113 protein-coding genes and 5 pseudogenes (1 of these 118 only partly in view) are annotated in these 109704 nt (G+C 64.1%); 42 read left to right on the top strand and 76 right to left on the bottom strand.

The window, feature by feature from the left end; translation table 11 throughout:
* The 7 genes from mltG to AC0L3P_RS17805 form a co-directional block, all read right to left on the bottom strand.
* Window positions 1–713: the 5' portion of an endolytic transglycosylase MltG gene (gene mltG, locus AC0L3P_RS17835; RefSeq protein ID WP_473303418.1), read on the bottom strand. The gene continues 562 nt to the left of window position 1, outside the view; the window shows 713 of its 1275 coding nt (coding positions 1–713); the start codon lies at window positions 711–713; its stop codon lies off the left edge, out of view.
* 125 nt (window positions 714–838) lie between these two features.
* Window positions 839–2104, bottom strand: a complete 1266-nt coding sequence (gene fabF / locus AC0L3P_RS17830) for a beta-ketoacyl-ACP synthase II (RefSeq protein ID WP_473303414.1) — start codon at window positions 2102–2104, stop codon at window positions 839–841.
* Window positions 2105–2212: 108 nt separating this feature from the next.
* Window positions 2213–2452 carry an acyl carrier protein gene (locus tag AC0L3P_RS17825; RefSeq protein ID WP_006020277.1) on the bottom strand — a complete coding sequence of 80 codons (240 nt, stop codon included), beginning with the start codon at window positions 2450–2452 and terminating at the stop codon, window positions 2213–2215.
* Between the two features lie 309 nt (window positions 2453–2761).
* Window positions 2762–3499 (bottom strand): 3-oxoacyl-[acyl-carrier-protein] reductase, encoded by a 738-nt coding sequence (gene fabG, locus AC0L3P_RS17820; protein WP_007592006.1) that lies wholly within the window; start codon window positions 3497–3499, stop codon window positions 2762–2764.
* 102 nt (window positions 3500–3601) lie between these two features.
* Entirely contained in the window at window positions 3602–4561 is a 960-nt protein-coding gene (fabD, locus tag AC0L3P_RS17815; RefSeq protein WP_354055141.1) for an ACP S-malonyltransferase, read from the bottom strand.
* A gap of 200 nt (window positions 4562–4761) precedes the next feature.
* Complete coding sequence (locus AC0L3P_RS17810; RefSeq protein WP_473303410.1) at window positions 4762–5787, bottom strand: fatty acid desaturase family protein; 1026 nt, start codon at window positions 5785–5787, stop codon at window positions 4762–4764.
* A 13-nt stretch (window positions 5788–5800) separates the two neighbouring features.
* Window positions 5801–6496, bottom strand: a complete 696-nt coding sequence (locus tag AC0L3P_RS17805; RefSeq protein ID WP_473303408.1) for a TetR/AcrR family transcriptional regulator C-terminal domain-containing protein — start codon at window positions 6494–6496, stop codon at window positions 5801–5803.
* A 357-nt stretch (window positions 6497–6853) separates the two neighbouring features.
* On the opposite strand from AC0L3P_RS17805, the gene rpsF reads away from it, so the two are divergent.
* The 4 genes from rpsF to rplI all read left to right on the top strand — a co-directional run bounded on the left by rpsF (window position 6854) and on the right by rplI (window position 9379).
* Window positions 6854–7372, top strand: coding sequence for a 30S ribosomal protein S6 (gene rpsF / locus AC0L3P_RS17800; protein WP_473303405.1), 519 nt, complete (start codon window positions 6854–6856; stop codon window positions 7370–7372).
* A gap of 5 nt (window positions 7373–7377) precedes the next feature.
* Window positions 7378–7617 (top strand): 30S ribosomal protein S18, encoded by a 240-nt coding sequence (gene rpsR, locus AC0L3P_RS17795; protein WP_007592020.1) that lies wholly within the window; start codon window positions 7378–7380, stop codon window positions 7615–7617.
* A 129-nt stretch (window positions 7618–7746) separates the two neighbouring features.
* The gene (locus tag AC0L3P_RS17790; RefSeq protein ID WP_473303400.1) at window positions 7747–8724 is read left to right on the top strand and encodes a hypothetical protein; all 978 of its coding nucleotides are present in this window, start codon (window positions 7747–7749) and stop codon (window positions 8722–8724) included.
* A 49-nt stretch (window positions 8725–8773) separates the two neighbouring features.
* Window positions 8774–9379 carry a 50S ribosomal protein L9 gene (rplI, locus tag AC0L3P_RS17785; RefSeq protein ID WP_275167218.1) on the top strand — a complete coding sequence of 202 codons (606 nt, stop codon included), beginning with the start codon at window positions 8774–8776 and terminating at the stop codon, window positions 9377–9379.
* Between the two features lie 38 nt (window positions 9380–9417).
* On the opposite strand, the gene AC0L3P_RS17780 is transcribed toward rplI, so the two are convergent.
* The 3 genes from AC0L3P_RS17780 to AC0L3P_RS17770 all read right to left on the bottom strand — a co-directional run bounded on the left by AC0L3P_RS17780 (window position 9418) and on the right by AC0L3P_RS17770 (window position 11584).
* Window positions 9418–9885 carry a PaaI family thioesterase gene (locus AC0L3P_RS17780; RefSeq protein WP_354055151.1) on the bottom strand — a complete coding sequence of 156 codons (468 nt, stop codon included), beginning with the start codon at window positions 9883–9885 and terminating at the stop codon, window positions 9418–9420.
* An 11-nt stretch (window positions 9886–9896) separates the two neighbouring features.
* Complete coding sequence (locus AC0L3P_RS17775; RefSeq protein ID WP_275167220.1) at window positions 9897–10493, bottom strand: TetR/AcrR family transcriptional regulator; 597 nt, start codon at window positions 10491–10493, stop codon at window positions 9897–9899.
* Window positions 10494–10597: 104 nt separating this feature from the next.
* Complete coding sequence (locus AC0L3P_RS17770; protein ID WP_473303396.1) at window positions 10598–11584, bottom strand: hypothetical protein; 987 nt, start codon at window positions 11582–11584, stop codon at window positions 10598–10600.
* Between the two features lie 280 nt (window positions 11585–11864).
* Between AC0L3P_RS17770 and AC0L3P_RS17765 the strand changes: the two genes are divergently transcribed.
* The 3 genes from AC0L3P_RS17765 to alr all read left to right on the top strand — a co-directional run bounded on the left by AC0L3P_RS17765 (window position 11865) and on the right by alr (window position 16713).
* Complete coding sequence (locus AC0L3P_RS17765; protein WP_473303392.1) at window positions 11865–13115, top strand: class I SAM-dependent methyltransferase; 1251 nt, start codon at window positions 11865–11867, stop codon at window positions 13113–13115.
* 757 nt (window positions 13116–13872) lie between these two features.
* Window positions 13873–15381: a replicative DNA helicase gene (locus tag AC0L3P_RS17760; RefSeq protein ID WP_007592031.1), complete on the top strand. Its 1509-nt coding sequence runs from the start codon at window positions 13873–13875 to the stop codon at window positions 15379–15381.
* Between the two features lie 51 nt (window positions 15382–15432).
* Entirely contained in the window at window positions 15433–16713 is a 1281-nt protein-coding gene (gene alr / locus AC0L3P_RS17755) for an alanine racemase (protein WP_473303491.1), read from the top strand.
* A gap of 11 nt (window positions 16714–16724) precedes the next feature.
* On the opposite strand, the gene AC0L3P_RS17750 is transcribed toward alr, so the two are convergent.
* Window positions 16725–16943 carry a hypothetical protein gene (locus AC0L3P_RS17750; RefSeq protein ID WP_473303390.1) on the bottom strand — a complete coding sequence of 73 codons (219 nt, stop codon included), beginning with the start codon at window positions 16941–16943 and terminating at the stop codon, window positions 16725–16727.
* Window positions 16944–16983: 40 nt separating this feature from the next.
* On the opposite strand from AC0L3P_RS17750, the gene AC0L3P_RS17745 reads away from it, so the two are divergent.
* Window positions 16984–17754, top strand: coding sequence for an exodeoxyribonuclease III (locus AC0L3P_RS17745; RefSeq protein WP_473303387.1), 771 nt, complete (start codon window positions 16984–16986; stop codon window positions 17752–17754).
* A gap of 1 nt (window position 17755) precedes the next feature.
* On the opposite strand, the gene AC0L3P_RS17740 is transcribed toward AC0L3P_RS17745, so the two are convergent.
* The 3 genes from AC0L3P_RS17740 to AC0L3P_RS17730 all read right to left on the bottom strand — a co-directional run bounded on the left by AC0L3P_RS17740 (window position 17756) and on the right by AC0L3P_RS17730 (window position 20219).
* Window positions 17756–18571, bottom strand: coding sequence for a hypothetical protein (locus AC0L3P_RS17740; RefSeq protein ID WP_473303385.1), 816 nt, complete (start codon window positions 18569–18571; stop codon window positions 17756–17758).
* Between the two features lie 98 nt (window positions 18572–18669).
* Complete coding sequence (locus AC0L3P_RS17735; protein ID WP_106943263.1) at window positions 18670–19038, bottom strand: GFA family protein; 369 nt, start codon at window positions 19036–19038, stop codon at window positions 18670–18672.
* Window positions 19039–19358: 320 nt separating this feature from the next.
* Window positions 19359–20219 (bottom strand): L,D-transpeptidase, encoded by an 861-nt coding sequence (locus tag AC0L3P_RS17730; protein ID WP_473303380.1) that lies wholly within the window; start codon window positions 20217–20219, stop codon window positions 19359–19361.
* Between the two features lie 195 nt (window positions 20220–20414).
* Between AC0L3P_RS17730 and AC0L3P_RS17725 the strand changes: the two genes are divergently transcribed.
* The 7 genes from AC0L3P_RS17725 to AC0L3P_RS17695 all read left to right on the top strand — a co-directional run bounded on the left by AC0L3P_RS17725 (window position 20415) and on the right by AC0L3P_RS17695 (window position 28514).
* A complete protein-coding gene (locus AC0L3P_RS17725) occupies window positions 20415–21140 on the top strand; it encodes a sulfite exporter TauE/SafE family protein (RefSeq protein WP_473303378.1) in 726 nt (241 codons plus the stop codon).
* Window positions 21141–21240: 100 nt separating this feature from the next.
* Window positions 21241–22686: a DNA repair protein RadA gene (radA, locus tag AC0L3P_RS17720; RefSeq protein ID WP_027517500.1), complete on the top strand. Its 1446-nt coding sequence runs from the start codon at window positions 21241–21243 to the stop codon at window positions 22684–22686.
* Between the two features lie 165 nt (window positions 22687–22851).
* The gene (locus AC0L3P_RS17715; RefSeq protein WP_007592055.1) at window positions 22852–23481 is read left to right on the top strand and encodes a CvpA family protein; all 630 of its coding nucleotides are present in this window, start codon (window positions 22852–22854) and stop codon (window positions 23479–23481) included.
* Window positions 23482–23508: 27 nt separating this feature from the next.
* On the top strand, window positions 23509–25014 hold the full coding sequence (gene purF / locus AC0L3P_RS17710) for an amidophosphoribosyltransferase (protein ID WP_007609288.1): 1506 nt from the start codon (window positions 23509–23511) through the stop codon (window positions 25012–25014).
* 136 nt (window positions 25015–25150) lie between these two features.
* Window positions 25151–25891, top strand: a complete 741-nt coding sequence (locus AC0L3P_RS17705) for an SDR family NAD(P)-dependent oxidoreductase (protein WP_473303376.1) — start codon at window positions 25151–25153, stop codon at window positions 25889–25891.
* A gap of 77 nt (window positions 25892–25968) precedes the next feature.
* Complete coding sequence (locus AC0L3P_RS17700; protein WP_275167231.1) at window positions 25969–27117, top strand: NHL repeat-containing protein; 1149 nt, start codon at window positions 25969–25971, stop codon at window positions 27115–27117.
* 170 nt (window positions 27118–27287) lie between these two features.
* Entirely contained in the window at window positions 27288–28514 is a 1227-nt protein-coding gene (locus AC0L3P_RS17695) for an ABC transporter substrate-binding protein (protein ID WP_275167232.1), read from the top strand.
* 112 nt (window positions 28515–28626) lie between these two features.
* Here the strand turns inward: AC0L3P_RS17695 and AC0L3P_RS17690 are convergent, their stop codons facing one another.
* From AC0L3P_RS17690 to AC0L3P_RS17655, 8 genes and pseudogenes are all read right to left on the bottom strand, one after another.
* A complete protein-coding gene (locus AC0L3P_RS17690; protein WP_473303371.1) occupies window positions 28627–29883 on the bottom strand; it encodes a TCR/Tet family MFS transporter in 1257 nt (418 codons plus the stop codon).
* Window positions 29880–31262 (bottom strand): ribosome biogenesis GTPase Der, encoded by a 1383-nt coding sequence (der, locus tag AC0L3P_RS17685; RefSeq protein WP_473303367.1) that lies wholly within the window; start codon window positions 31260–31262, stop codon window positions 29880–29882. Before der ends, AC0L3P_RS17690 begins: the two co-directional genes overlap by 4 nt.
* 48 nt (window positions 31263–31310) lie before the next feature.
* Complete coding sequence (locus AC0L3P_RS17680) at window positions 31311–31859, bottom strand: hypothetical protein (protein ID WP_473303363.1); 549 nt, start codon at window positions 31857–31859, stop codon at window positions 31311–31313.
* A 26-nt stretch (window positions 31860–31885) separates the two neighbouring features.
* Complete coding sequence (locus tag AC0L3P_RS17675) at window positions 31886–32539, bottom strand: tetratricopeptide repeat protein (RefSeq protein WP_354055183.1); 654 nt, start codon at window positions 32537–32539, stop codon at window positions 31886–31888.
* Window positions 32540–32705: 166 nt separating this feature from the next.
* Window positions 32706–34297, bottom strand: a pseudogene (locus tag AC0L3P_RS17670) (class I adenylate-forming enzyme family protein).
* A 73-nt stretch (window positions 34298–34370) separates the two neighbouring features.
* The gene (locus AC0L3P_RS17665; RefSeq protein ID WP_354055187.1) at window positions 34371–34955 is read right to left on the bottom strand and encodes an NnrU family protein; all 585 of its coding nucleotides are present in this window, start codon (window positions 34953–34955) and stop codon (window positions 34371–34373) included.
* Window positions 34956–35026: 71 nt separating this feature from the next.
* On the bottom strand, window positions 35027–35605 hold the full coding sequence (locus AC0L3P_RS17660) for a hypothetical protein (RefSeq protein WP_354055189.1): 579 nt from the start codon (window positions 35603–35605) through the stop codon (window positions 35027–35029).
* A gap of 213 nt (window positions 35606–35818) precedes the next feature.
* Window positions 35819–37438 carry a peptide chain release factor 3 gene (locus tag AC0L3P_RS17655; RefSeq protein ID WP_007609250.1) on the bottom strand — a complete coding sequence of 540 codons (1620 nt, stop codon included), beginning with the start codon at window positions 37436–37438 and terminating at the stop codon, window positions 35819–35821.
* 161 nt (window positions 37439–37599) lie between these two features.
* On the opposite strand from AC0L3P_RS17655, the gene sugE reads away from it, so the two are divergent.
* Window positions 37600–37914, top strand: a complete 315-nt coding sequence (gene sugE, locus AC0L3P_RS17650; protein ID WP_275167243.1) for a quaternary ammonium compound efflux SMR transporter SugE — start codon at window positions 37600–37602, stop codon at window positions 37912–37914.
* Here sugE and AC0L3P_RS17645 read toward each other — a convergent pair.
* The 7 genes from AC0L3P_RS17645 to AC0L3P_RS17615 all read right to left on the bottom strand — a co-directional run bounded on the left by AC0L3P_RS17645 (window position 37907) and on the right by AC0L3P_RS17615 (window position 44382).
* Window positions 37907–38914 (bottom strand): anion permease, encoded by a 1008-nt coding sequence (locus AC0L3P_RS17645; RefSeq protein WP_473303355.1) that lies wholly within the window; start codon window positions 38912–38914, stop codon window positions 37907–37909. The two genes, sugE and AC0L3P_RS17645, sit on opposite strands and share 8 nt — an antisense overlap.
* Before the next feature lie 14 nt (window positions 38915–38928).
* A complete protein-coding gene (locus tag AC0L3P_RS17640; RefSeq protein ID WP_007609240.1) occupies window positions 38929–39573 on the bottom strand; it encodes a DUF47 domain-containing protein in 645 nt (214 codons plus the stop codon).
* Between the two features lie 158 nt (window positions 39574–39731).
* On the bottom strand, window positions 39732–40700 hold the full coding sequence (locus AC0L3P_RS17635; protein ID WP_007609238.1) for a branched-chain amino acid ABC transporter permease: 969 nt from the start codon (window positions 40698–40700) through the stop codon (window positions 39732–39734).
* 1 nt (window position 40701) lies between these two features.
* A complete protein-coding gene (locus AC0L3P_RS17630) occupies window positions 40702–41565 on the bottom strand; it encodes a branched-chain amino acid ABC transporter permease (RefSeq protein WP_275167246.1) in 864 nt (287 codons plus the stop codon).
* A 72-nt stretch (window positions 41566–41637) separates the two neighbouring features.
* Window positions 41638–42861, bottom strand: coding sequence for an ABC transporter substrate-binding protein (locus AC0L3P_RS17625; protein WP_473303351.1), 1224 nt, complete (start codon window positions 42859–42861; stop codon window positions 41638–41640).
* Window positions 42862–42887: 26 nt separating this feature from the next.
* Window positions 42888–43634, bottom strand: coding sequence for an ABC transporter ATP-binding protein (locus tag AC0L3P_RS17620; protein ID WP_275167248.1), 747 nt, complete (start codon window positions 43632–43634; stop codon window positions 42888–42890).
* A complete protein-coding gene (locus tag AC0L3P_RS17615; RefSeq protein ID WP_018459153.1) occupies window positions 43627–44382 on the bottom strand; it encodes an ABC transporter ATP-binding protein in 756 nt (251 codons plus the stop codon). Before AC0L3P_RS17615 ends, AC0L3P_RS17620 begins: the two co-directional genes overlap by 8 nt.
* A 335-nt stretch (window positions 44383–44717) precedes the next feature.
* Between AC0L3P_RS17615 and AC0L3P_RS17610 the strand changes: the two genes are divergently transcribed.
* Window positions 44718–45401: a PAS domain-containing protein gene (locus AC0L3P_RS17610; RefSeq protein ID WP_473303345.1), complete on the top strand. Its 684-nt coding sequence runs from the start codon at window positions 44718–44720 to the stop codon at window positions 45399–45401.
* Window positions 45402–45404: 3 nt separating this feature from the next.
* On the opposite strand, the gene AC0L3P_RS17605 is transcribed toward AC0L3P_RS17610, so the two are convergent.
* Window positions 45405–45779, bottom strand: a complete 375-nt coding sequence (locus AC0L3P_RS17605; RefSeq protein ID WP_473303341.1) for an ArsC family reductase — start codon at window positions 45777–45779, stop codon at window positions 45405–45407.
* 102 nt (window positions 45780–45881) lie between these two features.
* On the opposite strand from AC0L3P_RS17605, the gene AC0L3P_RS17600 reads away from it, so the two are divergent.
* The gene (locus tag AC0L3P_RS17600) at window positions 45882–46253 is read left to right on the top strand and encodes a tRNA-binding protein (protein WP_473303338.1); all 372 of its coding nucleotides are present in this window, start codon (window positions 45882–45884) and stop codon (window positions 46251–46253) included.
* A 19-nt stretch (window positions 46254–46272) separates the two neighbouring features.
* On the opposite strand, the gene AC0L3P_RS17595 is transcribed toward AC0L3P_RS17600, so the two are convergent.
* From AC0L3P_RS17595 to AC0L3P_RS17550, 10 genes and pseudogenes are all read right to left on the bottom strand, one after another.
* Window positions 46273–46977, bottom strand: a complete 705-nt coding sequence (locus AC0L3P_RS17595) for a glutathione S-transferase family protein (protein WP_275167795.1) — start codon at window positions 46975–46977, stop codon at window positions 46273–46275.
* A gap of 93 nt (window positions 46978–47070) precedes the next feature.
* Window positions 47071–47214, bottom strand: a complete 144-nt coding sequence (locus tag AC0L3P_RS17590; RefSeq protein WP_007609210.1) for a hypothetical protein — start codon at window positions 47212–47214, stop codon at window positions 47071–47073.
* 112 nt (window positions 47215–47326) lie between these two features.
* Window positions 47327–47992 carry a DUF429 domain-containing protein gene (locus AC0L3P_RS17585; RefSeq protein ID WP_473303488.1) on the bottom strand — a complete coding sequence of 222 codons (666 nt, stop codon included), beginning with the start codon at window positions 47990–47992 and terminating at the stop codon, window positions 47327–47329.
* A 33-nt stretch (window positions 47993–48025) separates the two neighbouring features.
* Window positions 48026–48372: pseudogene (locus AC0L3P_RS17580) on the bottom strand (carboxymuconolactone decarboxylase family protein).
* Window positions 48373–48375: 3 nt separating this feature from the next.
* Window positions 48376–48897 (bottom strand): RNA polymerase sigma factor, encoded by a 522-nt coding sequence (locus tag AC0L3P_RS17575; RefSeq protein WP_473303336.1) that lies wholly within the window; start codon window positions 48895–48897, stop codon window positions 48376–48378.
* A complete protein-coding gene (locus AC0L3P_RS17570; RefSeq protein ID WP_473303334.1) occupies window positions 48894–49103 on the bottom strand; it encodes a YgaP family membrane protein in 210 nt (69 codons plus the stop codon). Before AC0L3P_RS17570 ends, AC0L3P_RS17575 begins: the two co-directional genes overlap by 4 nt.
* 98 nt (window positions 49104–49201) lie before the next feature.
* A complete protein-coding gene (locus tag AC0L3P_RS17565; protein ID WP_354055217.1) occupies window positions 49202–50386 on the bottom strand; it encodes a serine hydrolase domain-containing protein in 1185 nt (394 codons plus the stop codon).
* A gap of 74 nt (window positions 50387–50460) precedes the next feature.
* Window positions 50461–51153, bottom strand: a complete 693-nt coding sequence (locus AC0L3P_RS17560) for a GNAT family N-acetyltransferase (RefSeq protein ID WP_473303329.1) — start codon at window positions 51151–51153, stop codon at window positions 50461–50463.
* 4 nt (window positions 51154–51157) lie between these two features.
* Window positions 51158–51505, bottom strand: coding sequence for a Lin0512 family protein (locus AC0L3P_RS17555; protein WP_275167260.1), 348 nt, complete (start codon window positions 51503–51505; stop codon window positions 51158–51160).
* Window positions 51506–51685: 180 nt separating this feature from the next.
* Complete coding sequence (locus AC0L3P_RS17550; protein ID WP_473303323.1) at window positions 51686–53350, bottom strand: acetolactate synthase large subunit; 1665 nt, start codon at window positions 53348–53350, stop codon at window positions 51686–51688.
* A 171-nt stretch (window positions 53351–53521) separates the two neighbouring features.
* On the opposite strand from AC0L3P_RS17550, the gene AC0L3P_RS17545 reads away from it, so the two are divergent.
* The 3 genes from AC0L3P_RS17545 (at window position 53522) to AC0L3P_RS17535 (ending at window position 55264) form a co-directional block, all read left to right on the top strand.
* On the top strand, window positions 53522–53875 hold the full coding sequence (locus AC0L3P_RS17545) for an MmcQ/YjbR family DNA-binding protein (protein ID WP_473303321.1): 354 nt from the start codon (window positions 53522–53524) through the stop codon (window positions 53873–53875).
* A gap of 72 nt (window positions 53876–53947) precedes the next feature.
* Window positions 53948–54820, top strand: coding sequence for a bifunctional helix-turn-helix transcriptional regulator/GNAT family N-acetyltransferase (locus AC0L3P_RS17540; RefSeq protein WP_473303317.1), 873 nt, complete (start codon window positions 53948–53950; stop codon window positions 54818–54820).
* 57 nt (window positions 54821–54877) lie between these two features.
* Window positions 54878–55264: an ester cyclase gene (locus AC0L3P_RS17535; protein WP_473303315.1), complete on the top strand. Its 387-nt coding sequence runs from the start codon at window positions 54878–54880 to the stop codon at window positions 55262–55264.
* A 22-nt stretch (window positions 55265–55286) separates the two neighbouring features.
* On the opposite strand, the gene AC0L3P_RS17530 is transcribed toward AC0L3P_RS17535, so the two are convergent.
* From AC0L3P_RS17530 to AC0L3P_RS17505, 6 genes are all read right to left on the bottom strand, one after another.
* A complete protein-coding gene (locus tag AC0L3P_RS17530) occupies window positions 55287–56507 on the bottom strand; it encodes an MFS transporter (RefSeq protein WP_473303311.1) in 1221 nt (406 codons plus the stop codon).
* A gap of 369 nt (window positions 56508–56876) precedes the next feature.
* The gene (locus AC0L3P_RS17525; RefSeq protein WP_473303307.1) at window positions 56877–57965 is read right to left on the bottom strand and encodes a G1 family glutamic endopeptidase; all 1089 of its coding nucleotides are present in this window, start codon (window positions 57963–57965) and stop codon (window positions 56877–56879) included.
* Window positions 57962–58789 carry a phosphatase PAP2 family protein gene (locus AC0L3P_RS17520; RefSeq protein ID WP_473303305.1) on the bottom strand — a complete coding sequence of 276 codons (828 nt, stop codon included), beginning with the start codon at window positions 58787–58789 and terminating at the stop codon, window positions 57962–57964. The genes AC0L3P_RS17525 and AC0L3P_RS17520 overlap by 4 nt, the downstream gene beginning before the upstream one ends.
* An 89-nt stretch (window positions 58790–58878) precedes the next feature.
* Entirely contained in the window at window positions 58879–60651 is a 1773-nt protein-coding gene (locus tag AC0L3P_RS17515; RefSeq protein WP_473303303.1) for an adenylate/guanylate cyclase domain-containing protein, read from the bottom strand.
* Window positions 60652–60833: 182 nt separating this feature from the next.
* A complete protein-coding gene (locus AC0L3P_RS17510) occupies window positions 60834–61412 on the bottom strand; it encodes a DUF308 domain-containing protein (protein ID WP_473303300.1) in 579 nt (192 codons plus the stop codon).
* A gap of 98 nt (window positions 61413–61510) precedes the next feature.
* Window positions 61511–62095: a TetR/AcrR family transcriptional regulator gene (locus tag AC0L3P_RS17505; protein WP_473303298.1), complete on the bottom strand. Its 585-nt coding sequence runs from the start codon at window positions 62093–62095 to the stop codon at window positions 61511–61513.
* Window positions 62096–62171: 76 nt separating this feature from the next.
* Between AC0L3P_RS17505 and AC0L3P_RS17500 the strand changes: the two genes are divergently transcribed.
* The 3 genes from AC0L3P_RS17500 to AC0L3P_RS17490 all read left to right on the top strand — a co-directional run bounded on the left by AC0L3P_RS17500 (window position 62172) and on the right by AC0L3P_RS17490 (window position 63620).
* Window positions 62172–62669 (top strand): peptide deformylase, encoded by a 498-nt coding sequence (locus tag AC0L3P_RS17500; protein ID WP_473303295.1) that lies wholly within the window; start codon window positions 62172–62174, stop codon window positions 62667–62669.
* A 110-nt stretch (window positions 62670–62779) separates the two neighbouring features.
* On the top strand, window positions 62780–63193 hold the full coding sequence (locus tag AC0L3P_RS17495) for a GFA family protein (protein WP_473303292.1): 414 nt from the start codon (window positions 62780–62782) through the stop codon (window positions 63191–63193).
* A gap of 22 nt (window positions 63194–63215) precedes the next feature.
* Window positions 63216–63620, top strand: coding sequence for an MAPEG family protein (locus tag AC0L3P_RS17490; protein WP_473303290.1), 405 nt, complete (start codon window positions 63216–63218; stop codon window positions 63618–63620).
* Between the two features lie 37 nt (window positions 63621–63657).
* Here AC0L3P_RS17490 and AC0L3P_RS17485 read toward each other — a convergent pair whose 3' ends face one another.
* From AC0L3P_RS17485 to AC0L3P_RS17470, 4 genes and pseudogenes are all read right to left on the bottom strand, one after another.
* Window positions 63658–64020, bottom strand: coding sequence for an ArsR/SmtB family transcription factor (locus tag AC0L3P_RS17485; protein ID WP_275167271.1), 363 nt, complete (start codon window positions 64018–64020; stop codon window positions 63658–63660).
* Entirely contained in the window at window positions 64020–64682 is a 663-nt protein-coding gene (locus AC0L3P_RS17480; RefSeq protein ID WP_473303288.1) for an SRPBCC family protein, read from the bottom strand. The genes AC0L3P_RS17485 and AC0L3P_RS17480 overlap by 1 nt, the downstream gene beginning before the upstream one ends.
* Window positions 64683–64738: 56 nt before the next feature.
* Window positions 64739–64846 (bottom strand): annotated as a pseudogene (locus tag AC0L3P_RS17475) (AraC family transcriptional regulator); the annotation flags it as partial.
* A gap of 176 nt (window positions 64847–65022) precedes the next feature.
* Window positions 65023–66282, bottom strand: coding sequence for a serine hydrolase domain-containing protein (locus AC0L3P_RS17470; protein WP_473303285.1), 1260 nt, complete (start codon window positions 66280–66282; stop codon window positions 65023–65025).
* A gap of 242 nt (window positions 66283–66524) precedes the next feature.
* On the opposite strand from AC0L3P_RS17470, the gene AC0L3P_RS17465 reads away from it, so the two are divergent.
* Complete coding sequence (locus tag AC0L3P_RS17465; protein WP_473303280.1) at window positions 66525–66875, top strand: ethanolamine utilization protein; 351 nt, start codon at window positions 66525–66527, stop codon at window positions 66873–66875.
* Window positions 66876–66961: 86 nt separating this feature from the next.
* Here AC0L3P_RS17465 and AC0L3P_RS17460 read toward each other — a convergent pair whose 3' ends face one another.
* The 3 genes from AC0L3P_RS17460 to AC0L3P_RS17450 form a co-directional block, all read right to left on the bottom strand.
* A complete protein-coding gene (locus AC0L3P_RS17460) occupies window positions 66962–67720 on the bottom strand; it encodes an SDR family oxidoreductase (protein WP_473303276.1) in 759 nt (252 codons plus the stop codon).
* Window positions 67721–67882: 162 nt separating this feature from the next.
* The gene (locus AC0L3P_RS17455; RefSeq protein ID WP_473303274.1) at window positions 67883–68764 is read right to left on the bottom strand and encodes an AraC family transcriptional regulator; all 882 of its coding nucleotides are present in this window, start codon (window positions 68762–68764) and stop codon (window positions 67883–67885) included.
* Between the two features lie 77 nt (window positions 68765–68841).
* Window positions 68842–69738, bottom strand: a complete 897-nt coding sequence (locus AC0L3P_RS17450) for a LysR family transcriptional regulator (protein ID WP_473303269.1) — start codon at window positions 69736–69738, stop codon at window positions 68842–68844.
* 259 nt (window positions 69739–69997) lie between these two features.
* On the opposite strand from AC0L3P_RS17450, the gene AC0L3P_RS17445 reads away from it, so the two are divergent.
* The 5 genes from AC0L3P_RS17445 (at window position 69998) to AC0L3P_RS17425 (ending at window position 73292) form a co-directional block, all read left to right on the top strand.
* Window positions 69998–70732, top strand: a complete 735-nt coding sequence (locus tag AC0L3P_RS17445) for an SDR family NAD(P)-dependent oxidoreductase (RefSeq protein ID WP_354055245.1) — start codon at window positions 69998–70000, stop codon at window positions 70730–70732.
* A gap of 50 nt (window positions 70733–70782) precedes the next feature.
* Window positions 70783–71535 (top strand): SDR family NAD(P)-dependent oxidoreductase, encoded by a 753-nt coding sequence (locus AC0L3P_RS17440; RefSeq protein ID WP_473303264.1) that lies wholly within the window; start codon window positions 70783–70785, stop codon window positions 71533–71535.
* Between the two features lie 32 nt (window positions 71536–71567).
* The gene (locus AC0L3P_RS17435) at window positions 71568–72167 is read left to right on the top strand and encodes an NADPH-dependent F420 reductase (protein ID WP_473303260.1); all 600 of its coding nucleotides are present in this window, start codon (window positions 71568–71570) and stop codon (window positions 72165–72167) included.
* Window positions 72168–72237: 70 nt separating this feature from the next.
* Entirely contained in the window at window positions 72238–72648 is a 411-nt protein-coding gene (locus tag AC0L3P_RS17430) for a nuclear transport factor 2 family protein (RefSeq protein ID WP_354204064.1), read from the top strand.
* Between the two features lie 11 nt (window positions 72649–72659).
* Complete coding sequence (locus AC0L3P_RS17425; protein WP_473303258.1) at window positions 72660–73292, top strand: class I SAM-dependent methyltransferase; 633 nt, start codon at window positions 72660–72662, stop codon at window positions 73290–73292.
* 83 nt (window positions 73293–73375) lie between these two features.
* On the opposite strand, the gene AC0L3P_RS17420 is transcribed toward AC0L3P_RS17425, so the two are convergent.
* The 4 genes from AC0L3P_RS17420 to AC0L3P_RS17405 all read right to left on the bottom strand — a co-directional run bounded on the left by AC0L3P_RS17420 (window position 73376) and on the right by AC0L3P_RS17405 (window position 75362).
* Window positions 73376–73759 carry a hypothetical protein gene (locus AC0L3P_RS17420; protein WP_473303256.1) on the bottom strand — a complete coding sequence of 128 codons (384 nt, stop codon included), beginning with the start codon at window positions 73757–73759 and terminating at the stop codon, window positions 73376–73378.
* Window positions 73759–73911 carry an integrase gene (locus AC0L3P_RS17415; RefSeq protein WP_473303252.1) on the bottom strand — a complete coding sequence of 51 codons (153 nt, stop codon included), beginning with the start codon at window positions 73909–73911 and terminating at the stop codon, window positions 73759–73761. Before AC0L3P_RS17415 ends, AC0L3P_RS17420 begins: the two co-directional genes overlap by 1 nt.
* A gap of 163 nt (window positions 73912–74074) precedes the next feature.
* Window positions 74075–74677: a glutathione transferase GstA gene (gene gstA, locus AC0L3P_RS17410; RefSeq protein ID WP_473303249.1), complete on the bottom strand. Its 603-nt coding sequence runs from the start codon at window positions 74675–74677 to the stop codon at window positions 74075–74077.
* Window positions 74678–74711: 34 nt separating this feature from the next.
* Window positions 74712–75362, bottom strand: a complete 651-nt coding sequence (locus AC0L3P_RS17405) for an NADPH-dependent F420 reductase (RefSeq protein WP_473303247.1) — start codon at window positions 75360–75362, stop codon at window positions 74712–74714.
* A 100-nt stretch (window positions 75363–75462) separates the two neighbouring features.
* Between AC0L3P_RS17405 and AC0L3P_RS17400 the strand changes: the two genes are divergently transcribed.
* Complete coding sequence (locus AC0L3P_RS17400; RefSeq protein WP_473303245.1) at window positions 75463–76356, top strand: LysR family transcriptional regulator; 894 nt, start codon at window positions 75463–75465, stop codon at window positions 76354–76356.
* A gap of 125 nt (window positions 76357–76481) precedes the next feature.
* On the opposite strand, the pseudogene AC0L3P_RS17395 reads toward AC0L3P_RS17400, so the two are convergent.
* From AC0L3P_RS17395 to guaA, 3 genes and pseudogenes are all read right to left on the bottom strand, one after another.
* A pseudogene (locus tag AC0L3P_RS17395) lies at window positions 76482–76834 on the bottom strand (GMP synthase (glutamine-hydrolyzing)); the annotation flags it as partial.
* Window positions 76835–76869: 35 nt separating this feature from the next.
* Window positions 76870–78372 (bottom strand): hypothetical protein, encoded by a 1503-nt coding sequence (locus AC0L3P_RS17390; protein WP_473303242.1) that lies wholly within the window; start codon window positions 78370–78372, stop codon window positions 76870–76872.
* A gap of 38 nt (window positions 78373–78410) precedes the next feature.
* The gene (gene guaA, locus AC0L3P_RS17385) at window positions 78411–80009 is read right to left on the bottom strand and encodes a glutamine-hydrolyzing GMP synthase (protein ID WP_473303238.1); all 1599 of its coding nucleotides are present in this window, start codon (window positions 80007–80009) and stop codon (window positions 78411–78413) included.
* 149 nt (window positions 80010–80158) lie between these two features.
* Between guaA and AC0L3P_RS17380 the strand changes: the two genes are divergently transcribed.
* The 3 genes from AC0L3P_RS17380 (at window position 80159) to AC0L3P_RS17370 (ending at window position 81641) form a co-directional block, all read left to right on the top strand.
* Window positions 80159–80527, top strand: coding sequence for a nuclear transport factor 2 family protein (locus AC0L3P_RS17380; RefSeq protein WP_473303235.1), 369 nt, complete (start codon window positions 80159–80161; stop codon window positions 80525–80527).
* A gap of 313 nt (window positions 80528–80840) precedes the next feature.
* Window positions 80841–81173: a DHCW motif cupin fold protein gene (locus tag AC0L3P_RS17375; protein ID WP_219683300.1), complete on the top strand. Its 333-nt coding sequence runs from the start codon at window positions 80841–80843 to the stop codon at window positions 81171–81173.
* A gap of 258 nt (window positions 81174–81431) precedes the next feature.
* Entirely contained in the window at window positions 81432–81641 is a 210-nt protein-coding gene (locus AC0L3P_RS17370; protein ID WP_007592195.1) for a cold-shock protein, read from the top strand.
* A 123-nt stretch (window positions 81642–81764) separates the two neighbouring features.
* Here AC0L3P_RS17370 and AC0L3P_RS17365 read toward each other — a convergent pair whose 3' ends face one another.
* A complete protein-coding gene (locus tag AC0L3P_RS17365; RefSeq protein WP_473303233.1) occupies window positions 81765–83063 on the bottom strand; it encodes an RsmB/NOP family class I SAM-dependent RNA methyltransferase in 1299 nt (432 codons plus the stop codon).
* A gap of 34 nt (window positions 83064–83097) precedes the next feature.
* The gene (locus tag AC0L3P_RS17360; RefSeq protein WP_275167293.1) at window positions 83098–83520 is read right to left on the bottom strand and encodes an MAPEG family protein; all 423 of its coding nucleotides are present in this window, start codon (window positions 83518–83520) and stop codon (window positions 83098–83100) included.
* A gap of 168 nt (window positions 83521–83688) precedes the next feature.
* Here AC0L3P_RS17360 and AC0L3P_RS17355 point away from each other — a divergent pair, with 168 nt between their 5' ends.
* Together AC0L3P_RS17355 and AC0L3P_RS17350 are read left to right on the top strand one after the other, a co-directional pair.
* A complete protein-coding gene (locus AC0L3P_RS17355; RefSeq protein WP_473303231.1) occupies window positions 83689–84336 on the top strand; it encodes an acriflavin resistance protein in 648 nt (215 codons plus the stop codon).
* 68 nt (window positions 84337–84404) lie between these two features.
* Window positions 84405–85247 (top strand): metallophosphoesterase family protein, encoded by an 843-nt coding sequence (locus AC0L3P_RS17350; RefSeq protein ID WP_473303229.1) that lies wholly within the window; start codon window positions 84405–84407, stop codon window positions 85245–85247.
* 16 nt (window positions 85248–85263) lie between these two features.
* Here AC0L3P_RS17350 and AC0L3P_RS17345 read toward each other — a convergent pair whose 3' ends face one another.
* The 3 genes from AC0L3P_RS17345 to guaB all read right to left on the bottom strand — a co-directional run bounded on the left by AC0L3P_RS17345 (window position 85264) and on the right by guaB (window position 88473).
* On the bottom strand, window positions 85264–85554 hold the full coding sequence (locus AC0L3P_RS17345) for a hypothetical protein (RefSeq protein ID WP_354055370.1): 291 nt from the start codon (window positions 85552–85554) through the stop codon (window positions 85264–85266).
* A gap of 150 nt (window positions 85555–85704) precedes the next feature.
* Complete coding sequence (locus AC0L3P_RS17340) at window positions 85705–86727, bottom strand: NADP-dependent oxidoreductase (protein WP_473303226.1); 1023 nt, start codon at window positions 86725–86727, stop codon at window positions 85705–85707.
* Between the two features lie 255 nt (window positions 86728–86982).
* Window positions 86983–88473, bottom strand: coding sequence for an IMP dehydrogenase (gene guaB / locus AC0L3P_RS17335; protein WP_275167297.1), 1491 nt, complete (start codon window positions 88471–88473; stop codon window positions 86983–86985).
* 402 nt (window positions 88474–88875) lie between these two features.
* Here guaB and AC0L3P_RS17330 point away from each other — a divergent pair, with 402 nt between their 5' ends.
* Window positions 88876–90366 (top strand): MFS transporter, encoded by a 1491-nt coding sequence (locus tag AC0L3P_RS17330; protein ID WP_473303224.1) that lies wholly within the window; start codon window positions 88876–88878, stop codon window positions 90364–90366.
* A gap of 104 nt (window positions 90367–90470) precedes the next feature.
* On the opposite strand, the gene AC0L3P_RS17325 is transcribed toward AC0L3P_RS17330, so the two are convergent.
* Both AC0L3P_RS17325 and AC0L3P_RS17320 read right to left on the bottom strand, forming a co-directional pair.
* Window positions 90471–91157 (bottom strand): RlmE family RNA methyltransferase, encoded by a 687-nt coding sequence (locus AC0L3P_RS17325; RefSeq protein WP_007592230.1) that lies wholly within the window; start codon window positions 91155–91157, stop codon window positions 90471–90473.
* Window position 91158: 1 nt separating this feature from the next.
* Window positions 91159–92226, bottom strand: coding sequence for a Ppx/GppA phosphatase family protein (locus AC0L3P_RS17320; RefSeq protein ID WP_473303222.1), 1068 nt, complete (start codon window positions 92224–92226; stop codon window positions 91159–91161).
* Between the two features lie 211 nt (window positions 92227–92437).
* On the opposite strand from AC0L3P_RS17320, the gene AC0L3P_RS17315 reads away from it, so the two are divergent.
* Window positions 92438–94810 (top strand): xanthine dehydrogenase family protein molybdopterin-binding subunit, encoded by a 2373-nt coding sequence (locus tag AC0L3P_RS17315; RefSeq protein ID WP_473303220.1) that lies wholly within the window; start codon window positions 92438–92440, stop codon window positions 94808–94810.
* Window positions 94811–94935: 125 nt separating this feature from the next.
* Here the strand turns inward: AC0L3P_RS17315 and AC0L3P_RS17310 are convergent, their stop codons facing one another.
* Window positions 94936–95736, bottom strand: a complete 801-nt coding sequence (locus tag AC0L3P_RS17310; RefSeq protein ID WP_473303218.1) for a hypothetical protein — start codon at window positions 95734–95736, stop codon at window positions 94936–94938.
* A 141-nt stretch (window positions 95737–95877) separates the two neighbouring features.
* Here AC0L3P_RS17310 and AC0L3P_RS17305 point away from each other — a divergent pair, with 141 nt between their 5' ends.
* The 3 genes from AC0L3P_RS17305 (at window position 95878) to AC0L3P_RS17295 (ending at window position 99333) form a co-directional block, all read left to right on the top strand.
* The gene (locus AC0L3P_RS17305) at window positions 95878–96375 is read left to right on the top strand and encodes a YaiI/YqxD family protein (protein WP_473303216.1); all 498 of its coding nucleotides are present in this window, start codon (window positions 95878–95880) and stop codon (window positions 96373–96375) included.
* A gap of 8 nt (window positions 96376–96383) precedes the next feature.
* On the top strand, window positions 96384–98189 hold the full coding sequence (locus tag AC0L3P_RS17300; RefSeq protein ID WP_473303214.1) for an ABC-F family ATP-binding cassette domain-containing protein: 1806 nt from the start codon (window positions 96384–96386) through the stop codon (window positions 98187–98189).
* Between the two features lie 64 nt (window positions 98190–98253).
* Window positions 98254–99333: a D-TA family PLP-dependent enzyme gene (locus tag AC0L3P_RS17295; RefSeq protein ID WP_473303211.1), complete on the top strand. Its 1080-nt coding sequence runs from the start codon at window positions 98254–98256 to the stop codon at window positions 99331–99333.
* 69 nt (window positions 99334–99402) lie between these two features.
* Here AC0L3P_RS17295 and AC0L3P_RS17290 read toward each other — a convergent pair whose 3' ends face one another.
* The 8 genes and pseudogenes from AC0L3P_RS17290 to AC0L3P_RS17255 all read right to left on the bottom strand — a co-directional run bounded on the left by AC0L3P_RS17290 (window position 99403) and on the right by AC0L3P_RS17255 (window position 108676).
* Window positions 99403–100629 (bottom strand): BaiN/RdsA family NAD(P)/FAD-dependent oxidoreductase, encoded by a 1227-nt coding sequence (locus AC0L3P_RS17290; RefSeq protein WP_473303484.1) that lies wholly within the window; start codon window positions 100627–100629, stop codon window positions 99403–99405.
* Entirely contained in the window at window positions 100626–101543 is a 918-nt protein-coding gene (locus AC0L3P_RS17285) for an SDR family NAD(P)-dependent oxidoreductase (protein ID WP_473303207.1), read from the bottom strand. Before AC0L3P_RS17285 ends, AC0L3P_RS17290 begins: the two co-directional genes overlap by 4 nt.
* A gap of 283 nt (window positions 101544–101826) precedes the next feature.
* A complete protein-coding gene (locus tag AC0L3P_RS17280) occupies window positions 101827–102306 on the bottom strand; it encodes a MaoC family dehydratase (RefSeq protein ID WP_473303205.1) in 480 nt (159 codons plus the stop codon).
* The gene (locus AC0L3P_RS17275; RefSeq protein WP_473303200.1) at window positions 102307–104025 is read right to left on the bottom strand and encodes an AMP-binding protein; all 1719 of its coding nucleotides are present in this window, start codon (window positions 104023–104025) and stop codon (window positions 102307–102309) included.
* Window positions 104025–104924: pseudogene (gene mmsB, locus AC0L3P_RS17270) on the bottom strand (3-hydroxyisobutyrate dehydrogenase); the annotation flags it as partial. The gene AC0L3P_RS17275 and the pseudogene mmsB, both read right to left, overlap by 1 nt.
* 21 nt (window positions 104925–104945) lie before the next feature.
* On the bottom strand, window positions 104946–106013 hold the full coding sequence (locus AC0L3P_RS17265) for an enoyl-CoA hydratase/isomerase family protein (RefSeq protein WP_473303198.1): 1068 nt from the start codon (window positions 106011–106013) through the stop codon (window positions 104946–104948).
* Window positions 106010–107155, bottom strand: a complete 1146-nt coding sequence (locus AC0L3P_RS17260) for an isobutyryl-CoA dehydrogenase (RefSeq protein ID WP_473303195.1) — start codon at window positions 107153–107155, stop codon at window positions 106010–106012. Before AC0L3P_RS17260 ends, AC0L3P_RS17265 begins: the two co-directional genes overlap by 4 nt.
* A 24-nt stretch (window positions 107156–107179) precedes the next feature.
* Entirely contained in the window at window positions 107180–108676 is a 1497-nt protein-coding gene (locus AC0L3P_RS17255) for a CoA-acylating methylmalonate-semialdehyde dehydrogenase (protein ID WP_094896561.1), read from the bottom strand.
* A gap of 101 nt (window positions 108677–108777) precedes the next feature.
* On the opposite strand from AC0L3P_RS17255, the gene AC0L3P_RS17250 reads away from it, so the two are divergent.
* The gene (locus tag AC0L3P_RS17250; RefSeq protein ID WP_354204118.1) at window positions 108778–109692 is read left to right on the top strand and encodes a LysR family transcriptional regulator; all 915 of its coding nucleotides are present in this window, start codon (window positions 108778–108780) and stop codon (window positions 109690–109692) included.
* The last annotated feature ends 12 nt before the right edge of the window (window positions 109693–109704 follow it).

The raw sequence follows: 109704 nt of genomic DNA, 5'->3' as shown, positions 1-109704 counted from the left end.
TCCTTCTCCACGATCGAGGCCAGCGTCACCAATTGCTCCGGACTCTTGACCGGAATGTCCTGACTGCGGCGCTCCCAGATCTCGGTCAGCACGCGCTTGTGCGCCTGCTGCATGCGCTGGATCACCTGATCGCGCGGGGTGCCGCGCGGGAACTTGTAGGTCTCGGGCAGCAGCGTACCTTCGCGCGGCAGCTCACGCACGCTGCCGGTGAAGATGTCGTTGTCGGACAGGCGCGCCACGATCTGCTCGGAGGTGAGGCCCTCCGGGATCGTCACGGCATGCTGCACCACCTTGCCCTCGACGATGGTGGCAATGACGTCGCGCAAGGACGCGTTCTTCTGGAACGAATATTCACCGGGCTTGAGGTCCGAGCTCGCCTTCAACGCAGCGACGCTGGCAATGAACGCCCACGGATTGACGTCGGTCACGCCTTCCCGGTTCAGCGTCTCGGCGATGTCGCGCTTGCCGGCGCGCTGCGGGATGTTGACGATCTTGTCTTCCTTCAGCGGTCCCGGCGCCTCGAGCACCTGTCGACCGTAGTAGTACACGCCGCCCGCGCCGATCATCGCAATCAGCAGCAGGGTGATGATGGCGTTGCCGACGATCACGAAGGGATTGCGCGCGCGGTCCGATCGCTTCGGCGGCGGCGGGACCTGCTCGGGCTCGAGCGCTGCCCGCGGGCTCCGGGGCGAAATGGGCGGCCTTTCACTCATCGAAGCAACCTGAATCCTGCCGGTTCAATCGCGACCTGACAATCGCTTGCCGAGCCAAATGCACGCGCCCGCTTCCATGACTATCGCCGAATACGGCAAAACGGTGGATTCGTCGCAACAACAAACTAATGGACCAGACGCCGGAAGATGACCGACGCGTTGGTACCGCCAAAACCAAAAGAATTCGACAACGCGACGTTGACCTCGCGCTGCTTCGCCTGATGCGGCACGAGATCGATCGCGGTCTCGACTGACGGATTGTCCAGGTTGATGGTCGGCGGCACGACATTATCGCGAATCGCGAGAATGGCGAAGATCGCCTCGATCGCGCCGGCCGCACCCAGGAGATGACCGGTCGACGACTTGGTCGAGGACATCGCGACCTTGGAAGCGGCATTGCCGAGCAGGCGTTCGACCGCACCGAGCTCGATCTCGTCACCGAGCGGCGTCGAGGTGCCGTGCGCGTTGATGTAGTCGAGATCGGACGCGGTGAGGCCGGCGCGCTTGAGCGCCGCCGCCATGCTGCGGAAGCCGCCGTCGCCGTCGGGTGACGGCGAGGTGATGTGATAGGCATCGCCCGAGAGACCGTAGCCGATCACCTCGGCATAGATCTTCGCGCCGCGGCGCTTGGCGTGTTCGAGCTCTTCCAGGACCAGAACGCCGGCGCCCTCGCCCATCACGAAGCCGTCGCGGTCCTTATCGTAGGGGCGCGAGGCCTTCTCGGGCGTTTCGTTGAAGGCTGTCGAGAGCGCACGCGCGGCGTTGAAGCCAGCAATGCCGATCCGGCCGATCGGCGATTCCGCGCCGCCGGCAACCATGACGTCGGCGTCGCCGAGCGCGATCAGGCGGGCGGCATCGCCGACCGCGTGAGCACCGGTCGAGCAGGCCGTGACCACCGAGTGGTTCGGCCCCTTCAGCCCATGCTTGATCGAGACATAGCCGGAGGCGAGATTGATCAGGCGGCCTGGAATGAAGAACGGCGAGACCCGGCGCGGCCCGCGTTCCTTCAGCAGGACCGCGGTTTCGGCGATGCCGTTGAGCCCGCCGATGCCGGACCCAATCATGGTGCCGGTCGCGCATTTGTCCTCTTCGGTCTCGGGGTGCCAGTTGGCATCGTCGAGCGCCTGGCCGGCTGCGGCCATGCCGAAGATGATGAAGTCGTCGACCTTGCGCTGGTCCTTCGGCTCCATCCAGATGTCGGGATTGAAAGTGTCGTTGGTGCCGTCGCCGCGCACGACCGTGCAGCCGATCTTGGTCTGAAGATCGGAGACATCGAAGCTCTCGATCTTGCGTGCGCCGCTTTCGCCGTCGAGGATGCGCTTCCAGGTCGGCTCGACACCGCAGCCGAGTGGCGAAACCATGCCAAGACCCGTGACGACAACCCGTCTCATATCCGAAAACTCCGCATCGAAAGATTCACGGCCAATAACAAGAAACCGGCTGACCGCTGTTGAGCGGTCCGTCCGGTTTCAATGTTGTCCCCGCGAAAATGAAGAGCCTTAGCTCTTCGCGTTCTTCTCGAGAAACTTCGTGGCGTCGCCGACGGTGAGAATCGTCTCCGCGGCGTCGTCCGGAATCTCGCAACCGAATTCCTCTTCGAACGCCATCACCAGCTCGACGGTGTCCAGACTGTCGGCGCCGAGGTCGTCGATGAAGCTCGCAGCGTCGACAACCTTCTCGGGTTCAACACCAAGGTGTTCGACCACGATCTTCTTAACCCGCTCGCCAATCTCACTCATTGCATAACCTCGTGTTGTTCCCTGTAGACCCGACCCCCCGGGACGATACGAGCCGTCGTGGTCGTTGACTGCCTTCGCTTACGAACTTTGATCTGGCCCCATCCTAACCGATGCAGGCCCGGCGAATGACGGCCAAGGCTCCGCATCGCCAATATACAGGGTTTCAAAAACCTGCAATGGCGTTCTTTGCCCATCCGTTGAAGGTCCGGTTATCATACTTCAATTGCGTTGACTACAAGCCTCATTTCGCTCCGAAAACGGCCGTTTGCCGCATTCCGCGCCGCCACGGGGGTAGTGCGGCATGAAGCGTCAGATCATGGCCATGCCGCCGTTGACGTGGATGGTCTGGCCGGTGACATAGGCCGCTTCGTTCGAACTCAGGTAGACGGCGGCCGCCGCGATGTCCTCTGGCGTCCCCAGGCGATTGGCCGGAACCTTGGTCAGAATCGTTTCGCGCTGCTTGTCGTTGAGCGCGTCGGTCATCGGCGTCTTGATGAAGCCTGGAGCGATGCAATTCGCGGTGACGCCGCGCTTGGCGTATTCAGCGCCCAGCGTCTTGATCATGCCGATCAGGCCCGCCTTCGACGCGGTATAATTGCCCTGCCCCGGATTGCCGGTGACGCCGACCACCGAGGTGATGGCGATGATGCGGCCGAAGCGTTTGCGCATCATCAATTTGGTAGCGGCGCGGGCAAGCCGGAAGGTCGAGGTCAAATTGATGTTGATGACCTCCTCCCAGTCCTCGTCACGGAGCTGCACGAAGAGATTGTCGCGAGTGATCCCGGCATTGGCGACGAGGATGTCGACCTGTCCCATCGCCGCTTCCGCAGCGGGCACCAGCGCCTCGACCTCGTCGGCCTTGGAGAGATTGCAGGGCAGCACATGGGTGCGCTCGCCAAGCTTGCCGGCAAGCTCATCCAGCACTTCCTTGCGCGTCCCCGATATCGCAACGGTGGCGCCCTGCGCGTGCAGCGCCTGCGCGATGGCACCGCCGATGCCGCCGGTAGCACCAGTGACGAGCGCCTTTTTGCCAGTCAGATCGAACATCGATAACTCCTCCAAGGCACGATCCGGAAAAGTGCGCAGCTGTTTTCCGAAAGCATCGTGCGTCAACTAAAGAACTCGCGCGCGACGACGAATCATCGCGCTTCAGGCCTGCTTGGCAGCGGCCAATGCATCTTTGGCGGCAGCAATGTCGTTGGGACCACCGACCGCAACGCCGACGGCGCCGTCCGCAATGCGCTTGACGAGGCCGGTCAGCACCTTGCCGGCACCGATCTCGAAGAAACGGGTGACGCCCTGTTCCGCCATATAGGCAACCGACTCGCGCCAGCGCACGGTGCCGGTGACCTGTTCGACCAGGCGGCGGCGGATCTCGTCGGGATCGGTGATCGCGCTCGCCAGCACGTTCGACACCAGCGGGGCCGCCGGCGCCTTGATCGTGACCTTGGCCAGCGCCTCTGCCATCGCGTCCGCAGCCGGCTGCATCAGCTTGCAATGGAACGGTGCGGACACCGGCAGCAACATTGCGCGCTTGGCTCCCCTGGTTTTGGCGATCTCGAGGGCGCGATCGACCGCGGCCTTGTCGCCGGAGACGACCACTTGCCCGCCGCCATTGTCGTTGGCGGCCTGGCAGACCTGCCCCTGAGCGGCCTCGTCCGCCACCGCCACGGCGGCCTCGTAGTCGAGGCCGAGCAGAGCGGCCATCGCACCGACGCCGACCGGCACGGCTTTTTGCATTGCGAGACCGCGGATGCGAAGCAGCCGTGCGGTATCGGAAATCGTCAGGCTGCCGGCCGCAGCCAGTGCCGAATATTCACCGAGCGAGTGGCCGGCGACGAAGGCCGCATCCCGCCCCACGGAAAACCCGGCTTCGGCCTCCAGCACGCGCAGGGTGGCGACAGACACCGCCATCAGGGCCGGCTGGGCGTTCTGGGTAAGCTGGAGGGTTTCGGCCGGACCATCCCAGATGGTCACCGTCAGCTTCTCCCCCAGCGCGGCATCGACCTCGTCGAACACGGCGCGCGCCACTGGAAAGGCATCGGCCAGGGCCTTGCCCATGCCGACCGCCTGGGAACCCTGCCCCGGAAATGTGAATGCTGCCGTCATCGGCGCTCCCTGCTTGTCGGGCGTGATCCCTGCGAGAACCGGCAGCCGTTTACGCTCGGCCTCAGGACATGGTTCCGGATCATACTCCAAAGGGCGCCGTAGACACTGTCCGGGGCCGGAATGTCAAGCCAAGTTAGGAACTTCGATCGGCCTTCAAGTGGCAGCCTTCAATTGGCAGCCTTCACTGTAGAGACGGGTCGCTAGAATCCGCCGGCCGTCTGATTGGCGTCGACCTCGGACCCCGCCTGCGCACGGCGCGCGCTGTTGACCAATTGCCCCGGCCGGTCATCGCGGTTCGGCTTCGCGGTCGCAAGCCGCAGTACGGCTGCGTAACTCGGTTGCACCTCCATACGGCCCGCATGCCGGCTCTCGCTCAGCAGGCGATGCACTTTCGGCAGATTGTAGCAGGGCACGTAGAACAAGAGATGATGTTCGAGGTGGTAGTTCACGTAGTACGGAGCGATGAACAGACGCTCGAGGAAATTGGCGTAGGTGGTGCGGGTATTGCGCAAGGGATCGCTGCTGTCAGGCACGACCGCGTGCTCGGCGATGTTGCGGATGCGGGTGATGACCATCATCCAGGTCAGGAGCGGCACCAGCCATAGCAGCGGATAGGCCCACCACACGCCGGCCGCCGCGAGCGCCGCGAACATCGCGCCATTGACCAGACATTGCGGGCCAAGCTTCTCCCAAAAATGCGCCGCGCGCTGCCGCAACGGCCAGTCCTTCGGCCCCAGCGCGTTGAGCAGCTGCGCCTTGCGCTGCTGGTAGCCGGTCTGCCCGGTGAGGTCGCGAATGAACTTGCGGCGATAGCTCAGCTTCGTGATCGGGAACGGCGCCGACAGCACGAGGTCAGGATCATCCTCCTGCTGGGTGCGCGCATGATGCTGAAGATGATAGCGCCGATAGCTGCGCGTCTCCGCAAAGAGAGGATAGGCGCAGAACCACTGGCTCAGGGCCAGATTGGTTTTCTCGTCGGCGGAGAGGCAGCCATGCGCGCCGTCATGCATGAGGATCGCGAGCCCGAGCTGGCGCGAGCCGATGATGGCGACCGCGAACACATAGGTGATCGGATTGGGCCACCACAAGACCAGGGCGATTGCAGCGATGATGAGCGCCCAGGCGTGCGCGATCAGCGCGACGCCCTTCCAGGTCACGCGCTGGCGCACGTCGGCAAGTTGATCGTCGGTCAGGAAATCGCGGGCACGCATGCGAAGCGCAGTCATGGCCTAACTCTCCTCATTTCGAATCGCTCGATGCGTCGCGCGCGTCGACGAGGCGCAGCCGCGCGGTGTCATTGTTGGATTTCGCCTGTTCGCCCAGCACGCGCAGCATCTCGGCGCACAGCGCCTCGGGCGAACGGCCCATGGCGTAGCCCTCGAGGATGACGCCGATCGCGACGGCCCAGAACCGCCGCGAACTCTCATCGGGCGCGCGCAGGGACCGCCAGCCGTGTCGTGCGACCTGGCTCGCATAGGCCCGCGCACCTTCGCTGTGCAGGCGCTCGATCGTGCGCTCGACCAGCGGCGCGAGATCCTGGCGCCGCCGCGTCAGCGTCAGCGCCTCGGCGAAGAAGGTCACCGAATCGCTCGCCGTCACGGTCTCGGCCAGCGCGTGGGTATAATCCTGAGGCGTGCGCGCCTTCAGCGCCGCCTGCTCGGTCGCCCGCGCCAGATACAGCAGCTCGCGGCAGGCGCATTCGACGAACAGCGCCTCCTTGGTACGAAAATAATAGGTGATCTGGCTCGGGAACGCGTTCGCAGCGGCTGCGATGTCGGTGATCGCCGTACCCGACAGCCCCCGCTCTCGAAACAGCGGGCTCGCGGCATCCAGCAGCAGCGAGCGCATTTTGCGGCCGGCCGACCGCGTGGCGCGGGCGGCGTGCTTGGGGTCGCCTGCCGCCTCGAGCGGCTCATGGGCCGGCCTCTCTGCCATTGGGGTTCGCTCCCGTTGGAGCTATTTGTATGATATACAAACAAACAAATCAAGCCGGTATGGTAGCCGGCGGGGGATCCAGCCGCCCGCATCGGAACCCTCCTCGCCGAAACGCCGCCTGCAACCTGGCCAAAAACCTTGCCAAGTCAGCCGAAATCCGTATAACGCGCCCATCCGCAGACCCCGGCCGGGAGCTGAACGGACGGTCTCAGCAAATCATTCGTGATTTTGGTGTGGCAGGGCCAGTCGGCCCGTCGTCCCGTGTTTCCGCCTTCTGAGCTTAATCCCAGAGTCCTTTCCGAAGGCCTCTTAAGGGCTTGACGCCGGGCGATGCGCCAACATGAGGAAAGGACTTCCATGGCTCTCTATGAGCATGTTTTTCTCGCGCGCCAAGACGCGAGCACGCAGCAGGTTGAAGAGCTGACTGCGCAGATGACCGGCATTGTCGAGGGTCTCGGCGGCAAGGTTGTCAAGACCGAGAATTGGGGCGTGCGCTCCCTCACCTACCGCATGAACAAGAACCGCAAGGCGCATTTCGTGCTGCTCAATATCGACGCGCCGTCCGCGGCGATCGCCGAGATCGAGCGCCAGGAGCGCATCAGCGAAGATGTGATCCGCTATCTCAGCGTCCGCGTCGAGGAGCTCGAGGAAGGTCCGTCCGCGATGATGCGCAAGGCTGACCGTGACCGCGAGCGCGACGACCGTGGCGGCGGCTTCCGTGGCGATCGCGAAGGCGGTGGCTTCCGTGGCGACCGCGAGGGTGGTTTCCGTGGTGGCGATCGTGAAGGTGGCGGCTTCCGCGGTGACCGCGGTCCGCGCCGTCCGCGCGAAGACGCTGAAACCACCACCACCACCACCACGACGGATGGGGAGTAAGAACAATGGCTGAAGCTGGTGCACGCCGCCCGTTTTTCCGTCGTCGCAAGAGCTGCCCGTTCACGGGCGCGAATGCTCCGAAGATCGACTACAAGGACTCCAAGCTGCTGATGCGTTACGTCTCCGAGCGCGGCAAGATCGTGCCGAGCCGCATCACCGCGGTGTCCGCGAAGAAGCAGCGTGAGCTCGCCCGCGCCATCAAGCGCGCGCGGTTCCTGGGCCTGCTGCCCTACGTCATTCGCTAAGACGAATTCGGCCGGCGGCGACATCGCCGCCGGCCGTACGACCTAGTTTCTCATAAGGCTTCCGGGTCGTCCGGTCGCCGATGGTTGGGGCGAGATGCCTCTAACCGCTCGAAGGGAGCGGGACAGCTGATGATGGCCTTTGGACTGATAGCCCTGATCGCCGGCGCTGCGTCGGCCCTGATGTTCGCCTCGATCATTTCGGGCGCGCTGGTCTCGCTCGTCCTGTTCTATCTCGCACCGCTGCCGCTGATGGTCGCCGCGATCGGCTGGGGACCGCTTTGCGCGAGCCTCGGCGGCATCGCCGCCGCGGTTGGCCTCGGCGCGCTGTTCGGCCTGCCCTACTGCATCGCCTTTGCCCTCACCGTCGCATTGCCGGCCTGGTGGCTCGGCCATCTCGTCCTGCTCAGCCGGGAGGTCGGACCTGCCGCGCCGGAGGCCGCCGCCGAGCCGCCCACTGAGCCTGTGCTCGAGTGGTATCCGGTCGGCCGCATCCTGCTGTGGATCGCGGGCTTCGCCACACTGACCACGATGGCCGCCCTGCTCACGCTCGGCACCGACGCCGAGACCATCAACGGCACGCTGCGTCGTGGTCTGATGCGCCTCCTCCGCGCCACCGACCCGCAGAGCTCCGGCGAGACCGACCAGTTCGTCGGCGCACTGCTGCGGATCTTGCCGGCCGGCGCCACCATCGTCGCGATGATGACGCTGACCCTCAACCTCTGGCTCAGCACCAAGGTGACGGCAACGTCGGGCCGGCTGCGGCGCCCCTGGCCGGACCTGATGACGGCGGAGTTGCCGCCGATGACGCTCGTGGCGCTCTGCATCGCGCTCGCCTTCTGCTTCACCGGCGGACTGCTTGCGATCGTGGCGCAGATCGCGACGGCGGCGCTGATGATGGGATATGCGCTGACCGGCTTTGCCGTGCTGCATACGCTGACGCTGGCGCTGAAGAGCCGCACCTTCTGGCTCGGCTCGACCTATGCCGTCGTGGTCGTGTTCGGATGGCCCGTCATCGCGATGGTGATCCTTGGCCTCGCGGATGCCGTGTTCGGCCTCCGCGAACGCTTCCTTCGTACGCGCCAGCCACCGCCGCTGCCGACCTCTTGAGTTCAAGTTCGAAATTCCAACTCACCCAAAACATCAAAGGAGAACGAATATGGAAGTCATTTTGCTGGAGCGCGTCAACAAGCTCGGTCACATGGGCGAAGTCGTGAAGGTTCGCGACGGCTATGCCCGCAATTTCCTGCTCAAGCGCGGCAAGGCGCTGCGCGCCACCGCCGACAACCGTGCCAAGTACGACGGCATGAAGGCCGAGCTCGAGGCTCGCAACCTTGAGTCCAAGGGCGAGGCATCCAAGGTCGCCGAGAAGATCCAGGGCAAGAACATCATCGTGATCCGTCAGGCTTCGGAAGCCGGCCAACTGTTCGGCTCGGTCAACGTGCGCGACATCGTCGTGGCGTTCGAAGCCGACGGTGTTTCGCTGTCCCGCCCGCAGGTTCAGCTCGACGCGCCGATCAAGACCATCGGCAAGCACACCATCACGGTCGCCATCCACCCCGAGGTCGAGGTCGAGATCAGTGTCACCGTGGCGCGCAGCCAGGACGAGGCAGAGCGCATCAACCGCGGCGAGGACATCTCGACCCGCAACGAAGACCGGGATGCCGCGGCCGAAGCGATCGCAGCCGCCGGCGAGTTCTTCGACCCGGAAGCCCAGCAGGACGACGCCGAACCGGCGCCGGCTGCGGAAGAGACCGAGAAGTAAGCCTCGCGTTCGCGCAAGGCTTGCGAAGCCCGGCCGCCTCAGGCGGCCGGGCTTTTCGTTTTGGCGGCAACGTCCTCGCTCAGCATCGCGATCGAAGCGAGCGCCGTTGCCGTATGCTTCTCGACGCCGTCGCTGACGCAGAAAACGTCGGCTGCGACCACGGAGACCTGACGCCCCGGCTTGATCACCCTCGCCCGGCAGATCAGCTTCTCGCCGGCCGCGGGCGACAACAGATTGAGCTTGTATTCCGCCGTCAGCGCCGGCTGGCCGCGCGAAGTCGCGGCTGCGATCGTCGTGGCGTTGTCGATCAGGAACGCGGTGACGCCGCCATGGAAGAAGCCGTGCTGTTGCAACAGCTCCGGCCGGCGTTGCACCGCGATCGTGCAGGTGCCGCGCGACAATTCGGACAGCTCGGCGCCGACCAGATTCATAAAGCCCTGCCGGCCGACATTGGCGTGGATGCGCTCGGCGATTGGTCCGAATTCGGGATCTGCTTCGGGTCGCATGAGGCCTCTCCTTATTGCTTGTTGATACGATCGAGCGGCCGTAGCGCGCGGCTGGCGCAGGCGATCAACGTGTCGGTCTCGGCGCGCGGATCGGCGCGGTCGCGTCCCGAAAGGAAAGCGCGGCAAAAAATCTGCGCCGGACCGATGAGCTGGCTGACGAACATGACCGGCGTCATCGGCAAGAGCTCTCCGCGTCTGACCAGCGGCGCGCGCCAGCACTCGATGCCTTCGGCAAGGCGCGCATTCTGCGCGCGCTGGGCATCGCGAACGTTCTCGCCCCATTCGCCGCGTGAGATCTCGAAGAGATAGCGCGCCTCGCGCCGGCTGGTGACGACCCAGTCCAGATGCGCCCGGATCAAGCGATCGATGCCCTGCTCGGCATCGGGAAGAGGATCGAGTGCTGCCAGCATCGCGGCGTGATAGTGCCGCAGCACCTCCAGGAACAGCGCACCCGCCAGCTCCTTCTTCGAGCCGAAGACGTGGAAGAAGCTGCCGTTGGAAGCGCGCGCCCGGGCGCGGATCGCAGCCACCGTGGCAGCTTCGAAGCCGACGCGATCGAAGACGAAAAGCCCCGCCGCCAACAAATCCTCGCGCACACCAGCCGCCATGAACGCTCCTAGAGAGCTACTCTAGAGCAACACTCTAGATACGGTCAAGACGACGAAGGGCCGCGCCAGAGCGCGGCCTTCGCATGTCTAAAAAACGTGGTCGTTTATCGCGAAATCGGCGGCGTTGGCGGACCCGACGATTCGGCTGGCGCCGGTGGCGCCGCAGCGGTCGCGGGCGGCGCCGGCTCCTGCGACTTCGCTGGCGGTTCGGACCTCGCGGCGGGCTTGGGAGCAGCCTCTTCCGCCGCCTTGGGCGCAGCCGGCTCGGCGGGCTTCGCGGCGGACGGTGCCGCCGGCGTCACCTGCGGCACCGGATCGGGCCGCAACGCCGGAGCCTCGCTGCCGCGCGGCTCAACCTTGGCGCTTTCCGGCTTGGCCTCGGCGGGCTTCTCGGACGGCTTGCTGCCCTCAGATTTGCTGCTTTCGGATTTGGCCTCGCCGGTGTCCCCCTTTGCAGTCTCGGGCTTGGGCTCGACCTTCGGCTCGCTCTTCTTGTCGTCGGCCGCCGGCGCCGCGGCATCGACCTTCGGCGCTTCATCACTCCCCGGCTTGCCGCGCTTGCCGAGACGCTTGGCCTTGCGTCCTTCGGGTGCAGCCTGGCCCTCGAGCTTCACGCCTTCCTTCGTTCCTTCTTCGGCCGGTCGCGCGGCGCGCTTCTGACGCGCGCCCTCGGCGGCGGGCGCGGCAGCCTCGCCTTCCGGCTTGGCGGATTCCTGAGAACGTTGCCGACGGCCCTGATGGGGCTGCGCGGGATTGGTATTGGCTTCCTTGGGCCCGTCTTTCTTGTCCTTGCCGTCTTTGGCCTGGTAGCGGGTGTCGGTGGCTCCATTGGAGACAAGGTAGGAGGCGAGCACGCCGGCCATGTCGGAGCTGGTCGTGTAATGCTGACGCAGGAAGCCCGGCAGCGAGCCCGGCGCCACCGTCTTCAACAGGCCGCGCGGGCTCTTGTGACATGCATTGCAGGTCTGCGCGAAAAGCTGGGATGGGGCCTTGCCGGCCTCGAGGTTCGTCGCCTGCGCGAGAACGGTCTCGGTCGAGCCGAAGCCGATCAGAAGCAAGATCATCGCGAGGCTGAGCGCTCGGCTCGACATTCCCATCATCTCCATTGAATTCCGAGAGGTGCAGCCGGCAGGCGGCGCCACGGCGGGTCACCTTTTATCCGATTGAGCCGCGAATGGAAGCAGGCTCCGCGCGCAAGGATGTGATTAAGCGATTTTGGAATATCCGCTGTGAGCACAGCGCAATAGCAGGCCCCGGACACCTTACTAGATTTGGATGCAAACGCATAGGAACCGCTGAGATGCCCGGGCGTAGGGTGTGAAGGCCGGGTTAGTCGCATCTCTTCGGGTTCGCTCGAGAGGATGGATGCCGATGGACCGATTGTTGCGTCAATTCCTGTCTCAGTTCATCCGCCGCGGGTCGATGACGGTGACCACGGCGAACGGCTCGAAGTTCACCGTCGGCGACGGCTCGGGCGAACCGGTTGCAGTCCGCTTCGTCACCGCGGACGCAGAGCGGAAGATCCTCGTCAATCCCGAACTCGGGCTTGGCGAGGCCTACATGGACGGCGAGTTCGTCGTCGAGCACGGCACCATAGCTGATGCCCTCGCGATCCTGCTCGATCAACCCGACCTATTGCCGCACTGGGCAAAACCCTGGTGGCACCTGCGCTATCTGGTGCGGCACCTGAAGCAGTTCAATCCGCGCCCGCGCTCCCGCAGCAACGTCGCACATCACTACGACCTCGATGCAAGGCTCTATTCGCTCTTCCTCGACGCCGACAAGCAATATAGCTGCGCCTATTTCGAGACGCCGGAGAGCACGCTCGACGATGCGCAGCTCGCTAAGAAACGGCACGTCGCCGCAAAGCTGCTCGTCAAAGGCGGCCAGCGCGTCCTCGACATCGGCTCGGGCTGGGGCGGACTTGGGCTCTATCTCGCCGAGATCGCAGGTGCTGACGTCACCGGCATCACGTTGTCGACCGAGCAGTTGCAGATCGCCAATGCGCGCGCAGCCGAAAAGGGCCTGACCAGATCGGCCAAATTCCTGCTTCAGGACTATCGCGACATCGCCGGCCCGTTCGATCGCATCGTCTCGGTCGGCATGTTGGAGCATGTCGGCGCTCGCTTCTACGAGACCTACTTCCAGCGCTGCGCCGAGCTGTTGGACAAGGACGGCGTCATGCTGCTGCACTCGATCGGCCGTTCGCAGGGCCCGGACTCCACCAATCCATGGATCGCCAAATACATCTTTCCCGGCGGCTACATCCCTGCTCTCTCGGAGGTGCTGCCAGCCATCGAGCGCGCGGGCCTGCTGGTCTGCGACATCGAGATTCTTCGCCTGCATTACGCCGAAACGCTGAAGGCATGGCGCGAGCGCTTCATCGCGCGGCGCGAAGAAGCCGTGCAGCTGTATGACCAGCGCTTCGCGCTGATGTGGGAATTTTATCTGGCTGCCAGCGAGATGACGTTCCGCAAGCAGGATATGATGAACTTCCAGATTCAACTCACGCGGCGTCAGGGCGTCGTGCCGATGACACGCAATTACATCGCGCGTGAAGAAGCCCGGCTGCGGGCCATCGAAGCCGGCGCCAAGCCGAGGCTAAAGCTGGCTGGTGAATAAATCCTAGTGGCGCAGGGTCGAAATCGGAGCGGACCGGAAAGACGCCGTTAAGGCCAATTGCATCCGCAGCGCCTTCAGGATTTCGGGGGCGACCGGCTCCCGACGCACTTCCGGCCGCTCAGCGTGCTCCATGGCCGCGATCAGCCCCGACAGCCAAAGTCGGCTGCCTGCTTCGCTTCGCCAATTCCGGGGCTGCCGTTCTGGCCGCATCGCTTGCCTCATTCCCTGATGGCAGACGGGGGACAACCCCCCGCCCGCTTGCCTGTTCCCGGCTCTACTCCCGAAAGAATCCGGGGAGATGTGATCTGCTTCACATAAGTCTCGTCGGCCCTGGCTTAGACCGTCGCCATGAGCAACGAGACCAAAACCTCATTCGACGTGCAGGACGACCTCCGCACCGATTACGCCCTGATCGCTACGGGCGTCGGGGCGGCCCTGGTTGCGCTGGTCTACCTCCTGCTGGTCTGAACCGAGCCGAAAGCGCCCAGCGTGCGTCATTTCGCGCGCGTCTCGATATGTCGGCCCGTCAACCTATCAGGTTCACTTCATCCGACGTTTTCCGCGGCGCGGTAGCCGCCGCTTCCAAGCTGCGACCTGGTTCCACGAAAGTCCGTCAAGCGCGGCGCATGCTGCGGCGGCCAATCATCCACCATTTTAATGATCGGTTGATAGCGGCGAGCTTTTGCTTCCGCTTTGGGCTGAGGCGGCGCTTTATCCCGGCCCCGCATCCGCCCCAGAAAATTGCTATCGCTCGACCATGGCCCTAACTGATTCGAACGTTCTCAAACTCGCGCCCGAAGCCGGAACTCCCGCCTATCGAAGCGCGCCGCATAATATTGAAGCGGAACAGAGCCTTCTGGGCGCAATCCTGGTCAACAACGACGCGTTTTACCGCGTCTCCGACTTCCTGGAGCCGAAGCATTATTTCGAGCCGCTGCACCAGACCATCTTCGAGACCGCCAGCAGCCTGATCCGGATGGGCAAGATCGCGACGCCCGTCACGCTGAAGACCTTCCTGCCCGCCGACACCGATATCGGCGGCATGACCATCGGGCAATATCTGGCACGCCTCGCCGCCGAAGCGACCACCATCATCAATGCGCAGGATTATGGGCGCACCATTTACGATCTGGCATTGCGACGCGACCTGATCGGCATCGGCGAGGACATGGTCAATGTCGCCTATGACGCCCCGGTCGACTTCGCGCCGCGGGCGCAGATCGAGGACGCCGAGCGCCGCCTCTACGAACTCGCCGAATCCGGCCGCTATGACGGAGGCTTCCAGAAATTCTCGCAAGCGCTGACGCTTGCGGTCGATCTGGCCGCGAAAGCGTTTCAGCGCGACGGAAAGCTGTCGGGCATCTCGACGGGCCTGCGCGACCTCGACACCAAGATGGGCGGGTTGCAGCACTCCGACCTCATCATCGTCGCCGGCCGTCCCGGCATGGGCAAGACGTCGCTTGCAACCAACATCGCCTACAACGTGGCCCGGGCCTATGTCGGAGAACTCCAGGCCGACGGCACCATGAAGGCCGCCCATGGCGGCGTCATCGGCTTCTTCTCCTGCGAAATGTCGGCCGACCAGCTCGCCACGCGTATCGTCGCCGAGCGCACCGGCATTCCCTCCTCGTCGATCCGCCGCGGCGGCATCTCGGAGGCCGATTTCGAGAAGATCCGCGAGGTCTCGATCGAGCTCCAGTCGCTGCCCTTCTATGTCGACGAGACCGGCGGTCTCTCGATTGCGCAGCTCATGGCGCGCGCGCGCCGGCTGAAGCGGCAGAAGGGCCTCGACCTCATCGTCATCGACTACATCCAGCTCTTGTCAGGTTCGGGCAAGCGCAGCGAAAACCGCGTGCAGGAAATCACCGAGATCACGACCAGTCTGAAAGCGCTCGCCAAGGAGCTCAGCGTGCCCGTGATTGCGCTCTCGCAGCTCTCGCGCCAGGTCGAGTCGCGCGACGACAAGCGGCCGCAGCTCTCGGACTTGCGCGAATCGGGCTCGATCGAACAGGACGCCGACGTCGTGCTGTTCGTCTATCGCGAGGAATATTACCTCGGAAACAAGGAGCCGCGCCCGGGCACGCCCGAGCACGAAAAATGGCGTCTGGACATGGATCTTGCGCATGGCAAGGCCGAAGTCATCATCGGCAAGCAGCGCCACGGCCCGACCGGCACCGTCGATGTGGCCTTCGAAGCGTCGATCACACGGTTCGGCGACCTCGCGCCGGACAGCCAGGTGCCGGACCGCAGCGGCAACGACTACTGAGGTCCCTGGGTTGAACCCGACCGGCCTCTTGCGTAAAACGGCGCCATGACAATGGCGTCCGACCCGAAAATGATCCCGCAATCCGGCCTTCTCTCCGCGGAGGCCAATCAGGCTGCCGCGCTCGCGACCTTCGGCGGCGTGCTCACCGTCGATCTCGACGCCATCATCGCCAATTGGCGCAAGCTCGAGAAGACGGCGGTGCCGGCCGAATGCTCGGCGGTGATCAAGGCAGACGCCTATGGCTGCGGCGCCGAGCAGGTCGCGCGTGCCCTGAACAAGGCCGGCTGCAAGACCTTCTTCGTCGCCACCATCGAGGAAGCGCGCAAGGTGCGCGCGGCGGTGCCGGAGCCTACGATCTACGTGCTCGGCGGCTATTTCCAGAACACCGGCGAGCACTACGCCCAGATCAACTGCCGCCCCGTGATCGGCGATCTTAACGAACTCGCCGAATGGGACGTGTTCTGCCGCCGCACCGGCTGGACCGGTGGCGCCGCCATCCACATCGACACCGGTATGAACCGGCTCGGCCTGACGCTTGCGGAAGCGCAGGCCATCATCCCCCGCATCAACGCCGGCGATCACGGCATCACGCTGGTGATGAGCCATCTGGTTTCGGCCGAGCAGCTCAACAACCCGGTGAACGCCAAGCAACTCGCGGCCTTCCGAGGCATCGCCAGCGAATTCTCCGGCGTGCCGGCGGCACTCGCCAATTCGTCCGGCGTCTTCCTCGGCGCGCCCTTCCAGTTCGACATGGTGCGGCCGGGCGCCGCGCTCTACGGCGTGAACCCAACGCCGGAGGCCGACAATCCGATGCAGCCGGTGGCCGATCTCAAGGCCCGCATCGTGCAGATCCGCAACGTCGAGCGCGGCGAGAGCGTCGGCTATGGCGGCACCTGGACCGCACGGCGGCCGACGAAACTCGCGATCATCGCGGTCGGTTATGCCGACGGCTATTTTCGCGCCGCAAGCTCCAATGACGGCACCCGCGGCGCCGAGGTCATCGTCGCCGGCAAGCGCTGTCCGGTCGCCGGCCGCGTCTCGATGGATCTGATCGCGATCGACATCACCGATCTGCCGCCCAACGCGGCGCGGCGCGGCCACATGGTGACGCTGCTTGGCGAGGGCATCACCGTCGACGAGCTCGCGCATCATTTCGGAACGATCGGCTACGAGGTGCTGACCAGCCTCGGCCGCCGCTACGCCCGCATCTACAAGGGGGGGAATGTTGTGGAGCCGCTGGCCAAGCCGACTCCCGCGCAGGCGGTCGAGCAGCAGACGCCCGCGCCGCCGCCGATCGAACAGCCCGCAAGCCCGCCGCCGCTGCCGGGCTGAGCGCTCGCCGCCTACTTCTTTTTCCTGCTGTCCAGCGCCGTCTTGCAGGTCGCGCTGAGCTGATCGCGCTTGCTGTTGAGGCAAGCGACGATGCCGCCGCCCGGCGCAAGGCCGGCGCAGAATTTGTCATAGTCCGCCTTGCACGCGCCGCGCGGATCGGATGATTGTGCCGAAGCGACCCCGGAGAACGCAACGGCGACGGCAATAACGGCAAAGCTCAACTTGGACATTGTTTCTCCGGTAACGGAAGGCAGAAGCCGGTAGCTCTACATGAAGATCGCGACGTTCAACATCAACAACATCAATCGCCGCCTGCCCAATCTGTTGGCATGGATGCGAACGGCGAAGCCAGATGTCGTCGCACTTCAGGAGTTGAAGGCAAGTGATGGCGAATTTCCGGCAGCCGCGATCGAAAAGGCCGGTTACGGCGCAGTGTGGTGTGGACAGAAGACCTGGAACGGCGTCGCCATCCTGGCCCGCAATGCCGAGCCCATTCTCACCCGCGATCGCTTGCCCGGAAAGCCCGGCGATCACGAAGCCCGCTACATCGAGGCCGCAGTACGCGGTGTCATCGTCACCAGCATCTACCTGCCGAACGGCAATCCGCAGCCGGGACCAAAATTCGACTACAAGCTCGACTGGTTCGCGCGCCTCAAGCGCCATGCCAGGACGTTGATCAAGCAGGACCTGCCCGTGGTGCTCGCCGGCGACTACAACGTTGCGCCTGATGAGATCGACATCTATCCGACGCGCTCGTGGGACAAGGATGCCTTGATCCAGCCGAAGAGCCGTGCGGCCTTTGCCTCGCTGGTGGCACAAGGCTGGTGCGACGCGATCCGCGAACTGCATCCAGAAAAGCCCATCTACACCTTTTGGGATTACAAGCGAAACCGCTGGCCGCGCGATGCGGGCCTGCGGCTCGATCATCTCCTGCTCAGCCCTGCCCTCGCCTCACGACTGGCAAAAGCCGGCGTGGACAAGAAGGTTCGCGGCGAGGAAGGCGCGAGCGATCACGCACCGGCATGGGTCGTGCTGCGCTAGGTCAACGCCCGTAATACTCTTGCACCGTGTCCCACGCTGCTTTCTGCAGCAGCTCCACCGTCGGCGCATCGAGTCCTATCGTGTAGGAATTGCCGACCGGTGAGCGGCCCGTCAGGGCAGCGAACGTCACGCAGGTCGACAGATACGTGCCCGCGGGGCTCGGGTGCCGCTTGTCCGGCGCATACAGATTGAGCTCGGGCTGCAGCTTGCGCACGCGCGCGAAAGCAAGGCCCGCGGGGATCACCAGCGCATCGTTGGTATTGCCTGCGATCGTGTAGGCCTCGGCCAACGCTTCCGTCATCTCAGGCTTGTCGGCGTAAGCCCAGGACATAAACAGGACCGGCCGCATGCCATGGGCGCGGACGATCTCGCTGTCCTTCTTCACGAAGGTCGCGAACGTGTCCTTCAATTGCGGATGGATCGGGCACTGGCTGCAATCCATCATGACGACGGCGTCGTACTGCCTGCCCGGCTTGTTGAAGACGACGTTGTTCTGCTCGTCGAACGAATAGGCGCCGAGGCCGCCTGCCCGCAGCAGGTTCTCCATGTCGTGCCAATCGAGGCCGGAGCCGCCGATCGTCGCCATGGTGTTGCGATAGGCCGCCTTGTTTTCGGGATACGCAGCCCGCTCCATGAAGGTGAGATGCCCGGGCATGCCGTTGTTGTAGTAGAAAAAGCTGTTGCCGACGAACAGCGTGGCTTTGGGGAAATCCGGCCCTGATGTGGTGACCTTGGGCCTGGTCTGCGCCTGCGCATTGAAGCCGACTACAACGGCCAGACACATCGCGAGCATCACTCGCGCGAAAAGACGCATCATCGGCTTCCTCCCCTTTTCTGTCGGGCGGAAACAAATCAGCTTTTCAAGAGTGCCTCAAGAGCACGGACGAGCAGCAGACATGCGTGAGAAGCCCATGCTCACCACAGATTCTTGCCGTCGATCATGGTCACCGGCACGGCCTCGAGATCGAACTCGTCGAACAGGCGCGCGTTGACGCCGACCCTGGGATTGTCGAAATCGGGCTTGCCGGTCGACCAGTCCGGCGACTCCGAATAGGTGCCGCAGCCGCAGCTTGCGCAGAAATGGTGTTTGACCGTGCGGCTGCCCCAGAGATAGGTCGCGACGTTCTCCGCGGGCGACAGCAGCCGAAACTGCGCCGGCGTGTAATAGGCCCACAACGCGCCGCGCTTGGCGCAGAGCGAGCAGGTGCAACGGGTCACGCTCGAGGGCGCCTCCGTCACTTCGAACACCGTCTCACCGCAATGACAGCTTGCCTCGATCGGCATGACCCACTCTCCGTTTTGTCAGGAGATGGTCGTAGCCGGCCCCTGCTGCCAACATGCTGTCAGCAGCGCGCGGCCGGCCTTGTCCCAAGTGCTGCGAGCATCGACTTGGCGCGCCAACTCAACAAAAACCTCAAAAACAACCCCATGCACAGTAGCCGACCGCTGGCGAATCAATGGGTTACGCATATTCCGAAACGCAGGTTTTCACCGGTCGAGACACTTCGCCCGACACGCAAACGGTGCGATGGGCCAGGAGCTGACCTCGTGGCGCCTTGCATTGGCGCCTTGTCCTCAGTTGCAGGATGGCGACGGAGGACGCGTTACCGGGCCTCGGCGATCTTCGGCCCAGATGACGGCATCTGCGCGTGAGTTGCCGAGAACCGGTTCGACGGCGATGCCGGGTCCGGTAATCGGAAAGCGGCGTCGGCCGGCGCTCCCTGGGGTGGTCGGCGGACAACGGTCGTCGGAAGCACGATCACCTTCGCGCCGACTTTCACGCGATCATAGAGGTCAACGACGTCGTCATTGGTCAGTCGGATACAGCCGGACGAGACCCGCTTCCCGATCGTATCGGGCTTGTTGGTGCCGTGAATTCGATATTCGGTTTCGCCCAGATACATCGCCCGAGCGCCAAGCGGGTTGCCGGGACCTCCGGCCATGAACCGCGGCAGATAGGGCTGACGCGAGACCATCTCCGCAGGCGGATGCCAATCCGGCCATTCTGCTTTACGCGCCACAGTCTGCTCACCGGACCATGTGAAACCTTCGCGGCCAACGCCGATGCCATAGCGGAGTGCCTGCGCGTCGTTCAGAACGAGATAGAGGAATGTGTTCTTGGTATCGATGATCACGGTGCCCGGAGTCTGGCGGCTGGCGTAGTCAACCACCTGCCGAACGAATGCTCCGGGAACGTCGGCCGCTTTGGGCGGTTCGACCAGAGGCGCCGGGGCCGGAAGCGGAGCCGGGGCTGACGGTGATGCATGAACTGGCGTTGAGACGTAAACCGGAGTTGACGACGCTTGGGCTTCGTGCGCGGACGGCTTTCGTGTCGGTTGCACATTCGCCGGCCCGGACAGCAAACCGTACCCCAAGGCGGCGACGGCCACGGCGCCAATTGCAACTCTTGCGGCCATCGGGATTGCGAACGTCTCCGCCTTTCCGCGTTTGGCCTGCTTACCCATACTCTTTCCCCCGGGTCACCATGCCCACGAGAGGTACCCAGTAAAATTTAAGAAACTTCGAAGCGATTTCGCTCAGGCTGGAACCATCAGCGATGGTTAACGCCGGGCTCTCGTTCGCAAGATAGGGTTCCCTCGCCTCGCGGATCGCCCGCGCCGCTGGCCGCGGCTAAACTCTCCCGATTCGTGGAGACCGTTTTGGCTTTCCTCTTCGTCCTCATCGTCGGCCTCGTCGCAGGCACCATTTCCGGCATCGTCGGCACGGGCTCGTCGATCATGCTGATGCCGGTGCTGGTCTATGCTTACGGGCCCAAAGAGGCGGTGCCGATCATGGCGGTGGCCGCTGTCATGGCCAACTTCTCACGAATCCTGGCCTGGTGGCGCGAGGTCGACTGGCGGGCCTGCGCGGCCTATTCGGTGACAGGCATTCCGGCCGCCGTGCTCGGCGCGCGGACGCTGCTGGCCCTGCCCTCGCACGCCGTCGATCTTGCCATCGGCGTCTTCCTGATCGCGATGGTGCCGGTGCGCCACTGGCTGGCGCGGCACGATCTCAAGGCCAATCTCTGGCATCTGGCGATCGGGGGGGCCGTCATCGGTTACCTCACCGGCATCGTCGTCTCCACAGGCCCGCTCAGCGTCCCGCTATTCCTGTTCTACGGCTTGTCCCGGGGCGCCTTCCTCGCGACCGAAGCGGCTTCTTCGCTCGGGCTCTATGCCGCGAAATCCGTGACCTTCGAACGGTTCGGGGCGCTGACCGGCGACGTGTTCGTCAAAGGCCTGATCGCCGGATCTTCGTTGATGGCGGGCGCCTTTATCGCCAAACGCTTCGTGCTGCGCCTGAAGCCGGAGATGTTCCGCGTGGTGATGGACGCGATCATGATCGCGGCCGGCCTCTCCGTGCTGTGGAATGCGGCGCAGCCGTAGCCGGGCTTCAGGGTGCGCCCGGCTCACTCTCTCGACCCGCCATTCCGTGCTATCAGCAAACCTGAAACTCCCGACTCGCTGTCCCGGACTCGCTGTCCCCATGGCCAAGAACACACTTTCCTTCGTCTGCCAGAACTGCGGCGCGGCCTATAACCGCTGGCAGGGCAAGTGCGAGTCCTGCGGCGAGTGGAATACGCTCGCGGAGGAGGACACGACCGGCAGCGTGCCGGTGTCGATCCGCTCCAAGCGCAAGGGGCGGACCTTCGCGCTGGAGAGCTTGTCCGGAAAAACCCAGGACGCCCCGCGCCTGTCCTCGGGCATGACGGAGCTCGATCGCGTCACCGGCGGCGGCTTCGTGCGCGGCTCGGTGCTGCTGGTCGGCGGCGATCCCGGCATCGGCAAGTCGACGCTGCTGACGCAGGCCACCAGCCTGCTCGCGCGCGCCGGGCACCGCGTCGTCTACATCTCCGGCGAAGAGGCGGTCGCGCAGGTGCGGTTGCGCGCCGAACGGCTCGGGCTGTCGGACGCGCCGGTGCAGCTCGCCGCCGAAACGTCTGTCGAGGACATCGTCTCGACGCTGTCCGAGGGCGCGGTGCCCCGGCTGATCGTGATCGACTCGATCCAGACGATGTGGACCGACACGGTCGAATCGGCACCCGGCACGGTGACGCAGGTGCGCGCCTCGGCGCAGGCTCTGATTCGTTTTGCCAAAAGGACCGGCGCGGCCATCATCCTGGTCGGCCATGTCACCAAGGACGGCCAGATCGCCGGCCCTCGCGTGGTCGAGCACATGGTCGACGCCGTGCTGTCGTTCGAGGGCGAAGGCTCGCAGCAATTCCGCATCCTGCGCGCCGTGAAGAATCGTTTCGGGCCGACCGACGAGATCGGCGTGTTCGAGATGACCGGGCTTGGCTTGCGCGAAGTCACCAACCCCTCTGAGCTGTTTTTGTCCGAGCGCGATCTCGGCACGCCCGGCACCGCAGTCTTCGCGGGCATCGAGGGCACGAGGCCCGTTCTGGTCGAATTGCAGGCGCTGGTGGCGCCCACTTCGCTCGGCACCCCGCGCCGGGCCGTGGTCGGCTGGGATCCGAGCCGGCTGTCGATGGTGCTGGCGGTGCTGGAAGCCCATTGCGGGGTCAAGCTGTCCGGCCATGACGTCTATCTGAACGTCGCAGGCGGCCTGCGCATCCACGAGCCCGCGGCTGATCTGGCCGCCGCGGCGGCGCTGGTGTCCTCGCTGGTTAATGCGCAGTTACCCACCGATGCGGTCTATTTCGGCGAGATCTCGCTGTCCGGCGTGGTGCGCCCGGTGGCGCAGACCCCGGCCCGGCTGAAAGAAGCGGCAAAACTCGGCTTTCAGCGTGCCGTGCTGCCCGAATCGGCCCGGGGCGAAGCCGGCGGTGATGCCGGCCTCTCGCTCAACGCGATCAACAGCCTAACGACATTGGTCGCCGAGATCGCCGCACGCGGCTCCCGGCGGGGAGACTCGAGTGCGCCGGCGGAGAAAAATGCCACACCGGCAAGATTCCGCCGTGGAGAGGGTTAGCCGGTGGTGACGTCTCCCGCCCCCGCCGCTATACACCCGTCACAAAAGCAGCATGGGATTGCGTGGTTGCGGCCTTGCCGGGAACGTCGTCTGGCCTTCACTTAGGGCGGCGGCCAAGCACCGATTCGCTGAGCACCTTGAAGTACGAGCGGACCAGACCAGCCGATGCCAGTAACCATCCTCGACCTGATCCTGCTCGGTGTGATGCTGATTTCGGGCCTGCTCGCCATGGTTCGCGGCTTCATGCGCGAAATCCTGTCGATCGCGGCCTGGGGCACGGCGGCAATCGTCACCCTTTATTCATTCTCGAAGCTGCTGCCGACCGCAAAGACCTATTTCAACAACGATACCGTCGCGAGCGTGGTCGTGGTCGCCGGCGTGTTCGTGGGCACTTTGGTCGTGGTCTCCGTGATCACGGTCCGGATCTCCGACATGATCCTGGATTCGCGCATCGGCGCGCTGGACCGCACCCTCGGCTTTCTGTTCGGGCTCGCGCGCGGGCTTTTGATCGTCGTGGTCGCGTTCCTGTTCTTCACCTGGCTGGTGCCGGACAAGCAGCGCCCGGACTGGGTCACGGGGGCCAAATCCCGCGTGGTGCTGCAGGGAACCGGCGATTGGCTGATGGCCCTCTTGCCTGACGACCCCGAGAACACCATCTTGAAGAGATTCAAGAAAAACAAACCAGATGAAGAGCAAACTGATTCCGAGCAGCAGCCTTCGGGCAGTGGCGACGGATACAGCAAACCGGCTCGTGACAGCCTTAAAAAGCTGATCGAGAAACCCGCGGCGCGTTGATAAGCCCTAACGAGAGGCTCGGACGAGATGCGAAATCCTGACCAGGACGCCCTACTTGATCTCGGCCCGGCCGCGCTGGAACTTCAAGACGATCTGGAGGGGGATACGCTGCGCGAGGAATGCGGCGTCTTTGGCATCTACGGCCACCCCGATGCCGCCGCCATCACGGCGCTCGGCCTCCACGCCCTTCAGCACCGCGGCCAGGAAGCCGCCGGCATCGTCTCCTATGACGGCGGCCGCTTTCATTCCGAACGCCGCCTCGGTCTCGTCGGCGACACCTTCTCCCGCCGCGAGGTGATCGACCGCCTGCCCGGCACAATGGCAGTCGGCCATGTCCGCTATTCCACCACGGGCGCGACCATCCTGCGCAACGTGCAGCCGCTGTTCGCCGAACTGAATGCCGGCGGCCTTGCTGTCGCCCACAACGGCAACCTCACCAACGGCCTGACGCTGCGCCGCGAGCTCGTGAAGAACGGCGCGATGATGCAGTCGACCACCGACACCGAGGTGATCCTGCACCTGGTCGCGCGCTCCAGGCGCAGTCGCTTCATCGAGCGCTATATCGACGCGCTGCGCGAGATCGAGGGCGCCTATGCGCTGGTGTCGCTGACCAACAAGAAGCTGGTCGGCGCGCGCGATCCGCGCGGCATCCGTCCGCTGGTGCTCGGCGAACTCGATGGTTGCCCGATCCTGACCTCCGAGACCTGCGCCCTCGACATCATCGGCGCACGCTTCGTCCGCGACATCGAGCCCGGCGAGGTGATCGTGTTCGACGAGAACGGGCAGGACATTCACAAGCCGTTCCCGCCGATCGCGCCGCGGCCCTGCATCTTCGAGTACATCTATTTCTCCCGTCCGGACTCCATCGTCCACGGACGCTCGGTCTACGAGGTGCGCAAGGCCTTCGGTGCCCAGCTCGCGCGCGAGAGCCACGTGCCGGTCGACGTCGTGGTGCCGGTGCCGGATTCCGGCGTGCCCGCGGCGGTCGGCTACAGCCAGCATTCCGGCATCCCGTTCGAACTCGGCATCATCCGCAACCATTATGTCGGCCGCACCTTCATCCAGCCGACACAAGCGATCCGCGAATCCGGCGTACGCATGAAGCATTCGGCCAACCGCGCCGCGATCGAAGGCAAGCGCATCATCCTGATCGACGATTCGCTGGTGCGCGGTACCACCTCGAAGAAGATCGTGCGCATGATGCGCGATGCGGGCGCCAAGGAAGTGCATTTCCGCCTCGCCTCGCCGCCGATCCTCTATCCCGACTATTACGGCATCGACCTGCCGGACCGCGGCGGTCTTCTTGCGGCGACACATTCGCTGGAGGAGATGCGCGAGATCATCGGCGCCGACTCGCTCGCCTTCCTGTCGATCGACGGCATGTACCGCGCCATGGGCGAGCCCGGCCGCGACCCCGCCAATCCGAAATTCTCGGATCATTGTTTCACCGGGGCCTATCCGACCCACCTCACCGACCAGACCCAGACCGAGCAGCAGCCCCGGCAATTGTCGCTGCTGGCAGAGGCGAGCTGACGGCGCAGCCGTCATCCCGGGCGGTCCGCAGGATTGTCTTGCAACCTCTGGATTGCGGGTTCGATGCTTCGCATCACCCCGGAATGACGGCGTATTGGGGGCTTGTCCCGGCCATCTACGCCTGTAAAACCCCGCCATGACAAATCCCCTCGCCAACCGCATCGCTCTCGTCACCGGCGCCTCGCGCGGCATCGGTTTTGCCACGGCCAAGGCGCTGGCCAAGGCCGGCGCGCATATCGTCGCCGTGGCGCGCACGCAGGGCGGGCTGGAAGAGCTCGACGACGAGATCCGCAAGGACGGCGGCACCGCAACCCTCGTGCCGCTCAACCTCACCGATTCCGACGGCATCGCGCGGCTCGGTGCTGGCCTGCACGAACGCTACGGCAAGCTCGACATCCTCGTCGGCAATGCCGGCGTGCTTGGCCCCTCCTCGCCGATCGGCCATATCGAGCTGAAGGCCTTCACCGATGTGATGGCGGTCAACGTTTCCGCGAACTTCCAGCTGATCCGCTGCATGGAGCCGCTGCTGAAGCAGTCCGACGCGGGCCGGGCCGTGTTCGTCACTTCAGGCGCTGCCAACAAAGCCACCGCCTATGTCAGCCCCTACGCCGCCTCCAAGGCGGCGCTGGAAACGCTGGCGCGCGCCTGGGCGCAGGAGACCGCGAATACCAAGCTGCGCGTCAACCTGTTCAATCCCGGCCCCGTCCGCACCCGCATGCGCGCGACGCTGATGCCGGGCGAGGATCCGGCGACGCTGGATACAGCCGAGCAGGTCGCCGAATTGATCGTGCCGATGTGCGCGCCTGATTGGACCGAGACCGGCAAGTTCTACGACTACAAGAGCCGCAGCCTGATGAGCTTCCGCTCGCCGGCCTGATTGACTTGACGGCCTCCCCGCGATTGACTGCCCGCGCTCAAGCGGCAGCAAGCTGCAGGCCAAAAAGGGAGGTTGCCATGGCGTCATGGCGGAATCGCGCAGGCTCAACGAATGCGCTCGCAAATGTCTCTCGCGTCCTCTCCGTCCTGATCGCGGCTATCGCGTTTGCGCTTCCGGGCGCGGCTATCGCCAGCGATGTCCCGACCTTCGCGGTCGATGCTTCCTGGCCGAAGCCGTTGCCGAACAACTGGATCCTCGGTCAGGTCGGCGGCATCACCGTCGACTGGCAGGGCCACATCTGGGTGATCCATCGGCCGCGCTCGCTCACCGACGACGAGAAAGGCGCGAGCCTCACCCCGCCCCGCTCGAAATGCTGCGTCTCGGCGCCGCCGGTGCTCGAATTCGACAGCGACGGCAATCTGCTGCGATCGTGGGGCGGCGCGGGCGAAGGCTATGAATGGGTCGGCCGCGAGCACGGCATCGAGGTCGACGAGCGCGGCTTCGTCTGGGTCGGCGGCAATGCCGACAACGACAACGCTATCCTGAAATTCACGCTCGACGGCAAGTTCGTCGCCCAGATCGGCAAGATCGCGCCGAGCCTCGGCAGCAGCGACACGACGCAGCTCGGCAAGCCCGCCGAGACCGCGATCGACAAGGCTGCCAACGAAATCTACGTCGCCGACGGCTACGGCAACCGCCGCGTCATCGTCTTCGACGCGACCACTCTCGCCTACAAGCGGCATTGGGGCGCCTACGGCAACAAGCCCGACGACACCAAGCAGGCGGCGTACGATCCCAAAGCGCCGGTGTCGCAGCAGTTCGGCAATCCCGTCCATTGCGTAAAGCTCGCCAATGACGGTCTCGTCTACGTCTGCGACCGCATCAACAACCGCATCCAGGTGTTCAGGAAGGACGGCACCTTCGTGAAGGAGTTCTTTTTCGAGAAGAACACGCTTGGCAACGGCGCGGTGTGGGACATCGCGATCTGGCCCGATCCGAAGCAGACCTGGCTGCTCAGCGCGGACGGCGAAAACAACGAGATCAGGGTCATCAAGCGCGAGGACGGCAGCGTGGCCGGAAGCTTCGGGCACAGCGGCCGCAACGCCGGACAATTCCACTGGGTGCATGCCATGGCGATCGACGCCAAGGGTAACGTCTATACCGCCGAGGTCGACACCGGAAAGCGCATCCAGAAATTCAAGCTGACGTCGGACGCGCTGAAATAGCGTCTCGACGCATTTTGCCCAAAAGTTAACGGAGGGATGACGCTGCGACTCAGCGTCATCCGGCTTTAGGCGCATTGCCGCCGGCCGTGGGACACGGTAGAGCCATCAGCCGGAACAAGGCTCCCATCCAAGAGAGCTGTCCGCATGTTTGACAATGGAGGAAACCTTTTATGACGACGACGTTCGCGCGCCGCTCCGCGGCCCTTCTGGCCTGTGCCGCCTTCGGTTTTGCCACATCCGCCTACGCCCAGGACAAGACCGTCAAGATCGGCGTGCTTAACGACATGTCCAGCCTCTATGCCGACATCGGCGGCCCGAACTCCGTGGTCGCGATCAAGATGGCGGTCGAGGATTCCGGCCTGCTCAAGAAGGGCTGGAAGATCGACGTGCTGAGCGGCGACCACCAGAACAAGCCCGACATCGGCGTTAACATCGCCCGGCAATGGATCGACAACGACAAGGTCGATGCGATCGCGGACACGCCGAGCTCCGGCGTGGCGCTCGCGGTGAGCAACCTCGTCAAGGAGAAGAATGCGGTGCTGCTCAATTCGGGCGCCGCCACCGCGGACCTCACGGGTAAGGCCTGCACACCAAACACGGTCTCCTATACCTACGACACTTACATGCTCGCCAACGGCACCGGCAAGGCGTTGACCAAAGCCGGCGGCGACAGCTGGTTCTTCCTCACCGCCGACTACGCGTTCGGACATGCGTTGGAGCGCGATACCAGCGCCGTCGTGACCGCCAATGGCGGCAAGGTGCTCGGTGGTGTCAAGCATCCGCTCAACACCGCAGACTTCTCCTCCTTCCTGCTGCAGGCCCAGTCGTCGAAATCAAAGATCGTCGGTCTCGCCAACGCCGGCGGCGACACCACCAATGCGATCAAGCAGGCCGCCGAGTTCGGCATTGTGCAGGGCGGGCAGAAGCTCGCGGCGCTGCTGCTGTTCATCAACGACGTGCATTCGCTGGGTCTGAAGACCGCCCAGGGCCTGACCTTCACGGAATCCTTCTATTGGGACATGAACGACCAGACCCGCGCCTGGTCGAAGCGCTTCTCGGCGCTGGCCAGCAAGAATGCGATGCCCTCCATGACCCAAGCCGGCAATTACGCGATGGTGCTGCATTATCTGAAGGCGATGGACGCGCTCGGCGGCAACCCGCATGACGGTGCCAAGGTCGTCGCCAAGATGAAGGAGCTGCCGACCGACGACCCGCTGTTCGGCAACGGCCCGCTGCGCGCGGACGGGCGCCGCCTCATCCCGGCCTATCTGTTCGAGGTGAAGAAGCCCGAAGAATCGAAGGGACCGTGGGACTACTACAAGCAGATCGCCACGATCGCGGCGGAAGACGCGGCCAAGCCGCTCAAGGACAGCGAGTGCCCGCTGGTGAAGAAGTAAGAAGTCGTAGGGTGGGTTAGCTCTACGGCTGCGCAAAGCGCAGTCCGCAGGGCGTAACCCACCTCTTCTCGCGCGTCGGACAAGGTGGCGGATTACGCTTCGCTAATCCGCCCTACGGTTCTGATCTCGCCGCTCCCAGCGCCCGCACCGCGATCGCCACGCACACCACCATCAAGACCGCCGCGAGCAGGAACGGCGCGCCGGGCAGCTGCCATGGCGCGCTGGCGCCGATGAAGTATGAAAACGTCAGCGTGAACAGGAACGGGCCGACGAGCTGCGACACGCTCTGCACGCTCGCGGTCGCGCCCTGCAACTGGCCCTGCTGATCGGGCGCGACCAGTCGCGTCATCAGCGATTGCATGGCGGCGCCGGAGATGCCCCACAGCGACATCACGGGAATGCCGATCCAGAACAGCGGCCCGGTCGGCGCCGCGCCGAAGATCACGAAGCCGATCGCGCCACAGCATAGGCCCATCAACAAGGCGTTGCGCTCGCCGAGCACGCGCACGATCGGGCCGATCGCGAGCCCCTGCACCACCATGGCGCAGATGCCGACCATCGCCAGCGTCAACCCCACGGTTTTCGAATCCCAGCCGTAGCGATAGGTGGCGTAGAGCACGAAGGTCGAGGGAAGCACGACATGCGCGACCTGCGCGATGAAGTTGACGACGGACAACGCAGCGAGCACCGCGTTGGAACGCAGCAGGCGGAGCGCACCGAGCGGATTGGCGCTCCTCCAGCGGAACGGCGCACGCTTGTCCGGCGCCAGCGATTCCGGCAGGACGAAGAGCCCATAGAGCGCGTTGGCAAAGCTCAGGGCCGCCGAGGCCCAGAATGGCAGGCGCGGATCGATATCGCCGAGCAGGCCGCCCAGCGCCGGGCCCAGCACGAAGCCGGCGCCGAACGCAGCCCCAATCCGGCCGAACACCGCCGCGCGCCGCTCCGGCGGCGTGATGTCGGCAATATAGGCAAAGGCAGTCGAGATGCTGGCCGAGGTGATGCCCGAGATGACGCGGCCGACGAACAGCCAGAGCAGCGACGGCGCCAGCGCCATCAGCACATAATCGGCCGCGAGCCCGAAATTCGACAGCAGCACCACCGGCCGCCGCCCGAACCGATCCGACAGCGCGCCGAGCACCGGCGAGAACACGAACTGCATCAGCGCCCAGGCGGTGCCGAACAGACCGAAGATGCGGGCCGCGTGCGCCGTGTCGTTGTCGACGAAGCTCTCGATCAGTTTTGGCAGGATCGGCATGATCACGCCGAGCGCGAGCATGTCGAGCAGGATAGTGACGAAGATGAAGGCGACCGCACCGCGCCGGACCGGCGCTGCGCCCTGCGCCATCGCCTCGCCGGCCTCGTTGCTCACGACGGCCGCTTGCGCTTGTGGGCGAACGGATTGGCCTTCTCGCGCAGGGTGATGCGCACCGGCGTGCCGGGCAGCTCGAAGGCCTCACGCAGCGAATTGGTGAGATATCGCAGATACGATTGCGGCACCGCGTCCGCACGCGAGCAGAACAGCACGAAGCTCGGCGGGCGGGCCTTGGTCTGCGTGATGTAATTCAGCTTCAGCCGTCGGCCGGACACGGCGGGCGGCGGATTGGCCTGGACCGCCTCCTCGAACCAGCGGTTCAGCGCCGCGGTCGACACACGCCTGTTCCAAAGCGCATAGGCATCCTGGATTGCCTGCATCAATCGATCGATGCCCTCGCCCATCAAGCCGGAGACGGCGACGATCGGCACGCCCTTGATCTGCGGCAGCAAGTGATCGGCGTCGCGGCGCAGGTTAGAGATCGCGCCGCCACCCTTGCTCTCCATCAGGTCCCATTTGTTGACGGCGAGCACGACGGCGCGACCCTCGCGCTCGATCAGGTCGGCGATGCGAAGATCCTGCTCCTCGAAGCGGTTCTGCGCATCCATCATCATCACGACGACTTCGGCAAAGCGCACCGCGCGCAGTGCATCGGCGACCGAGAGCTTCTCGAGCTTCTCCTCGATCCGCGAGCGCCGGCGCAGACCTGCGGTGTCGAACACGCGAAACTCGCGGCCCTTCCAGTTGATCTCGACCGCGATGGAATCGCGCGTGGTGCCGGCCTCCGGGCTCGTCAGCAGACGCTCCTCGCCCAGCAGATGATTGATCATCGTCGACTTGCCGGCGTTGGGCCGGCCGACGATCGCGACCCGGATCGGACGCGTGGCGGCCTCTTCCTCGGTCAGCGGCTCGTCATCTTCGAACTCATCCTCCTCCACCGGCTCCGGCATCAGCGGTCGCAGAGCGTCGTAGAGCTCACCCATGCCCTCGCCGTGCTCGGCCGAGATCTGGATGGGATCGCCGAGGCCGAGCGCGAAAGCCTCCATCGCGCCGGCATCGCCATGCTTGCCTTCGCTCTTGTTGGCGACGAGCAGCACCGGCTTGTTGGCCTTGCGGGCGAAATCGGCGAAGGCGCGATCGTTGGGCGTGAGGCCCATGCGGGCATCGATCACGAAGAACAGCGCGTCGGCCTGCGCGATCGCGGCCTCCGTCTGCTCCTGCATGCGGGCAGTCAGCGAGCCCTTGGCGCCCTCATCGAGGCCGGCCGTGTCGATGATCGTGAAGTCGAGACCGCCGAGCCTGGCCTCGCCCTCGCGGCGGTCGCGGGTGACGCCGGGCAGGTCATCGACAAGCGCGAGCTTCTGCCCGACCAGGCGGTTGAACAGCGTCGACTTGCCGACATTGGGCCGGCCGATAATGGCAATCTTAAAGGACATGGGTCATTCGTGCGCTGCCGGAGCCGCGCCTGTCAATGAAATGAAAAATCAGCGCGAGAAGCTGCCGCTCGGCATCGGCGCCGGGAAGGCGCCCTGCGTTTGCTGCTGGGTGGTCTGGGTCGGCTGCGCCTGCTGGACGGGTTGATCGGGCGGCGGCGCGGTGGTGCGCTTGCGCACGATCTTCTGCCTGGGCGGCGGAGTGGCCGCGGGCGGCGCGGCCTCGGGCTGGGCCTCGCCATCGACTTCGCCGGCGGGCGCCTCAACCGGCGCGACGGCCGCGCTGGCCGGCTGCCTGGTCTTTTTCGCCTTGGCGCCCTTCGCCGGCTTCGGCTCGGGCTGGGGCTCCACAGGCAAGGCTGCGACGGCGGGTCCGTTCGGATCGGGCTGTTGCTGCGCGCCCTTGTACATATCCTTGGGCACACCCTGCTCGAGGCCCGGCACGCCTTCCGGGAACACCGGCTTACGGTCGCCCGGCAGCTTCTTCTTGGTATCGAGGAAGTCGAGCATGTCGCTCGGATCGAAGCTGGAGCAACCGCCCAGCACGCCCGTGAAGGCGATCAGGACGGCGGCTGCGATCAAGCGTGGCGTGCGGCGCATATCGGTATCTCGTCTCAGCTCTCGGCTCAGCTCTTCGCTACGGGCGGCAGCAGGGCCTGCAGCGCCTCGGCGCGTGAGCGCAGGCCGGGCGGCGTTTCGCCGTCCTCGGCAATCGCGTCGAGCCATTTGCGGGCCGCGGTCATGTCGTTGTTGCGCCAGGCCGACAGCGCCAGCATCTCGCGGGCGGTATGACGGAAGGTTGATTTGGGCGCGGTGGAGGCGTCCAGCCGCTGCTGCATGTCGGCATAACCGGCGCTGTCGAGCAGGAGGCCTGCGGCGCGGATCTTTGCCAGATCCTGCCACTCGCCGCCTGTGCTGCGGTCGGCGGCGATGTCGTCATACAGCTTGGCGCCTGCCTTGGGATCGCGGGCTGCAGCCTCAGCCGCAGCACGCAGCCGCGCCAGGGTGCGATAGCCCGATGGAGCCTTGGCAGCGAGCTCGGTGAAGGCCGCCTCGGCCTCCGCATGCTTGTCCTGATCGGACAGCTCGGCGGCTTTCTCGAAGGCGGCGCCGGCCTCGGCAGCCTTCTTGGCCTCCACATACTGGTAAGCGCGCCAGCCACCCACGGCGGCGACGATCAGCACCATCAGGGCGATGAAGACAATCGAATACTTGTCCCACAGCTTCTTGAGCTGTTCGCGACGTACTTCCTCGTCGACTTCGTCAAATAATTCAGACACTTATGCTAATCCCATGCCCGTCCGGGTGCGCGCGCCAAAGCGTTCGCGTCAGGAATCCCGTCCCCACGTGGCGGCGAGGTACCCTAACGATATGGCGGTGGCAAGGCAAAGCGAGCCCGATCAAGGCGTTAACCACCCGGGACCGCCCGGAGAGACCGCCCCCCGGTCAGGCTCCCAACAGCTCCCGCAGCTGCCGCTTCAGCACCTTGCCATTGGCATTGCGCGGCAGCGGCTCCGCGGTGATCACCATCGTTTCCGGGACCTTGTAGTCGGACAACCGCTCCGCGCACCAGGCGCGCAAGGCCTCGCTGTCCACCGGTGCGCGCGCCACGACCACGGCGTGAACGCGTTCGCCCAACACCGGGCACGACTTGGCGACGATCGCGCTCTCGACCACGGCGGGATGGCCGGCCAGCACGGATTCGACCTCGGCCGAATAGATCTTGAGGCCGCCACGGTTGATCATGTCCTTCTGCCGGTCGAACACCCGGACAAATCCCTCCGCGTCGACCGAGCCGAGATCGCCGGAATGCCAGAACCCGCTGGTGAAGCTTTCGGCCGTGGCTTTCGGATTGTTCCAGTAGCCCTTGATCACGGAGGCACTCTGGATCAGAGCTCACCGATTTCGCCAGGCGGCAGCTCACGCCCGTCCGCCCCCATTGCCAGGATGCGCGCACCCGGACACGGCAGGCCGACGCTGTCGATATGGCTCGCCGTCAACTCGCCCGGCATGATCGTGGACGGCGACGTGGTCTCGGTCGCGCCGTAGCAATTCGCCAGCTCGAGGCCGGGAATGATCGCCTTGAGCTTCTCGATGGTAGCAACCGGCATCGGTGCGCCGCCAAAGCCGCCGATGCGCCAGCTCGACAGATCGTAGCTCTCGAAATCGGGCTGGAGCAGGCAGAGATTGTACATCGCCGGCACCATCACCGTGTAGGTGACGCGCTCGCGCGCGGCGAGCTTGAGATATTCGCCGGCCTTGAACTCTGGCATGATGATCAGCGCGCCGCCGCAGCAGATCATCGTCGTGATATTGGCGACGACGCCGGTGACGTGGCCGAGCGGCACCGCCGCGATCGAGCGATCGGCCGCCGTCAATTGCAGGCAGGACACAAAGATCATCGAGGAATGGACGATGTTGCAATGGGCCAGCATCGCGCCCTTCGGCTTGCCTGTCGTGCCCGAGGTGTAGAGGATCATCGCGGTGTCCTCCTCGCTCGTCTCGACCGGCGCCGCGGCCGGGGCGTTGTCGACGAGCACCGCGAAATCCGACAGAGCCGGATCGTCGTCGACGGCGATGCGGTGGATCACATCGGGCACGTCTAGTGCATCCGGCAGCCGCTCCGCGAGTGCCGCCTCGTGGATCAGGATTTTGGCACCGCAGTCGGCGAGCACATAGGCGATTTCCGGCTTCTGCTGCCGCGTGCTGAGCAGCACCGTGACAAGCCCCTCATGCGCGGCAGCGAACAGCAGCAGCGGAAATTCGACGCGGTTGCCGAGCAGGATCGCGACACGATCGCCCCGCTGCAATCCGAGCTTGCGAAATCCCGCCGCGATCCGCGCAGCCTGCTCCGCGGCCTGCCGCCAGCTCAGCCGGACATCGCCCGAGATCAGCGCTTCGCCGTCGGGATTGCGCGCGCAGGCATCTGCGATCATGGCCCATATGCTCACGGGGCGGTCGGCGAAGGCCGGCACCACGCGATCGCCAAAGCGCGTCTCGAGCCGCATCGGCGGGATCTGAGAATGCGACCAGTCCATCGGGATGCCCTCGGCTTGTTGCTCTTGTTACCTTCCGCGCATGGGCATGCCGGTGCTGTCTTGTGCTGATCGGCTAGCCGCCGATCACGGGAACACCGATCACGACCGGATGGAACGCAAACGCCAGCGCCAGATATGCGACGATTCCAACCACGATCGCGATCAGATCGTTGGTGACGCCGCCCACCGGAATCGGCGGACCGCCGCCATCGGTGCGACGCTTCAGCGTGATGCGGTCATACACCGCCCAGCCCAGGAAGGAGCCGAACAGGATGATGGAGCCGAGATCGCCATTGGCCAGAAGATGCGCCGCCGCCCACAGCTTGATGCCGGCCAGCATCGGATGCTTCAGCGTCGCATAGATGCGGCCGCGCAGATAGGACGCAACCACCAGGATGACCGCCGGCAGCATCAGCGCGAGGGTGATGTGCTTCAGCGCTTTCGGCGGATACCAGACGTCGATCCAGCCCGTCGCACGATAATGCGCGAAGCCCCAGATGATCAACGCGAGCCCCGCGAGCGAGGCGAGCGAATAGAGGATTTTGTAGGTCCCCTCGCCCAGCCTCGCGATTGCCTGCGCGCGCGCCTCGCGTTTCGTCGTGAACACATGCGCCGCAAAAAACAGCGCAAGCCCCAGGATCATGACCAGCAGACCCACGAGATTCTCCCCTCAACCAGCGCCCCAGCTCATGGCGTATCATCGATTGGCCGCGGGTCGCAACTGATGGGCTACTTGCCGATCTCGCGATTGTCGACATACCGGATCGCGATCGGCCGCCCGGCCAGGGCACCGCCAAGACCGCCGGTGAATTTCAGCGGCAAGCAGGCATTCAGCGATGAATTGATCGCCCTGAGATAGGTGGTTCTCGTCTCGGCGGGCACGCCCGCGGTCGCAAAGGTCAGGCGCGGCGGGCCGATCAGGCCGCCCGACTTGTTGAAGCTGAAACGCACGGCCATCTGCATGCCCGCGCGCGCATTGTCCGATGGCGGCGACCAGCAGCTGCGCAGCTCGGCGAAGAGGTCGCCGATCGTATCGAGATCGTGATCCGGCTTTTGATATTTGCCGCGATCCGCCTCCGGTGGCACGCTTTGGATCGTGAGCTGGAGGTTCTGGCCGTAGGGATAGTCGATCTCGGGAATACAGGGACCAGGCTCGAGCGGGCTGCAATAGGACGGCGTGCAGGGCCTGCCGTCGAGCACGCTGCACGGCTCGTGCGAAAACGGAATCGGGTTGATTTGTCGCGGCCGCGCGTCCGCGGCGATCGTCGAGATCGCCAGCAGGAGGAAAACAAGGATGCCGCGCCACATGACCAGAACGTGGCATCGCCGGAGAAGCCGTCAAGCCCGCAAGCGTTCACATGCTCGCGCGTACACGCGGTGTCGTCGTCCGGCTTGACGGGACGACCCAGTATTCCAGAGACGTTTGTGATTGAGCCGAGAGGCTGCGGCGTGCTGGATGCCCCGCTTTCGCGGAGCATGACAGCGGAGGGGGAGTGGCTGCAGAGCGGGCGAAGCCGCACCCTACCCCTTCTTCTTGACGTCCTTGACGTTGGTGAACTCGATGCCCTCGGCCCGTTCCCTGGTGTAGCCGAGATAGAACTCGTTCCGCGCCAGATAGACGGGGTCGCCGTCGACATCGTCGGCGATGCTGGAGGTGTTGGCCGCGATGAAGGTATCGAGCTTCTTGCGGTCGTCCGAAGAGACCCAGCGCGCAAGCTGGAACTCGCTGACCTCGAATTCAACCGGCAGGGAATATTCCGCATCCAGCCGCGCCTTGAGCACGTCGAGCTGGAGTGCGCCGACGACGCCAACCAGCGCGGGCGCGCCGTCGCGCGGGCGGAACACCTGCACAACGCCCTCTTCCGACATCTGCTGAAGCGCTTCCTTCAGCTTCTTCGCCTTCATCGCATCGGTGAGACGCACGCGGCGGACGATTTCCGGCGCGAAGCTCGGCACGCCGACGAAGTTGAAATCCTCACCGTCGGTCAGTGTATCGCCGATGCGAAGCGTGCCGTGATTGGGAATGCCGACGACGTCGCCGGCATAAGCCTCGTCCGCAACCGAACGGTCCTGCGCGAAGAAGAATTGCGGGCTCGACAGCGGCATGCTCTTGCCGGTGCGCACGAGTTTCGCCTTCATGCCGCGGCTCAACTTGCCGGAGCAAAGCCGCGCGAAGGCGATACGGTCGCGGTGATTGGGATCCATGTTGGCCTGGATCTTGAACACGAAGGCGCTCATGCGGGGGTCTGTGGCTTCGACCTTGCGCTGATCGCTCTCCTGCGCGCGCGGCTCGGGCGCGAACTTGCCGAGCCCTTGCAGCAAGTCGCCGACGCCGAAATTGCGAAGCGCGCTGCCGAAATAAACCGGCGTCAGATGGCCCTCGCGAAATGCTTCGAGCTCGAACGGTTTTGAAGCCGCGGTGACGAGCTCGAGCTCGTCCTTGACCGCGGACACGTCGAGATTGGCGTTGAGCTTTCCGAGCTCGGCGATCTCGATCTGCTGCGCCGCGCCGGTCTTGGCACCGCCGCCTTCGAGCAGGCGCACGCCGCCATTGACGACGTCATAGGTGCCGAGGAACTCGCGGCCGCGGCCGACAGGCCAGGTCATCGGCGTGGTGTCGAGCGCCAGCGTCTTCTCGATCTCGTCGAGGAGCTCGAACACGTCGCGGCTCTCGCGGTCCATCTTGTTGATGAAGGTGATGATCGGGATGTCGCGAAGACGACACACCTCGAACAGCTTTCGGGTGCGCGCCTCGATGCCCTTGGCGGCGTCGATCACCATGACGGCGGAATCGACCGCCGTGAGCGTGCGATAGGTGTCTTCCGAAAAGTCCTCGTGGCCCGGCGTGTCCAGCAGGTTAAACACGAGGCCCTCGAACTCGAAGGTCATGACCGAGGTCACGACAGAGATGCCGCGCTCGCGCTCGATCTTCATCCAGTCCGAACGCGTGTTGCGCCGCTCGCCCTTGGCCTTGACCTGGCCGGCCAGATTGATGGCGCCGCCGAACAGCAGCAGCTTTTCGGTCAGCGTGGTCTTGCCGGCGTCCGGATGCGAGATGATCGCAAAGGTACGCCGCCGCGACACTTCAGCGGCAAGCGAGGAACGGGCCGTCGATTCGGCTGTGGTGGCGATGTCGGACATTGCGGCAGCGTTTGGCAGGGAAAATGAGCCTGATCAAGCCTCATCTGGTGATTGCGGAGCCTTCCGGCCAGCCCCATATCGGGCTTGGGTTGGGAGGACGGCCTTCCCCTCACACAGCACACCAGTCGCGGGGACGACCCTGCCTTGAATGGAGGGTCGTCATGGCCTGGAGCATCCTGTTCGTCGCCGGTCTGCTGGAGATCTCCTGGGCGATCGGCCTCAAATATACCGAGGGGTTCTCCAAGCTCGTTCCGTCAGTCCTCACGCTCGGCGCCATGGCCGGCAGCATCATCCTGCTCGGGCTCGCCCTCAAATCGCTGCCGATTGGAACCGCTTATGCAGTCTGGACCGGCATCGGCGCGGTCGGTACCGCGACGCTCGGCATCGTCCTGTTCGGCGAGCCGGCCACCGCGTTCCGCCTCGCCAGCATCGGGCTGATCGTCGCCGGGATTGTCGGACTGAAGCTGGTTACCTGACGAAGAGCTTGACCGCCCACCAGCTCAGCGCGGCGACGATGGCCGAGGCCGGCATCGTGATCACCCAGGCATAGACGATCGAGCTGGCGACGTTCCAGCGCACCGCCGAGAGGCGGCGGGCGGCGCCGACGCCGACGATGGCGCCGGTGATGGTGTGGGTGGTCGAGACGGGAACGCCGAGGAAGGTCGCCATGAACAGGGTCGCGGCACCGCCTGTCTCGGCGCAAAAGCCCTGCATCGGGGTCAGCTTGGTGATGCGCAGGCCCATGGTGCGAACGATGCGCCAGCCGCCCATCAGCGTCCCCATCGCCATAGCGGCCTGGCACGAGAGCACCACCCAGAAGGGGACGAAGAATTCGCCGCCGAGCTGGCCCTGCGAATAGAGCAGCACGGCGATGATGCCCATGGTCTTCTGCGCGTCGTTGCCGCCATGGCCGAGCGAATAGAGCGAGGCGGAGGCGAATTGCAGGATGCGGAAGGCGCGATCCACGGCAAAGGGCGTGGAGCGCACCGAGGCCCAGGACACGATCGCAACCAGCACCATCGCGAGCAGAAAGCCGACGAGCGGAGACAGCACGATGGCGATCACCGTCTTGGACAATCCGCTCCAGACCGCCGCCGAAACGCCGGCTTTGGCCACGCCCGCACCAAACAAGCCGCCGATCAATGCATGAGACGAGGACGATGGGATGCCGAGCGCCCATGTCACCAGGTTCCAGACGATGGCGCCGACGAGCGCCGCGAAGATCACCTGAGCATCCACGATCGCGGGATCGATGATGCCGGTGCCGATGGTCTGGGCGACGTGGAGCCCGAACACCAAGAAGGCGACGAAGTTGAAGAACGCGGCCCAGAACACCGCGTATTGCGGCCGCAACACGCGGGTCGAGACGATGGTCGCGATCGAATTGGCGGCGTCGTGCAGGCCGTTCAGGAAGTCGAACAGCAGCGCGACGGCGATCAATCCGACCAGGACGGGAAGACCCAACGCAACATCCACGGCGTGGCCCTGCCCTATACTTGCTCGATGACGATGCTGTTGATCTCGTTGGCGACGTCGTCGAAGCGGTCGGCGACTTTCTCGAGATGATCGTAGATCTCTGCGCCGACGATGAAATCCATCGCGTTGCCGTCGCGATGCTTGAGGAACAGTTCCTTCAGCCCGATATCATGGAGATCGTCGACGCGGCCTTCCAGCTTGCCCAGCTCTTCGGTGATCGCGGTCAGCATCGCCACGTTCTGACCGATCTTCTGCATCAGCGGCAGCGCACGGCCGACCAGATTGGCGCATTCGATCAGGAGCCCGCCGATCTCCCGCATCGGCGGCTCGAAGCTGCGGACCTCGAACAGCATCACGGCCTTGGCGGTCTGCTGCATCTGGTCGATGGCGTCGTCCATCGAGGTGATCAGGTTCTTGATGTCGCCGCGGTCGAACGGGGTGATGAAGGTACGGCGCACCGCCGTCAGCACCTCACGGGTGATGTTGTCGGCATCGTTCTCGAACTGGTTGACGCGCTGGCAATAGACCGGCGTCTCCTCGCCCCCGTTGAGCATGCTCTGGAGCGCGATCGAGCCCTGGATCACGGTCTGGGCGTGGCGGTCGAACAGGTCGAAGAACCGTTCTTCCTTGGGCAGGAAAGCGCGAAACAATCGCATCATGGGGGAGAGACTACCGGTTGGATGATGGCCTGGCCCAAGCGGGCCGTCATGAAACTGTCATAGACCATTTTCGATCCACGCGCGTGCCACCTCACGCCCGTGGAGCCGGATCATCCACCGCTTTCGCGCGTCATAACATCTTCCATTATATCAATTACTTACAGCGACCTCCGGAAGTAATGCGCGATTTCGCCGATGACGCCACGGCGGAAGGTGAGCACGCAGATCACGAAGATCGATCCCTGGATCACGGTCACCCACTGGCCGAACCCAGCCAGATATTGCTGCATGGCGATGATCACGAAGGCACCGACCACGGGACCGAAGACGGTTCCGAGTCCGCCGACCAGCGTCATCAGCACGACTTCGCCCGACATCGACCAGTGCACGTCGGTGAGCGAGGCATTCTGCGCGACGAAGACTTTCAGCGCACCGGCAAAGCCGGCCAGCGTGCCCGACAGGACGAATGCCAGGAACTTGTACTGATCGGTCCGGTAACCGAGCGAAATCGCGCGCGGCTCGTTCTCGCGGATCGCCTTCAGGACCTCGCCGAACGGCGAGTTGATGATGCGGAAGATCAGCAGGAAGCCGGCGAGGAAGCCCACCAGAACCACGTAGTAGAGCACGGTCGGCTTGGTCAGATCGAAGACGCCGAACATGCGTCCCTGCGGGATGCCCTGGATGCCGTCTTCGCCATGGGTGAACGGCGCCTGGAGGTAGATGAAGTACAGAAGCTGCGATAGCGCCAGCGTGATCATCGAGAAATAGATTCCCTGGCGGCGGATCGAGATATAGCCCGTGATGAGCGAGAGCACGAAGGCACCGGCGACTCCGACGAGGATGCCAAGCTCCGGCGGCAGCGCCCAGACCTTCAGCGCATGCGCGCTGCAATAGCCGGCCGTGCCCAGGAACATCGCATGGCCGAAGGACAGCAAGCCGCCATAGCCGATCAGCAGGTTGAAGGCGCAGGCGAGCAGCGCGAAGCACAGCGCCTGCATCACGAAGAACGGGTAGACTCCGGTGAATGGCACCGAAGCCAGCAGCAGCGCCATCACCACGAACACGATCATCTCGTCGCGGATCGAGCGCGGGGTTACCGGCAGCGTGTCGTCCGTCAAGGCTGTCATATCAGGCCGCCCTTCCCGTCAATCCCGTTGGCTTCACCAAGAGCACCAGCACCATGAGCACGAACACGACGGTGTTGGAGGCCTCGGGGTAGAAATATTTGGTCAGGCCCTCGATCACACCGAGCGCGAAGCCGGTGATGATGGAGCCCATGATCGATCCCATGCCGCCGATCACGACCACCGCGAACACCACGATGATGAGGTCGGCGCCCATCAGAGGCCGCACCTGGTTGATCGGCGCCGACAGCACGCCGGCGAGCGCGGCAAGGCCGACACCGAGGCCGTAGGTCAGCGTGATCATGCGCGGCACGTTGACGCCGAAGGCGCGCACCAGTGTCGGGTTTTCGGTGGCGGCGCGCAAATAGGCGCCGAGCCGGGTCTTCTCGATCAGGAACCAGGTCGCGATGCAGACCACCAGCGAGAAGATGACGACCCAGCCGCGATAGACCGGCAGGAACATGAAGCCGAGATTCATGCCGCCCTTGAGCTGATCCGGAATGGCATAAGGCAGGCCGGAGGAGCCGAAGTAGTTCTGGAACACGCCCTGCACGATCAGCGCAATGCCGAAGGTCAGGAGCAGACCGTAGAGATGATCGAGCCCGGTCAGCCATTGCAGCATGGTCCGTTCCAGGATCATGCCGAAGATGCCGACAATGATCGGCGCAAGCAGCAACGCCCACCAATAGTTGATGCCGCCGAGGTTCAGCAGGAAATAGGCGACGAACGCGCCCATCATGTAAAGCGCACCGTGGGCGAAATTGATGATGTTGAGCATGCCGAAGATCACGGCAAGCCCGAGACTGAGCAGCGCGTAGAACGAGCCGTTGATCAGTCCCACCAGTAGCTGAGCGTAAAGAGCCTGCATCGATCCCGCACCCGGTCCCTTCGGCGTTCCCTGAAAGTCGCCCGCAGACCTGATGGCCTGCGGGCGGTTATCTTACTTCTTCAACAGCGCGCACTTGCTCTCGGACAGCGGCGTGAAGGCCTGGTCGCCCGGCACCGTACCGACCAGCTTATAGAAGTCCCACGGTCCCTTGGACTCCGAGGGCTTCTTCACCTCGAACAGATAGGCATTGTGGATGGTGCGGCCGTTGGGCTGGATCTCGCCCTTGCCGAACAGATCGTCTTCCGTCGGCATCGACTTCATCTTCTCGACGACCTTGGCGCCGTCATGCGGGTTGCCGCCGAGCGCTTCCAGGGCCTTGAAATAGTGACGCACGCCCGCATACACGCCGGCCTGCACCATGGTGGGCGGCGCGTTGTTCTTCATCTTCTCGGCGAAGCGCTTGGAGAACGCACGGGTCTGGTCGTTCATGTCCCAGTAGAAAGTCTCGGTGAAGTTGAGGCCCTGTGCGGTCTCGAGCCCGATCGCCTTGACGTCGGTGAGGAACAGCAGCAGCGCCGCGAGCTTCTGGCCGCCCTTGACGATGCCGAATTCAGCCGCCTGCTTGATCGTGTTGGTGGTGTCGCCGCCGGCATTGGCAAGGCCGATGATCTTGGCCTTGGAGGCCTGCGCCTGGAGCAGGAAGGACGAGAAGTCCGGCGTGTTCAGCGGGTGCTTGACGCCGCCGACCACCTTGCCGCCATTTGCGGTAACGACAGCGGTGGTGTCGCGCTCCAGCGCCGCGCCGAAGGCGTAGTCCGCGGTCAGGAAGAACCATGTGTCGCCGCCGGCCTTCACCAGCGCCTGGCCGGTGGTGTGGGCCAGCATGTAGGTGTCGTAGGTCCAGTGCACCGTGTTGGGCGAGCACTGCGCGTTGGTCAAATCCGAGGTCGCCGCGCCCGAGTTGATATAGACGCCGTTCTTTTCCTTGATGACGTTGTTGACCGCAAGCGCCACGCCGGAATTCGGCACGTCGACGATGACGTCGACCTTGTCGACGTCGAACCACTGCCGCGCGATCGCGGTGCCGATGTCGGGCTTGTTCTGGTGATCGCCCGAGATGATGTCGATCTTCCAGCCCTTCGCAGCCAGGCCGGAATCTTCAATGGCCATCTGCGCGGCGAGCGTCGAGCCCGGTCCACCGAGGTCGGCATAGAGCCCGGACTGATCGGACAGCGCGCCGATCTTGACGGTCTTGTCCTGCGCGAAGGCTGCACCGGTGGCAGTCACGGCCAGCGCCGTGCCGAGCAGAAACGACGCAATCGACTTTGTGATCATGCTACTTCCCTATGAATCTTTTTGTTCTAGACGCCGAGATAGGTGTGGAGCTTGTCCATGTTGGCGGCAAGCTCCGCATTGGCAAATCCGTCGATGATCTTGCCGTGCTCGACCACGTAATAGCGGTCGGCGACGGTGGATGCGAAACGGAAGTTCTGCTCGACCAGGAGGATCGTAAAACCCTCCTTCTTGAGCCGCGCAATGGTGTGGCCGATCTGCTGGATGATGACGGGCGCGAGACCCTCGGTCGGCTCGTCCAGCATCAGGAAGTTCGCGCCGGTGCGCAGGATGCGCGCGATCGCGAGCATCTGCTGCTCGCCGCCGGAGAGTTTGGTTCCCTGGCTGTTGAGCCGTTCCTTCAGGTTCGGAAACAGATCGAAGATCTGTTCGAGCGGCAATCCGCCGGGACGCACCACCGGTGGCAACAGCAGGTTCTCCCGGACATCGAGGCTGGCGAAAATTCCCCGCTCTTCCGGGCAGAATGCGATTCCCATCCGCGCGATCTTGTCCGAGGTCGTGCGGATGATGTCCTGGTTGTTGAACTTCACCGAGCCGGTGCGCTTGCCGATGATGCCCATGATCGACTTCAGCGTGGTGGTCTTGCCGGCGCCGTTGCGCCCGAGCAGGGTGACGACCTCGCCCGCGTTCACGTCGAAGTTGATCCCGTGCAGGATGTGGGACTCGCCGTACCAGGCTTCGAGGTTGCGGACCTGGAGGAGGTTGCCGCCGCTCGCGGCCTTTGCGGGAGCTTCCGCCGATGCAGTCTCAGCCATGACCGGCTCCCAGATAGGCTTCCTTGACGCGTTCGTCCTTGGTGAGCTCGCTGTAATGGCCCTGCGCGAGCACCTGCCCGCGCGTCAACACGGTGATGATGTCAGAGAGATTGGCCACGACGCTCAGATTATGCTCGACCATCAGGATGGTATATTTCGCGGAGATGCGCTTGATCAGCGCCGCGATCTTGTCGATGTCCTCGTGGCCCATGCCGGCCATCGGCTCGTCCAGCAGCATCATCTCTGGGTCGAGCGCGAGCGTGGTTGCGATCTCCAGTGCGCGCTTGCGCCCGTAGGGCATCTCGACCGCGGGCGTATTGGAAAACTCGCTGAGGCCGACATCGTTCAACAGCTCGCGCGCGCGATCGTTGAATTGGTTGAGCACGGATTTGGAGCGCCAAAAATCGAAGGAGCTACCGTGCTGGCGCTGAAGCGCGACGCGGACGTTTTCCAGCGCGGTGAGATGGGGAAATACCGCCGAGATCTGGAACGAGCGAACCAGCCCCAGGCGGGCCACGTCGGCGGGCGCCATCGCGGTGATGTCCTGTCCCTTGTACAGGATTTTTCCGGCAGACGGTTTGAGGAACTTGGTCAAAAGATTGAAGCACGTCGTCTTGCCGGCGCCGTTCGGGCCGATCAACGCGTGAATGCTCCCACGGCGAACCTTGAGCGCAACGTCGCGGACGGCGAAGAAGCCCGCGAACTCCTTGGTCAAGCCTTCCGTTTCGAGAATGAACTCATCGGCCAAACAGTTTTCCCCCTGCCCGCACAACGCGCGTGGCTATCCTTGTTGCTTCGGCTTTCCGGAGGCCTTGGAGCCACTCCTTGGAGCCCATCCGGAACGCCGCCTCCGGGCGCGGAATATGCCGGAGGTGACGGGGGTTAGGCAAGGCGGAAAGCTGAGCAGGTCAGGCCTCCGGCCGGGAGACTTATGCTCCCTTAGTCGGACGTGTTTTGATGTCGCGCCTGCCCGGCCTCCCGGTTCGCAAAGCGCCGGTCATCAAGCCGTCGTTAACGGTCTTTCGTTCCCTACGCCAGCCTTCATAGAAAATTTTCCCGCAGCGAGGATCATGCGCGGGTTTCATGCGTCCGGAATTTCTATTCGCCGGGAATATTGTCTTGGATTTTGCAAGCGCGGCTCCTTCCGTGGTCAAGTCGATCCGGCAGCGTGATCTCCTGAACACGTGGCTGCGGCTTTATGCGCGCCAGCAGACGGCCCCGGCGATCTGGGAGTACCAGCCTGCGCGGCTCGAGGAAGAGCTCTCCGATCTGATCTATTATACGGTGGATGCGTCGACGCCGACGCCGCGTCTGACCATCCAGAGCGAAGGTACGAGAATCTCTCGCGCCTATGGGCACACCGGCAAGGGCGTTCTGCTCGACGAGTATATCGGGCCGCGTCTCGTGCCGTTGGTGATGCCGGTCTATCATGAATGCGTGGCGCGCGGGCTGCCTGTCTACAGCGTTGCCGACGTCGATGACATCTACGGCCGCATCGTCGCCTATGAGCGGCTGCTGCTGCCGTTCCAGACCGCCGGCAAGGTCTGTCACATCATCGCATCGCTCAAGACGTTCTGCGAGGACGGCGGCTTCGAGATCAAGAATCTGATGCGCGGAAATGACGCGCTGCCGCGCCCGAGATTGCGCGCGGTGATCGACCGCGACCTGTTCCATCGCACCCCCGGCCGTATCGCGCCGGCCGAACTGGTCGAGTTCGCGGACCAGCAGGGCTCCGGTGTTGCCACCGAGATCATCGAGCTGAACTAGCGGTCAGCGCGATTTGGCGGCGGCTTCCTTGGTCGTGACTTCCTTGGCATAGATCTCCGGCTTGAAGCCGACCAGCAGCTTGCCGCCAACTTCAAGCACCGGCCGCTTGATCATCGATGGTTGCGCTAGCATCAACGCCAGCGCCTTTTTCTCGGAGAGGCCTTCCTTGTCGGCATCGGGCAGCTTCTTGAAGGTCGTCCCGGCGCGATTGAGCAGCGTCTCCCAACCGACCTTGTCGCTCCACTGCTTGAGCTTATCCTTCTCCACGCCCGCCGTCTTGTAGTCGTGAAACGCGTAGGCGACGCCGTGGGTGTCGAGCCAGGCGCGCGCCTTCTTCATGGTGTCGCAGTTCTTGATGCCGTAGATGATATTGGGCAAGACAGTCCTCGCGCATGCGTCGTATCGTGATACTTCGTTGTACGCAACTCCGGCTCGCGCGACAATATTGCGAACGACGCCAGCTCTCCGAACGGACACTTCATGCACGTCACCCACGATCCAGCCGCGACCGCGTCGCCGACCATCGACTTCAACGCCTTTCTCGCGGTCGATATCCGTGTCGGCACCGTCATCGATGCAAAGCCGTTTCCGGAGGCACGCAAGCCGGCCTGGCGGCTGTGGATCGACTTCGGTCCCGCGATCGGCGTCCGCAAGAGCTCGGCCCAGATCACCGAAAATCATCCGCTTGAAACGCTGGTGGGCCAACAGGTAGCTGCGGTCGTGAATTTCCCGCCGCGCCAGATCGGCCCGGTCGTCTCGGAGGTGCTGACCCTCGGTTTCCCCGATGCCGAAGGCAAGGTCGTGCTGGTGCAGCCGAGCAAGCCGGTGCCAAACGGCGGACGGATGTTCTAGCCTCAAGCCGCTTCGAACCTCACGGCCGCTTCGGAATGTTCAGCCCGCGCTCGACCGCCGGACGCGCAAGCCCGCGTTCGAGCCAGGCAGCGACGGATTGGAACTGGCTGAACTCGACGAGATCGCCTGCGCCGTAGAAACCGATGAGGTTGCGCACCCAGCCGAGCATGGAGATGTCGGCGATGGTGTAATCGTCGTCCATGAACCATTGCCGGCCGGCAAGATGCATCTCCATCACCCCGAGCAGCCGCTTGGCCTCGCCCACGTAGCGCTCGAGCGGCCGCTTGTCCTCGAAATCCTTGCCGGCGAATTTGTGGAAAAAGCCGACCTGGCCGAACATCGGCCCGATGCCGCCCATCTGGAAATGTAGCCACTGGATGGTCTGGTAACGGCGCGCGGCATCCTGCGGCAGCAGCTTGCCGGTCTTCTCCGCGAGGTATTGCAGGATCGCCCCGGATTCGAACAGCGGCAGCGGCCTGCCGCCGGGACCATCGGGATCGAGGATCGCCGGGATCTTGCCGTTCGGATTGAGCGAGAGGAATTCCGGCGTCTTCTGGTCGTCCTTGCCGAAATCGACGAGATGGACTTCGTAGGGAAGCCCGATCTCCTCCAGCATGATCGAGACCTTGACGCCGTTCGGCGTCGGCAGCGAATAGAGCTGGAGCAGCTCCGGGTGCTTGGCCGGCCAGCGCTTGGTGATGGGAAAGGCGGACAGATCGGACATCAGGACCCCGGCTTCGTTCACGAGATGCCGCCTAGTCTAGGCGAGCGAACGAACGACGCAAGGTCGAGTGGTCAGATCATTTTCCCGCGCAGGTCACAACGGCCGCAGCAAATGGTTGGTGGCGTGCATCACATCGCGCTGTGCGCGTTGCTCGATGAAGAGCTGGCCAGTGACGAGCAGTGCTCCGGTGAAGACGAGCGCAAGCATCGCGGTCGCGAATTGACTGGCATCCCTCATCGGACGAGCTTCTCCCTCTTCGGTTCACACGAGGAACGCGGGCCAGCCGTCGTCTGTTCCTCCAAGCTTCAAATAAATTGCAGCTTTTTCCCGAACCGCCACACAGACGGCCTCAATAATTGATCTCCATCCGCAAGCCCCGCGGATCGGCCTCCTCCCCGCCGACACATTGCGTGCTGTCGCGCGCTGCGACGGCGCAGGCACAGGCATCGATGAGATCGTCACGGCCGATGCCGGTGCCATGTCGCTGAATCAGCCATTTTGGCAAGCGCGCGAAGCCGCGCTGCTCCAGGAGCGCGATACGCTGCTCGCGGCCCTCCGCCGATGTCTTCTTTGCAAGCCGGACCTGCCCAGCCAGATTCCAGAAAATCAATTCCGGATGCGCTTCGCCGAAGGTCGCCTGCCGCGTCGGCGTCATGATCTCGTCGACCTCCCTGATCTTGTCCCTGAGGTTCCAGAGCTGCGCCGACACGCCCCTGCCCTTGCCCTCGCGCTCCCAGTAGTGGCGATTGGCTGCCGGCATATCGGCGAATGTCCAGAGGTCACGGCGCGCGCCGAGAAACACGGCGGGACCGACCAGCTCGCGCGCGCGCAAATCGCAGATGCGATACCCGCTCGGCTTCAAGCCGACCGGCATGTCGATCATCGCGCGCGCATGCGGCAGCGCGAGCAGCCGCGCGAGACCCGGCGAATAGTCGAAGCCGTGATCGCCGCGCTCGTCGATCCAGGCGGCGACCCAGCCGAAGCGGAATCCGTCAAGGCCGAGATAGTTTGGCAAGCTCCTGATCCTGACGGGCATCCGCCCGCTCCTCTATCCCAGTTCCTCGCCCCGATGCCGCTCGACAGGCGCTGCGCCAACAACGCATGGCCGAGCGTGCCGCCGGCGCGAACCGCCGCCGCGATCAGCGCGGCTTCCGCGATTTCTTCGCGCGTTACACCGGCCTTCGCCGCCTGCGCCGTGTGCACATCGAGGCAATAGGCGCACTGTGTGGTGAGCGCGACCGCGAGCGAGATCAGCTCGCGATATTTTGGCGGAATCAATCCGTCCGTGCGCTCGACCGCGTGGTTGAACGCAAGAAACGCGTTGGCCTCTACCGGCGCCAGCGCCACGAAGGCAGAGATGGATTTCAGATCGTCAGGGCTTTGATAACAGGTCATGGCTCATCTCGTCAGGTATTCGCGCATCAGCGCGCGGGCGCGATGTAGGCGGGCCTTCACGGTCTGCCGGGTCGCGCCGAGTGCGACGGCAATCTCGTCGATGGTCATTTCCTTGACATCGCGCATCAGCGCGACATCGCGATAGTGTGGCGGCAGCGCCTCGAAGGCCGCGGCGACGTCGAGCCGCAAATCGGCTTCAGGACGCGACAGCAACAGCGCCTCCGCCTCTCCGCCGTCGATCGCCGGCGCGAGGCCTGCCTTGCGGGCGAGCCGCAGGCATTCGCGGCGGACCACACTGAACAGCCAGGCCGAAAATGCCAGCCATGAGCGGATCGTGCCGACATGGCGAAATAGGATCCACAGCGCCTCCTGCGTCGCATCCTCGGCATCCGCCGAGCTGCGACAGGTGGCCCGGGCATAGCGGCGGATGTTCGGCTGCGCCGTCTCGAGCAGAGACGCGATCGCCTGGGGATCGCCGAGGCGCGCGGCCTCGAACAGGTCCGGCGAGATCACAGCGGCGCTCACGAGACGCCTCCTCTTCCGATGCCGGCCATCGCGCACATCGGACAATAGCCGACGAGGCCCGTCAGCGCGAAGCCGCCGCCGCCGAGCGCCACCAGCCACGCCGCGGCGCCGGTGAAATAGACGAATGCCGCGGCGGCCACCGCGACGCCCAAGGCGATCCGCACGGCTTGGTGCAGGCCGCCGATGTTCTTCCTGTAAAATGCCATCACATCCTCCGACATAAGCCGAAGCAAAATGCCTCGACCCTCAAGAGAGGGCGCGACGACCGGAAAGGATTCGCGGCGACGTGCAATTTTCTTCGCGATCAGCCTCCGACGGCCTGATAGGCCAGACGCTTGAATTCGAAGAAGAACGGATTCCAGAAGCCCATGTAGCGCTGCGCCATCAGCACACCGGCGGTATTGGCCTGCGGGCAGATCCACCAATGGGTGCCGGCAAGGCCGCCCCACTGGAATTCGCCGGTCGAGTTGGGAGGATCGAACGGCATCGGCGCGAAGGTGACGGCGCCGCCGAGGCCAAAGCCCTTGCCGGGGATCGGGCCGAGATTGGCGAAGCGGATGTTCTCGCCGGCGGGCAGCTGGTTCGTCATCATCTGCCGCAGCGTCTCCGGCTTCAGTAGCGCATCCGAGCCGGGGAGCAGCGCCCGTATCAAAGCGAGCATGTCGGGCAAGGTCGAGACCAGTCCGCCGCCGCCCGACAGCCGCGGGAATTGCCGCCGATAGGCCTGCGGATAAGGCAGGTCGTCGGCCCGGGTGAGGCCGGGCTTCATGGGATCGAGCACATCCGTGCCGTTGTAGAGCGCGACCAGCCTGCCCTGCTGCGCGTCCGGCACGTGGAAGCCGGTGTCGGTCATGCCAAGCGGATCGAAGATGCGCGCCTTGAGGACGGCGTCGAGCGGCTTGCCGGAGACGACCTCCACGACACGCCCGAGCACGTCGGTCGCCACCGAATATTCCCAGGACGCGCCGGGATGAAAGGACAGCGGCAGATCGGCGAGTTGGTCGATCATGGCGGCCAGCGGCGTCAACGGATTGAGAACGCGCGCCTCGTTATAGCCTTTGAACAGCACCGTACCGGGATCGAAGATGCCGTAGCTGAGGCCGGAGGTGTGGGTCAGAAGCTGCCGGATCGTGATCGGGCTCTTCGCCGGCTCGACGTCGGCAAGGCTCAAAGCACCCGGCTTCAGAACCTTGCGATTGCCGAGTTGCGGCAGGAATTTCTCGACAACGTCATCGAGCCCGATGCGGCCGTCCTCGACCAGCAGCATAATCGCGCAGGTGACGAAGATCTTGGTATTGGAGAACGCGCGAAAAATGTGATCGGGCCGCAGCGCGGTGCCCGCCTCGCGATCGGCGAAACCGACGCATTGCTGATCGACCACCTCGCGGCCCCGCAGCACCGCCCAGGATGCACCTGGAATGATCTCCTGATCGACGTAACGCTGCATTGCTGTCCGCGTGGCGGAAAAATCAGGTGTTCTGGCGTCCATGTGTTTCCCCGATGATGGTTGGGATCGATATAGCGTGAATTCGCCGGATATGAAGCCTGACCGGACGGCGCGGCTTATTCCTGCTTCATGAACGCAGTCACGTGCAGGCGGCGCCGAATCCACATCCCCTGCCGCTCGTACAGCGCGATGGCCGAGGAGTTGCTCGAGAACACGTGCAGGAACGGAATTTCGCCGCGCGCCTCGATCTGGCGCGCGACCGCCGCCAGCAGCGCCTGCGCGTAGCCCCGCCCGCGATGGTCGGGGCGGACGCAGACAGCCGTCATCTCGACGAAATTGCCGGGCCTCATACGCTCGCCGGCCATCGCGACCAATTCGCCGCCGGCGCGGATGCCGAGAAACGTTCCGAGCTCGTGCGTGCGCCGCGCAAATGGACCGGGCTTCGTCAACTCCGTCAATGCCATCATGGCGGGAACGTCGGCCGCACCCAGCTGGACGATCTCGGCATCGCGAAGCGGACTGTCGGCCGGAGCACCGATCATCTGCTCGCAGGGTCCGGCCAGCACGACCTTGAAACCTGCGGGAACATCGACGGCCTCCGGTGTGAACAGTGCGGCGACCTGCGAGCCCGACAGGAGATCACGGAGCGCGGCAAAGCTCGCCTCGGACATGTCGACCATGTCGGCAAAGGGCGTCACGTCCACCGGATAGCGCAACGCTCGCGGGCCACCTTCGGCCAGATGTTTGTGGCTGGTCGTCAGCGCGCTCCAGATCGGGCGATCCAGCAGCGTCACGTCACCGTTGGACACCGGCCTAGTCCTTTTCGAAGCTGACGATGACGGCGGCATTGGCGATGAGGATGGGGTCGTTGCCCTGTTCCGGGGCTGAGGGAATTTCCAGCCCGCCCTTCACCGCGTTGACGGTGACCGTGCCGTAAGGCAGCTCCTTCGCGACCGCGTCCTTGTCGACGGCTTCGGGATTCGGCACCGCGATCGTGACGTCTACGAACATGTCGTTCGCAGTCTTGTCGATCATCCGGAAGAAGCCGAGGCTCGAATGCCTGATGGCATCGGAGACGGCACGCTTCGCCGCCTTGGTGGCGTCCCTGCCATGGACGTCGACACCCATGCCCATCTCGGTGATACAGCGAACGCGAGCCATGTCTTTGTCCTGTGATTGATTAGATTGGGTTGATGCAAGTTGTTATCGCATTTTGGTTGATCGTCATACTCCGTCATTGCGAGGAGCGAAGCGAGGAAGCAATCCAGACTGCCCCTGCGGAAGCACTCTGGATTGCTTCGCTACGCTCGCAATGACGGTGTGGCTTGAGTGATGAGCACATCACGCCTTCGACTTCTCCCGCCCCCGCAGCTCCTCCACGAGCACCCGCACATTCTCCGAATAATCGATCGGAATCACCACCAGATGCAAGCCGCCCTCCTTGAAGGCGGCATCCAGCGTCGGGCCAAAACTGTCGATGCTCTCGATGCGATGTCCCTTCGCCCCATAGGCCTTCGCGTACAGGACGAAATCGGGATTGCCAAAGGTCATGCCGAAATCGGCGAAGTGATCGACGGCCTGTTTCCAGCGGATCATGCCGTAGGCGTTGTCCTCGAGCACCAGCACGACCAGATTGAGCTTGAGGCGGACGGCGGTCTCCATCTCCTGGCTGTTCATCATGAAGCCGCCGTCGCCGGCGACCGCGAGCACGCGGCGCTCCGGATACAGCATCGCGGCCATCATCGCCGACGGCAGGCCGGCGCCCATCGTCGCCAGCGCATTGTCGAGCAGCAGCGTGTTGGCGACGCGGGTGCGATAGTTGCGCGCGAACCAGATCTTGTACATGCCGTTGTCGAGCGCGACGATGCCGTTCTCCGGAACGACCTGCCGGATGTCGTGCACGATGCGTTGCGGCGTCGGCGGCCAGCGCGCTTCGCTGGCGCGGTCGGCGATCTGCGAGAGAATCTTTTCGCGCAGTGGCAGTAGCGCGGCGGCTTGCGGCAGCTTGCCTTCGAGCCGGTCGGCGAGCAGCTCCAGGCTGGGGCCGACGTCGCCGACGACTTCCGCATCGGGAAAATAGACCAGCTCGACGCTGGCCGGCGTGTAGCTGACGTGAATCACCTTCGGGCCCGACGGCCCCATGATGAAGGGCGGCTTCTCGATCGGGTCGTGACCGATCGCGACGATCAGATCGGCGGCGTCGATCGCGTCGTGAACGTAGTCGCGCTCGGACAGCGCGGCGGTGCCCATGTAGAGATTGGTGCCGCCGGGCACCGTGCCCTTCCCCATCTGCGTGGTGAAGAAGGGAATGCCGGTCCGCCGCACGAAGCTGGCGATGCCGTGGGTCGCGCGCGGCCGGCTGGTCGCGGCGCCCATCATCACCAGCGGGTGCTTCGCGGCCAAAATCATCTCGGCGGCGCGGTCGAGCGCGGCGCGATGGGCGACCGGGATCTCGATCGGATGAACCGGGATCATCGGCACATCAGGCACTTCATCGCCTGCGATGTCCTCAGGCAGTTCGAGATGCACCGGCCCCGGCCGCTCCTCCATCGCCACGCGAAACGCGTCGCGGACCACGGTCGGGATGCTGGAGGCGCTGATGATCTGCCGTGACAGTTTCGTCAGCGGCTTCATGGTGGCGACCACATCGACGATCTGGAAACGCGCCTGCCGGCTGCTCATGATCGGCTTCTGGCCGGTGATCAAGATCATCGGCATCGCGCCAAGATGCGCATATGCCGCGCCCGTCGACAGATTGAGCGCGCCCGGGCCGAGCGTCGAAAGACAAACTCCGGGCTTGCCGGTCAGCCGCCCGTGCGTCGCCGCCATGAAGGCGGCGGCCTGCTCGTGGCGGGTCAGGATCAGTTCGATTTTGGAGGTGCGCAGCGATTCCACCAGATCGAGGTTCTCCTCGCCGGGCACGCCGAAGATGCGGTCGACACCTTCGTTCTCCAGCGCCGCGACGAACAGGTCGGATCCTTTTGTTCTGCGTTCCTGCCCACTCATGTCGCCTCCCGGTCACAATGTCGGCTCCCGTGTTCCACGGCAGCCGGCGCATGGTAACGGTCCGCGGCGCGGGCACAACTCACAAAGAGGCGCGCAACTGCATCATCCCCGTGGCGACAACGCTCGTCCCCTCCGTGTCCTTGCCGCGTGCGCTGTGCTATCGCTCGGGCGATGACTCCCAAAACTTTCGAAACCCGCTGCCTGCGCCTGCCCGCCGTCACCAAGGTGGTGCAGTGGGAGGGCACCTCCGTGTTCAAGGTCGGCGGCAAGATGTTCGCACTCGGCGGCGGCTTTGCCGCGCGCTCCGGCGGCTACATGTTCAAGGTCTCGAACATGGCCTATGCGCTGCTGATCGAGCACGGCCTTGCGCGGCCGGCGCCCTATCTGGCGCGCGCCAAATGGGTGCAGCTCGTCGGCAACAACGCACTGTCAGACGCCGAGCTCACGACCTATCTGGCGCAGGCGCACGCGCTGATCGTGGCGAAACTCACGCGGAAGTCCCGCAAGGCGCTGGGTCTGGAGTGAAGCGCATCCGCTGCTGAAGCGAAAGCCTGCACCGATTGACTTCGATGATATGCCTGACTAAAGTCAGACATCATGCTCGACCCTGTTTCCCGCGTCCGCCGCTTCAATCGTGCCGTCACGTCCGCTGTCGGCGCACTCGACACGTCATTCCTCGGACGCGGGCGGCCGCTGGGGGCGGCGCGCGTGCTCAACGCAATCGGGCACGGACGTTCGGACGTGGCCGAGATTCGCGACTATCTCGGCCTCGATTCCGGCCTGATGAGTCGCCTGCTCCGCAGCCTCGAGGACGAAGGGCTGGTCGAGACCAATGCGCATGAGGACGATGCGCGCCGCCGCGTGGCGACATTGACGCGTGCGGGCCGGCGCGAGTTTGCAGCCTATGAGGGGCTGTCGAATACGCAAGCCGAGGGCTTCCTCGCCCAGCACTCGCAACGCGAAGCGCTGCTGGCGGCGATGGATTTGATTGCCTCCGCATTGACGCGCGAACGCGTCACGCTGGACGAGATGGATCCGCGGAGCGAACAGGCCCGCTATTGCCTCGGCGAATATTATGGCGAGCTCGGCCGCCGCTTCAAGCAGGGCTTTGACGTCTCGCTGTCGCGCGATCCCGACGCCAAGGATATGCGCCGCCCGCGCGGCACGTTCATTGTCGCGATGTCGGACACGCTGCCGATCGGCTGCGTCGGGCTCAAGGGCACGGATCACGGCTATGCCGAGATCAAGCGGCTGTGGGTCGCACCGGCGGCGCGCGGATTGCGGCTCGGCCGGCGCCTGATGGACGCGACCGAGGATGCCGCGCGCGGGCTCGGCATCAAGCTGCTGCGGCTCGACACCAACAGCGCCCTGGCGGAGGCCGGCCAGCTCTACCGGCGAAGCGGCTGGAGCGAGATACCCCGCTTCAATGACGATCCCTACCCGGACGTGTTCTTCGAAAAACGTCTGTGAGCGCGGGCGCCGATCGCCCTCTTGCCGCGTTATGGCCGAAGCCGCAGGAGCAACGCCATGACCAGGTCCGATCTCGCCGACATCTACCGCAACTACATCGCCTGCCTGAACCGGCAGGATTGGCCCGCGCTCGGACAGTTCGTCCACGATGACGTCGCCCACAATGCGCGATCGTTCGGACTGCCCGGCTATCGTGCCATGCTGGAGCAGAATTTTCGCGAAATTCCGGATCTGCATTTCAACATCGAGCTGCTGGTCTGCGATCCGCCGCAAATTGCCTCCCGGCTGAAGTTCGATTGCACGCCGGCAGGAAAATTTCTGGGGCTGGATGTGAACGGCAGGCGCGTGTCCTTCTGCGAAAACGTGTTCTATCAATTTCGCGACGGAAAAATACGGCAGGTGTGGTCCATCGTCGACAAGCCCGCGATCGAGGCGCAGCTCTAGCGCTACGCCTCGATGAACCTGCTTACGCCGCCGCCGGCGCCAACTCCGCTCGCGGCTTCGGGAACGGCTTGAAATTCATCGCCATCAGGAAGGCGCCGAGACCCATCGCCCAGGAGGCGATATAGAGCCAAGCGTAGCTCGAGAACGCATCGTAGATCAGGCCGCCGGCGAGCGGGCCCGTGGCCATGCCGAGACTGCCGGCCATGGCGGTGCCGCCGATCACCGTCCCCATCATCTTGAGCGGAAAGTTTTCGCGGATCAGCACGGCGTAGAGCGGCATGGTGCCGGCATAGATGAAACCGAAGACGGCCCCGACCGCATAAAATGTCGTGAGCTGGTGCGCGAAGACATAGGCGAGTGCGCCGAATGCCTGCAACAGCAGGCCCGAGACGAGCACGCGCTTGGCGCCGAAGCGGTCACCCATCAGGCCGAAGGCGATGCGTCCGCCGAGGCCGGCAAAGCCCTCGATGCTGTAGATCGTCACCGCCGCGACCAGCGGGATGCCGCAGCTCACGGCATAGGAGACGGTGTGAATGATCGGGCCGGAATGGGTGGCGCAGCAGAAGAAATTGGTCGCGAGCAGGATCAGGAATTGCGGCGAGCGCAGCGCCTCTCCCATCGACATCTCACCTTGCACGGCGCTCTCGCCCGCTGGCGCGACGGCGGCGTGCGCGAGCGCCGGCGGGCGGCGCACCAGGAACGAGACCGGGATCATGATGGCGCCGACCACCAGCGCCACGATCTGCATCGAGGTGCGCCAGTCATGGCCGGAGACGAGCCAGGCCGCGAGCGGCGCCATTGTCATCGGCGCCATGCCCATGCCGGCCGACACCAGCGAGACTGCGAGGCTGCGATGGGTGTCGAACCAGCCGGTCACGGTCGCCATCATCGGCGCGAAGATCGCGGCACAGGACGCCCCGACCAGAAAGCCAAAGACGAACTGAAAAGCCAACAGCGAGGTGGCATGGCTCGCCGCGAACAGGCTCACGGTCAGCACCGTGGATCCCGTCAGCACCACCGGCCGCGGCCCGAACCGATCCGTCAACGTGCCCCAGGCCATGCTGGTGAAGGCCATCGCTAGAAAGCCGATCGTCATCGCGCTGGAGATGCCGGTCACGGACCAGCCGGTATCCTTTGCGATCGGCTGCAGGAAAACCGGCAGCGAAAACATGCCGCCGATGGCGACGCAGCCGAGCAAGCCACCCGCGGCGACGATCACCCAGCGATAGGAGGAAGAGTTCATTTTGGTCTCCCGTCAGGTCTGTCTGGGTGGAAGACGAATGGGAACATGGTGGACCGACAGGCCGACGCAAGTTTTTGCGGCACGCTTTTGTGACCTGCCAAACAAAAAATGCGAAAACAACCCCATGCACAGTAGCCGGACGCTTTGGGATCAAGGACTTACAGCGCAGCTCTTTGGGGTGCGAGGAACCGGCGTTTGACTCGTCGGGCAAAACACCTGCATGATGGCAGCATCCCGCCGCTATTGAATTCGTCCCCTCGCGAACGCGATCGCTGCTGCCAAGTTGCCGCGCGCCGCCACAATGGCCGAGCTCAAGCTTTTTGCGGCCTGCGAACGACAGCCCGCTTGCAGGGGCCTCGGGGCGACAGGCTACGGAGACGCCGATGCATCGCGGTAGGAAACACAAAGGCTACCGGCGTTTAACTTTTGCGGGACCGATACAAACGACGTGCGGTGGGGAGCTGGAAAGACCTCGACCATGCGAATGAGCCCGAGTCGATCGAGCCGTCTAATCCTTCCCGGCGCCCCGATTGAGGGAGCCGACTGCGCAAAGCAATCGCGAAAAACGACATCAGTGTAGTTCGGCAGAGGATACAGACGATGACTGCCGATCATGGTCGGCCGCTCCACAACCCACTCGGCCGTCGACCCGAGTGGCAGGATAGGACCAGGTGCAACGACCAGAAAGGTCGTGAACAAGCCGGTCGTCTGGTTCTTAATGAAGAACTGCACGTCGTTTGGCGAGCGCAGCATCAAGCCAGCCATGATCTCGTCGTTCACCGACACAGGAAAATTCGGGATCGGTATGGGCGGATTGTTACGGTTGTCCGGCGGGTAGTTGCCGTCAAGAGACCACCATTGCCACCACGCATATGTCCGAACCTTCTCGACACCTCCGACGATCTGGACGCATTGAGTGGTGCCTATCTGGGGCATCGACGACATGGGGTAGCGTCGGCGCCCATCAATCCCTATCCACGTCGACGATTGATAGTCTTCGTCAGGTCCTGCATTGCGAGGCAACACCGGGGGCAGTGATGGCGTCGGCACGTACCAACTTCCGCTGACATAAACAAACTTCTCAGGATGTTGGGGAACGATGTAGCCGCCTGACCAATTCCGGCTGTTCTCCAATCGCCGAGAGCCCTGTCTCGCGCTGCACCCGACGCGAAGGAGCGGAATGTGTGGGGGCTGCCCGTCCTTGACCTGCGGAAATTCTGTCGCAAATGCTTCGAATGGTGGGCTCAGAAGCCGAGACCAAAACCGGGAAAAATCGGCCTGCTTCTCTCGGTCGTGACGTGATAGAAGTCCGTATCGCTCAAGCTGAACGTCCGTCGCCGATAGCGGGTCAAAGTCCTTTGCTGGCGTCGGGTACGCATGCGCTCGCTGCTCGAGTTCTTTAAAAAAATCGAGCGATAACTGAAATTGCTGCGCCAATTCTCCCATGGCCTGCTTCAAGCCCACTCTGCTTTTGCAGCCGTCATGGCAGCCCCAAATGTCGAAGCCTTGCCATCCGCATGGGGCATGATGGTCTCGTCTGTCAAAATCGAAAACAGATCGGAGGCCAAACTAGCGCCTGCCGCAGTGTCCGACGGATAGTGAAGGCCCGCGATCTCGCGGTTGCGCCCAATTCTATCGGCAAGCCGGGTCAGGACAAGGTCAATCCCCTGCCCGGACGCTTCCTGCAGAACCGCGGTTGCGCACAATGCAAACAGATGCGCCTGGGTCGAATGGCCGCTTGGATAGGATGCGTGGCCCGGAACTGGAATCGGCGGCAGCAGCGCGGGAACGATCTGTGATGGCCGCGGACGATCGAATTTGGTCTTGAAGTACATAACAGCCAGCGTCGCCACCAAGTTTGCCGCATTCAGAACCAGGAAGGTCGCCGGATGCGTGCCCGGGGTGGCTCCTATCAGCGCGAGGAAATAGCGCATGAACTCCTTGTCCTGGCCGAAAATCTCGCCCAGCGCGGCGGGCCGCTCGTCCAGAACCATGTTTTTCAGTGTTTCGATCTCCAGCGAGGCCGGCGGTTGCGGCTCCGCTACCACGATACGGGCCTGCCAGTTGGTTGAACCGAAATCACCCAAGATGCGCCAAGCTTGCCAGATCGTAGACCAGTTGTTGGCGCCAAAACGTTTTCGGTCCAGCAACACGTTTGCGACGTCAGGCTCGGTTAGGAAAGGAAGATCGCTTCGATCAGGGTAGCGAACATCAGCGCTCGTGGCAGAACTCATGTCGCCGGTATCGCCTGTATCTCCGGTATCACCCGTATTGCCGGTCATGGTTTGCTCCTCCCGGCCCTGATGGGGGCGATGTCTGGTTTATGACCGGTAGCGACCGTGTCGTGTGAAATAGGTCATACTTCGGAAGATTATTCCGGCATACTCGCGGCTAGCAGCCTGACGATACGTTGTTCCCGGACGTCCCCCTGCATCGGGGTCCGGCTTGCCCAAGCCGATACTCTGAAACCCGGAGCTATTGCGGCGTGCCGGTTGGCGAGTTCGCGCGCCTCTTCGGTTCTGTCGATTGCGATCAGGCTCGAAATAAGCGTGCGAAGATTCGACGTATTTCGCGCGTTGTGCATGTCGGCGCGGCGCCCCCAGGAGATGGCCTGGTCAAAATTACGGTTGACGTAATGGGCCTGCGCCAGAATATGCTCCGCGAAAAAGACATGCCGATCCAAAGGCGACAGGCGGAATCCGGCCTCTGCGCAACGCACGGCATTCGGCCCATCACCCACAAAACAGAGCGTTGCGCCCTTAAGTATCCAAGCGATCGCAAGGTTGGGGCCGATTGCAATCGCACTGTCGAAAACGCTGATCGACTGCTCAAAATTTTTGGTCAAGTGAGATTGCGTGTGGCCGTAGATTGCCAGCGCCATCGCATCATGGCTGTCATTGGCAATCGCCGCGCGGGCCATTCGTTCTGCCGCGTTGATATCGGCAGAAACATCCGGCGACCATCCTTGGCCTTGGCGAAACATGTGCCAGTAGGCGGCGTAGGAGAACGCCGGCGCGTATCCGGGATCGATTGCGATCGCGCGCTGCAACAGCCCTCTCGCGCGCGAAAAGGTTGCATAGTCGAGATCGTAGAGCGGCTCCATAGCCTGCAGGACAAGATCATAGGCTGTCATGCTTTGAGGATGTTTCCGCAACGATTTTTTCAACTCGCGGTCGAGCACGTTCGGCGCGATCGTCTTCACAACTTCCTGGGCAATGCGGTCCTGGACATGGAATAGATCACCGAGATCGACTTCGTGCTGATCGGCGCGAATGATCTCACCAGTACTTGCATCGCCGAGTTCGGCACCAATTCTCAGACGCTGTCCCGAGCGCAGCACGCTCCCGGACAGCACGTAGCGGACGCCCAGATCTTTACCGAGAGCTCGGAGATCGATCGGACCGCTAAAGCCGCCAGGGGAGCCGCGTGAAATGACGAAGAGTTCCTTCAGCGCGGCGAGGACATAGATGATGCGGTCGACCATGCCATGGGCGAAGTACGCATCTTCTGCAGTTGTGAGACTATGAAACGGAAGCACCGCGATCGAGGCGCGTCCGTCATATCCCCCCGCGGACTCGCCAAACGTGAGCCTCCCCCCACCGGGCGGCCTGAGACTGATGACCTGAACGGGATGAGAGAGGTTCCGCAAATGCAGCAAGCCGAGATCGACGGCATCCAAGGCAAGTTCTCCGCCGACCGCATCTCGAAACGCCCCCGAGATGACGATTCCGCCCGGCTCTGCGTAGCCTTGGAGGCGAGCAGCAATGTTGACCCCGTCGCCGTAAATGTCGTGGTCCTCGACGATGACATTGGCGATGTTCAAGCCCATGCGAAAAGCGATGCGTCGGTCGGGCGGCTGATCCGCCTCTCGCGTTGTAACCTCGCTTTGCATCGAGACAGCAGCTTCCAACGCGTCCCGCGCGCTGTCGAACATGGCAAGGAAGCCATCACCCGTGTTCTTGACGATCTTGCCGTGCCGCTCCTCGACCATCGGGTGCAGGAACGAAAACCGGAAATTCATGAGCCTGCTATGAGTGGCCCGCTCGTCCAGCTCCATAAGCCGGGTATAGCCGACGACATCCACCATCAGCACTGACGCAAGCCGGTGGTGCAGAACGGAACGATTGCCCGGATCCGCCATCATTGTAGGGCACCAGGGGTTGGTCGGCGTTGACCGGGTCAGGTTACCCTCTTGGCTCCTGCCGTCAATTCCGCCGGCCCCTTGGCGCCACAGTGAGGTAGAGTTTGGCGTCCTTTGCAAGTGATCCGTGCACCGAGCTGGTTGCTAGGTACCAGGCGATTTGCCACGAAAACACCGAAACCATGTCATTCGGCGGACGAAAGCCGCCACTCGCCGACCGTGAGCCAGATCGCCGAGACCAGGAAGTAGAGCGCACCAACGCCGGCATATCCCGCGACATTCGCGATCGAGGGAACCGCGGGCATCGTGGCCTGAAAGATGAAGAAGCCGCCTGCAAGCGCCGACTGGCCACCGCTGAGCACCATGGCCCATTGCGCGCCAAAACTCCGCCAGCGGCGGATGGCCGTCCCCAACTGCAGCAGTCCAGACACAATCGCCCACGCCCCGAAGATTCCGAGCACCCAGTTCATGCTCGACTGGAGGGCGACGACGACCGCGATGGTTGTCCCAACGCTCGCCATAGCGTTGAAAACCTGGGTGCGATTCTGATCGAAGCCGCCGCTGCGCAAGGCGTCCGCGAAGTTGGCCGCGGCGTCCCATGCGGGATAGAGGACCAGCAAGGCGCCGGCGATGACTGGCGAAGAAGCCCCGGCGGCAAACGCAGCAGCGACCCAGGCGACGGAGAACGCCGCTCGTACGAAGTAGTATTGCTTCAGCCATCGCGCGCGATCGGCACGAACCAGATCCAATTCATATTGCGCCATTGCAGTCTCTCCTATACCTACTAGTTGGTAGTCTTACTCGCAGCGAAGCCGACTTCGCCAGCCCGCCTGCGAGCTGCGTTATCGTTCGCTGATGTCTCTCAGTGCTTGTTGGACAGCCGGTCCAGCAACGGGGTGGTGATCACACCGAACATTTTTGGATCGCCATAGGCACGCGCCGACAGCATCGCGCCGTGAATGGTCGCCATGAATCCTTCGGCCTCGACGCGGGCTGTGCCGGAGAGCTTGAGTTGCCCTTTCCGCTTGCCGCGCTCCATCACCGAATTCAGCCAGGAAGCCAGCGAGCGGAAGTGCGCACGGACTTCGAGCGCGACCTCCTCCGGCAAGATCGGGAGCTCGCTCGCCAGCAGCGCGCAGACGCAGAACGGCGCCGTCGCATCACTGATGCACGCCTCCCAGTACGCGACATAGTTTTTGAGTTGCTCGCGCGGATCAGGGACATTGCGTTCGAGCGCGGACAGTCCCGCCTCGGCTTCGGCGCGGTAGCGCGACACGAGGGTGCGGACCAGATCAACCTTGCTGGCGAAATGGTGGTGGATGCTTGGCTTGCGGATGCCGACCACCTCGGCCACGTCGGCGTAGCTGAAACCATTATAGCCGCCCGCGATGATCAAGCTGCGCGCGCAGGCCAGGATGTCGTCTGCAGTCGAGGTGGCGTTGGCCATGGCCCTAAGCTACCTTCCAGTTGGTAGGCGGTCAAGAACGGCATGCTTCAACCATCCGTGAGTGCTAGGAGCCTGCATGACCATTCGCCCGATCGTCCGCTATCCCGACCGCCGGCTCGCGATGCCGGCCCGCCCCGTCACCGCATTCGATGCAACGCTGCGCGAGCTTGCAAACGACCTGCTCGAGACGATGCGCGCCGCGCCCGGCATCGGCATCACGGCGCCGCATATCGGCGTGCCCTTGCGCGTCGTCGTGCTTGAGCTCGACGCCAAGGAAGGTGCGCTGACCTATGTCAATCCGGAGATCGAATGGGCCTCGCCCGAGATGATCCTGCATCGCGAAGGCAGCGTCTCGATGCCCGGCGTCAACGACGAGGTGCAGCGCCACGCCCGCGTGCGGATCAGCTATCGGGATATCGACGGCAACGTGCACAGCGAGGAGTCGGAAGCCTTGCGCGCCGTCTGCCACCAGCACGAGATCGACCAGCTCGATGGCATGTTCTGGATCCAGCGGCTGTCGCGGCTGAAGCGCGAACGGCTGGTGAAGAAGTTCGAGAAGATGTCGCGCGGGTGAGCGCGCCGGCGAAGATCAGGCTTGTGTGAAATCGCGCCGCCTGTTCGATGTGGAGAAATCAAACCAGCCTGATATGATCAGGCCGGTCGGCCCCGTCGGGAGCGAGACGAATGACATATTCAGGTCGTTGCGCCTGCGGCGCGGTTTATTACACCATTGCGTCCGCGCCGATCCGCGGCTTCCAATGTCAGTGCTGCGACTGTCAGCGCGATACCGGCAGCGGCCACAGCTCCATCTTCGTGTTCGCGCGCAGCGCAGTCTCGGTGACAGGCGAGGTGCGCGAAATCGAGCGCATTGCCGACAGCGGCGCAGTCAAGCGCAAGGGGTTCTGTCCGAACTGCGGCTCGCCGATCTACAACAAGCCGGACGAGAAGCCGGAGTTCATCGGCATCTATGTCGGCACGCTGGACGATGCCAGCACGTTCAAACCGTCCGTCGTGCTGTTCTGCTCGCGCGGATATGCCTGGGATCACCTCGATCCCGAGATCTCCAAACTCCCGGAATGGCACTCGGGATCGCGCTGATTTGCAGATTGGGGGACAGCCAATGGCGATGAGCTTCGAGCTATCGATGCTGGCCGCCGCAATCGTCTGGGGCTTCGTACAGCTTGTCGCCGCCGCGCAAGCCACGAACCTGCAGTACGGCCTCAGATGGGCTGCGAGCCCGCGCGATATCGAGATGCCTCCGCTCAAGCCCATCCCCGGCCGGCTCAACCGAAATTTCCGCAACTACATGGAGACGTTTCCGTTCTTTGCAGCCGCGATCCTCATCTCTCATTCCGCAGGCGTTCACAATGAGCTGACTTATTGGGGATCGATCGCCTATCTTGGCGGACGCATCGCCTACACCGCGCTTTACCTATCCGGCATACCGCTCGTCCGCTCGCTGTTCTGGAATATCGCCAGCTTTGGCATGCTCGCAGTTTTGGCCGCGGCTTTCGTGCCTCACTGAAGCGGCGCGATGCTACGTGGCCGTTGCCGCGATGCCTTCACGCCCGCTTGCCGCTCCGCTTGGTCATTGGCGCGTTACGACGCTCGCGTTTGCCGCGTGCGATCTCCGTCGCCAAGGCGTCCAGCTTCGGCTCCCAGAAGTTCCTGAACTGGCCGATCCACGCGTCGACCGCGCGAAGCCCCGCGACGTCGACCGAATAGAGCCGTCGTTGCGCCTCCGCCCGAACGGTCGCGAAGCCGCTCTCGCGCAGCACCTTGAGGTGCTGCGACACGGCGGCCTGCGTGATCCCGAACTCCGCCCCGATCGCCTCGACGACCTCACCGGACGCCATCTCGCAGTGCGCAAGCAGTTCGAGGATGCGACGGCGGACGGGGTCAGCGAGGACCTCGAAGATTTGCATCAGCTTCCTGTGCCCGGATGCGCGACGTCGGGCAGCGTCTCGCCGCGATAGAAAGAGATGGTGCGGTCGGACCGCTGCTTCGCGGAGGCAGGATCCACGCCGCTAGCGACATGCGCCGCGCGCCAATACTCGCCGCTGCTCGTCATGAATTCCTTACCCGCGGGAGAGCCCATCCATGCCTCGGCCGTCTCATGGTCGACCGATGCCCCGGTCGCAACATATCGCTCCAGCCCCGCAATGGCGAGATCCCAGCCGATCCCGACCGCCCCCGGACCGAACTGCTCCCAATGATCCTCGATGATCGCGGTGTGCTCCAGCGTCAATCGCGCCTGGCTTCGTTCTGCCGTCAGCTTGACATCGATCCAGCTCATCGCGCCGCCGAATTCCCACGTCGCCGCAAAATGGGTCGGCGGCGTGCACGCCGTGATGGTCCCGCCTGCATTTCCCTTGAGCTGGTACTTTCCGCCGAGCCGTAGGTCTCCCTCGACCGGCAAGAACCAGCGCGGAATGCGTTGCTGGCTGGTCACTGCGTCCCAGAGATCGTCGACGCTGGTCTCGTAAAGCCGCGTCAGCGTCACCGCACTGGCCGCTTTCCCGTCCTTCTCGAAATTCCTCACCGACCGCGTAACCAGCCCCAATACCCTGACGACGTCGATTTCCATGGCGCTCCTCCTTGTCGTTTCGTGCCAGGATGAATATCGGTCGACGCTAATATAAGTTAATTCTTATATTTTGGGAAGATACCGCTCAGATATTTCCCCGGCGGTTTCCCGAGCGCCTTCTTGAACATGGTGATGAAAGCCGCGACGGAGTCGTAGCCGAGACCCGAACGGATCCGGCCTGCCAGCCTGGCCGGCCTATGACGAGAACGACGTCGTGCAGATCCTGGGCACTCCGATCGAAGCCCGCCCCAATCCGCAAGCCGCCCGCTTCCGCTTCCTCGACAGTTTCAGGCAGGATGGCATTTTGCCGATGCGCTGGCGGGAGCTGCCGTAGGCGGCCTCACCCGCCCGCCATCAGCTGCTTCGCCAACGCCATGTAGGCCGGCAGCGTCACGGGGTCGTTCGCGGCGTTGCCCGCTGCGGGGTGCGAGGCGTAGCGCGCGATCACCATCTCGGCCCTGGGATCGATATAGATGCCCTGGCCGTGAACGCCGCGCGCCATGTAGGCGCCGTGGGCGTTGTGCGTAACCCACCATTGATTGCGATAGGACGCACCGGGCAACGTGGTGTAGCCGGCCGGCTTGAATTTTTCGGGATCGCCGCCGCGCGCGATGTCCTCGACGACAGATGAAGGCACGATCTGCCTCCCGTTGAAGCGGCCGTGATTGCGCATGGTCTCGCCGAAGCGGGCGAGATCGCGCAAGGTGGTTGAGAGGCCGCCGCCACCGCTTTCGGTGCCGATCCGATCGACGTGGTAATGCGCGTCCTCCTCGGCACCGATACGGGTCCAGATCCGTTCCGAGAGAAAATCGGACAGCGCCATGCCGCTGGCGCGCCGGATGATCCAGGCCAGCACGTCGGAATTGACGGTCTTGTAGGCGAAGACCTTGCCGTGCTCACCCTGCTTCTTCTGACCGACGAGGAAATCGAAAATATTGGTCGCGCCGTCATAGCCCGGCTCGATCGGCGCCATGCCGTTCGCCCGCCGCAATCCCCACACCGCGGAATTACTGTCGGTGTAAACTTCGGTGTAGGCGAGCCCGGTGGTCATATCCATGGCCTCGTGCACGCGCGCATCGCCGAACGCGCTGGCCTTGAGCTCCGGCACATACTCCGTGACAGGCGCCTGCGGATCGATCTTGCCCTCGGCGACCAGGATGCCGGCGAGCACGCCCGTGAACGACTTGGTCACCGACATCGCGATATGCGGCCTGTGCGGCTTCAACGCGCCGAAATAGCGCTCATAGATCAGCCTGCCCCGGTGCAGCACGACGATGCCGTCGGCATAGGTCTCCTCGAGCATCTTCGCGAACGTCATGGGCCGGCCGTCCATCGTGGTCGAGGCGGAGGCGCCGATGTCATGGTCCTGCCGCGGCAGCACCGATGCAGGCCCCGCCCCGCGCCAGACGTTCACGGTCGGCACCAGCTGGCGGATGTTGCTCCAGGCCCAGCGCAGCTCGGGGAAGCTGCGGAACGAGCCATTCTGGAAGGAGATGGTGCGGGTTTCCGGTGGCGGGAAGCCCTTCATCCAGCCGAGTGTTTCCGGATCGGTTTCGGCGGCGGTTGCGGGCGGCTGACTCGGGGCGGTGGCGGCGGACATGAATATTGGGCTCCGGAAGCGAACGACTGGGATCTCGTATCATGGCGATCGGTGGGGAACATCCAGTGTTTACGCCGAGGTGACCGTCGCCGCGCGCTGGACACCAACCGTCTCCTGCGCTCCACCCATCGTCCGCGCCATCTGCGTCAAACGGCCCCGCAAGGCGCGGTGAACAAAACACTTGCTCGCGACTTCTATCATCCTCACTCCGCCAACTTTGATCGCAAGACGGAAGACATCTCATGCAAGTTCGCAAGTTTGCCATCTCGGACGCAGCGCTTGAGCGTTCGCCGGGACTGGATGGCGACATATTCGTCGGCAATGTGATCGACCAGCGTCACGACGCTCCGATCACCATCGGCTACGGCCGCTACGCGCCGAACCAAATCCTCGACGAGAAAATCGCTGTCGACGACGTCATGGTCGTGCTCGAAGGGAAGCTCTCGGTGTCGAGCAGCGCCGGCACCGTGACCGCCGGTCCGGGCGAGATCGTCCACATGCCCAAGGGTGCGCAGGTCACCATCCGCTCGCACGAGCAAGGCGCCGTCACCGCTTATGTCACCTATCCGCACTGGCAGGAGGCGCGCGGGTGAGACAGGCTTTCGCGACCGCATCCCGTCATGAACTGGTCTGATCGACGGGGCAGAGCCCCGTCGATCAAACCCGAACGGATTCGTCATCAGGTCAGGCGGACCGACATGCCGCCGTCAACCGTCATGGGGCTGCCCGTCATGAACGATGCCCGGTCGCTCAGGAGAAAAACGGCTGCCTGCGCGATCTCCTTGGGACTGGCCATCCGCTTCATCGGGTGGAGCCCGGCGATGAAATTCAGGGCGTCGGGATTTCCTTCGCCTGCCGCCGGGGTGACGGTCCCTCCGGGCAGAAGCGCGTTGATGCGAATGCCTTCGGCCGCATGCTCGGCGCCCAGTGATTGAGCCAGGCCGATCAGTCCTGCCTTTGAGGCTGCGTACGCCGCCATTCCCGGCAAGCCCCCGTTGCTGAAGCCAACGAAGGACGAGGTGAAAACGATCGAACCGCCGCCCTGCTTGCGCAGCGCCGGGATCTGCGCCTTTGCGCCGAGGAACGCCGAGGTGAGATTCACCGCAAGCACATCGGTCCAATTTTCGACGCTCATCTCCGGGACCGGCGTCATGTCGCCGACGATGCCGGCATTGTTGAGAGCGCCGTCAAGCTTTCCGAAAGTCCTGACGGCGTGCTCGACAAGGCCGGCTGCATAGCCGGTGTCCCGAACGTCGCCCGCGAGAAAAGTCGCGCGCCCTCCGGCGCTCTTGATGCTTGCAACAACGGCCTGCAGCTCGGGGGCGCGGCGGGCCCCGAGCACCACATCGGCGCCTTCGGACGCGAACAGCGACGCCGCGGCAGCACCGATACCGCTGCTGGCGCCGGTTATGATGATCGTTTTGTTTGCCAGTTCCACCGCGAGACTCTCCTGATGTCAAAAGTAGCCGAACAAGACATCAGGCACCTGCGAGCCGCCACCCGTTTCTCGAGTCACATGCGAGATCGGATGGCGGCGGCATTGATCGCGGATAGCGGCCCGCCGGCTTGTTGCGACCGAAAGGCCAGGCCGCCGCCAGGGTTATTTCAGCGGCAGAAAGAGGTCCGCGACCGTCTCGTGCTCCGGCACCTCCGGAAAGAAGCTCAGCCGCTGGCAATAGATCGGGAAGTCGCGTGCTTCCTCTCCGCTAGCCGGAAGCCAGTCGCGATAAAGGAAGAGCGCGGCCGGCTCGAGGTTGTCGGTGTAGCCGATAACGCGCAGCACCGCGCAGCGTCCGCCGGGGATGTCGCCGGCCTTGATTTCTTCGCCGTTTGCCACGATCGGCTGGTCGGTCCCGACGCAGAGGTCGACGCTGTAATCGGCGGGTGACGCAGGCCGCCGCTCGGAACGCCAGACATTGAAGGTCGGACTTGTGCTGGGGTGCAGGTGAGATGCCTTGCGCCACGCGATGAAGCGCTGGATGGTGGCGGGAAGCGTCGTGGGGTCGCCGCGATGCTCCATGATCGCCACCGGCGTCGGGGGCACATCGCGGATCGTCACGTCGTCGGTGGTAAACGTTTTCTGCAAGAGCTTGCTCCTGGCATTGTCGAGAGGCCCGAAGGCCGCAAGCCACGGCTCCCAGTGGGGAGATTTCCGGAACGACGACGGCGATTGCCCGAACCGTTGCCGAAAGGCGCGGGCGAAGGCGTCCGGTGCCTCGTAACCGGCATCCATCGCGATCTCCGTGACATCAAGGGCGTCCACGTAGGCCAGCTGATGCGAAGCGCGCTTCATGCGGGCCAGCTGGACATAGCGATGCACCGATACCCCGAAGGTCGCCGAGAACTGCCGGTGGAAATGAAACTTCGAGAAGGCCGCAACAGCACTCACCGTGTCCAGATCCAGATCGCCGTCGAGATGCCGGTCGATATGGTCCAGCACCCGCCGCATCCGGTCCTGGTAGTTTTGCAGCGCCGCCTTCATCGTCCCTCCTCCGTGGCGGCTCCATCTAGTCGTTGACGGCCATGACACGCTCGACCGATCTTGCGGTTTGGCAGTTCTCAGTCGCGCGCCCCCGCCAGCCCCGCGAGCAGCGGCGCGTACGCGGCGAGCCGGCGGGATACGAATTCCGTGAACAGCCGCACGCGCTTGGTCTTGCGTGTCTCCCCCTGCGTGAGAAGCCAAACCGTTCCGTACATGTGCAGGTCGGTGCCCGGCACTCTCGCGAGCAGCGGGTCGGCATCGCCGACGAAGCACGGCAGTGTCGTGATGCCGAGCCCTTGCCGGACAGCGGCTATCTGCGCCCCGGCATCCGAGGTCCTGAATGGAACGCCCGTGGTGCGAACCTCGCCCGCGCTGGCCCAGTCCGGGATGCCATGCATGCTGATGACGATCCAGCGGAAGGGATCGGGCGCGCCGGCACGCCACGCGGCCAGCCGATCCCTGGACATGTAGACGGCGCCGAACAGCTCCGGTCCCTTCATGCCGTGAAGATTTTGCGGCAGGGTTTTGCGGTCGTAGACGACGCGGATCGCGACGTCGGCCTCACGGTTGGTCAGGTTGGCCAGCTCGCCGAACGACAGGATATCCATCTCGATATCGGGATGCAGACGCGCGAAGTCGGCGAAATCAGGCATGAGCAAATGTGTCGCCATCGGCGGCGCCAGCGTCACCCGCAGACGCCCGCGCACGCTCTGGTCGCGCCCGAAGACGCGCGTCTCCAGCTGGTGCGACGACGCTTCCATCTGGCCCGCGAACTCGAGGACCTCCTCGCCCGCAGCCGTCAGGCGGTAGCCCGAAGGCAGCTTTTCGAACATGTGGACCCCGAGGCGTTCCTCGAGCTGGGCGATGCGTCGCAGCACGGTCGCATGGTTCACATCGAGGCGCTCGGCGGCGGCCCGCACCGAGCCTCCGCGCGCGACGGCTAGAAAGTAGCGAACATCGTCCCAATCGATCATGGTGCAATCCCGCACCGCGCGGTGCGCCTTCCAAAGCCCGTACCTGAGGCATCTAACAGCAGTCCGGCCGTCATCATAGCCTCTGCTGATGCGTCCGGCCCAATTCCGAACCGGGATCGTCGCCGCTGGCGTCAGTCGTCGGGCCGGATCGATTTCGCACCACCGATGTGCGCGCTTCCGCACTCAACGCCTGGCGCCGGCGGACCTATGTCGCGGGTCTCGGGGGCAGATGCTGCCCGACACCACGACAGGAGAACTTATGGGAAAGCTCGACGGCAAGGTTGCAGTCATCACGGGTGGCGCGACCGGCATCGGCCGCGCCGCGGCAAAGCGTTTCATCGAGGACGGCGCCTTCGTCTTCATCTTCGGCCGCCGGCAGCAAGCGCTCGACGCAGCTGTCGCCGCCCTCGGACCTAACGTCCGCGCGGTGAAGGGCTCGGTCTCGGATGAGGCCGACCTCGACCGGCTCTACGCGGCGGTGAAGGCCGAGCGCGGAAGGCTCGACATCGTCTTCGCCAATGCCGGCGCGGGAAGCCAGCTTGCGCTCGGCAAGATCACCGCCGCGCACATCGACGAAACCTTCGACACCAATGTGAAGGGGACGATCTTCACGGTCCAGAAGGCGCTGCCGCTGATGCGCCGGGGCGGTTCGATCATCCTGACCGGATCGAGCGCCGGCACCACGGGCGCGCCGGCCATGAGCGCCTACAGCGCGAGCAAGGCGGCGGTGCGCAACCTCGCGCGAACCTGGGCGGAAGACCTGAAGGGCAGCGGCATCCGCGTCAACGTGCTGTCGCCGGGGGCGACCGCGACCGAACTCGCGAAGGAAGCGCTGGGCGAGGAAGGACAGAAGGTGTTCGCCGCGATGACCCCGCTGCAGCGCATGGCCGATCCCTCGGAAATTGGTGCCGTGGCGGCCTTTCTCGCTTCGTCGGACAGCAGCTTCATGACCGCCAGCGAAGTCGCCGTCGACGGCGGCCTGGCGCAACTCTGATCCCGGCGCGGTCCCGCGCCTGCCCCACACACAACGAAAGATAAAACGTCATGAAAAAACTAGAAGGCAAGATCGCAGTCATCACCGGCGGAAGCAGCGGGATTGGATTAGCCACAGCGAAGCGCTTCGTGGACGAAGGTGCGCACGTGGTGATCACCGGGCGACGCGAGAAGGAGCTGAAGGAGGCCGCGGCCTTCATCGAGAGAAACGTGACGACGGTCGTGAGCGACGTGTCGCGCCAGGAAGACCTGGACCGGCTCTATGCCATCGTGAAAGAGAAACATGGTCACATCGACATTCTCTTCGCGAACGCGGGCGCGGGGACGATCGCGCCGCTCGCGCTAGCGACCGAGGCCCATTTCGACCAGACCTTCGACGTGAACGTGAAGGGGCTGTTCTTTACGGTGCAGAAAGCCCTGCCCCTCTTCAAGGACGGCGGTTCGATCATCCTGAATTCTTCGGTGTCGAACGTGTTGGGGTTGCCGGGGTTCAGCGTCTACGCCGCGAGCAAGGCGGCCGTGCGTAACTTCTCGCGCGCTTGGACGCTGGAGCTGAAAGACCGCAAAATCCGCGTCAATACGATGAGCCCCGGGCCAACCGAGACCCCTGCCCTGGAGACCACGACCGGCTTGACCCCCGAGCAAGCCGAGCACGCGGCCGCTCAGTTTGCTTCACAGATCCCCATGGGTCGCAGGGGCAAGCCGGAGGAAATCGCGGCGGCCGTCACGTTCCTCGCCTCCGATGAAAGTTCTTACATCACCGGCGTGGATCTCGCCGTCGATGGCGGCATGGCGCAGGTCTGACCGCGGCATCAACACAAAATCAGAGAAACATCATGAGCTACGCAATTATCGGCTTCGGCCATATCGGCCAGGCGCTGGCCAGGGCGTTTGCCCGCAATGGCATCGAAGTCTCCGTCGCAACCACGCGCGATCCGGAAAGCTTCGCAGCCGATGCGGCCGCGATCGGACCCACGATCATTCCCAAAACACTGTCGAACGCGGTCAAGGCGGACATCATCTTTTTGGCGGTCCGTTTCGAGTCGCACCAGGATGTCGCGAAGGCGCTGCCGACGTGGCAGGGCAAGACGATTGTCGATGTGACCAACGCCTACGGCGTGCCGCCTGAGAAACTGGGGGGACAGCCTTCGTCCAGGGCCGTCGCGCAAGCCTTCAATGGCGGTCGACTGGTCAAGGGCTTCAACCATCTGGGTGCTGCCGTGCTTGGCCAGGATCCGGCCGTCCATGGTGGCAGGAGAGTCGTGTTCCTGGCGAGCGACGATGATGCTGCCGCCACGGAGATTGGCGCGCTTGCGGAAAAGCTCGGCTTCGCGCCGATCAAGCTCGGCGGGCTTTCGGAAGGTGGACTGCTCGTGCAGGCGCGCGGAAACAGCTGGGGTCAGCTGATCTTCAAGGATTTGGTCAAGTTCGGCTGACGAACACGGGGACACGAAGCATGCGATCGGATCGCGCGCGATCCGATCGCAGCGAAATGGAGAAACTCGGATGAGCACCGAGAAAAACATCCAGACCGTAAAGGACTTCTTCGCCGCGATCGGCCGCGGCGACAGGGAGGCTCTGCTGGCGCTGGTCACTGAGGACATCGAGTGGATCATCCCGGGCGAAGACTGGCCGCTGGCCGGAACGCACCGCGGGCACGACGGGGTGACGGATCTGCTCGAGACGGCATCCAAGTCGATCGAAACGTCGACGGAACCCCGGGAGTTCGTCGCGCAAGGAGACCGGGTGCTGGTCGCCGGCTTCGCGAAGGGAAGGATCAAAGCCACGAACAAGATTTTCGAGGACGACTGGATCTTCGCCATCACGGTCCGGGACGGCAAACTGACGAACATCCGGGAGTACATCGACACCCAGGCGCTGGCGCGGGCCGCGCGCGCGTCGAATGCCCGACCGTAAAGGAGATCCCTATGTACGACCAATCCAAGCTATCGGAGTTGATCCGGTTCGCACGAATAGATGCGGGCGCCACCGTCATCGACGTTTATCCAGGCGACGGCGACTGGACCCGTCTCTTCTCCGAGATCGTGGGACCCGGAGGACGGGTTGACAGCTTCGTGCCGGCCGAGATCGCCCACTTCAAGAACGATCCCGTCGGCCGCATGCGGATGCTTGCGAAGGAGCCGGGCCGAGACAACGTCGAAGCCGTCTCGGCGGACCTCGTGGCGATGCCGCAGGCCACGCGACCAGCGGATGTCCTGTGGCTGCACCTGTTCTACCACGATCTCCACACCGCGCTGATCCAGGCCAGGGACGCGACGGCGGCGCGCTTCAATCGCGCCGTCTACGAGCGGCTGAAGCCCGGCGGGTGCTACGTCATCGTCGACCACTCCGCCGCGCTCGGCGCGGGCACCAGCAACGCCCAATCGCTGCACCGGATCGAGCCTGCATCCGTTCGCAAGGAGGTGGAGGCGGCCGGCTTCGTGCTGGACGCGGAAAGCACCCTGCTCGCGAACAATAACGATCCGCACACGATCAAGGTGTTCGATCCCGCGATCAAGGGCAAGACCGATCGCTTCGCCTATCGGTTCGTGAAGCCGTGAGAGAGATCGTAGGGCGGATTAGCGAAGCGTAATCCGCCATCTTGAGCGCGACTCGGCGAGAGAGGGCGGATTGCGCAGCCGGATCACTTTTTAGTCGTGCTCTCAGATGGCTGCGCTGCCGACCCGCCGATTTTCGTCGAGACCACGTAGACGTCGACGGCGCTCATCGAGCATTCCTCGCTTGATGCCTGGTTTTTCGTGATGACCTCGATCGTCTTGCCATCCTTGGTGTGAAACGTGATGTCGTAAACCTGCTGGTGGAGGTCCTTGCCGATCTTTTCGGACGCGAGACGAACGGCCTTGGTCTGCGCCTCGATCACTGATGGGATATCAATCAGGCCGGCGTTCTTGAGGTGCACGAGGGCCATGTTCCTGGGCCAACTCGCGCAGTCCGGAGACTTCGCCAGAGCCACTGCAGCCGGCATGGCAAATATTGCGGCCATCACCACTTTCAACGCGGCGCGCATCAATGCACCACCTTGATGGTGTGGTTGCCACCTTCCCAGATCTGCTTGCGCCTATTGATGGGCAGGACGGCAATGGACATGCCGTCGCGGTCGCCGCGCTTACAAAGCTTCTTGCCAGGCTTGAGCTTCTGAACTCCCGTATCGGTCAACAAGGTATTCTCCGTTCGGTTCGCAGCCAGATAGCATCATCGACCATGATGGTACAGAACCGACCGAAACGGAGCCCCTAAAAACGTGCCCTCGCGGAAAGAACTGTTTGACGTGGGGCAAGATAAAGATTGGTTATCAGACACCTATGCATCTCGATGCCGCTGCCTACGTCTCGGCGTCGAGTGCTAGCTGAACCGCAGGCCTAGCCATGACCAGCTCGGCGTGCGCGACGATGTTGGGAAACGGCGAGAGATCGAAGCCAGTGAACGCTCCCCAGCGCCCGATCACGAAAAGATAGGCGTCGGGGAGAGTGAAGGCCGAACCGGTCAGGAACGCCCGTCCATCGGCGAGCTCCTGCTCGATCGGCGCGAACCTGCGATTCAGGTAGGCTATGGTCGAGGCACGGGCTTCAGTAGTGAGCGCTGGATCGAACAGCCGCCCGAACGGCTTGTGCAACTCGGTGCCGATATAGGTCAAATAGCTATTGACCCGTGCCCGCTCGATCGTGCCGGAGAGCGGCGCGATAGTGCCAGGCGCGTATCTGTCGACGAGATACTGCGTAATCGCAGGACCTTCGGTTAGAACCTCCCCGTCATCGAGCTCCAGCGCGGGCACGTAGCCCTTCGGATTGATCGTCAGATAGTCGTTTCCCGACTCGGTTCGCTTGGTCGCCGGATCGACGCGGTCGAGCGTAAAGGGCAGATCGAGTTCGCGCAGCACGATGTGCGGCGACAAAGAGCATGAGGAGGGAGAGTAGAACAGCTTCATTGGATGTACCTTCTAAAGAGAGAGTAGATCAGCTTCATGAGGTGTAGCCTGGCCTCCCTGCGAGGTCGGCGAACACCAGCGCTTGGCGCCATCCGGCAGGGCTCGTCCTCATGGCCTGGCGGAACGCGTCGGCCATCGTCTCTGCCAGCCACGCCGCGTCCAACCTTCCGAGATCCACCGCGGCCAGCCCGGCATCCGCCGCCAACGCGGCAGCCACCATCTTCGCTTCCGCGTCGTCACTGGCGAGGAACACCTGTGCCCCTGACGCCGTCAGCCGCTCGGGGTCCTCCCTCAGCAACCGCATCACCACAGTATTGAACGCCTTCATCACGCGCGCCCGCGGTGCGGCCGTCTGCAGCTGCTCGGCGAAGCTTGGTCCCTCGGGACGCGGTGAGGCGTAATCGCCGCCCGGACCGGGCTCGCGGTTGTTCGGGTCGAGTACGATCTTCCCGGCGAGCATGTCCGGGCTGGCGGGCATGACGCCGCGCGGCGTCCACAATACAACCTCACCGAACGCCGCAGCCTGTTCCTGTGTGGTCGCGCGCGCACCGGCAAGACCCGACACCGCCTCCGCCGCCCGAGCCGGATCGCGCGAGCCGAAGGCCACTTCGTGACCCGCCCGCGCCCAGATGGTCCCCAAGGTCTGCCCCACCGGCCCAACACCCACGATTCCAATGCGCATCATCGTTTTCCTGCTTCTGACACTCCCAACGTAAGGGCGCGGGGCCGCGCAGGGCAGGACAAATGGTGTTGCGGCAGAACCAACCAAATGTATTGAATGAAGCATGGACACTCTGCGCGCCGCCGTCGTCGTTCTCCGTGTTGCCGAGGCCGGCTCCTTCGCCGGGGCCGCGCGCGAGCTCGGCGTGACCCCGGCCGCAATTGCCCGCCTCGTCGGCCGCTTCGAGGCCACGCACGGTGCGCGCCTGTTCCGCCGCTCGACCCGCGCACTCTCCCTCACACCCGACGGTGAGCGCTTCCTCGCCGAGGTCCGAGGCCCGGCCCTCGCACTCGCGGCTGCCGCCAGCCGTCTCGGCGCGCCGGTAGGGGTCGCGGGTACGGTGCGCGTGACCGCAGCCGCCTCCCTCGCTCCGACCCTGTTGCACGCCTTGGCCTCGCTTCTGGAGCGGTACCCGGCCCTGCGCGTGGAGTTGGCCCTCGATGACCACTTCGCCGACCTCGGCGGCGGCCGCTGGGATCTCGCGGTGCGGATCGCGCCCCGGATCGCCGACGCCAGTCTCCTCGCCCGGCGCCTTGCGCCGTTGCCGCTCGTCACCCTTGCCGCGCCCGCCTATCTCGCCAGGCACGGGACGCCTCTAACGCCTGATGATCTCCCAAAGCACCGGCTGATCGGCCTGCGTTTTCCGGCGACGGGACGGGTGATGCCCTGGCTGTTCCGCGCACCGGGCGGCACGCGCCGCCTCCAGCCCGACTTCGCACTGACGGTGGACGGTTCGGATGCCCTGCGCTCAGCGACCATGCTTGGGGCCGGGATCGGGCAGGCTGGCTCGGAGGGAACGGCGGCTCTCCTCGGCTCGCGCGGTCTCGTGACGGTACTCGACGCCTACGCACCGCCTCCCTGGGCCGTGTGGATGTTGCGCGCGCCGGGGCCCGCAGGATCGGCGCTTGCCGCAGTCATGGACGCGTTCGTCACGGCGTTTCGGCGGAAGAAGAAATGACGACAGAGGCGATGGGCGATGCCGGATGGGCGGAGGCTCACCGGCGTTCCACCGCTTTCGTCATTTCACGGGCGGGCGGCCATCGTACCGTGGCGTATTCCCGGATACCTTCGGATGGGCAAAAATCATTCCCACTCGATCGTTCCAGGCGGCTTGCTCGTCACGTCGTACACATCCGGTTCACGCGCTTCACCTCGTCGATGATGCGCGTGGCGGTCTCGCCGAGAAACTTCATGTCGAACTGGTAGAAGTCCGCGGTCATGCTGTCGGTTGAGGTGACGGCGCGCAGGCCGAAGTCGTAGGTGCGGCCGTCGCCCATGACGCCGACGGTCTTCACCGGGAGCAGCACGGCGAAGGCCTGCCAAGATGTCGTCGTAGAGGCCGTGCTTGCGAATCTGGTCGACGTAGACGGCGTTGGCCTCCGCAGGATGTCCAGCTTGTCACGCAGGCACCTAGCCCTGGTGGGGCTTGGGTCGGGCATTGCAAGTTTTATGCACCGTCACCGTAATTCAGTTATGGGAAACGGCGAAGTTCCGTAACAAGCGCAAAATTCCGCTTTGGCTCGGGTGTCTCGCCGCTCGGCGCAGAGGGAGCGGGTTCAGCCGTAGTATGTCGACGAATAGCCGTGGCCATTTCTGATCGGACCGCGTGGGACATGGCGTACTCCAGAAAATCTAGACTTCCCTGGTAAAACTCAACAGCCAGCTTTCTACGAGGAGTATTGACGGCCCTGCTCAGGTCAAACCGCCCTTCGTGGGCTACTTCATTTCGAATAGTATAGTGGCTGGCGACCGCATCCCAAAGGCTAATTGTGCGCTCGGCATTCTGCCATCTTGTATCTACGGCGCCTTCGATAACTAGCCTACTTTGTGGAACTTGACCCAACACGATGCATGGCAAATTTCTCCGCATAAGCAATTCATAAACTCGCCCCTCCTTCCTTTTCGTCGAAACCGCCTTTCCATCGTCGAAAAGAATATCTTGGCCACGCGGGTCCTTTAAGCCGTCCGAGGACACTTGAACCTCTCGATCCGCTAGAACCTCAAGCACACCCCACATCCGAAAGAACCGGAGCCCTCGATCCCGTTCGCCCGAAGCGCCGACCATCAAGTCGATGATGAGTCGCAAGAAGCTATCAGCCCGAATTATCGGGAAGAGTGTTTTTATGATCGAATGCAACGACATCGGTGCAATCAAATTAGAAAAGTTGGCAGATCGAACATTTCGAATCTGATAGCCACCCGCGTGCTTCAAAATCAGCTGCATAAAGTTCCGGGCGCGATCTCCCTGCTCGCTGCCAATAATCAGCGCGATATCGGAGGAGAGACTGTGAGCGAAATCAGAAGCATCTTGCTCATCAACTGCACGAATGTGATGGACGTCTACTGCAAACCCGGGCGCAGAGTTTAGCAGCGGCCCCCAAGCTTCGCGAGGCGGCAGGTCAATGCTGTGCCTTTGTTTCAGATAGGGGACGATCGAATGTACTAGTCCTTCATCATGAACGCCGCCCTCGATTGGAGCTAGAGACGCGCCGCGCAACCCCAGCGCGTGTCCGATCTCGACCCCTTCAAAGAAGGTGACTACCTCAAAACTCTGTCCCAACTCTCCTTGTTGAACTCGGAGTGTTTCCAGTATCTGCAAGTTTACTTGAGACTGCCGGGCCGCAATGTCTTCCGCGACCGTAGCATTAAGCAACGTAATTTGATCGCCAAGCTCAAAGTACGTCCGGAATATCTCATTGTTGGCATCGGGGGGTATGGAAAACGAATACTCAGTAAGCTTGCAAATCGACAGGGAGTAAGTCCCTCTCACGCGCCCTTCAATATCAAATGTCTGCAGTAGTTCGCCCTCGTCAGGAACAACGATTCCTGTTGCCCAAACGCCCTCCGACACAACCTCCTCGTGGTGCAACAAATGGAGCCCGAGAATCTGTCCGGGCACCTCGCACCCGGCGATAGTAACGGTAGCGCGGATACAACCTTCGCTAATTTTTTCCAGATCAACTGTGGAAATCATTATGCCCTAGACTTAATTTGCTGGAACCGACGATGAATCTATTCCCACTCAATCGTCCCAGGCGGCTTGCTCGTCACGTCGTACACCACCCGGTTCACGCCCTTCACCTCGTTGATGATGCGCGTGGCGGTCTCGCCGAGAAATTTCATGTCGAACTGGTAGAAGTCCGCGGTCATGCCGTCGGTTGACGTCACCGCGCGCAGGCCCACGACGAAGTCGTAGGTGCGGCCGTCGCCCATGACGCCGACGGTCTTCACGGGGAGCAGCACGGCGAACGCCTGCCAGATGTCGTCGTAGAGCCCGTGCTTCCGGATCTGGTCGATGTAGACCGCATCGGCCTTGCGCAGGATGTCGAGCTTGTCGCGCGTGATGTCGCCGGGGCAGCGGATGGCTAGGCCGGGGCCCGGGAACGGGTGGCGGCCGACGAAGATTTCGGGCAGGCCGAGCTCGCGCCCGAGCTTGCGCACTTCATCCTTGAACAGCTCGCGTAGTGGCTCGACGAGCTTCATGTTCATGCGCTCGGGGAGACCGCCGACATTGTGGTGCGACTTGATCGTCACCGAGGGACCGCCGGTGAAGGAGACGCTCTCGATCACATCGGGATAGAGCGTGCCTTGAGCCAGGAAGTCGGCCCCGCCGATCTTCTTGGCCTCCGCCTCGAACACCTCGATGAAGAGCCGGCCGATGGTCTTGCGCTTCACTTCCGGGTCGGTGACGCCTTCGAGCTCGCCGAGAAACTGCTTCGAGGCATCCACGTGCACGAGCGGGATGTTGTAGTGGTGGCGGAACAGATCGACCACGGTCTTGGCTTCGTCGAGACGGAGCATGCCGTGATCGACGAACACGCAGGTGAGCTGCTCGCCGATCGCTTCGTGGATCAGCACGGCCGCGACCGCGGAATCGACTCCGCCGGACAGGCCGCAGAGCACCCTGCCCTTGCCCACCTGGGCGCGGATCTTCGCGATCTCCTCCTCGCGGAACGCGCGCATGGTCCAGTCGCCGGAAAGGCCTGCGATTTTGCGAACGAAATTGCGGATCAGTTTTGCGCCGTCGGGCGTGTGCACCACTTCCGGGTGGAACATCAGGCCGTAATATTTGCGCGTCTCGTCCTGGATGATCGCGAACGGCGCGTTCGGCGAGGTGCCGGCCACCGAGAAGCCCGGCGGCATCTTGGTGATGCGGTCGCCATGGCTCATCCAGACCTGGTTCTTGCCGCCTGGCGACCAGACGTCCTCGAACAGCTTGCTCGGCGCCTTCACCTCGACATCGGCGCGGCCGAATTCGCGGTGATGGCCGCCCTCGACCGTGCCCCCGAGTTGCTCCGCCATCGCCATCTGGCCGTAGCAGATGCCCATCACGGGCACGCCGGAATCGAAGATCGCTTGCGGGGCGCGGGGCGAGCCCGCCTCATGCACCGATTCAGGGCCGCCGGAGAGAATCACCGCCTTCGGCTTCATCTCGTTGAAGGCTTGTTCGGCCTTGTTGAACGGGACGATCTCGCAATAGACGCCGTCCTCGCGCACGCGACGGGCAATGAGCTGCGTCACCTGGCTGCCGAAGTCGACGATGAGAATCTTGTCATGCGCCGAGGCCACGGAGGGCGTCGACGCGGAGCGGTCGGTCTGTGCTGCTGTCATGGCAAGCAGATACGCGACGGGGGCTTTTCCCGCAACCGCGCGGGCCGCGCGCCCACATTCTTCTTTGGGCATGGACAAATCGATATAGGTAAGTATTATTGACCTAATATGGCCCATCACTCACCAAAGGGCCGATCAGGGAGAACGTCATGCCAAACCATCAGCCGTCATCGCTTGCAGAGCTCGGCCGAACTTGGGTCGAGGCCTGGAACGCGCGCGACCTCGAACGTGTGCTCACGCTCTATGACGAGAACACCGTGATGACCTCGGACCGCATCCCCATGTTGGGTTTCGATGAAAGCGGCACCGTGCGCGGCAAGGACACCTTGCGCGCCTATTGGGGCAAGGCGCTCGCCCTGGTGCCGAACCTGCATTTCTCGCTCATCGAATTGTTCGTCAGCCCTGACAGCGTGGTGGTGTTCTACGAGAACGAGCGCGGCAAGCGGATCTGCGAATATCTGCGGGTGAATGCGGCCGGAAAGATCGTGCAGGGATCGGCGAATCATTTGCCGCATTGACGCTCGCTGGGTTGGACGACGCGCCCTCACCCACCGCGGTCATTCCCCGCGAAGGCGGGGAATCCAGTACGCCGCGGCTTTTCCGTATCACGGCACGGCCTCTGGAATACTGGATCGCCCGGTCGAGCCGGGCGATGACACCGAGAGTGAGGCGCGAGCGTGCCTCAAGCTCGTCATTGCGAGCGCAGCTAAGCAATCCAGGCTGCCGCTGCAGATGCATCACTGGATTGCTTCGCTGCGCTCGCAATGACGGAGACTGCTGGACGAGCGTGCGCTAACAACAGCGCTGCCGGCTCTGACACAGGATCCCCCCATGAAGCTCCCCACCTCCCCCTTCACCGTCACGGATTGGAGCAAGGTCGAGCCGACCATCCATCCCGGCGAGACCGGGCAGGCGCAGTGGCGCACGCTCAACATCGGCGATCTCCGGGTTCGGATGGTCGAGTATACGCCGGGCTATCTCGCCGACCATTGGTGCGACCGCGGCCACGTGCTCTACGTGTTGCAAGGCGAGCTCGACAGCGAGCTGCGCGACGGGCGCAAGTTCAAGCTCACGGCGGGGATGAGCTACCAGGTCTCGGATTTCGGCGACGCCGCGCACCGGTCCTCGACGGCGACCGGGGCGACGCTGTTTATCGTCGATTGAGCGCCCTGGACGGGTTAATTTGCACCGCAAAATAGCAAAATACGGGGACATCCCGAGCGGCGGGTGGTGCCTTGAAGTGGCCCCAAAATCTCGCTATATTGTGATCATCGATACTTGGCCGAACGACTGGGCCGCTTCGCTTCGTTGCTGACGGGCGCGCACGCTTCAGATGATTTCTCCAACATCGACTGATCAGGACTATGGGCGCAATAATGCGTACCGGTCCGCGTGTTAACTTCTTAAGCAAAGGAAATTCCCATGGCTATGGGCACCGTGAAGTGGTTCAACAATCAAAAGGGTTTTGGTTTCATTCAGCCGGATGACGGCGACAAGGACGTGTTCGTGCACATCAGCGCCGTCGAGCGCGCTGGCCTCTCGACCCTCAACGAAGGTCAGAAGGTCTCGTTCGACATCGTCGCCGATCGTCGCAGCGGCAAGTCCTCGGCTGACAATCTCCGCGTCGGCTAACGCCAGCGCACCGTTCTGACCACGGACGTACCGGCAGAACGTCAACTTAGAAACCCCGCGACCGGGTTCCGGTTCGCGGGGTTTTTGTTTGGGGTCACCGCACCCCCAAGAGCGACTACGACGCTACGATTTCTTCAGCACCGAGACGAAGAACCCGTCCGTCCCCGTCCGCCGCGGCGTCATCAGCCAGCCTTCCCGCGATTGCAGCGCGGCTTGCGCAAACTCCTCCGCCTTGTCCCAGAGCACGCTCGCGGTCTGCTCGGGCGGCACCACCGCGAACTCGGGATGGCGGGCGGTGAACGCCCTCACCTGCTCGCCGTTCTCCTCTGAAAGCACCGAGCAGGTGATGTAGGCGATGCGGCCGCCGGCCTTGACCAGCGGAACCGCGCGGTCGAGCACCTCGGTCTGGTCCCGCAAGCGAATCTCCAGCGCGCCCGGGCGCATGCGCCATTTGGCATCGGGGTTGCGGCGCCAGGTTCCGGTTCCCGTGCAGGGCGCGTCGATCACGACGAGGTCGGCGGTGGCGCTGATCTCGGCCAGCGGATCGGCGTCGCCCTTGGGCGTGCGCACATCGGCGTTGTGGACGCCGGCGCGCGACAGGCGTTCGTGGATGGGCGCGAGTTGCCGCTTGTCGCTGTCGGTCGCGATCAGCCGGCCTTTGCCCTGCATCATCGCGGCGAGCGCCAGCGTCTTGCCGCCGGCCCCCGCACAGAGATCGATCACCTGCTCGCCGGGTTTTGCCGCGGTCAAGGCAGCCGCAAGCTGCGACCCCTCATCCTGGACTTCAATGGCGCCCTTGATGAAATCCTCCTCGGCCTGGATGCCGGGGTTGCGCGCATCGGCCGAAAGCTCGATGCGCAGGCCGGTTGCGGACCACTGCGTTGGTTTCGCATGAAGATGAGCAAGCGCGCCCAGCACCTTGTCGCGATTGGATTTTAGCGTGTTGACGCGCAGGTCGAGCGGCGCCCGGCTCGCCATCGCGGCCGCCTCCGCGACGCGCTCGTCGCCGAACGCCTTTGCCAAATACGGATCCAGCCATTCCGGATAGTCGCCGGCGATCGCGGCCGGGGCCCCTTCAAGCGACCGCGAGGCGAGCGCGGTCTGCTCGGCCTCGGTCAACGGCGCGGGGGCAAAGCGGTTGCCGTCGAACAGCGCGGCCATCGTGGGCGCATCCATGTTGCGCTCGAGGCGAAGCATGCCGATCAGCCGCGACCGCGCGGTGTCCGAATCCATCAAGTAAGCGCTCGAGGCATAGCGGCGCAGCACGTCCCAGACGAGGCCGGCAATGGCGGCGCGGTCGCCGGAGCCGGCGAAGCGGTGCGCGGTGCCCCACTCCTTCAGCGCCTTGGCCGCGGGCACGCGGTCTTTCTCGATGGTGTCGATCAGTTCGATGGCTGCGGACAGCCGGGCAGCGGGAGTCATTTGAATCTTTCAGATCAAATCCGACGGCTAACCGTCAGATCAACAAGAGCATCTTCAGTGCGAAGTAGATCCACATCGCGAGCAGGACGAGCACGCCGGCGAGCCAGATCGTGGAGCGGCGGCCGAGATTGTTGGAGGAGACGAAAATTCCGGCATGGACGAAGCGCGTCACCACGAACACCCAGGACATCAGCACGATGAACAGATCGGCATGGCGCAACGGGAGCGCCAGCGCGATCAGGGCGTAGAACAGCACCGGCAGTTCGAACTGGTTGCGGTAGCAATTGGCGAATTGTGTGGCCCCCTTCGGCCAGTTGGGCTCGCCCAGCGCAATGTCACGGCTCTTGGTCTCGCCGGACACGAGCGCGCGCCGGCGTCCCATCGCCATGGCGATCAGGAGCGCGAAGGTGAGACCGACCTGCACGAAAACCGGCAGCAAAACCATTTGAACGGACATCGGAATTTCCCGGGATTTCCCAACCGGCGGAAGCCGCAGCTAGCGTCCATTAGCGGTCACCGCTGGTCCTGACAATCAACGAGTTGAACCGGCGTTCCCGATGAGGCGACCAACTGTCGACAGTTAAAGCGATTTTGCCCCTTGGGGCGCGCAAGGCGAGAGACCGCCATGAACACCCTCTTCAGCCAGATCGGCAGCCTGACCGGTGCTTTGACCGAGTCCGCCGACGGCCAGTTCGGCATCCTGATGTCGGCACTGGCCGGCATCGCGACGGCGCTTGCGGTGGCGCTGGCGATGACGGTCTACTTCCGAATGAGCTATCGGACTTGGCGCGATGTCCTCAGGCATGGCCTCGCTGCGCTCGCCGCCCTCGCTCTGTTCGCGTTTGCCGCCTACGACGTGCGCCATGCCGCGCTGGCCTATCTCGGCCTCAATCCCTCGAAACCCGCGGTCGAGTTCGAGATCCGCATGCCCAGGGAGACGTTGGCGGCGATGTCCGACACCCAGATCGAACTGCATACCGACCGCAACCAGACGCTGGCGCTGGTCGACGGCGTGCGGGAGCTCGGTGATGGCCGCTCCGTGCTGCGTGGCGTGGTGGCGCTCAACCATCGCACCGCAGACCGCGTGCTGGTGGTGAACCTACCCGGCAAGGGCACCTTCGAATTCCGACTGCGCCTGCCGGCCGAGCCGCATCGCTCCGAGCAGTTCGGCCCTCAGTTCGGTCCCTGGCACCTCGCCGACCGCATCGCCTCGCCGCTGGCAAGCCCGGTCGCGCCGCAGGACGCCTACACGATCCGCTACCGCGTGCTTTAAACTTTGTTCTCCCTGACCGCGGACGCGCCGTCATCGTCCCGACGTCGGGCGTGGCCTATGATCGATCCATGTCCGAATTTCGCCTGACGCAGATCTCCGATACCCATCTTGGCCGGCGCTTCCCTGGCCTGATCGCCAACTTCCAGGCGCTCAGCGAGCATATCGACACCGATAGGCCCGATCTCGTCGTCAACACTGGCGACGTCTCGTTCGACGGGCCGACCAGCCGCGACGACGTCGAATTCGCCAAGGCCCTGCATGATGCCCTGCCCGTTGCCTGCCGCTACATCCCCGGCAATCACGACATCGGCGACAATCCGACCGCGATCGGCCCTGCGCCGAAGCCGCCGGTCGCGGAAGCGCATTGCCAGCAATTCCGCAAGATCATCGGCGAGGACCATTGGTCGTTCGAAGCCGCGGGCTGGTGCTTCATCGGCCTCAACTCGCTGGTGATGAACTCAGGGCTCGCCTTCGAGGCCGAGCAGTGCGATTGGCTCGCCTCGGAAGTGTCGCGCACGAACGGCAAGCCGGTCGCGCTGTTCGTGCACAAACCGGTGTTTCTCAACGGGCCCGACGACCCCGAGACGCCCGAGACGTCGATCCGCTACGTGCCGCAGCCGGCCCGCGCGCGGCTGATTGAGATGTTTGCACATGTCGACCTGCGCCTCATCGCCAGCGGTCACGTGCACCAGCGGCGCGACTTCACCTGGCGCCACACCCGCCACGTCTGGGCGCCGTCGGCGGGCTTCAAGATCAACGATGCGCGCCAGGAGCGGATCGCGATCAAGGAGGTCGGGCTTGTGGAGTACCGCTTCCAGCCCGACGGCTTCGAGGTTCGCCACGTCAGGGCCGCGGGCCAGGTCGATATCGATATCGAGGAGCTGCTCGCCCAGATGGGCGGCGAGCATTAACGCTGCCCATCGCGGCTCAAGCGACGCTCTTGAGATCCTGCTGGATCGCGGCAAGCAAGGACTGCAGAGCGTCGCTGTTCACCGGCTTGGCCCCGGTATTGGCGGGCTGAACATTGGCAGGCCGCGCGGCTTTGACCGGGCGCTTGGGGAATGGCGGCGTGGGTGTGGGCATCGCGGATTGCGCGAACACGTCCTCGGTGTGAACGAACTTGCCATGAATGACGTCGTCGCGACGGCCCATGACAAACATCGTCGCCCAATAACCGGCAGCCAGCAGGATTACGCAGAAAACAACAAGCTCTAACATCATCGCACCTGAAATATGCGCAATGATTCAATGCCTTCGCCTGCCCGTCAATGAACCGACGGTCACACCTGCGGCTTTTACGGGCAGGTGTGGCCGATCGGTCACTCTTTGTTAACGATACCCGGCCCCGAGGGGGCCGAGAGCAGCGGATCAAGCCTTATCCGGCCCGACCCGCACCAGCTGCTTGCCGAAATTGGCCCCCTTCAGAAGCCCCATGAAGGCCTCGGGCGCGCTCTCCAGGCCCTCGGTGACGAACTCCTTGTACTTGACCTTGCCCTCGCGGACCCAGCCGGACATGTCGCGCAGGAAGTCGCCATGGCGTGAGGCGAAGTCGGAGACGATGAAGCCGCGGAAGGTCAGCCGCTTGGTCAGGGTCGCGCGCATCATGCTGGCGGCCCATTTCGGCGGCTTCGCTTCAGTGTCGTTGTAATGCGCGATGAGGCCGCAGACCGGCACGCGCGCAAACGCATTGAGCAGCGGGAACACCGCCTCGAACACGGCGCCGCCGACATTCTCGAAATAGACGTCGATGCCCTTCGGGCAGGCGTCCTTCAGCTTCGCCGCCAGATCGGGATCGCGGTGATCGAGGCAGGTATCGAAGCCGAGCTCCTTCACGACGTACTCGCATTTGTCCTTGCCGCCGGCGATTCCAACCGCGCGTGCGCCCTTGATCTTCGCGATCTGTCCCACGGCCGAACCGACCGCACCGGAGGCGCCGGCGACGACGACGGTCTCGCCCGCTTGCGGCTTGCCGATATCGAGCAGGCCCGTGTAGGCGGTCATGCCGGGCATGCCGAGCACGCCGACGGCCGTCGAGATCGGCGCGAGCTTCGGGTCGATCTTGTTCAGCCCCTTGCCGTCGGAGATCGCGTGCGTCTGCCAGCCCGCGCGAGAGAGCACGATGTCGCCCTTGGCGAAGTTCGGATTGTTGGAGGCTGCGACCTCGCAGACGGTACCGGCTTCCATCACGCCGCCGACGGGTACCGGCGTCGCGTAGGACGGACCGTCGCTCATGCGCCCGCGCATATAGGGATCGAGCGAGAGCCAGATGGTGCGCAGCAGGACTTCACCTGCCGCAGGCGTCGGCACGGCGAATTCCTCGATGCGGAAATCGGACGGCTTTGGCTCGCCGACGGGACGCGCGGCGAGAACGATGCGTTTGCCTTGGGACATGATGGCTTCCTCCTGAGTTTTCTTCGTCGCGAACGGAAGCGGAGCGAGCGGAGCACGTCAATACAAAAGCGACGGAGCGTAGTTGCAGGACAGCGCGGCAAATGGAGTTTAGTACACGCCAACCACGCCCTCGCTGTCATCGCCCGACTTGATCGGGTGATCCAGTATTCCAGAGGGGGTCGTGGTCGAGCCGAGAAGCCGCGGCGTACTGGATGCCCCGGTCAAGCCGGGGCATGACAGCGGAATGTGGAGCGCCTAACCCCCGCCCGGATAGTTCGGCGCCTCGCGCGTGATGGTGACGTCGTGGACGTGGCTTTCGCGCAGGCCCGCTCCGGTGATGCGCACGAACTGCGCCTTGTTGTGCAAGTCCTGGAGCGTCCCTGCACCGACATAGCCCATCGCAGCGCGCAGGCCGCCCGCGAGCTGGTGCATGACATTGCCGACCGGGCCCTTGTAAGGCACCTGCCCTTCGATGCCTTCGGGCACGAGCTTGAGCGTGTCCTTGATGTCCTGCTGGAAGTAGCGGTCGGCCGAGCCGCGCGCCATCGCGCCGACCGAGCCCATGCCGCGATAGGCCTTGTAGGAGCGGCCCTGCCACAAGAACACTTCACCGGGCGTCTCGTCGGTGCCGGCGAGCAGCGAGCCGACCATCGCGATGTCGGCACCGGCAGCGAGCGCCTTGGCAAGATCGCCGGAGAACTTGATGCCGCCGTCGGCGATGACGGGGATGTCGGACTTCTTCGCCGCCTCGACCGCATCCATGATCGCGGTGAGCTGCGGCACGCCGACGCCGGCGACGATGCGCGTGGTGCAGATCGAGCCCGGGCCGATGCCGACCTTGATGCAGTCCGCGCCTGCATCGATCAGCGCCTGCGCACCCTCCGAGGTCGCGACGTTGCCGGCAACGACCTGCACGGAATTGGACAGGCGCTTGATGCGGTTGACCGCATGGAGCACGTGACGGGAATGGCCGTGCGCGGTGTCGACCACGACGAGATCGACGCCGGCATCGATCAGCCGCTCGGTGCGCTCGAAGCCGCTATCACCGACCGTGGTGGCGGCGGCGACGCGCAGGCGGCCCTGCGCGTCCTTGCAGGCCAGCGGATGGGCGACCGCCTTCTCCATGTCCTTCACGGTGATCAGGCCGACGCAGCGATATTGCTCGTCGACCACGAGCAGCTTCTCGATGCGGTGCTGATGCAGCATCCGCCGTGCCTCGTCCTGGCTGACATTCTCGCGCACCGTGACGAGACCTTCGTGCGTCATCAGCTCGGAGATTTTTTGCTGGCGGTCGGTGGCGAAGCGGACGTCGCGGTTGGTGAGAATGCCGACCAGCTTGCCCGGCGTGGACTTGCCCGCACCGGTGACGACGGGAATGCCCGAGATGCCGTGATCGCTCATCAGCTTGAGCGCGTCGTCCAGCGTGGCGTCGGGGCTGATGGTGAGCGGGTTCACCACCATGCCCGACTCGTAGCGCTTGACCTGCCGCACCTGGGCGGCCTGCCCTTCCGGATCGAAATTGCGATGGATGACGCCGATGCCGCCGGCCTGCGCCATGGCGATCGCCATGCGGGCTTCGGTGACCGTGTCCATGGCGGAAGCCATGATCGGGATGTTGAGCGGAATGGCGCGGGTGACGCGGGAGCGGATGTCGACCTCGCCCGGCATGACGTCCGACAGGCCCGGCTTCAGCAGCACGTCGTCGAACGTGAGGGCTTCGCGAATGCCTTGTTGCACCGTGGCCATGTGCCAACTCCTTCCGCGGCCCTGCCGCAAATAGCTATGGATGAGCGCCGCCCTCGGCGTACCTTGCGGCAACGCCGGAGAATCGGAGCCCATCGGTGGGGTTGACGCGGGTCGATAGCACGGGCGGGCGACGAATCAAAGCAAATCGGACCGCCGGCCAGCCATGCACAGGCTATTTTTGGGCAAGTTCGGCCGCGGATAGCCGGCGGCGGCTCGTGCTGGCGGATTGCGTCCACGACCTCCGGTGCCGATAGATCATCGCCATCTCCGGCACGGGACGCGCACCCACCTGGGCTCACGCAGGATTTAGGTGCCATGCGTCGATCCGCAATGGTCGCGGCCCAGCGGCGGTGATAAGCCGCAATTCGCGCCCTTCCTTCCGATTTCCCTTACCAATCCGTCATGGTCGACAAGCAACGCGTCATCCCGCTGATCGTGGCCACTGCTCTCTTCATGGAGAACATGGACTCGACGGTGATCGCCACGTCCCTGCCCGCGATCGCGGCCGACATCGGCACCAGCCCACTGACGCTCAAGCTCGCGATCACCTCCTATCTGCTGTCGCTTGCGGTATTCATCCCGGCGAGCGGCTGGACCGCCGACCGGTTCGGCGCGCGCATGGTCTTTGCGATTGCCGTCGGCGTGTTCATGGTCGGCTCGGTCGGCTGCGCGCTCTCGACATCGGTCACCGACTTCGTATTCGCGCGCATTTTGCAAGGCATGGGCGGGGCGATGATGACGCCGGTCGGGCGCCTCGTGCTGTTGCGGTCGGTCGACAAGAGCGCGCTGGTCAATGCCATGGCGTGGGTGACGGTCCCTGCCCTGATCGGCCCCGTGATCGGGCCGCCGCTCGGCGGCTTCATCACCACCTATGCGTCGTGGCACTGGATCTTCCTGATCAACATCCCGATCGGGCTGCTCGGCATCTTCATGGCCTTGCGCTTCATCGATCCCATCAAGAGCGAGGAACGGGAGCCGTTCGACCTCTACGGCATGGTGCTCGCCGGCCTCGGGCTCGCCGGCATCGCCTTCGGGCTGTCGGTTGCCGGCCTCAATCTGCTGCCATGGAGCACGGTTGCCGCCCTGGTCGTCGGCGGATCGATCTCGATGACGCTGTATGTCCTTCACGCGCGGCGAACGGGGTCGCCGGTCCTGGACTTCACGCTGCTGAGGCTGCCGACGCTGCGCGCGGCCATTCTCGGCGGATTCATGTTCCGGCTCGGCATCGGAGCGCTGCCGTTCCTGTTGCCGCTGCTGATGCAGATCGGCTTCGGCCTCTCGCCGTTCAAGTCCGGCCTCGTCACGTTTGGCTCCTCGCTGGGCGCCATGGGCATGAAGGCGCTGGCCGCACGCATCATCCGAGCTTTCGGCTTCCGCAACCTGATGACGGTGAACGCGATCATCAGTGCGGTTTTCCTCGCCGCCTGTGCCCTCTTCACCGTGACGACGCCGCTGCTGATCATCATGATCATCCTGGTGGTCGGCGGCTTCTTCCGTTCGCTCGAGTTCACCGCGATCAACACGGTGGCCTATGCCGAGGTCGAGCACGCGCAGATGAGCCGCGCCACCACGCTCGTCAGCGTCAACCAGCAGCTCGCGGTCTCGGCCGGCGTCGCCGTCGGCGCCGCGTCCGTGGAGACGACGATGTGGCTCAGCCACGCCAGCGAGCTCAACGCCACCGTGTTCGCGCCGGCCTTCCTCGTGGTCGCCCTGACTTCGGCGGCGTCGAGCTGGTTCTTCTGGCAGATGCCCGCCGATGCCGGCCACGAAGTCTCCGGCCGCAAGGCCGTGGAGATCGCGAGCCGCAAAGGTGCCGGCAAGGGCGCGGAGAAGGCGGCCGTGAAGGCCGCAACCGAGGATACGCAGGACGTGCGGGATCAGCGGCTGGGGTAGCCCAACTCGTCATTGCGAGCGAAGCGAAGCAATCCAGAATCCCTCCGCGGAGACAGTCTGGATTGCTTCGTCGCAAGAGCTCCTCGCAATGACGGAGTTTGTTGCTATTCCGTCGCCCCGCCCCGAAACCCCGTCGCGAGAACGTAGCGCTCCGAGGAATCCGCACGGCTCGCGGCGGGCTTCACATGACGCACCGTGGCGAAATCGCGCTTGAGCTGGGCGAGCAGCTCGGCGTCGGCGCCGCTCTGGAACGCCTTTGCCAGGAAGGTCCCGCCCGGCTTCAGCACATCGCAGGCGAATGCGGCGGCAGTCTCGATCAGGCCAACGATGCGAAGCTGGTCGGTCTTGCGATGACCGGTGGTATTGGCAGCCATGTCGGACATCACGATGTCGGCGCCGCCGTCGAGCATCGCCTTGAGCTTGTCCGGCGCGTCATTGTCCATGAAGTCGAGCTGTGCGAACTCGACGCCGGCAATCTCGGGGATTTCGAGCAGATCGATCGCGATGACCTTGCCCTTGCCGTCGACCGAGCCGACACGCTTGGCGGCGATCTGGCTCCAGCCGCCCGGCGCCGCGCCCAGATCGACCACTGCCATGCCGTGCTTGAGCAGCCGGTATTTGTCGTCAATCTCGAGCAGCTTGAAAGCGGCGCGCGAGCGATAGCCCAGCGCCTTCGCCTTCACCACATAGGGATCGTTGAGCTGCCGCTCCAGCCACAGCTTGGACGACAATTTGCGCTTGCCGTGGGTCTTGACCTGGACGTGCAAGCGGCCGGTGGTGTCCTTGGCCATCTCACCAGCTCCTGAGCGCGCCGTCTTCGCGCATCATCTCGACCAGCATGCCTTCGCGCAGGCCCCGGTCGGCGACGCGCAGGCGTGGCAGCGGAAAGGCGCGGCGGATCGCGTCGAGGATGGCGCAGCCGGCCAGGACGAGATCGGCGCGCTCGATGCTGATGCAGCTGTTGCCGGCGCGCTCCTCGTAGCTCATGCCGAGCAGCTTGTTGATGGTCGCGGTGACGTCGGTATCGTTCATCCAGACGCTGTCGATGCGGCGGCGGTCGTAGCGGGCGAGGTTGAGATGGATGCCGGCGAGGGTCGTCACAGTGCCTGACGTGCCGAGCAGATGCATGTCGGCGAGATCGCCGCCATGCTGTTCGGCGAACGGCTTGATGTGGTGGGCGACCTCGCGCTCCATGGCGGCGTAGATGTCCGGTGTCACGTCGCGCCCGCCGAACTGCTCGGCAAGGGTGACCACACCGAACGGAATCGACATCCAGGCTTTGATGCGCGGCTCCGGATTTGCGGCGTCGCGCTCGATCCGCACCAGCTCGGTCGAGCCGCCGCCGATGTCGAACAGGATCGCGCCGCGGCCCCTGGGATCGACCAGCGGCGAGCAGCCGAGCACGGCAAGCGCCGCCTCGGTCTCGCGGTCGATAACCTCGAGCTCGATCCCGGTCTCGGCCGCGACGCGGCTGCGAAAGCCTTCGGCGTTCGAGGCGGCGCGGCAGGCTTCGGTGGCGATCAGCCGCAGCCGCCGCGCTTTGCGCAGGTTGATCTTGTCACGGCAGATGCCGAGCGCCACGATGGCGCGCTCGATCGCGGCCTCGCTGATGCACCCCGTTGCCGAGACGCCCTCGCCGAGCCGGATGATGCGCGAGAAGGAATCGACCACGCGAAACCCGTCGTGGGTCGGACAGGCGATCAGGAGCCTGCAATTGTTGGTGCCGAGGTCGAGCGCCGCGTAGACGCCGGTTCCCGGCGCTTGCGCGCCGACGGCCGGTTCAGTGGCGAACGCCGCCGCCATCGACCCCAGCTCACCGTGCGGCGCAAGGCCGTCGCGGAGCCGCGTGTGGTCATTCATACAAACTGTCTTTCCGCGGCCGGTTGGGCCGATCTGGAATTGCTTTTTCGCCTGAAACATTAGCAGCGCGCCAATCCTGCGCAACAACGCATCACATGGGACCATGCCCATTCGTGCGTTGTCGTGAACGGGCCGGTAGGTTATTTTTGAAGGGTCCGGTCCCCCAGGCGCCCCCCAAACCGCGCAATTGCCGGCTTTTCAGGTCAATTCCATGCAAGAACACACCAAATCCTCCACGCTCGAAAACGCTATTGCACTGCAAAAATATGGCGTCGGGCAGCCGGTCCGCCGCAAGGAGGACGATACCCTGGTGCGCGGCAAGGGCCGCTACACCGACGATTTCAACCTGCCCGGCCAGGCCCATGCCGTGATCGTCCGCTCGACCCATGCCCACGGCGTCATTCGCGGCATCAACATCGACGCCGCCAGGGCGATGCCGGGCGTGCTGGGGGTGTGGACCGGCAAAGACCTCGATGCGGCCGGCTACGGCCCCTTCACCTGCGGCCTGCCGCTGAAGAGCCGTGACGGCTTGCCCCTGCTCCAGACCAACCGCCAGCCGCTCGCAACCGACAAGGTCCGCTTCGTCGGCGATCCCGTCGCCTTCGTGGTGGCGGAGACGCTGGCCCAGGCGCGCGACGCGGCCGAGGCGGTCGAGCTCGATATCGAACCGCTGCCAGCGGTGACCGACCCCGAGCAAGCCGCAAAACCCGGCGCGCCGCAACTCTACGACCACATCCCGAACAATGTCGCGCTCGACTACCACTATGGCGACATCCAGAAGGTCAACGCCGCCTTCGCCAGCGCCGCGCACGTCACCAAGATCGACATCGAGAACACCCGCGTCGCAGTTGTCTCGATGGAGCCGCGCGTGGGGCTCGCCTCCTTCGACAAGAAGACCGAGCGTTACACACTTCAGGTGCCAACGCAGGGGGTGGCGGGTAACCGCGCCAATCTCGCCAAAAACCTGAAAGTGCCGAACGAGAACGTGCGTATTCTCACCGCGAATGTCGGCGGTTCGTTCGGCATGAAGAACATCAACTACCCCGAATACATGTGCATCCTGTACGCGGCCAAGGAATTGGCACGGCCGGTGAAATGGCTGGACGAACGCTCGACCAGCTTTCTCTCCGACAGCCACGGCCGCGCGCAGAGGATCCATGCCGAACTGGCGCTCGACCCCGAGGGCCATTTCCTCGCGGCAAAGCTCGAAGGCTACGGCAACCTCGGCGCCTACATCACCGGCGTTGCGCCCGGCCCGCTTTCGCTCAACACTGGCAAGAATTTTTCCAGCGTCTACCGTACTCCGCTGATGGCGGTGGACATCAAGGTGGTGCTGACCAACACCACGTTGATGGGCGCCTATCGCGGCGCCGGCCGGCCCGAGGCCAACTACTACATGGAGCGGCTGATCGACCGCGCCGCCGACGAGATGGGCATCAATCGCCTGACCTTGCGCAAGCGCAACTTCATCAAGCAGAACCAGATGCCGTTCGCCGCGTCCTCCGGCGTCACCTATGACAGCGGCGACTTCCAGGCTGTCTTCAACAAGGCGCTCGAAATCTCCGATCACGAGAATTTCGCCAAGCGCAAGAAGGAGAGCAAGAAGTCCGGCAAGCTGCGCGGCATCGCCGTCGGCTCCTATCTGGAGGTGACCGCACCTCCCGGCGTCGAACTCGGCAAGATCGTGTTCGATCCCGATGGCTCGGTGCAGCTCATCACCGGTACGCTCGATTACGGCCAGGGCCACGCATCCGCATTCGCGCAGGTGCTCTGCCAGCAGCTCGGGGTGCCCTTCGACAGCGTCAAGCTGGTGCAGGGCGATAGCGATATCGTCCACACCGGCAATGGCACCGGCGGCTCGCGCTCGATCACTGCGACCGGCATGGCGATCGTGGGCGCCGCCAAGCTCGTGATCGAAAAGGGCAAGCGCGCCGCAGCGCACATGCTGGAGGCATCCGAGGCCGACATCGAATTCGAAGGCGGCAACTTTACGATCGCCGGCACCGACCGCAGCATCGATATCATGGAGCTCGCCAAGCGCCTGCACGACGGCAAGGCGCCGGAGGGCGTACCCGACAGCCTCGACGTCGATCACACCAGCGAACCGGTGCCGTCGGCCTTCCCGAACGGCTGCCATGTCGCCGAGGTCGAGATCGACCCTGAGACCGGCGTGGTTCAGATCGTGCGCTACAGCGCGGTCAACGATTTCGGCACGGTGATCAATCCGCTGCTGGTCGCGGGCCAACTCCATGGCGGCGTCGTCCAGGGCATCGGCCAGGCTCTCATGGAGCACGTTCGCTACGACGAGAGCGGCCAGCCGATCACGGGCTCGCTGATGGACTACGCTCTGCCGCGCGCCGAGGACGTTCCGAACATGACGGTCGGCGACCACCCGGTACCGGCCACGACCAATCCGCTCGGCAGCAAGGGCTGCGGCGAAGCCGGCTGCGCCGGCAGCCTGTCGACAGTGGTGAACGCGGTGATCGACGCGCTCTCCGACTACGGCATCAAGCACATCGACATGCCGCTGACCCCGGAACGTGTGTGGCGCGCGATCCAGGATGCGAAGGGGAAAGCGGCGTAAGTCACGCTCTCTCCTTCGTCATGGCCGGGCTTGACCCGGCCATCCACGCCGTGAGGCATCAAGAACGTGGATGCCCGGGACAAGCCCGGGCATGACGGTGTTGTGGCGATGTGCCTTTTTCGCGCCTACGCCGCCGCCTGCTCGCGCGGCTGGTAGATCGCGGTGTGCTGGCAGTGCGCCAGCGGCGTCGTGCCGTTGGCGACGACGAGTGCGTCGAGCTCGACGAAGCGGTGGCCTTTCTTCTCGTAATTTCCAGTGACTTTGGCCCGCGCGGTGATCTCGTCACCGGCGCGTGCGGCTGACAACAGTTGCATGCGGCTGCCGACATGAATCCAAGGGCCGAGGATGGTATTGTCCACCAGCACGCGGTTCATGACGCGCTGGATCAGGCCGGGGTGGCCGAGCCCCTCGCGCGCGAAGATCGGATCGGTCTCCCTGACATCAGCGAGATAATCGGCTGCATCCTGACCGGCCCAACGGCGCGGCGTCGTGCCCAACCATTTGCCGGTCTCGAATGTTGCCGGGCTGACCGGCTTGCGCTCTGCAATCGCGGGGACCTCGACATAGTCGCTCAACGACACCGCAGCCGCAGTCGCCGGCAGCGACGCCGTGCCGGTGGCACAGAGCTCGGTGCGGCTGAACACCTCGATCGTGAGCAGGCCGTTGTGCTCGGTCGCGTCGACGTCGGCGGTTTCGCCGTCATAGACCGGCTTGATGAAACGCGCCTCGATCAGCCCGCGCGACAGGAAATCGCGGCCCCAGCACGCCACCGGCACATGCATCATGTAGGCGAAGACGTCGACGCCGGGGACCAGCCCGCCGGAAAACCCGAAGCGGCGCGCCACATTGTCGTCATGCATCTTGTTTTCGGATTGCTTGGCCGTGTTGTAGGCCTCGACGCGATAGGTTTCGAGCCGGTTCGGCATGGCTTGGCTTTCCCCAAATTCTTGTTGTTTCGGACCAATCGTAGGCCCTGAGGAACCGGGGTCAATCCCCTCGCCTTTGCGGCCCGAATGGGGTACCACGCGGCTGCTGCGGAACCGCTTCGCAAGCCCCATCTACGGACAATGACGAACCCTCAAAACACCACCCGCATCTATGTCGACGCCGACGCCTGTCCGGTGAAGGACGAGATCTATCGCGTCGCCGGCAGGCACGGCCTGCCCGTGAGCGTGGTCGCGGGCAATTTCATCCGCGTGCCCCAGGATCCGCTGATCGAGCGGGTCGCCGCGGGTGCCGGCATGGACGCAGCCGATGACTGGATCGCGGAACGCGCCGGGCCCGGCGATATCGTCATTACCTCGGATATTCCACTCGCGAGCCGCTGTGTAAGGGCCGGCGCCGATGTGATCGCGTCCAACGGCAAGGCGTTCACCGAGGAATCGATCGGGATGACGCTGGCGGTCCGCAACCTGATGACCGATTTGCGCTCGGCCGGCGAAGTCACCGGCGGTCCGAAATCGTATTCACCGCGCGACCGCTCGACGTTTCTGTCGACGCTCGACCAGACCATCCGCCGCATCCAGCGCCGCCGCGCCGACCAGGCCGCAACAAGACAGGACTGAGACACCGCATGGCGCCACCGCTGATTCAACTGCGCGATATCAAGCTGACGTTTGGCGGCACGCCGCTGCTCGCGGGCGTCGAACTGTCGGTTTCGACCGGCGAGCGCGTCTGCCTGATCGGCCGCAACGGTTCCGGCAAATCGACGCTGCTCAAGATCGCCGCCGGCCTGGTCGAACCGGATGACGGCAGCCGTTTCGTGCAGCCCGGCGCCACCATCCGTTACCTGCCGCAGGAGCCGGATTTTTCCGGTTTCTCCACTACGCTTGCCTATGTCGAGGCCGGCCTCAATGCCGGCGACGACCACTATCAGGCGCGCTATCTGGTCGAGCAGCTCGGTCTCAGCGGCGAAGAAGATCCGGCGCACGTCTCCGGCGGCGAAGCGCGCCGCGCCGCGCTGGCGCGCGTGCTGGCGCCCTCGCCCGATATCCTGCTGCTGGACGAGCCGACCAACCATCTGGATCTTCCGACCATCGAATGGCTGGAGGGCGAACTGGAGAGCCGCCGCTGCGCGCTGGTGATCATCAGCCACGATCGACGCTTCCTGGGCAATCTCTCGCGCAGCACCGCCTGGCTCGACCGCGGCCAGATCCGGCAGATCGACCGCGGCTTCAGTGCCTTCGAGGCCTGGCGCGATGAGGTGCTCGCGGAGGAAGAGCGCGACCAGCACAAGCTCGACCGCAAGATCGTCAACGAAGAGCACTGGTTGCGCTACGGCGTCTCGGGCCGCCGCAAGCGCAACGTCAAGCGGCTCGGCAATCTCCACGCACTACGCGACCAGCGCCGCACCCATCGCGGCGCGACGGGCAACGCCAACCTCGCGGCTGCCGAAGCCGACAAATCCGGCAAGCTCGTCATCGAGGCCAAGAATATCAGCCGGTCCTATGGCGAGCGAAAGATCGTCGACGGCTTCTCGATCCGCGTCCAGCGCGGCGATCGCATCGGCATCGTCGGCCCGAACGGCGCCGGCAAGACCACGCTGATCGAGATGCTGACCGGCGGCAGCGCACCGGACAGCGGCAGCATACGGCTCGGTGCCAACATCGAGATGGCGACGCTCGACCAGCATCGGGAAAGTCTCGATCCGAAGACGACGCTGGCCGAAGCGCTCACCGGCGGCCGCGGCGACCATGTCATGGTCGGCGGCAAGCCGAAGCATGTCGTCAGCTACATGAAGGACTTCCTGTTCGCCCAGGAACAGATGCGCACGCCGCTGGAGGTACTGTCGGGCGGTGAACGCGGCCGGCTGATGCTGGCGCGCGCGCTGGCGAAGCCCTCCAACCTCCTGGTACTGGACGAGCCGACCAACGACCTCGACCTCGAGACCCTCGACGTCCTCGAGGAAATGCTCAGCGACTACGAGGGCACCGTGATCCTGATCAGCCACGATCGCGATTTTCTCGACCGCGTGGTGACGTCCGTGATCGTCCCCGAGGGCAATGGACGCTGGCTCGAATATGCCGGCGGCTATACCGACATGCTGGCCCAGCGCGGCGCCGACGTGAAGCGCGCGACAGCGAAGGCCGTCGAAGAGACGAGAGAACAGCGATCAGCCGCGCCTTCCGGCGTCGCGAGACGACGGCTGACCTTCAACGAACAACACGCGCTGGAGACGCTGCCCAAGACCATCGCCAAGCTGCAGGCCGAGATCGCCAAGCAGCAGCGCTTCCTTGACGACCCCGATCTCTTCCGCAAGGATCGCAAGCGCTTCGATCAGGCCTCCGACGCCCTGACGAAGGCGCAAAAGGAATTGGCCGAGGCCGAAGACAAATGGCTGGAGCTCGAAGTGCGGCGCGAAGAGATTGAACAGGCCTAGCGTGCATTTCGCAAAAGTGGGCACCGCTTTTGCAAACAGATTGCGCGCCAACTCAGAGACTTCCATGACAACGACCCTTGCCGCCAAGATCGCCCGCGAATACGGCACGCCCTGCGCCGTCATCGACATGGACAAGGTCGAGCGCAACATCGCCAGGATTCAGAAGGCTTGCGACGACGCTGGGATCGCCAACCGTCCTCACATCAAGACGCACAAGAACCCGACGATCGCCAAGATGCAGATCGCGGCCGGTGCCAAGGGCATCACCTGCCAGAAGCTCGGTGAAGCCGAGATCATGGCCAATGCCGGTGTCGACGACATTCTGATCAGCTACAATTTGCTCGGCGATGAGAAGATGGCGCGCTTAGGGGCGCTGCAGGCAAAGGCCAACATGACCGTCGCCGCTGACAATTCGACCGTCGTTGCCGGCCTGCCCAAGGCTGCCGCCGCCTCAGGCCGACCGCTGTCGGTCGTGGTCGAATGCGATACCGGCCGCAAGCGCGCCGGCGTCGAGACCCCCGCCGAGGCAATCGCGTTGGCGCAGGAGATTGCTGCATCCAAGGGGCTCGAGTTCGCCGGCTTCATGCTCTACCCGACCGAGAACGGCTGGGCGGATGCGCAGAAATTCTATGACGAAGCTCTGGCCGGCGTGCGCGCGCACGGGCTGGATGCAAAAATCGTCTCGACCGGCGGCACGCCCAACCTGAAGAATATCGGCAAGCTCAAGGGCGGCACCGAGCACCGCTTCGGCACCTATATCTATAACGACCGCATGCAGGTCGCCGCCGGCTCCGCCACCTGGGACGATTGCGCGCTGCACATCTTTTCGACCGTGGTCAGCCGCGCCGCGCCTGAGCGCGGCATCCTCGACGCCGGCTCGAAGACGCTGACGACGGACACCGGCGGCCTCGACGGCCACGGCCTGATCCTGGAGCACCCCGAAGCCAAGATCGCACGCTTTGCCGAGGAGCACGGCTTCCTCGACCTCTCCCGCAGCAACACCCGGCCTAACGTCGGCGACGTTGTCCGCATCGTGCCCAATCATGTCTGCGTCGTCGTCAACATGATGGACGAAGTCGTGATGGTGCGCGGCGAGGAGATCATCGGCACGCTGCCGGTGGCGGCACGGGGAAAGCTGAGGTAGGGCTCCATGGGATGAGTAGAGCGCAGCGAAACCCATCGACCCTACCTGAATGATGGGTTTCGCTGCGCTCTACCCATCCTCCAGGGCGAGCCGTCGCAACACACTCCTGCCCGCCACAGCCCCCGTCGCAAACGAAGCCTGGAGCAAATAGCCACCGGTCGGCGCCTCCCAGTCCAGCATCTCACCGGCTGCGAACACGCCCGGCAGCTTGCGGATCATGAAGTCGGTGTCGAGCTCGTCGAACGAAATCCCGCCGGCGCTGGAGATCGCGCGCGCGATCGGCGCGACGTCCATGAGCTTGACCGGCACGGCGTTCATGAGCTCCGCCAATTGTTCAGCCGACATTGCCGACAACGACCGGCCAGCACCGATGGCGGCTTCCTGTAACAATCCGACCGCAACGGGAGAAAGCTGCGCAGCCTTGCGCAGGAAATTGGAGAACGATTGCTTGCCGCGCGAGGCGGACAGGCGCTTGACGAGTTCGCCATGATCGACATCCGGCCGTAAGGCGGCCTGCAGGACCGCTGCGCCGTTCGTTGCGATCGCGTCGCGCAGTTCGGCCGACAATGCATAGATCGCTCCGCCCTCGATCCCGCCGCTTGTGATCATGGCCTCGCCGCGCACGCGGTGTGGGCCGAACGACAGCGTGATGCCCTTGAGCGGTTGGCCTTCGAAGCGCGTGCGGAAGATTTCGGACCAGTCGACGGTGAAGCCGGAGTTCGCCGGCCGCAGCGGCGAGATCGCAACGCCTTTGTCGGCCAGGATCGTCGTCCAGCCGCCATCGGAGCCTAGTCGCGGCCAGCTTGCGCCGCCGAGTGCCAGCACCGTGGCATCCGCGGCGATGGCAACGCCGCCGCCGTGTGCGTCAAAGACCAGTCGTCCGTCGCCGTCCCAGCCCAGCCAGCGCTGGCGAAAGGCAAAGCGGACGCCGGCCGCATCGAGGCGCCGCAGCCAAGCCCGCAGCAAGGGCGAGGCCTTGAACGATTTCGGAAACACACGCCCGCTGGAGCCGACAAAAGTCGGCTCGCCCAGCGCCTCGCTCCAGGCCCGCAGCGCGTCCGGCGGAAACGCGTCGATCGCAGCCTGCAACCTCTGCGCCGCCTCGCGGTAGCGCGTGATGAACTGAGGCAGCGGTTCACTGTGGGTGAGATTGAGTCCGCCGCGGCCCGCCATCAGGAATTTGCGGCCCGCGGACGGCATCGAATCGTAGACGGTGACGCGAGCACCACCCTGCGCGAGCACCTCCGCCGCCATCAGCCCGGCAGGGCCGGCGCCGATGACGGCGACGGCTGTCAGAGTTTAACTCCGGCACGCGCCGCCGCCTGCGCCACATACTTCTGCGTCTGCTCGAAAGCCCCCTGCAACGCCTTCGCTTTCGACATGTCGCTGATCTCGGCGAAATGCGCCGCGATCGCGTCCGGGGTCCACTCGGACTCCGGCAGGTTGATGCCTTCGCTCTCGACGATCTTGATCACCGCGAACGAGCCGGCGCCAGCGCCCATGATGGTGCGGGTCGGCGCATCCTCGCTCAGCATGTACTCGACCGCGGGCGTGATCGCATTCGGCTTCATCAACTGCAGCGCCTGCGGCGGCAGCAGCTCTTCCGTCATGCGGGTCGCTGCCGTCGGCGAGATGATGTTGACGCGGATGTCGCTCTTGCGGCCCTCTTCCGCCAGCACGTTCATCAGGCCGACCATGCCGGACTTGGCCGCACCGTAATTGGCCTGACCGAAATTACCGTAGAGGCCGGAGGACGACGTCGTCAGCACGATGCGACCATAATTGCGATCGCGCATGCCGGCCCAGGCCGCCTTGCAGCAATAGAAAGTGCCGACGAGGTGCACGTCGAGCACCTTCTGGAAATCGGCCGCTTCCATCTTGCCGAACGACTTGTCGCGCAAAATGCCGGCATTGGCACACAAGAGGTCGACGCTGCCCCACTCCTTGGTGGCGCGCTCGACCATCGCGGTGACCTGCTCGAAATTGGAGACGTCGGCGCCGTCGGCCATGGCGATGCCGCCGGCCTTGCGGATCTCCTCGACCACGGCTTCCGCGGGCGAGAGCGAGCCGCCGCTGCCGTCGCGCGCGCCACCGAAATCGTTGACCACGACTTTCGCGCCGCGGCTTGCCAATCCCAGCGCATGCGCCCGCCCGAGGCCATTGCCCGCGCCTGTGACGATGGCGACGCGTCCGTCGAACCTGATTGCCATTGTGCTTCCTTTCTTCCTTCTCCCCTTGTGGGAGAAGGTGGCATAGGCGGCCTACGGGCCGCCGTCCTTAAAACGAACGCCGACGCGTAGCGTCGGCTACGGCGCCGGATGAGGGGTCTCCATCGACAGCGGAGCTCGTGGAGGGATACCCCTCACCCGGCTTCGCGTTCCGCGAAGCCACCCTCTCCCGCAGGGGGAGAGGGTGAGAAAGCTTCGCGAGCGATTTGGACAGCTTTTGAGCAGCGATGGGTTGCCGGGTCAAGCCCGGCAACGACTGTTAGCCTCAGGCGAAATAGATCAACCCCAGCCACTCCGCGACCAGCGCGGGCTTGTCCTCGCCTTCGATCTCCACCGTGACGTTGGTGCGCGACTGCAATTCATTCGGCTTGCGCAGCTTGGCTTCCGCCAGCACGAAACGGCCGCGAACGCGTTTTCCCGAACGCACCGGCGAGATGAAACGCAGCTTGTCGAAACCGTAATTGACGCCCATCGTGGTGCCCGCGATGACGGGCATCACCTCGTAGGACATGATCGACAGCAGCGACATCGTGAGGAAGCCGTGCGCGATGGTGGTGCCGAACGCCGTCTCCTTCTTCGCACGCTCCGGGTCGACGTGAATGAACTGGTGATCCTCGATCACGTCGGCATAGGTGTCGATACGGGGTTGGTCGATCAGGTGCCACGACGACACCCCGATCTCCTTGCCGACCATGGCTTGATAGGCCTGAAGCGCAATCGGCGGCTTCTTCCAGACTTCGTTCACTTAGGTCTCACTCCGTGTTTTCGGCAGCTCCGGAAAATCCTCTTCGCGGAATTCCCGGCCGCGCAGAGGATCGTTGCGGTCGTCGTCGCGCTCGAGACGTCTGAGCTGGACGCGGCGGATCTTTCCCGAGATCGTCTTCGGCAGCTCCGTGACGATCTCGAGGCGACGGATGCGCTTGAACGGCGCAAGGCGCGTGTGCAGATGCCTGAAGATGGAGAGCGCAGTTTCCGGCGAGCGCTCCGCGCCGGATGTCAGCAGCACAAAAGCCTTGGGAATCGCGAGCCGGATCGGATCCGGGCTCGGCACCACGGCGGCTTCTGCGACGAGCTCGTGCTCGAGCAACACGCTCTCGAGCTCGAACGGGCTGATGCGGTAGTCGGAGGATTTGAACACGTCGTCGGAGCGGCCGACGAAGGTGAGATAGCCATCGTCGTCCTCGAACACGACGTCGCCGCTGCGATAAAGCTCGCCTTCGGCGCCGGACAGCCCTCCGTTGTCGCCCTGATAGCCCTGCATCAGGCCCGCGGGGCGGTTTTCGCCGAGCACCAGAGCCACCTCGCCCTCCTTGGCCGGATGACCATCGGCGTCACTGACCTGCACGCGATAGCCCGGCAGCGGCCGGCCCATCGAGCCGACCTTGATCTTTTGACCCGGCGAGTTGCCGGCGAGCGCCGTCGTTTCGGTCTGGCCGTACCCGTCGCGGATGGTGAGGCCCCAGGCGGCCTGCACCTGGTCGATCACTTCCGGGTTGAGCGGCTCGCCGGCGCCGCAGACCTCGCGCAAAGCCACCTTGAACGAAGCCAAATTCTCCTGGATGAATAGCCGCCACACCGTCGGCGGCGCGCACAGCGTGGTGACACCGCAGCGGCCGATGGTGGCAAGCAGGCCCTTGGCATCGAAGCGCGGCTGGTTGACCACGAACACGGTCGCGCCCGCGTTCCACGGCGCGAAGAAGCAGCTCCAGGCATGCTTGGCCCAGCCGGGCGAGGAGATGTTGAGATGGACGTCGCCGGGCTTCAGCCCGATCCAGTACATCGTCGAGAGATGGCCGACGGGATAGCTGCGCTGGCTGTGCCGCACCAGCTTTGGCTTTGCGGTCGTGCCCGAGGTGAAATAGAGCAGCATCGGGTCATCGGCGTTGGTCGGGCCGTCGGCTCTAAAGCTGTCCGACGCCTTTGCCGCGTCATCATAGGTAAGCCAACCGTCGGAGGGCTCGCCCACGACGATGCGGACGATATTTTCGGCGCCAAGACTTGCGAACTTCGCAACCTGGTCCTGCGCTGCCACCACCGCCTTTGCCTGGCCGCGATCGAGCCGGTCGCGCAGCTCGTCGGCGGTGAGCAGCGTCGTCGCGGGAATCACGACCACGCCAAGCTTGATCGCGGCCAGCATTGTCTCCCATAGCGGAACGACGTTGCCGAGCAGCAGCAGGAGATGATCGCCGCGCCTCAAGCCCTGCGCGCGGAGGAAATTCGCGACCTGGTTGGAGCGGCGCGACAATGCCCCGAACGCGAGCTTGGTCTGCCGGTCCTGCGCGGCATCGACGATCCAGAGCGCAGGACGATCCTTGCTGTCCCCATTCGCCGCCAGCTCGGCGTCGAACCAGTCGAGTGCCCAGTTGAAGGGAACCGGATCCGGCCAGCGGAAGCCGTTGACGGCTGTCTCGTAGTCCGTGCGGTTGTGAAGCAGAAACGCGCGCGCTTCCTGAAATGTCGTCATCAAGCTTTCCCGGCTAGACTCCTAACGTGCTTGATAATTCCGGAAAAATCCACCCCGCCCTGGCCGGCTGCGTCGAATGACTGATAGATCTCCTGCGCATGCTTGCCGAGCGGTGTTGCCGCGCCGGCGGCCTTGGCGGCGTCCTGCGCCAGCGTCAGATCCTTCACCATCAGCGCCGAAGCAAAGCCCGGCTTGTAGTCGTTGTTGGCGGGCGAGGTCGGCACCGGCCCGGGCACCGGGCAATAGGTCGTCAGCGACCAGCACTGGCCCGACGAGGTCGAGGCGACGTCGAACAGCGCCTGATGCGAGAGCCCGAGCTTCTCGGCCAACGCGAACGCCTCGCTCACCGCGATCATGGAAATGCCGAGGATCATGTTGTTGCAGATTTTTGCCGCCTGACCCGCGCCGGCACCGCCGCAATGCACGATCTTCTTGCCCATGTTCTCCAGCACGGGCTTTGCCGCTGCAAACGCGTTGTCCTCGCCGCCGCACATGAAGGTGAGCGTCGCACCCTTGGCGCCGCCGGTGCCGCCGGAGACCGGCGCGTCGACCGAAAGCACCCCGTGCTTGACCGCCAGCGCATGCGCCTGGCGCGCGCTCTCGACGTCGATGGTGGAGGAGTCGATGATCAACGCACCCTTGGCCATGGCGGGAACGACCTCGCCCCACACGCCGAGCACATGCTTGCCGGCCGGCAGCATGGTGACGACCACGTCGGCGCCTTTCACGGCGGCCGCAGCGCTCTGGGCGATGCCGGCACCGTCGGCCTTGGCCTGGTTGCGGGAGGCCTCGGCGAGGTCGAAAGCGACGACCTTGTGGCCGGCCTTGACCAGATTGGCGGCCATGGGGCCGCCCATGTTGCCGAGACCGATGAATGCGATCGTGGCCATCGTGATTTCCTCCGCTGAACGTTTCGTTGATTAGTTGAACTTCAATTCGTCTGGGCCGATCTCGGCGAGATAGTGCGCAAGCATGTCGGGCGTGACGTCCTCGATCCGCGACGGCGACCAGGTCGGATTGCGATCCTTGTCGATCACGGCGGCGCGCACGCCTTCGCGAAAGTCGTCGCTGCGGAAGACTTCCAGCGCAGCGCGATATTCGCGCACCAGGCATTCTTCCAGGCTCGACGCGGTGCGCGCGAGCCGCAGCAGCTTGAGCGTCACCACCATGCCGCGCGGCGATTTTTCGTTGAGCGTCTTCAATGTCGCCAGCGCGAACTCGGAGCCGTCGCGCCTCAGAGCTGCAAGGATGTCTTCCATGCGGTTGAAGCCGAACAATACGTCGATCGCCGGCTCCTTTGCGGCGACCGGCCCCGCGGTCTCCCCAGTCGCAAAACCGTTGATGAGCTTGCTGACATCGGCCGCGGTGACGCCCTGGCGAACCTTGGTCAGCGCGTCGCGCAACTCGGGGCATTTGGCTGCCGTGACCACCGCGTCTGCAAACCTGGCGTGGATCGCATCGGGGCCGTTCATGGTCTGGCCGGTCAGGCCGAAATAAGTGCCGATCTCGCCCGGCGCGCGTGACAACAGCCATGTGCCACCGACATCTGGGAAGAAACCGAGCCCGACCTCGGGCATCGCGAGCCTGGTGCGGTCGGTCACGATTCGATGGCTCGCATGCGCCGAGAGTCCGACGCCGCCGCCCATCACGATGCCGTCCATGAAGGCGACATAGGGTTTTGGGAATTTCTTGATCCGGGCGTTGAGGATGTACTCTTCCCGCCACAAAATCTTGCCGAGGTCACCGTCGACCTTCGAGCTCTCCCAGAGCGCGCGGATGTCGCCGCCGGCACACAGGCCGCGCTCGCCGGCACCTTCCAGCACGATCAAGGCAACGGCTGGATCGGCCTCAAAACGGTCGAGCGCCTTGTCGATGTCGCGAAACATCTCCAGCGTCACGGCGTTGATGGCCTTCGGACGGTTGAGCCTGATAATGCCGGCCGAGCCCTCGACCCGCGCGACCAGATCGCCCTCCTCCGCTCCACTCATCGCGCGCCCTCGATCAATTTGCGCGCCACGATCAGCCGCATGATTTCATTGGTGCCTTCGAGAATCTGGTGCACGCGCAGATCGCGCACGATCTTCTCGATGCCGTATTCGCTGAGATAGCCGTAGCCGCCGTGAAGCTGGAGCGCCTGGTTGGCGACCTCGAAGCCGGCATCGGTGCCGAAGCGTTTGGCCATGGCGCAGAGCATGGTGGCGTCGGAATCCTTGCGATCGAGCGCAGCGGCGGCACGCCATAGGAACGTGCGGGCGGCCTCGAGCTCGATTGCCATGTCGGCGAGCTTGAATTGCAGCGCCTGGAATTCGTCGAGGCGCTTTCCAAACGCCTTGCGCTCCTTCATGTAGGCGCGGGCCTTGTCGAGCGCTACTTGCGCGCCGCCGAGCGAGCATGCCGTGATGTTGAGACGTCCGCCGTCGAGACCGGCCATCGCGATCTTGAAGCCGACGCCCTCCTCGTTCAAGCGATTGGCGACCGGAACGCGGACGTTCTCGAAGATCACGGCGCGGGTCGGCTGCGCGTTCCAGCCCATCTTGCGCTCATTGGCGCCGAACGAGACGCCCGGGGTCTTGCCATCGATCACGAGGGTGGAGATGCCGCCGGGACCCTCGCCGCCAGTGCGCACCATCGCGACCAAAAGGTCCGTGCCGCCGGCGCCAGAGATGAACTGCTTCTGGCCGTTGAGGACATAATGATCGCCCTCGCGCACGGCGCGGGTGCGCAGCGCCGCCGCGTCCGAGCCGGCGCCGGGCTCGGTCAGGCAGTAGCTCGCGATCAGCTCCATGGTGCAGAGCTTGGGCAGCCATGTGTGGCGCTGGGTGTCGCTGCCATAGGCATCGATCATCCAGGACGCCATGTTGTGGATGGAGATGAAGGCCGAGGTGGTCGGACAGCCGGTCGCCAGCGCCTCGAAGATCAGCGCCGCGTCGAACCGTGTCATGGCGGAGCCGCCGACATCCTCGCGGATGTAGATGCCGCCCATCCCGAGGGTGGCGGCCTCGCGCATGACCTCGACGGGGAAGTGCTTCTCCTCGTCCCAGCGCAGCGCGTGCGGCGCGATCTTCTCCGCCGCAAACGCCAACGCCATCTCGCGAACCGCGATCTGATCCTCGTTCAGAGCGAACTGCATCTGTTAGCTTCGCTCCAACGAGGGTTACTTCATCAGCGGGATCGAGAACTCCGCGCCTTCCTTGACGCCGGACGGCCAGCGCGAGGTCACCGTCTTGGTTTTGGTGTAGAAGCGCACCGAATCCGGGCCGTGCTGGTTGAGATCGCCGAAGCCCGATTTCTTCCAGCCGCCGAAGGTGTAATAGGCGATCGGCACCGGGATCGGCACGTTGATGCCGACCATGCCGACATTGACCTTGGCCGCGAAGTCGCGCGCAGCATCGCCGTCGCGGGTGAAGATCGCAACGCCGTTGCCGTAATCATGCTCCGACGGCAGCGCCAGCGCTTCCTTGTAATCGTGCGCGCGCACGACCGAGAGCACGGGGCCAAAAATCTCTTCCTTGTAGATCCGCATGTCCTTGGTGACGTTGTCGAACAGCGAACCGCCGAGATAGAAGCCGTTTTCGTAGCCCTGCATCTTGAAGCCGCGGCCGTCGACGGCGAGCGTCGCGCCTTCCTTGATGCCGATGTCGATATAGCCTTTGACCTTCTCGACCGCCTCGCGCGTCACCAGCGGACCGTAATCGGCGGACGGATCGATCGAGGTGCCGATCTTGAGCGACTCGACGCGCGGGATCAGCTTTTCCATTAGGCGGTCGGCAGTGGACTTGCCGACGGGAACGGCGACCGAAACCGCCATGCAGCGTTCGCCGGCCGAACCGTAGCCGGCGCCGATCAGTGCGTCGACCGCCTGGTCCATGTCGGCGTCTGGCATGATGATGGCGTGGTTCTTGGCGCCGCCAAAACACTGGCAGCGCTTGCCGGTCTGGGCTGCGCGCTCGTAGATATATTGCGCGATCGGCGTGGAGCCGACGAAGCCGACGGCCTTGATATCGGGATCGTCGAGGATGGCGTCGACCGCTTCCTTGTCACCGTTGACGACATTGAGGATGCCGGCGGGCAGGCCCGCCTCGATCATCAGCTCGGCAAGCATCATCGGCACGCCGGGATCGCGCTCCGACGGCTTCAGGATGAAGGCGTTGCCGCAGGCAATTGCGGGAGCGAATTTCCACATCGGGATCATCGCCGGGAAATTGAACGGCGTGATGCCGGCGACGACGCCGAGCGCCTGACGCATGGAATAGATGTCGATGCCGGGGCCGGCGCCTTCGGTGTATTCGCCCTTCATCAGATGCGGAATGCCGCAGGCGAATTCCGCGACTTCGAGGCCGCGCTGGATGTCGCCCTTGGCGTCCGGGACGGTCTTGCCGTGCTCGCGGGCGAGCAGTTCGGCGAGCTTGTCGTAGTCGCGCTGCACCAGTTCGACGAACTTCATCATGACGCGGGCGCGGCGCTGCGGGTTGGTCGCAGCCCATTCCGGCTGCGCGGCGCGGGCGTTCTCCACGGCGGCGCGGACCTCGGCCTTGGACGCCAGCGCCACCTTGGCCTGGACGTCACCGGTCATCGGCTCGAATACGTCGGCGGTGCGGCCCGAGGTGCCCTTGACCTCCTTGCCACCAATGAAATGTCCGACTGAACGCATGGAATGGTCTCCTTGAGGCGAGCTTGAACGCTTTGACAAATCCTATCGACCTGCATTTTATAGGATTCAAGTCTGAGATAATGCACCATAGATGTGCGAAAATGCTGGATCAAGGCGCTATCGACTGGGACGACTTCCGCTTCGTGCTGGCCATCGTGCGGGGCGGCTCGGTTTCGGCTGCGGCAAAACAGCTCGGCGTCGACCATGCCACCGTGATCCGCCGTGTCGACCGGCTGGAGAAGCACCTGTCGGCCAAGCTGTTCGACCGTCGCAAGACCGGCTACCTGCTGACAGAGGCTGGCCAGCGCGTCGCAGACAGCGCGGAAGCCATGGAATCGACCATCGTCGCCAACCAGGAGCAGGTCGGCGGGTCGGTGGCGCGGTTGACCGGCACGGTGCGGATCGGCGCCCCCGACGGCTTCGGGACCGCGTTCCTAGCGCCGCGGCTCGGAGCCTTCGCCGACCGGTATCCCGATCTCGATTTGCAACTCGTGGCCACCGCGCGGCTGTTCAGCCTCTCCAAGCGCGAGGCCGATATCGCGATCAGCCTGACCATGCCGAAGGAAGGCCGCATCGTCGGCCGCAAGCTGCTCGACTACCGCCTCGGGCTCTATGCCGCGCCCGCCTATCTCGACCGCTTCCCGAAAATCACCTCGCGCGAGGTCCTGCCGCAGCATCGCTTCGTCGGCTATATCGAGGAGCTCTTGTTCACGCCCGAGCTCGACTATCTGCCGCAGGTGTCGCCCAAGATCTCCGCACGCTTGCGCAGCGCCAATCTGATCGCCCAACTCAACGCCACGCTCGCCGGCTTCGGTATCGCCGTGCTGCCGCATTTCATGGCGGCCGACTATCCGCAGCTGATTGCGGTACTGGCGGAAGAGGTGTCGATCACCCGCACCTTCTGGATGCTGATGCACGCCGACAGCAAGGACCTCGCGCGAATTCGCGCGGTGGCGGATTATATTTCCGAGATTGTAGAACGCGAGCGGGCGCTGTTTGCGGGGCGGACTTCGTAGGGTGGGTTAGCC

Source organism: Bradyrhizobium sp. WSM4874 (assembly GCF_055811835.1).
The sequence above is the reverse complement of the archived record's forward strand: the minus strand, read 5'-3'. Positions and strand labels throughout refer to the sequence as shown.

Excerpts from the sequence above, each read along its gene's own strand:
- fabF (WP_473303414.1), bottom strand. The coding sequence starts at position 2,104 with ATGAGACGGGTTGTCGTCACGGGTCTTGGCATGGTTTCGCCACTCGGC.
- AC0L3P_RS17825 (WP_006020277.1), bottom strand. The coding sequence starts at position 2,452 with ATGAGTGAGATTGGCGAGCGGGTTAAGAAGATCGTGGTCGAACACCTT.
- fabG (WP_007592006.1), bottom strand. The coding sequence starts at position 3,499 with ATGTTCGATCTGACTGGCAAAAAGGCGCTCGTCACTGGTGCTACCGGC.
- fabD (WP_354055141.1), bottom strand. The coding sequence starts at position 4,561 with ATGACGGCAGCATTCACATTTCCGGGGCAGGGTTCCCAGGCGGTCGGC.
- AC0L3P_RS17810 (WP_473303410.1), bottom strand. The coding sequence starts at position 5,787 with ATGACTGCGCTTCGCATGCGTGCCCGCGATTTCCTGACCGACGATCAA.
- AC0L3P_RS17805 (WP_473303408.1), bottom strand. The coding sequence starts at position 6,496 with ATGGCAGAGAGGCCGGCCCATGAGCCGCTCGAGGCGGCAGGCGACCCC.
- rpsF (WP_473303405.1), top strand. The coding sequence starts at position 6,854 with ATGGCTCTCTATGAGCATGTTTTTCTCGCGCGCCAAGACGCGAGCACG.
- rpsR (WP_007592020.1), top strand. The coding sequence starts at position 7,378 with ATGGCTGAAGCTGGTGCACGCCGCCCGTTTTTCCGTCGTCGCAAGAGC.
- AC0L3P_RS17790 (WP_473303400.1), top strand. The coding sequence starts at position 7,747 with ATGATGGCCTTTGGACTGATAGCCCTGATCGCCGGCGCTGCGTCGGCC.
- rplI (WP_275167218.1), top strand. The coding sequence starts at position 8,774 with ATGGAAGTCATTTTGCTGGAGCGCGTCAACAAGCTCGGTCACATGGGC.
- AC0L3P_RS17780 (WP_354055151.1), bottom strand. The coding sequence starts at position 9,885 with ATGCGACCCGAAGCAGATCCCGAATTCGGACCAATCGCCGAGCGCATC.
- AC0L3P_RS17775 (WP_275167220.1), bottom strand. The coding sequence starts at position 10,493 with ATGGCGGCTGGTGTGCGCGAGGATTTGTTGGCGGCGGGGCTTTTCGTC.
- AC0L3P_RS17770 (WP_473303396.1), bottom strand. The coding sequence starts at position 11,584 with ATGTCGAGCCGAGCGCTCAGCCTCGCGATGATCTTGCTTCTGATCGGC.
- AC0L3P_RS17765 (WP_473303392.1), top strand. The coding sequence starts at position 11,865 with ATGGACCGATTGTTGCGTCAATTCCTGTCTCAGTTCATCCGCCGCGGG.
- AC0L3P_RS17760 (WP_007592031.1), top strand. The coding sequence starts at position 13,873 with ATGGCCCTAACTGATTCGAACGTTCTCAAACTCGCGCCCGAAGCCGGA.
- alr (WP_473303491.1), top strand. The coding sequence starts at position 15,433 with ATGGCGTCCGACCCGAAAATGATCCCGCAATCCGGCCTTCTCTCCGCG.
- AC0L3P_RS17750 (WP_473303390.1), bottom strand. The coding sequence starts at position 16,943 with ATGTCCAAGTTGAGCTTTGCCGTTATTGCCGTCGCCGTTGCGTTCTCC.
- AC0L3P_RS17745 (WP_473303387.1), top strand. The coding sequence starts at position 16,984 with ATGAAGATCGCGACGTTCAACATCAACAACATCAATCGCCGCCTGCCC.
- AC0L3P_RS17740 (WP_473303385.1), bottom strand. The coding sequence starts at position 18,571 with ATGATGCGTCTTTTCGCGCGAGTGATGCTCGCGATGTGTCTGGCCGTT.
- AC0L3P_RS17735 (WP_106943263.1), bottom strand. The coding sequence starts at position 19,038 with ATGCCGATCGAGGCAAGCTGTCATTGCGGTGAGACGGTGTTCGAAGTG.
- AC0L3P_RS17730 (WP_473303380.1), bottom strand. The coding sequence starts at position 20,219 with ATGGGTAAGCAGGCCAAACGCGGAAAGGCGGAGACGTTCGCAATCCCG.
- radA (WP_027517500.1), top strand. The coding sequence starts at position 21,241 with ATGGCCAAGAACACACTTTCCTTCGTCTGCCAGAACTGCGGCGCGGCC.
- AC0L3P_RS17715 (WP_007592055.1), top strand. The coding sequence starts at position 22,852 with ATGCCAGTAACCATCCTCGACCTGATCCTGCTCGGTGTGATGCTGATT.
- purF (WP_007609288.1), top strand. The coding sequence starts at position 23,509 with ATGCGAAATCCTGACCAGGACGCCCTACTTGATCTCGGCCCGGCCGCG.
- AC0L3P_RS17705 (WP_473303376.1), top strand. The coding sequence starts at position 25,151 with ATGACAAATCCCCTCGCCAACCGCATCGCTCTCGTCACCGGCGCCTCG.
- AC0L3P_RS17700 (WP_275167231.1), top strand. The coding sequence starts at position 25,969 with ATGGCGTCATGGCGGAATCGCGCAGGCTCAACGAATGCGCTCGCAAAT.
- AC0L3P_RS17695 (WP_275167232.1), top strand. The coding sequence starts at position 27,288 with ATGACGACGACGTTCGCGCGCCGCTCCGCGGCCCTTCTGGCCTGTGCC.
- der (WP_473303367.1), bottom strand. The coding sequence starts at position 31,262 with ATGTCCTTTAAGATTGCCATTATCGGCCGGCCCAATGTCGGCAAGTCG.
- AC0L3P_RS17680 (WP_473303363.1), bottom strand. The coding sequence starts at position 31,859 with ATGCGCCGCACGCCACGCTTGATCGCAGCCGCCGTCCTGATCGCCTTC.
- AC0L3P_RS17660 (WP_354055189.1), bottom strand. The coding sequence starts at position 35,605 with ATGTGGCGCGGCATCCTTGTTTTCCTCCTGCTGGCGATCTCGACGATC.
- AC0L3P_RS17655 (WP_007609250.1), bottom strand. The coding sequence starts at position 37,438 with ATGTCCGACATCGCCACCACAGCCGAATCGACGGCCCGTTCCTCGCTT.
- sugE (WP_275167243.1), top strand. The coding sequence starts at position 37,600 with ATGGCCTGGAGCATCCTGTTCGTCGCCGGTCTGCTGGAGATCTCCTGG.
- AC0L3P_RS17640 (WP_007609240.1), bottom strand. The coding sequence starts at position 39,573 with ATGATGCGATTGTTTCGCGCTTTCCTGCCCAAGGAAGAACGGTTCTTC.
- AC0L3P_RS17635 (WP_007609238.1), bottom strand. The coding sequence starts at position 40,700 with ATGACAGCCTTGACGGACGACACGCTGCCGGTAACCCCGCGCTCGATC.
- AC0L3P_RS17630 (WP_275167246.1), bottom strand. The coding sequence starts at position 41,565 with ATGCAGGCTCTTTACGCTCAGCTACTGGTGGGACTGATCAACGGCTCG.
- AC0L3P_RS17625 (WP_473303351.1), bottom strand. The coding sequence starts at position 42,861 with ATGATCACAAAGTCGATTGCGTCGTTTCTGCTCGGCACGGCGCTGGCC.
- AC0L3P_RS17620 (WP_275167248.1), bottom strand. The coding sequence starts at position 43,634 with ATGGCTGAGACTGCATCGGCGGAAGCTCCCGCAAAGGCCGCGAGCGGC.
- AC0L3P_RS17610 (WP_473303345.1), top strand. The coding sequence starts at position 44,718 with ATGCGTCCGGAATTTCTATTCGCCGGGAATATTGTCTTGGATTTTGCA.
- AC0L3P_RS17600 (WP_473303338.1), top strand. The coding sequence starts at position 45,882 with ATGCACGTCACCCACGATCCAGCCGCGACCGCGTCGCCGACCATCGAC.
- AC0L3P_RS17595 (WP_275167795.1), bottom strand. The coding sequence starts at position 46,977 with ATGTCCGATCTGTCCGCCTTTCCCATCACCAAGCGCTGGCCGGCCAAG.
- AC0L3P_RS17590 (WP_007609210.1), bottom strand. The coding sequence starts at position 47,214 with ATGAGGGATGCCAGTCAATTCGCGACCGCGATGCTTGCGCTCGTCTTC.
- AC0L3P_RS17570 (WP_473303334.1), bottom strand. The coding sequence starts at position 49,103 with ATGGCATTTTACAGGAAGAACATCGGCGGCCTGCACCAAGCCGTGCGG.
- AC0L3P_RS17565 (WP_354055217.1), bottom strand. The coding sequence starts at position 50,386 with ATGGACGCCAGAACACCTGATTTTTCCGCCACGCGGACAGCAATGCAG.
- AC0L3P_RS17555 (WP_275167260.1), bottom strand. The coding sequence starts at position 51,505 with ATGGCTCGCGTTCGCTGTATCACCGAGATGGGCATGGGTGTCGACGTC.
- AC0L3P_RS17550 (WP_473303323.1), bottom strand. The coding sequence starts at position 53,350 with ATGAGTGGGCAGGAACGCAGAACAAAAGGATCCGACCTGTTCGTCGCG.
- AC0L3P_RS17545 (WP_473303321.1), top strand. The coding sequence starts at position 53,522 with ATGACTCCCAAAACTTTCGAAACCCGCTGCCTGCGCCTGCCCGCCGTC.
- AC0L3P_RS17540 (WP_473303317.1), top strand. The coding sequence starts at position 53,948 with ATGCTCGACCCTGTTTCCCGCGTCCGCCGCTTCAATCGTGCCGTCACG.
- AC0L3P_RS17535 (WP_473303315.1), top strand. The coding sequence starts at position 54,878 with ATGACCAGGTCCGATCTCGCCGACATCTACCGCAACTACATCGCCTGC.
- AC0L3P_RS17530 (WP_473303311.1), bottom strand. The coding sequence starts at position 56,507 with ATGAACTCTTCCTCCTATCGCTGGGTGATCGTCGCCGCGGGTGGCTTG.
- AC0L3P_RS17520 (WP_473303305.1), bottom strand. The coding sequence starts at position 58,789 with ATGACCGGCAATACGGGTGATACCGGAGATACAGGCGATACCGGCGAC.
- AC0L3P_RS17515 (WP_473303303.1), bottom strand. The coding sequence starts at position 60,651 with ATGATGGCGGATCCGGGCAATCGTTCCGTTCTGCACCACCGGCTTGCG.
- AC0L3P_RS17510 (WP_473303300.1), bottom strand. The coding sequence starts at position 61,412 with ATGGCGCAATATGAATTGGATCTGGTTCGTGCCGATCGCGCGCGATGG.
- AC0L3P_RS17505 (WP_473303298.1), bottom strand. The coding sequence starts at position 62,095 with ATGGCCAACGCCACCTCGACTGCAGACGACATCCTGGCCTGCGCGCGC.
- AC0L3P_RS17500 (WP_473303295.1), top strand. The coding sequence starts at position 62,172 with ATGACCATTCGCCCGATCGTCCGCTATCCCGACCGCCGGCTCGCGATG.
- AC0L3P_RS17495 (WP_473303292.1), top strand. The coding sequence starts at position 62,780 with ATGACATATTCAGGTCGTTGCGCCTGCGGCGCGGTTTATTACACCATT.
- AC0L3P_RS17490 (WP_473303290.1), top strand. The coding sequence starts at position 63,216 with ATGGCGATGAGCTTCGAGCTATCGATGCTGGCCGCCGCAATCGTCTGG.
- AC0L3P_RS17485 (WP_275167271.1), bottom strand. The coding sequence starts at position 64,020 with ATGCAAATCTTCGAGGTCCTCGCTGACCCCGTCCGCCGTCGCATCCTC.
- AC0L3P_RS17480 (WP_473303288.1), bottom strand. The coding sequence starts at position 64,682 with ATGGAAATCGACGTCGTCAGGGTATTGGGGCTGGTTACGCGGTCGGTG.
- AC0L3P_RS17470 (WP_473303285.1), bottom strand. The coding sequence starts at position 66,282 with ATGTCCGCCGCCACCGCCCCGAGTCAGCCGCCCGCAACCGCCGCCGAA.
- AC0L3P_RS17465 (WP_473303280.1), top strand. The coding sequence starts at position 66,525 with ATGCAAGTTCGCAAGTTTGCCATCTCGGACGCAGCGCTTGAGCGTTCG.
- AC0L3P_RS17455 (WP_473303274.1), bottom strand. The coding sequence starts at position 68,764 with ATGAAGGCGGCGCTGCAAAACTACCAGGACCGGATGCGGCGGGTGCTG.
- AC0L3P_RS17450 (WP_473303269.1), bottom strand. The coding sequence starts at position 69,738 with ATGATCGATTGGGACGATGTTCGCTACTTTCTAGCCGTCGCGCGCGGA.
- AC0L3P_RS17445 (WP_354055245.1), top strand. The coding sequence starts at position 69,998 with ATGGGAAAGCTCGACGGCAAGGTTGCAGTCATCACGGGTGGCGCGACC.
- AC0L3P_RS17440 (WP_473303264.1), top strand. The coding sequence starts at position 70,783 with ATGAAAAAACTAGAAGGCAAGATCGCAGTCATCACCGGCGGAAGCAGC.
- AC0L3P_RS17435 (WP_473303260.1), top strand. The coding sequence starts at position 71,568 with ATGAGCTACGCAATTATCGGCTTCGGCCATATCGGCCAGGCGCTGGCC.
- AC0L3P_RS17430 (WP_354204064.1), top strand. The coding sequence starts at position 72,238 with ATGAGCACCGAGAAAAACATCCAGACCGTAAAGGACTTCTTCGCCGCG.
- AC0L3P_RS17425 (WP_473303258.1), top strand. The coding sequence starts at position 72,660 with ATGTACGACCAATCCAAGCTATCGGAGTTGATCCGGTTCGCACGAATA.
- AC0L3P_RS17420 (WP_473303256.1), bottom strand. The coding sequence starts at position 73,759 with ATGCGCGCCGCGTTGAAAGTGGTGATGGCCGCAATATTTGCCATGCCG.
- gstA (WP_473303249.1), bottom strand. The coding sequence starts at position 74,677 with ATGAAGCTGTTCTACTCTCCCTCCTCATGCTCTTTGTCGCCGCACATC.
- AC0L3P_RS17405 (WP_473303247.1), bottom strand. The coding sequence starts at position 75,362 with ATGATGCGCATTGGAATCGTGGGTGTTGGGCCGGTGGGGCAGACCTTG.
- AC0L3P_RS17400 (WP_473303245.1), top strand. The coding sequence starts at position 75,463 with ATGGACACTCTGCGCGCCGCCGTCGTCGTTCTCCGTGTTGCCGAGGCC.
- AC0L3P_RS17390 (WP_473303242.1), bottom strand. The coding sequence starts at position 78,372 with ATGATTTCCACAGTTGATCTGGAAAAAATTAGCGAAGGTTGTATCCGC.
- guaA (WP_473303238.1), bottom strand. The coding sequence starts at position 80,009 with ATGACAGCAGCACAGACCGACCGCTCCGCGTCGACGCCCTCCGTGGCC.
- AC0L3P_RS17380 (WP_473303235.1), top strand. The coding sequence starts at position 80,159 with ATGCCAAACCATCAGCCGTCATCGCTTGCAGAGCTCGGCCGAACTTGG.
- AC0L3P_RS17375 (WP_219683300.1), top strand. The coding sequence starts at position 80,841 with ATGAAGCTCCCCACCTCCCCCTTCACCGTCACGGATTGGAGCAAGGTC.
- AC0L3P_RS17370 (WP_007592195.1), top strand. The coding sequence starts at position 81,432 with ATGGCTATGGGCACCGTGAAGTGGTTCAACAATCAAAAGGGTTTTGGT.
- AC0L3P_RS17365 (WP_473303233.1), bottom strand. The coding sequence starts at position 83,063 with ATGACTCCCGCTGCCCGGCTGTCCGCAGCCATCGAACTGATCGACACC.
- AC0L3P_RS17360 (WP_275167293.1), bottom strand. The coding sequence starts at position 83,520 with ATGTCCGTTCAAATGGTTTTGCTGCCGGTTTTCGTGCAGGTCGGTCTC.
- AC0L3P_RS17355 (WP_473303231.1), top strand. The coding sequence starts at position 83,689 with ATGAACACCCTCTTCAGCCAGATCGGCAGCCTGACCGGTGCTTTGACC.
- AC0L3P_RS17350 (WP_473303229.1), top strand. The coding sequence starts at position 84,405 with ATGTCCGAATTTCGCCTGACGCAGATCTCCGATACCCATCTTGGCCGG.
- AC0L3P_RS17345 (WP_354055370.1), bottom strand. The coding sequence starts at position 85,554 with ATGTTAGAGCTTGTTGTTTTCTGCGTAATCCTGCTGGCTGCCGGTTAT.
- AC0L3P_RS17340 (WP_473303226.1), bottom strand. The coding sequence starts at position 86,727 with ATGTCCCAAGGCAAACGCATCGTTCTCGCCGCGCGTCCCGTCGGCGAG.
- guaB (WP_275167297.1), bottom strand. The coding sequence starts at position 88,473 with ATGGCCACGGTGCAACAAGGCATTCGCGAAGCCCTCACGTTCGACGAC.
- AC0L3P_RS17330 (WP_473303224.1), top strand. The coding sequence starts at position 88,876 with ATGGTCGACAAGCAACGCGTCATCCCGCTGATCGTGGCCACTGCTCTC.
- AC0L3P_RS17325 (WP_007592230.1), bottom strand. The coding sequence starts at position 91,157 with ATGGCCAAGGACACCACCGGCCGCTTGCACGTCCAGGTCAAGACCCAC.
- AC0L3P_RS17320 (WP_473303222.1), bottom strand. The coding sequence starts at position 92,226 with ATGAATGACCACACGCGGCTCCGCGACGGCCTTGCGCCGCACGGTGAG.
- AC0L3P_RS17315 (WP_473303220.1), top strand. The coding sequence starts at position 92,438 with ATGCAAGAACACACCAAATCCTCCACGCTCGAAAACGCTATTGCACTG.
- AC0L3P_RS17310 (WP_473303218.1), bottom strand. The coding sequence starts at position 95,736 with ATGCCGAACCGGCTCGAAACCTATCGCGTCGAGGCCTACAACACGGCC.
- AC0L3P_RS17305 (WP_473303216.1), top strand. The coding sequence starts at position 95,878 with ATGACGAACCCTCAAAACACCACCCGCATCTATGTCGACGCCGACGCC.
- AC0L3P_RS17300 (WP_473303214.1), top strand. The coding sequence starts at position 96,384 with ATGGCGCCACCGCTGATTCAACTGCGCGATATCAAGCTGACGTTTGGC.
- AC0L3P_RS17295 (WP_473303211.1), top strand. The coding sequence starts at position 98,254 with ATGACAACGACCCTTGCCGCCAAGATCGCCCGCGAATACGGCACGCCC.
- AC0L3P_RS17285 (WP_473303207.1), bottom strand. The coding sequence starts at position 101,543 with ATGGCAATCAGGTTCGACGGACGCGTCGCCATCGTCACAGGCGCGGGC.
- AC0L3P_RS17275 (WP_473303200.1), bottom strand. The coding sequence starts at position 104,025 with ATGACGACATTTCAGGAAGCGCGCGCGTTTCTGCTTCACAACCGCACG.
- AC0L3P_RS17265 (WP_473303198.1), bottom strand. The coding sequence starts at position 106,013 with ATGAGTGGAGCGGAGGAGGGCGATCTGGTCGCGCGGGTCGAGGGCTCG.
- AC0L3P_RS17260 (WP_473303195.1), bottom strand. The coding sequence starts at position 107,155 with ATGCAGTTCGCTCTGAACGAGGATCAGATCGCGGTTCGCGAGATGGCG.
- AC0L3P_RS17255 (WP_094896561.1), bottom strand. The coding sequence starts at position 108,676 with ATGCGTTCAGTCGGACATTTCATTGGTGGCAAGGAGGTCAAGGGCACC.
- AC0L3P_RS17250 (WP_354204118.1), top strand. The coding sequence starts at position 108,778 with ATGCTGGATCAAGGCGCTATCGACTGGGACGACTTCCGCTTCGTGCTG.